The following is a 113464-nucleotide window of genomic DNA, read 5'->3' on the forward strand; positions in this document are numbered from 1 at the left end:
GAACCGCTGCCACCCGGCAACGAAGAAGCGAGATTATGAACAAAACCACCAACCTCGTCAAGCACCCGCCGAAACTTTTTTAACCGCAGCGCCCGAATCCTCGAACACCCCCAAAGCCCCGACGAAGCCCTCGCTTCGCCCCTCCAGCTCCGCTACCGCCTCCGAAGAAGCTGCGTCAGCGCTGAAAGAGGTGCGCATTATAGACACCCAAACAACACCGTCAACTCAAAAACACAATAAAGAAATCTATCGACGCATTCCGCAGCGGGGGCGCCTCCGGATCCCCTCAATCACCGGCGAGATGCTCCCTCGCGCATCAGCGAAAAACACTCCCGCAGCAGCGGTCGATATGTTAAGTTGCGCGCGTCACGCGGGAGAGAACTCCCCCTGGAGTCGCCGAAGGCGCAACCCCCGGAACCGCTCAGGCAAAAGGACCGCGTGCGAAGTACAAGTCTGGAGAGCGGCGCGGACATCGCAGCATGTCACGGGCCCACCGAAGGGGCACTCGCCAGGATTCGTCTATATATATGTATGGATGTAATCCGGGACGAAATCTCTCAGGTACAAGGGACAGATGGGGCGAGCCTGGCCTATGGCCGTGCTCGCCCCTTTTCGTTCACTACCGGAGCCCGCTCTCGATGAGTACCCCTTCCAGACACACCCCGCTTCATGCCGCCCACGTCGCGGCCGGTGCCCGCATGGTCGATTTTGCCGGCTGGGACATGCCGGTCAACTACGGTTCGCAGATCGAGGAGCACCACGCGGTGCGACGCGATGCGGGCATGTTCGACGTATCACACATGCTGTCGCTGGATCTGGCCGGTCCGGATGCAACCGTTTTCCTGCGCGGACTGCTCGCAAATGACGTGATCAAGCTTACGGCGCCAGGCAAGGCCCTGTACTCCTGCATGCTCAATGCGCACGGGGGCGTCATCGACGACCTGATCGTTTACCGCTTCGGGCCCAGCGACTATCGTCTAGTGGTCAACGCGGGGACGGCGGACAAGGACGTCGCCTGGATGCGCGCGCGCATTGCTACAACTGGCGCCAACGTCACCCTCGAGGGTCGGCGCGATCTGGCGATGATCGCGGCCCAGGGACCGCGCGCCGTCGAGCGTGCCACCGCTGCGATTCCCGAGCTCTCGACCGCCAACGGCGTTCCGGGTCCGTTCAGCGCCGCACGCCTTGGCGATCTGCTGGTTGCCCGTACCGGCTACACCGGTGAGGACGGACTGGAAATCGCCGTACCAGCGACACGCGCAGAACAGATGTGGAACGCGCTCGTCGCCGCAGGCGTGAAGCCCTGCGGACTCGGCGCACGCGACACCTTGCGTCTCGAAGCCGGCATGAACCTTTACGGGCAGGACATGGACGATACCGTCTCGCCGCTCGATGCCGGGCTGGCGTGGACCGTCGACCTCAAGGACGACAGTAGGGACTTCGTCGGGCGTACCGCACTCGAAGCAAATCCCGCAAGCCGCCGCCTGCTGGGCCTCATCCTCGAGGACAAGGGCGTCCTGCGTTCTCATATGAAGGTCTTCACCGCCGCAGGTGAAGGCGAGACGACCAGCGGCAGCTACTCGCCCACGCTCGAACAGTCCATCGCGTTCGCGCGTGTCCCGCTTGCCTCACAGCCCGGCGAGGCCGTGGAGGTCGAGATTCGCGGCAAACGCCTGAAGGCACGCACGGTCAAGCTGCCTTTCGTGCGCAACGGCAAACCGCTCGTTTAAACCCCGCCCCGCTGCCGGCGGGGCTCCCGAACACGATTCATCCCTCTTTCAATTGGAGCGCACCATGAGCAACATTCCCGCCGATCTGAAGTACACCCAGTCCCACGAATGGATCCGCGTCGAGGCAGACGGCACCCTGACGATCGGCGTCACCGACCACGCCCAGGAGGCCCTCGGCGACGTGGTCTTCCTGGAACTGCCCGAGGCTGGCCGCGAGGTCGCTGCGGGCGACGCCTGCGCCGTGATCGAATCGGTCAAGGCCGCATCGGACATCTACGCCCCGGTTGCCGGCGAGATCGTCGCCAACAACCAGGATGCGGTCGATGCGCCCGAGAGCGTCAATGCCGACGCCTACGCAACCTGGCTGTTCAAAATCAAGCCCGCGAATGCCGGCGATGTTGCTGCCCTGATGGACGCCGCTGCATACGCGGCTGAGATCGCCGAAGCCTGAGAGCCAAAGCACGAGTACTCCGGAACGACCATGACTGCTTCCCTGCTATCTGCTCCGCTTTCCCGGCTGGAGCAGCGCGATGCCTTCGTCCATCGCCACCTCGGCCCGAACGCGAACGAGATTGCGCACATGTGCGCCACGCTCGGCCTGCCCGACATCGACGCGCTGATAGACCAGACCGTGCCCGCCGGCATTCGGCTCGATGCCCCACTGCCGCTGGCCGACGCCTCGCCCGAACATGAAGCGCTGGCGCGACTGAAAGCCATCGCCGGCCGTAACGTCATCAAGAAGTCCATGATCGGCATGGGCTACTACGGCACCCACACGCCTGCGGTAATCCTGCGCAACGTGATGGAGAACCCGGGCTGGTACACCGCCTACACGCCTTACCAGGCGGAAATCGCACAGGGCCGCCTCGAAGCCCTGCTCAATTACCAGCAGATGGTGATCGACCTCACCGGGCTCGAGCTTGCCAACGCCTCGCTGCTCGACGAAGCAACGGCCGCGGCCGAGGCGATGACGATGGCGCACCGGGTCTCGAAATCCAAGTCGAACGTGTTCTTCATCGATGAAGCCTGCTTCCCGCAGACGATCGACGTCGTCCGCACCCGTGCCCACTACTTCGGCTACGAGCTGGTGTTCGGCAAGGCGGACGAAGCTGCGGCACACGACGCGTTTGGCGCGCTGCTCCAGTATCCAAACGTACGCGGCGCGGTGAGCGACCTGAGCGCCACCATCGCCGCACTCAAGGACAAGGGCACGGTCGTCGCTGTCGCCTCCGACCTGATGGCGCTGGTGCTGTTGAAGAGCCCGGGCGCCATGGGTGCGGACATTGCGCTCGGCTCAGCCCAGCGCTTCGGCGTACCGATGGGGTTCGGCGGTCCGCATGCGGCCTTCTTCGCCACTCGCGAAGCCTTCGTGCGCTCGATGCCCGGCCGGATCATCGGCGTATCCAAGGATGCCCGCGGCAAGACCGCGCTGCGCATGACCCTGCAAACGCGTGAGCAGCATATCCGTCGCGAGAAGGCGAACTCGAACATCTGCACCTCGCAGGTGCTGCTGGCCAACATGGCCGGCTTCTACGCCGTCTATCACGGCCCCGAAGGGCTGCGCACGATCGCCGCGCGCATCCATCGCCTGGCGGCCCTGCTCGCCGCAGGTCTGCGGGACGGCGGTTTCGACATCGGTCAGGCCGCCTTCTTCGACACGGTCGAAGTCGACGTCGGCGCACGCGCCGCGGCCATCCTCGAAGCCGCCGAAGCGGCTGGCTTCAATCTGCGCAGCGTGTCCGGTACCCACCTGGGCTTGTCGGTCGACGAGACCACGACGCGCGAGGACATCGCTGCCGTGCTGGGCTGCTTCGGTGTTGCCACCGACCTCGACGCGCTGGACGCCCACGTCGCCGAAGCGGGGGGCGCCCTGCCTGCCGAGTTGCTGCGCAGTGACTCCATCCTGTCGCACCCAGTGTTCAACGCACACCACACCGAGCACGAGATGCTGCGCTACCTGAAGAAGCTGCAGAATCGCGACCTCGCGCTCGACCATTCGATGATCTCGCTCGGCTCGTGCACGATGAAGCTGAACGCGACCAGCGAGATGATTCCGGTCACCTGGCCGGACTTCGCCAACCTGCACCCGTTCGCACCGCGCGAGCAGGCGGCAGGCTACCTCGAGATGATCGAGGGCCTGGCCGACTACCTGCGCGCCGTCACCGGCTTCCCGGCGATCTGCATGCAGCCCAACTCGGGCGCGCAGGGCGAATACGCCGGCCTGGTCGCGATCGCCCGCTACCACGCCAGCCGTGGCGAGGCGCACCGCAATGTCTGCCTGATCCCGAAGTCGGCGCACGGCACCAACCCGGCGACCGCGCAGATGTGCGGCATGCAGGTGGTCGTGGTCGATTGCGACGACAACGGCAACGTCGACGTCGATGACCTCAAGGCCAAGGCCGGAAAGCACGCGGGCCAGCTCGCGGCGCTGATGATTACCTACCCGTCGACGCATGGCGTGTTCGAGGAGTCGATCCGCGAGATCTGCGCGATCGTGCATCAGCACGGCGGCCAGGTGTACATGGACGGTGCCAACCTCAACGCCCAGGTCGGCCTGACCTCGCCGGCGACGATCGGCGCCGACGTGTCGCACATGAACCTGCACAAGACCTTCTGCATTCCGCATGGCGGCGGCGGCCCGGGCATGGGGCCGATCGGCCTGGCGGCGCACCTCGCGCCCTTCATGGCCGACCACGTCGTGCAGCCCACCGGCGGTGCCGACCGGCCCAACCTCGGCCAGGGGGCCGTCTCGGCCGCGCCCTTCGGCTCGGCCAGCATCCTCCCGATCTCGTGGATGTACATCACGATGATGGGCGGCGAAGGGCTCAAGCAGGCGACCCAGGTGGCGATCCTCAACGCCAACTACCTTGCCGCACGCCTCAAGGACCACTACCCGGTGCTCTACACCGGCAGCCAGGGCCGCGTCGCGCACGAGTGCATCCTCGACATCCGCCCGATCAAGGCGGCGACCGGCATCTCCGAGGTCGACATTGCCAAGCGCCTGATGGACTACGGGTTCCACGCACCGACGATGTCCTTCCCTGTACCGGGCACCATCATGGTGGAGCCGACCGAGTCGGAAGACCTTGGCGAGCTGGAGCGCTTCGCGGCGGCGATGATCGCGATCCGCGACGAGATCCACCAGATCGAGGCCGGCACCTGGCCCGCGGAGGACAACCCGCTGAAGAACGCCCCGCACACACAGGCCGACTTCATCGGCGAGTGGTCCCGCCCATACTCGCGCGAACAGGCGGTGTTCCCGCTGCCCTGGGTGGCGGATAACAAGTTCTGGCCCAGCGTGAATCGCATCGACGACGTTTACGGCGACCGCAACCTGTTCTGCGCCTGCGTGCCAATGAGCGACTACGAAGCCTGAGTCCGGTAGAATCCCGGCGCTTCTCCGAAGAAGCCACGCTCGATACGGCGTGGCTTCTTTTTTGACTTTCGCCAAGCGCTGGCGGCGACTCCGACCGTCGAGCCATCTCCCCTTCCGTCACAGAAAATCAGCCCGAATGTCGAACCCCAACGCAAACAACAAGACACTCTGGTCGAGTCTTCTGCTCACTCATCTCGCTCTGCTCGCCGGCCTGCTGGCCTGGGTTGCATGGCAGACGCAACCGGTCGAAATGCACGACCTGCACCTGAGCGATGGCGAGAAGCTGAAATGCGTTTCCTATGCGCCCTATCATCGTCCGGGGCAGACACCGTTCGAAGAGAGCCTGCGCATCCCCCATGAGCAGATCGCCGCGGACCTCGCCGCCTTGGCGAAGATCACCGACTGCGTCCGTCTGTATTCCGTGGATCAGGGTCTGGAGCAAGTCCCTGCGGTTGCGCGGGAGGTCGGTATCAAAGTCCTGCTCGGCGCGTGGATCGGCCACGACCGGGAGAAGAATGCGCTGGAGTTGGACCGCGCCATCGCGCTGGCCAACGCCAACGCCGACGTCGTCAGCGCACTGATCGTCGGCAACGAGGTCCTGCTGCGTCGCGAGCGCACCGAAGACGAGATGCGCGCCCTGATCCGCAACGCGAAATCGCGCGCCACGGTTCCGGTGACCTACGCCGACGTATGGGAATTCTGGACGCGGCACGACAGCCTCGCACACGAGGTCGACTTCGTGACGATACACATCCTGCCGTTCTGGGAGGACGAACCGGTCGACATCGAGCACGCGCTGGAACATGTCGCCGCTACCCGCACCCAGGTGGGCGAGCACTTCGCTGGCAAGCACATCCTGATCGGCGAGACGGGCTGGCCTAGCCAGGGGCGACAGCGCGAGGAGTCACGCCCCTCGCAGGTCAACCAGGCGCGCTACGTGCGGGAGTTCGTGCATCAGGCGCATGAGCGCGGTTGGGACTACAACCTGATCGAAGCCATCGACCAGCCCTGGAAGCGCAAGCTCGAAGGCACGGTGGGCGGCTTCTGGGGCATGCTGGATGCGCACACGCTCGCGCCCAAGTTCCCGCTGTCGGGACCGGTGGCCGAGCGGAATTCGCTGACCGCGCCACTGCTGGCGACCGCCGCGGGTGCACTCGCCGGCCTGCTGCTGGCCCTGGGCAGCAAGGGCGGCGGTGCGCTGCGCACTAGCGCGCTGGTGATCCTTGGCGCCACCAGCGGCCTCATTGCCCTGCTCCATGCCGAGCACGCACAGGTCGCCTACCGCAATGCGCTTGAATGGACTCTCCTAAGTGCCGTCGCCGCGATTGCCGTGCTGCTGGCGGCGACGTTCGCGCTCTGGCGCGGTACGCCAATCCCCGCGGCCGCGCACGCCTGGCATACGATCCGCGGCAGACAGGCCGGCTTCGGCATCGCCCATGTCCTCGGCCTGCTGCGCGGCGTACTGCTGTTCTCAGCGGCCGTCGCCGCCCTGCTACTGTTCGTCGATTCGCGCTACCGCGACTTCCCGACCCTGCTCTACCTGGCGCCCGCGGCGCTGCTCGGGGTGATTGGCTGGTTTCAGCCGGCCCACGCCCGGGCTGAACGCATCTTCGCCGTCGTCATCGCCCTTTCGGTTGTCGGACGCTGGCTACCCGAGCCGGCGAACCCCCAGGCCATCGGCTGGTTGCTGACCGGCCTGGCGCTCGCCCTGCCCGTCGTGTTGGTGCGGTCGCGCCAGCACGAGCAGTGACAGCAGGGCGCCTACTGCGGCCGGATCGTAACTGTAGAACACCAGCCCCGCCAGGCCGCTCAGCCATCCGGCCCATGCGAAGCGGCGACACCCGAGCGCAAAGGCCAGCGCCCCGCAGGCCAGGCTGAACCAGCCGATGCGCTGGTGCAGGAAGCTCTGCACCAGCGCCGTCTTGAACGTGCACAAAGCCCCTTGCGCCTCCACCAGACTGCAGTCGCGCGGCAATACGCCATTCTCCAGCAGACCGTGGCGTACGCCCAGCGCGAAACCCAGGACCAGCAGTGCCCAGACGACGATTGCTGCGATACCGTGTTTGCCCAAACTATTTGGCCTCATTCCGCGTTTCCCTTGTAAATCAGCACTTCGGCCCGCGCTTCAAGCGATGTTGCAAATTGGCACTGAATGTGGCTCGTAAGCAGCTGAAATCGTGCATAAAATGCCGTCGCTCGATACCGACGGCGAAAGGCGCGATTGTGTCACATGGATTTCACCCGCGGTATTTGCGCGCTGCAGTAGTCGGTTCTCGCCGATTGTTCCATGATTTAAATGGTGGAACTTCCATCCACCGAGTTCTTCCCTCTTGCTCCGCCCTTCAGGACCCGACATGAAACACGCCGCCTCGATCCTCTACCGTGTCGCGATTGCGCTCGCCATCGCTGCGGGGGTCGCGTTCTTCCAGTACTGGATCTGGCAGCAATTCAACCGCGGTGCCGAGCACATCGGCACCAACCAGAGCATCAAGGGCTTTGCCTACAACGGTTTTCAGCGTGATCAGAGTCCGCTGAAGGGCACCTACCCCACCACTGAACAGCTTGCCGCCGACCTTGATCTGCTTGGGCGCATGTCCGACGGACTGCGCACCTATGGCGTCACCGACCTGCCAACATTGCTCGACCTGGCCGGAGAGCGCGACATGGTCGTCACCGCCGGCGCGTGGCTGGATCCGGACCGGGAGAAGAACGAGCGCGAAATCACCGCGCTGATCGAGGCGGCACGCAAGATGCGACACGTTGAGCGCCTGATGGTGGGCAACGAGTCCATCCTGCGTGGCGACCTGAGCGCCAGCGACGTGATCGAGTATCTCGACCGCGTACGCAAGGCCGTGCGCAAGCCGGTCTCGACCGCCGAGCCGTGGCACGTCTGGCTGAAATATCCCGAGCTCGCCAAGCACGTCGACTACATTACCGTTCACCTCTTGCCCTACCACGAGGGCGTGCCGGTGGAAGCCGCGGTGGAGTACGCCTTCCAGCGCTACGACGAGCTGGTAAAGACCTTCCCGCGCAAGAAAATCGTGGTGGGCGAAATCGGCTGGCCGAGCAAGGGTCCGACTCTGGGCGCTGCCGTGCCTTCGCTCGACAACGAGGCGCGTTTCATCCGCGACTTCCTCGCTCATCCGCGCACTGCGCGCATCGACTATTTCCTGATGGAGGCCATCGACCAACCGTGGAAGGTGGATGTCGAGGGCTGGGCCGGTCCCTACTGGGGCATGTTCAACGCCGACCGCGAGCAGAAGTTCCCGCTCGAAGGCATCATCGAGCGCGATCCGCACTGGGCCAAGAAAGCCGCCAACGCCGCCGCGCTCGCCTTCCTGCCTATGCTGCTGATCGCCTTCTTCCTGTCGGACTGGAACGTCTTCGGTCGCGTCTTCCTCGCCGGCCTGATCCAGGCCTGCGTATCAACCCTGATCGTCGGCCTCAACGTGCCGGTCGAGTACTACCTCACCCAGCGCGACCTCATCGGCCTCGGACTGCTGATCGGCGCCACGGTGCTCACCGCCGCAGTGCTGCTGTCGCACGGCTTCGAGTTCGGCGAGATGCTGTTCAAGAAGAAGTGGCAACGCCGCTTCATGCCGCTGCCGCCGCATGATCCGGACATGCAGCCTTTCGTTTCGGTGCATCTGGCCTGCTACAACGAGCCGCCCGAGATGGTGATCGCCACCATCGACAGCCTGGCGAAGATGAACTACCAGAACTTCGAAGTGCTGGTACTGGACAACAACACCCGCGATGAAGCGCTGTGGAAGCCGCTGGAGAAGCGTTGCGCCGAACTCGGCCCGCGTTTCCGCTTCTTCCATCTCGCCAACTGGCCGGGATTCAAGGCCGGCGCGCTGAATTACGGCCTCAAGGTCACCGATCCGCGCGCCGAAGTCGTCGGCGTGGTCGATGCGGATTACGTCGTCGATCCGGACTGGCTCGCCAGCCTGATCCCTCACTTCGACAAGCCCGACGTCGCCGTAGTGCAGGCGCCGCAGGCGCATCGCGACTGGGAAGGCCAGCCCTTCAAGCGCATGTGCAACTGGGAGTTCGACGGTTTCTTCCGCATCGGCATGCACCATCGCAACGAGCGCAACGCGCTGATCCAGCACGGCACCATGACGCTGGTGCGTCGCATCGCGCTGGAAGAAGTCGGCGGCTGGTCGGAATGGTGCATCTGCGAGGACACCGAGCTCGGTTTGCGCCTGATCGAGAAGGGTTACGACACCCGCTACGTCGACCACATCCTCGGCCGCGGCCTCACGCCGTCGGGCTTCGCCGCGATCAAGAGCCAGCGCTTCCGCTGGGCCTTCGGCGCGATGCAAATCCTCAAGGCGCACCTGCCGCAGATGATCGGCCGCAGCAACCTCAACCTCGCGCAGCGCTATCACTTCCTCACCGGCTGGTTCGCCTGGCTGGGCGATGCGCTGCAACTGGTGTTCGCCTTCGGCAGTCTGATCTGGACGCTGGGCATCCTGCTGTTCCCGAAGGCCTTCGGCCTGCCCGTGATCGCACTGGCCTTGCCCATCCTTGGCTTCATGGCCTTCAAGGCCGCGCTCGGCCCCATCCTTTACCGTCGCACCATGGACTGCCCGTGGAAGGACATCCTCGGCGCATCGATCCTGTCGGTCGGCCTGGCGCACGCGATCGCGCGCGGCGTGTTCGCCGGCCTGGTCAAGAAGAAGGGGGTGTTCGTCGTGACCCCCAAGGGCTGGCGTGGCGGCGGTGCGCTCGCATTCTTCAACCCGATCCGCGAGGAGATCGGCATGCTGTTCGCCCTGCTCCTTGGTGCGGCCACGCTGGTTGCCCAACGCGGTGCCGACAACCTCGAGACCCAGCTCTGGGTCGGTATCCTGTGCCTGCAGTGCATCCCTTACGTTGCGGCCATCCTGTGCCAGGTTGCGGCCTACATGCCTGAGCGCCCCGTGCCGGGCGAACACGGCGGGGCGGTCCCCAGCAACGCCTGAGCATTCACATCCGCGTCGCAAACGTTGAAGGGGGCGGTCGCATGACCGCCCCCTTCACGCATTCGGGCCCTTAGCCGCCGGCCAATCCCGCTTCGCTTCAATGCAGCATCAGGGCAAGGGCTGCGGCAAGGACCAGTACCGGATACACCAGCACCGTGACCCACAGCCCACAGCGGATCATCTCGCGTTGCGGCACCTTGCCGGTCCCGAAAACGATGGCGTTGGGCGGCGTCGCCACTGGCAGCATGAAGGCGCAGGACGTACCGACCGCGACGAGGACGGCGAGCGGAACGCTATCGATATGCGGCGCGAGCCCGAGGAAAAGCGGGATCAGCAATGCGGCGCTTGCGGTGTTGCTGGTGACTTCGGTCAGCAGCAGGGCAAACAGCACCATCAAGGCCAAGCAGGCCAGCACCGGCAAGGCGAGCAGCGGGTCGCCCAGTTGCGCCGCCAGCCACGTCGCTGCACCGCTCTCGGCCAGCACCTTGCTGAGCGCCAGCCCGCCACCGAACAGCAGCAGCACGCCCCACTCCGTACCGCGCTCGATGTCGGCCCAGTTCGCAAGCCCGAGAGCGTGCAGCAACAGCAGGGCAAGCACCGCGACAGCGGCGTCGTAACCCCGCACGACACCGAGCGCGGCGCCCAGGGGGGCGCCGAATACCCACAGCAGAACGACCAGCCCGAACAGCGCCATCATCCACTTCTGTCCGCGCGTCCATGCGCGCGCGACCTCGGTCTGGGGTACGAAGAAGTCCAGGCGCGGCTTCAGGGCCCGGCGCAACGCGATCTCCATCAGGGGCATCAGCACCAGCACCAGCGGAATGCCCCACACCAGCCAGCCTGCGAAGCTGATACCCACATTGCTCGCCGCGATCGCATTGGGCGGGCTGCCAACGAGGGTGCCAATGCCGCCCACGTTGGCCGAGAACGCCACGCCGAGCAGGACGTAGGTATAGGTCGCCCGGTCGCGCTCTGGTGACACCGCAGTCAGCAGGCCGAGCGCGAGCGGTAGCATCATGGCCGCGGTCGCGGTGTTGCTGATCCACATCGACAGGAAAGCTGTGAGCCAGAACAGCCAGCGCACCGCGCGCCCGAAGTCGCTGCCGGCGCGGCTCAGGACCTCCGCCGCCATCCAGCGATCGAGCCCCTGCCGCTGCAGACCTGCCGCCAGCGCGAAACCGCCGATGAAGAGGAAGATCACCGGATCGGCGAACTGCAGCAGGGCCTCGTCGAAAGCCATCGCGCCGCTCAGCCCCGCCAGCAGCGGCACCAGCAGCGCAGTCACACTCACATGCAGCGCTTCGGAGACCCACAGCCAGGCAATCGTCGCCAACAGGGCGAGCCCCGCGGCCGTTCGCCCAAGTTCCTCGGCCAGCATGAACTCGATGCCGAAGAACAGCAGTCCGGCGATCAGGAGGTTTACGTTACGACGCATAACGCACCACCTCATGAGTTGCCGCAAGGCCCCCTTCACCGCCGCCCGCGCGTCGGAGGCTCAAGCGGGTGAGGCGAAATTTCGATGCGATCATTGTCAGGCGGCCCACGGCGACAGGCGCCGCGGCACCCGCAACAGTGGCAGCGCCCCGTAGTCGGGCAGTCCATCGCGCGTGGCCTGCGCCACCTCCCCGCCGATCAGCGGCCGGATGTAGTCGCAGGCTGCGTGGGTAACGTGCAGCCCGTCGGCACGCAGGAACGCCGGAGGTAGCTTGCGCTCCAGATTCGCAATACGTCCCGCGTCCTCCGTGGTGACGTCCCAGCGGTAGGGCGCGTCACCAAGGCGCCGGATGGCCGGGAATACGCCGTCGTGTCCATCCAGTGCGAGTTCCACCGCCGCCCGGCCGACAGCCACCGCCTGCGCGTGATCGACCGCCGACAGCCAGTGCCCCGCCGAACGCTGCAGGTAATCGGGGATCGCCCAGTGATGCTTGTAGCCCAGTCGTTCATGGATCATGCGTGCGATCGCGGAACCCGCACCGCCCAGTTGCACGTAGCCACGCGGGTCGCGGGATTTCTCCATGATCAGGCTGCCATCCGGACGGCGGATGCCCTCGGCAACCGTGATCGCGCAATAGCCGAGACGCTCGGTGACACGCTGGACTTCGGCAAGAAAGGCCTCTTCGTCGAAGGTCGCCTCGGGAACGAGCACGATGTGCGGCGCGGCATCGGGGTCGCCGTTCGCGGCCAGCGCCGTAGCAGCCGCCAGCCAGCCCGTGTTGCGCCCCATCACCTCCATCACGAACACGCTGCCCCGACTGCCGACCATCGACGCGATGTCGAGCCCGGCTTCGAGCATCGAGGTCGCCAGGTACTTCGCCGCCGAACCGAATCCGGGGCAGCAGTCGGTGCCGACGATGTCGTTGTCCACGGTCTTCGGCACGCCGACGCATATCAGCGGATAGGCGCGCTCGCGTGCGGCATCGCGCAGGCGGGCGACTGCATCCATCGAGCCATTGCCGCCGTTGTAGACGAAGTAACCAATGTCGTGCGCCGCGAACACCTCGAACAGTCGGTCCGTGACCCGGTGCCCGTCATCGCTCGGCACGTCGAAGCGACACGAGCCGAAAGCGCCGCCGGGCCGCAGCGTCAACCGGGCAAGTGCGTCTTGGTCGAAGGCTTCGGTGTCGTAGAGATCCTCGGCCAGCACGCCGAGAATGCCCCGGCGGGCGGCGAACACCTTGCCGATGCGCTCCGGCCGGGCCCGCGCGGCGGAAATGACCGCCGCCGCCGAAGCGTTGATGACGGCGGTGACACCGCCGGAATGGGCGTACAGGAGATTGGATCGCATCATGGTTCATCCAGCTTGCCGGCCTAGTTTGACGGCACGCTTACACCGGCGCACGGCGCGCCGCATCGCAGCAAAACAAAACGGCCGGCACCCGATCAAGGGTCCCGGCCGCGAGACGGGCTATGCCGAGCTTACTTCAGCGCTTCGAATGCGCGCGCGGTGATCTCGTCGACGGCGCCGAGGCCAGCAATCTTGCGTACCTTGGGCGCGTTGGCATCGCCGGAGGCGGCCCACTTGCTGTAGTACTCGACCAGCGGCTTGGTCTGCGCATGATAGACGTCGAGACGCTTCTTTACCGTCTCCTCCTTGTCGTCGTCGCGCTGCACCAGATCCTCGCCGGTCACGTCGTCCTTGCCCTCGACCTTCGGCGGGTTGTATTTGACGTGGTAGGTGCGGCCCGAAGCCAGGTGGGCACGGCGACCGCTCATGCGCTCGACGATCTCGGCATCGGGCACGTCGATCTCGAGCACGAAGTCGATCGGCACACCGGCGTCCTTCATCGCGTCGGCCTGCGGGATGGTGCGGGGGAAGCCGTCGAACATGTAGCCGGACTTGCAGTCATCCTGCTGCAGGCGATCCTTGACCAGGCCGATGATGATGTCGTCTGACACCAGACCACCCGCGTCCATGACCTTCTTGGCCTCGATGCCCAGCGGCGTGCCGGCCTTGACCGCAGCGCGCAGCATGTCGCCTGTGGAGATCTGCGGAATGCCGAACCTCTCCTTGATGAAGTTGGCCTGCGTACCCTTGCCCGCTCCCGGCGGCCCCAAAAGAATCAGTCGCATACACCCTCCCGATGAATGTCGGCCGTTAAATATGGCCCATTGTTAATACAGAATTTTCTGGAACTTAACCGACGCGGCGTGTGGGGTCAAACTCCTGCAACGCGGTAGACCTCCCGGACACGCTCCAGATCCTCCGGCGTGTCTACGCCGGCCGCCGGCGCGGACGCCAAGTCAAGGACCTGAATCCGATATCCATGCCACAGCGCACGCAACTGCTCGAGCGCCTCCCAATGCTCGAGCGGCGAAGGCTCCAGTTGCGCGTACCGCCGCAGGAAGGACACCCGGTAGGCGTACAGGCCAACGTGGCGGCGCATCGGCAGTCCCAGCGGAATCTCGTCGCGGCGCCCTGCCCACGCGTCCCGGGCCCAGGGAATCGGGGCGCGGGAAAAGTACAGTGCGCGCCCCGCCGCATCGCACACGACCTTGACGACATTGGGGTTGAACGCATCGTCGGCCGAGACCAAGGCATGGGCGGCCGTCGCAATGGCCGCATCGGGATCGGCGGCCAGCGCCTCGGCCACCGCCGCCACCGCGGCCGGGTCGATCAACGGCTCGTCGCCCTGCACATTGACCACGATCTCGTCGTCACCCCAACCCCGCAGGCCGGCGACTTCGGCCAGACGGTCGGTGCCGCTGGGGTGGTCAGCACGGGTCATCACGGCCTGCCCGCCCGCTGCGAGCACGGCGTCGCGCACCCCTTCGTGGTCGGTCGCAACGCAGACCTCGATCGCGCCGGCGCCGGCAACGCGCTCGAGCACGCGCACGATCATCGGCTTGCCGCAGATATCCGCCAGTGGCTTCGCCGGCAGCCGCGTCGAGGCGTAACGTGCCGGCACAACGATGCGGAACGGGCTCGTCATCGCGCTCACTTGCGCAGCGAGTCCACTTCCTCGGCGCTCATCGTGCGCGCTTCCTCGTCGAGCATCACCGGAATGCCATCACGAATCGGGAAGGCCAGGCGGTCTGCCTTGCAGACGAGCTCCTGCTTGTCCTTCAGGTAGTCCAGCGGCCCCTTGCATAGCGGGCAGACGAGGATTTCAAGCAGTCGTGCGTCCATTCTTCAGTTTCTCCAGGATGCGTTCGGCGGCACCCGAACCGATCTGCGCCTCCACCGGGAACTCCCAGCAGTCGTCAGGCGCGAAAGCCCTGCATTTTACCGCATCCTTCGAGGTCATCAGGATCGGCGCTCCATCCTCGAACGACAGATCTTCGGGCGCGAACACATGATGATCCGGGAACGGATGGCGGATCGGGTCGAGGCCGAGCGCCTCGAGCTGCTCGAAGAAGCGCTCGGGACGTCCGATGCCCGCCACGGCGTGAACCGCACGGCCGGCCAACTGCACGACTGGCACGGTGCGCGATGGGTCATCGAGCGAGCGCAGCAGCCCTCCTGCGAGTGCCATCGGATAGGACGGCACCTCCTTCAGGGCGACTGCCAGCGCGGGCGAGAGATCGCCATGCGCGATCACGAGATCAACCTCGCCCAGACGCCCCAGGGGCTCGCGCAGCGGGCCCGCCGGCAACAGCATTCCGTTGCCGAGCGTTGCCGGGTCGACCACCGCGATCTCCATCGCGCGGCCGAGGCGGTAATGCTGCATGCCATCGTCGGACACGATGACATCGCACCCCGGATGCAGGCGCAGCAGCTCACGTGCAGCCGCTGGCCGATCGCGTCCGACGACCAGCGGACACGCGCACGACGACGCCAGCAGCACCGGCTCGTCGCCGTAAACGGCCGGATCGCCATCGGCAGGCACTTGCGCCACGCCCGTCACCGTTCCGCCATGACCGCGACTGACGATGCCCGGCGAGTATCCTGCGGCACGCAGACGCGAGATAAGCCATTGCACAACCGGTGTCTTGCCGCTGCCGCCCACGGCAATATTGCCGACGACGATCACCGGCACGGGCAGCCGCTCGCCGCGCGTACGTCGCCGGCGCAAACGGGCAAGCATGCCGAACAGCAAGGAAAGTGGGGACAGCAGCCAGGCGATGGCGCCGCGCCGGCGCCAGAAAGCAGGAGCCCGGGCAGGCATGTCAGGCGATCACTGCGCCGGTGCCTGGGTTGCAAACGTGACGTGACCGAAACCCGCGCGCTGCGCGGCCTGCATCACGTCGATCACGCTTTGATGTGCAGCCTTGGCATCGGCATTGATGACGACCACCGGTTCGCTGCCGCCAGCCGGCGCCGCCTTGCCGAGCGCCGTGGCGAGCGACTCGATGCTGCGATCGGCCACCGGCTGCCGATTGACGGTCACCTCGCCGGCAGCCGTCACCGCCACGATGATCTCGTTGGGAACGGATTCCGCGCCGGCGGACTCCGCCGACGGCAGATTGATCTCCAGCCCGGAGATCTTCGAGAAGGTCGTCGTCAGCATCAGGAAGATGATGATGACGAGCACGACATCGATGAGCGGGATCAGGTTGATCTCGGGCTCGGCACTCCGGCTGCCGCGGCGGAAGTTCATGCTCGACACCCTCAGTCGCGACGCTCGCCGTGGGCAACCTCGACCAGCTTGATCGCCTGCTGCTCCATGTCGATGACGAAGTCGTCGATCAGGGCCCGGAAGTGACGCCAGAAGATCATTGACGGGATCGCGATGATGAGGCCGATGCCGGTGGTGTACAGCGCGATGGAGATGCCCTTGGCGAGTTGCGCCGGGTTCGCGCCATTGACGCCCTGGGACGCGAAGATGTCGATCATGCCGATGATGGTGCCGAACAGGCCCAGCAGCGGGCTGATCGCGGCGATCGTGCCAAGGGTGGTCATGAAGCGCTCGAGTTCGTGCGCAACCGCGCGACCGGTTTCCTCGATCGCCTCCTTCATCATTTCCCGCGGGCTGCTGACGTTGCGCAGACCGGCGGCCAGGACCCGCCCCAGCGGCGAATGCGCGCCGACGCGCTCGACCATCGCGGCCGACACCCCATGCTGACGCAGGTCGTTCAAGACGTTGTCGAGAAGACCGGACGGCACCACACGCGAACGACGCAGCGTGACGGAGCGCTCGATGATCAGCGCAAGCGCCACGACCGAAGCCAGAATCAAAGGCCAGATTGGCCAGCCCACTGCCTGGATGATCGCGAACACGCTGTCAGGTCTCCCGTATGCAAAGGCGGAACTTTAGCGCCGCAGCCCCGGGCCGACAAGGGCGAGCGACGCACCCAATGACAAAGGAGAGAATCCACCCGGCATTTTCCATGGTGCACCGCGGGAGTAAAAAGCAATCCACAAAAGCTGTGGATAACTTTGTGGGTTTTTTCTGGATGTCGCCGTGGAACCCAATGGCGGCAAGCCTCCGAACACTCCGATGCAAAATTGTGCAACAAATTACATCTATTAAAAACAATGAGTTATAAATCGCCCCCTTGAAGATCAAGGACTTGCATCGAGGGGCTTGACAGGGGGTGACGGCTGTGGATTCCGATACAATCCACGCATGTTCGACTCAGCCACTTCCCTCGATAACACGCCCTCACGTCCCACCGCGGGTGCGACTTCGCCGATCCTGAGCGTATCGACCCTCAACAGGCTCGCGCGCGAGGCGCTCGAGGCCGCCTTGCCCCTGATGTGGATCTCAGGCGAGATCTCCAACCTGACCCGTGCCGCCTCAGGCCATCTCTATTTCACCCTCAAGGACGCGAACGCGCAGGTGCGCTGCGCGATGTGGCGCAACCGCGCACAGTTGCTCGCATTCCGGCCCGAGAACGGCATGCGTGTCGAGGTGCGCGCGCTGGCGACCCTTTACGAGGCGCGCGGCGACTACCAGCTCAACGTCGAGACCATCCGGCCGGCGGGCATCGGCGACCTGGCCGAAGCCTTTCGCCGGCTGAAGGACAAGCTGGGCGCCGAGGGTCTGTTCGACCCGGCGGGACGCCTCGCGCTGCCGCGCTTCCCGCGCGGGATCGGCATCGTCACCTCGCCGGCGGCGGCCGCACTGCGCGACGTGCTCGTCACGCTGAGGCGCCGCGCGCCCCATGTTCCGGTCGTCTTGTATCCAGCGCCGGTCCAGGGCGCGGATGCAGCTGCACGGCTGGTCGACGCGCTGATGACCGCTGGGCGTCGCGCCGCCGCGGACGGCGTCGAGCTTCTTCTTCTGGTGCGCGGCGGCGGCAGCCTGGAAGACCTGTGGTCCTTCAACGACGAGGCCCTCGCGTGTGCGATCCACGCCTGTCCACTGCCCGTGGTCAGCGGCGTGGGGCACGAGACCGATTTCACCATCGCCGATTTCGTCGCCGACCTGCGCGCGCCCACACCCACCGGTGCGGCCGAGATCGCCACCACCGGCTGGCACGCTGCCGCCGGCGAGACTGCCGTGATCGCCGCCCGATTGCAGCGCAGCATCGCGCGCCGGCTGGAGAATCTCGAACAGCGGGTTGATCGCGCCTCGCTCCGTCTGGTGCATCCGCGCGAGCGCCTGCGTCGCGCTTCCGCCGAACTCACCGTGCAGGGCAGCCGACTGCAGCGGACGATGCAGCACCAGCTCGAGCGTGCGCGTTTTCACCTGGCAGCGCTCGATCTTCGCCTGGCCCGCGCACGCCCGGTGTTTTCCGCCAGGCTGGACAGGGTGGAGGCACTATCGGGACGGCTCGCGCGTGCTGCGCAGCAGCTACTGGACGCACGACTGAGCCGGCTCGAGGCGCTCGAATCGCACCTCCAGCATCTCAGCCCCGAATCGGTGCTGGCACGCGGCTACGCCATCGCCCGCGACGCCCATGGTCACGTGCTGCGTTCGGCACGACAGGTAGCCGAGAATGAGGTGGTTGACGTCCAGCTCACCGACGGCACTCTGCGAACCCGCGTAACGGGCCACGGTCTATGATGAAGGCGTGAAGTCCTGGCCCCTGCTGCCTCCTCGCCTTTCGCTGCGTCCCGGGAGCGCCTAAGATGTCGGCTTCCAGGATTGTCAGTGACGCATATTCCTGACTAGAATCGTCGGGCTTTTCCCCAAGAATCCGAGAACCTGCAATAGGAGAGACGAATGGAACACACCCTGCCCGCCCTGCCGTATGCCAAGGACGCCCTGGCCCCGCACATCTCGGCCGAGACGCTCGAGTTCCACTACGGCAAGCACCACCAGGCCTACGTGACCAACCTGAACAACCTGATCAAGGGCACCGAGTACGAGAACCTCGACCTCGAAGCCATCATCAAGAAGGCGCCGGCCGGCGGCATCTACAACAACTCCGCCCAGGTCTGGAACCACACCTTCTTCTGGAACAGCATGAAGCCGAACGGCGGCGGCGAGCCGACGGGCGCGCTGGCTGACGCCATCAAGGCCAAGTGGGGTTCGTTCGAGGACTTCAAGAAGGCCTTCCAGACCTCGGCCGTGGGCAACTTCGGCTCGGGCTGGACCTGGCTGGTGAAGAAGGCCGACGGCTCGGTCGACATCGTCAACATGGGCGCCGCCGGCACCCCGCTGACCACGGGCGACACCGCGCTGCTCTGTATCGACGTATGGGAGCACGCCTACTACATCGACTACCGCAACCGTCGTCCGGACTTCGTCGCCACCTTCCTCGACAAGCTGGCCAACTGGGATTTCGCGGCGCAGAACTTCGCCTGATCCCTGCCGGCCCGGTCCTGCAGACCGAGCCTTCGCAGCTGCGAAAGCGACCCTCGGAGGTCGCTTTCGCACTTTTTGGCCCTGCGCCCTTCGACACGCCCCTCCAGCCAGCCCCCATGCTCGACATCCTCTACCGTGACGAATGGCTGGTCGCCATCCACAAACCGTCCGGCTTGCTGGTGCATCGCAGCCCGATCGCGGCTAGGGAGGAACGCTTCGCGGTGCAACTGCTGCGGGACCAGATCGGACGCAGGGTATTCCCCGCGCACAGGCTCGACCGCGGCACCTCGGGATTGCTGCTGTTCGCGCTCGACGCCGGGATGGCGGCGGCACTGGGCGCACAGTTCGAAGCGCGCACGGTGCAGAAGCGCTATCTCGCCGTCGTGCGCGGCCACCCCGCCGAAGCCGGCGTCATCGACCATCCGCTCGTCCGCAAACTCGACGCGATCGAGCGCCGGCACGGCCGAGGCGCCGGTTCGCGCGACGCCCTGCCCGAGGACGAGGACATCGATCCGGGGGACGAGCCGCAGAAGGCGGATGGCGCCACTGCCGCCCAGCCCGCGCTAACGCATTTCCGGCGACTTGCCACCGCCGAACTGCCCCACGCGGTCGACCGCTACCCGACCAGCCGTTACGCCCTGGTCGAACTCACGCCGGAAACCGGCCGGCGCCATCAGTTGCGCCGCCACCTCAAGCACCTTTCGCACCCGATCATCGGCGACGCGACCTACGGCAAGGGCCGTCACAACCGGCTGTTCCAGACTCTGTTCGGCTGCCAGCGCATGCTGCTCGCCTGCACCGCCCTGAGCGTCGCACACCCGGCGACGGGCACCCCGCTGCATTTCACGGCGCCATTGGCGGACGATTTCCGTGCCGTACTCCGGCACCTGGGTTGGGACGACGTCGTTCCGGACTGAGCCCATCACCAGTCCCCGGCTGCGGCGTTTTCAGGGCACAATCAATGTCAGGCCTGCAATCGGCACCGCGCCCGATGCCGCAATACCGTCCCACCCCGACCAACCAGGTACATCGATGAACCCGCTGCTTCAGGTACGCCAGCACGGCCAGCAGATCTGGCTCGACAACCTCTCCCGCACCCTGCTCAACGACGGCCACCTTGCGCGCTTCGTCGCCGAGGACGGCATTGCCGGCGTGACGACCAACCCGGCGATTTTCCATAAGGCGATCGCGGGCGGACGCTACTACGAAGACGATCTGTCGGCCCTCAAGCGGCAGGCACTGAGCGCCGAAGCACGCTACGAAGCCCTCGTGATTCCGGACGTCCAACGCGCCTGCGACCTGCTCGTCCCCCTGCATCGCGACAGCGGCGGCAGCGCCGGCTATGTCAGCCTGGAAGTGTCGCCCGCGCTGGCCCACGATGCCGACGGCACGGTCTCGGCCGGTCTGCGTCTCAAGGCCGCGGTGAACCGCCCCAACCTGCTGATCAAGGTTCCCGCCACCCCGGCCGGCGTCGACGCCATAGAACGCCTCATCGCTGAAGGCGTCAGCGTCAACGTAACCCTGATGTTCTCGCTCGCGCACGTCGAAGCCGTGGCGAGTGCCTACCTGCGGGGCCTGTCGCGCTTGTGCGCGGCCGGTGGCGATCCGTCGCCGGTGATGTCGGTCGCCAGCCTTTTCCTGTCGCGTGTGGATACCTTGATCGACAAGCAGCTCGAAGAGCTGGGTGGTGACGCGCTCGACTTGCGTGGCAAGAGCGCGGTTGCGACGGCCAAGCTCGCCTACCAGCGCTATCTGGCACGCTTCCACGGCGAGGAGTTCGCTGCGCTGAAGGCAAGGGGCGCCCGCCCGCAATACATGCTGTGGGCCAGTACCGGCACCAAGAACCCGGCCTACAGCGACCTCCTTTACGTCGAACCGCTGATCGGTGCGGAGACGGTCAACACGCTCCCCGACGCTACGCTCGACGCCCTGCGTGACCACGGCCGCATTGACTCGACGCTGGCCCGGGACGTGGACGGCGCCGAGGCGCAGTACGCCGCGCTCGAGCGCCTCGGCATCGATCTCGGCGCTGCAGGTGAACGACTGCAGCAGGAAGGCCTCGCGCAGTTCGAACAGGCCTTCGCCGCACTGCTCGAACTCACGGCCTGAACCCGGGCTGCACGCCATGCAAAAGGGCCGCCCTCAGGCGGCCCTTTTGCATCCGGCGGATGCCGGGGACTCAGGCTGCGGTGAGTTGCGGCACCTTGCGCATCAGGGCCGAACGCCCCACGCCGCGCTGCTCGCCAGCAGCGGTCAGCAGTTCCTTCATGTCGAGGATCAGGACGATCTGGCCGTTCGACAGCGTCGTCACCCCGGCGACGCCCTTCGGGCGGAAGTCGTCGAGCGACTTGATCACGGCGTCCTCGCGCCCCGCGAAGCTGTCGATCGCCAGGATGAACGACAGCTCGGCCGCCTGCATCAGCACACCGTACTGCGGCACCCGCTCCTGCGGCCAGCCGATCAGCGAAGCGAGCGGCAGGATCTGCAGCACTTCACCACGCACGACCATGGTCGCCTTCGCGCCCACGTCCTGGATGTTCGCCGGATCGATCGGCAGGATCTCGCGCACCATCGACAGCGGCACGGCGAACGGCTGATCGCCCAGGCGGACCAGCAGCACCGGCAGGATCGCCAGCGTCAGCGGCAGGTTGATGATGAAGGTCGTGCCCTTGCCCAGTTGCGAACGGATCTCGATCGAGCCGTTGAGCTTCTGGATGTTGGTGCGAACAACGTCCATGCCCACGCCACGGCCGGAAACGTCGGACACCTGTTCGGCGGTCGAGAAACCGGGCAGGAAGACCAGGTTGTAGCTCTGGCGCTCGTCCATCGTGCTCGCTTCCTCATCGGTGATGAGGCCCTTCGCAAGCGCCTTGGCACGCAGGCGTTCGGCATCCATGCCACGCCCATCGTCGGCCACGAGGATGACGATGTGGTCGCCCTCCTGACGCGCCTCGAGGCGGACATTGGATTTCTCCGGCTTGCCCGCCGCGATACGGCCGGCACGGTCCTCGACACCGTGATCCACGGCGTTGCGGATCAGGTGGATGATGGGATCGGCGAGATCCTCGATCATCGTCTTGTCGATCTCGGTCTCCTCGCCCACCAGGACGAGTTCGACATCCTTGCCGAGGTTGCGCGCAAGATCGCGCGCGATGCGCGGGTACTTCTGGAACAGCCGGCCGACCGGTTGCATGCGGGTCTTCATCACCGCGTTCTGCAGGTCGGACACCAGCAGGTCGAGCTGGCTCACCGCCAGATCGAGCGCATGCAGGGTCTCGGTATCGTTACGGCCACTGAGGATGTCACTGCGCAACGCATTCAGGCGGTTCTTGGTCAGGCCGATCTCGCCCGACAGGTTCAGGACCTGGTCCAGGCGCGCGGTGTCAACGCGGATCGAGTTGTCGCGCTGGCGTTCCGTCTCGCGCCGGCCGGTCGGCCCGGATGTACCCGGCTTGTCGGTCGCACGACGACCGATCGCCGCCTTGATGATCGCCTCGGGTGACTCGGCAGGAGGCTGCACTGCGGGCAGGGTCTGCGCCGGCGTTGAAGCAGTGGCCTTGGCCTGCACCACGGTCTTGCCGGTCACAGCCGAGTAGAGCACGTCCCAGTCAGGTTCGCCCGGCTTCGGGATTGCCACGGGGGCGGTGTTCGCTGCCGGTGCATCGGCATGCAGCGACACGTGTTCGCCGGCCAGTGTGGCCTTGAGCGCGTCGATCAGCGCGGGATCCGCCGCGGGGGGTTGGGTCCCGTGCTCGAGGTGACCGAACATGTCACGCACGGCCGAGGTCGCCGCCAGGATGACGTCCATCGTTTCCGGCGTCACCGACAGCTCGCTGTTGCGCAGCTTGTCGAACAGGTTCTCGGTGAGATGGCACACGTTGACCAGTTCGGTCGCGTTCAGGAATCCCGCCCCGCCCTTGATCGTGTGGAAACCGCGGAAGATGTCGTTGAGCAGGCCGACGTCGTCGGGCGAGCGCTCGAGATCGACCAGCTTGTTGTCCACCCCCGACAGAAGGTCCCCGGCCTCGATCAGGAAGTCCTGAAGCAGGTCCTCCATTCCGGAAAAATCACTCATGGCTGTTTGGCTCCAATCTCTCATCAGGGGGTGTCACCGGACTTCGCCGCGAGCACCCGTCAAGGTCAGGACGTCAGGATCGCGACGCGGCTCAGAACCCGAGGCTCTCGAGCAGATCGTCCACCTGAGCCTGCGTGGTCACGACGTCGGGTCGCTTGCCGTCGATGACCGGACCATTCATCAGGCTGCTCTTGCGTTCCAGCTTCACCGTCGGCGGCGCCGTCTCGAGCAGTACCTGAAGCAACTGACTCTCCAGGGTCTGCGCGAGATCGACCACGCGCTTGATGACCTGCCCGGTCAGATCCTGGAAATCCTGCGCCATCATGATTTCCAGCAGCTGGGCATTGGTCGCGCGGCTGTTGTTATCGACCGTGCCGAGGAAATCGCGCGTCTCAACGCTGAGTTGGCGGAACTCGTCCGGCGACAGCTGCCCTGCGAACAGCTGGTCCCAGCGACCACGGAGGGCGCCGGCGCCGTTCTGCAGGCCGTCCTGCAGCGGACGGGCGATGTCGGTCGCGTTGAGCACGCGGCTGGCCGCCTGCTCAGTCATCTGGGCGATGTAGTCGAGCCGCTGGCGCGCGTCGGGCATCGCCTCGGCAAAGTCCTGCAGCGCTTCGTTGAGCCCCAGCTCGCGCAGCGCGTCATGCAATTGTCGTGTCATCTGACCAAGGCGGTTGAATACGGCCTCGCCCTCCGCAGGCGCAGCTGCGGGCGCGTCTGTCGGCGCCGAAACGGACGCGGCAGCGCCCGTTTCTTCGGCCACGGCGTCGAACAAGGCCTGCAATTCATCGTTGTCCCCCGACCCGTCGGCAGACGGCGCTGCGACGGTGGGAGCAGGTTTTGCTGCGGGCGTCGGAACGGCCGCGGGCTCGGATGCAATGCTGTCGAACAGCGCCTGCAGGTCGTCCGAGTCGCCCGATTCGTCGATTTTTGCCCTTTTGCTCATGTCAGGCTCCAGCTATGGACTCGCCGCCGCTCAGGCGGGGCGCCCCATCTTCTCGAAGATCTTCTGCAGTTTTTCCGACAACGTGGCCGCCGTGAAAGGCTTGACCACGTAGCCGCTCGCGCCCGCCTGTGCCGCAGCGATGATGTTCTCCTTCTTCGCCTCGGCGGTGATCATCAGTACCGGCAGGTGCTTCAACTGCGGCGAGCTGCGGATCGTCTGCAACAGGGTCAGGCCGTCCATGTTCGGCATGTTCCAGTCGGTGACGACGAAATCGAACTGCCCGCTGTTGAGCTTCTGCAGCGCAATCGCGCCGTCCTCGGCTTCATCCACGTTCGTGAAACCCAGCTCCTTGAGCAGGTTGCGAACGATGCGCCGCATGGTTGAGAAGTCATCGACAACGAGGAATTTCAGTTTGGGGTCGGACATTGTGTTCTCCAGATTGGGCGGTACGCACCGCTCAGGCGGCCCGTTGCGCCCTTTCGAGCATCGGCCGCAGGGTGTCGGCGAGTACGTCGGCGTCGAATTTTGCCACGTACGCATCCACACCCACACGCTTGCCCATCGCGCGGTTCGCCTCGGACGACAGCGACGAGTGCATGACGACCGGAATGTTCTCGAAACGCGGGTCGGCCTTGATGTTGCGCGTAAGCACGTAGCCGTCCATCTCCGGCATCTCCGCATCAACCATGATCAGGTCGATCTCCTCGGTGAGGTCGCGCCCGACCAGATCGCAGTGATCGGCGATGCTGATGAGCCGGGTCCAGGCTTCCATGCCGTTGACCGCGTGCTTATGGCGCACGCCGAGCTTGTCCAGCACCTCGGTAATCTTGCGCCGGGCAACGCCCGAGTCGTCGACGAAGAAGACATTGACTTCGTGACCGTTGTGCAGCGGCGCGATGTTGCCGACGACGGCATCACCGAAGGTGTTCGCCATGATCGTCTCCACGTCGAGGATGGAGACCAGGCGCCCGTCCGGCAACTCGGTGATTGCGGTGATGTAATTCTGCGTGCCGGCCGACACGTTGTCGGGCGTGCGCACCTTGTCCCAGTCTACGCGGATGATGCGATCGACTTCCTGCACGAGGAAGCCCAGCGTGCGCTTGCTGTACTCGGTCACCATCATCGAGCCACCGAGCGGCATGCCCGGCTCGGATATGCCGAGGATGCTCGACAACGACAGGACGGGGATCACGTTGCCGCGCAGTGAAATCAAGCCTTCCACGCCACGCGGCATGTTGGGCGTGCGCGTGATGAAGGGCGTCGTGCACACTTCGCGCACCTTGAACACGTTGATGCCGAAGTTTTCCGTGGTACCGAGCGAGAACAGCAGGATCTCCATGCAGTTCGAGCCGGCAAGCATCGTGCGGCTGTCGACCGACTCGAGCAGGGCGTTGTCCTTTTCAGCTTTCAACATGGTGCATCCTCACTTCGTATCGCTGTTATGGCCGCGCTCGGCCAGCAGCCGGGCCAGGGTCTGGGCCAGGCGCTGCGGTTCGAACTTGGGCACGTATTCGTCCACACCGACCGACATCCCGAGCTGCTGGTTCGACATGCCCGACAGCGACGAGTGCATCAGGACCGGAACGCCCGCGAAACGCCGGTCGGACTTGATCTGCTTGGTCAGGATGTAGCCGTCCATCTCCGGCATCTCGACGTCGGTCAGCACAAGACTGACCAGATCGGTGACCTTGCGCCCCGTGGCGTCGGCATGTGCGGCAACCTTCTTGAGCTCTTCCCACGCCTGGCGGCCGTTCACCGAGCCGACGTAGCGCACCCCCATCGCATCGAGCGTCTGGGAAATCTGGCGGCGAGCGACCGAGGAATCGTCGGCGAAGAACACCACGTGTTCATCCGCATCGGGCAGGCGTTCGATGTCCTTGAAGATGAAGTCGTCGTCGTAGTTGGTCGTCTCGGACAACACCTTCTCGACATCGAGCATCATGACGAGCTTCTTGTCGGCAAGCTCGGTCACCGCGGTGACGAGACCGCCAAGGTTGGCCGTCAGCATCTCGGGCGGCACGCGCATCTGCGACCAGTCCAGGCGCAGGATGGTGTCGACCGCCTCGACCAGGAAGCCCTGGGTGTGGCCGTTGTACTCGGTGACGATCATTATGTCGCGCGGCGTCTCGACGCCGATACCGACGTAGCGCGCCAGGTCGACCACCGGCACCAGCACCCCGCGCAGACTGACCATACCCTCGACCGAGGCCGGCATCTCGGGCGCAGCCGTGATCTTGGGCGTACGCATCACCTCGCGCACCTTGAAGACGTTGATGCCGAAGGTTTCGCGGCGGCCCGTGCGCTGGTCCACGCCGAGCGTGAAGAGCAGAATCTCGAGCTTGTTGGTGCCCGCAAGCCGGGTACGGGCATCGATATTCTTGAGCAGATCGGACATTTTTTCCCCCGCCTCCGGCGGTCATTGCGGGTCGCGAAAGCGACCTCCTGTTTCACACATAACGGCCCGCCCGAAGCGGACTTGAGCCGAAAATCAACGCAGCGGCGCCGGACGACCGAGGGGCTGTGCGCCCATGGCACCGGCACCGCTTCCGGATGTCAGGCCGCCCTGAATGCGGTCGCCGATATCCACGCTTTCATCCCCGCCACGCACGTCAACGCCCGTCGTGCTGGACGCGCCACGCAAGGCCTCTTCCGTCGTCTTGTTGAGCACGATGATGCTGATCCGACGGTTGATCGGGTCGAACGGATCGTCCCGATTGAGCGGAATCGTGTCCGCAAGGCCGACCACGCGCACCATCTTCCCGGCCTCAAGCCCGCCAGCCACCAACTCCCGGCGCGACGCGTTGGCCCGGTTGGATGACAGTTCCCAGTTCGAGAAACCACGTTCGCCCCCGGCGTACTGCGAAGAATCCGTGTGACCAGAGAGACTGATCCGATTGTCGACATCATTCAGCGCCCGACCAATCTCGCGCAGCAGATCCCGCGTGTAGGGCCGCAGCTCGGCACTCGACGAAGTGAACATCGGCCGGTTCTGCTCATCCACAAGCTGTATTCGCAATCCCTCGGTCGTGATATCCATCAGGATCTGGTTCTTGAACTGCCGCAGCGATGCGTTCGCCTCGATGATCGCCTCGAGCCGTCCCTTGAGGTCGATCAGCCTTGAGCGCTCCCGGCGCTCGGCCAGTTGCTCGGCCGCGAGCTCGGCATCGGTCTTGCGCTTGCCACCCGCGGCATCGAGGTTGATGGCGCGAGAACTCGCCACATCGCCCCGCTTGACCTGCCCCACCGAGCGCGTCAGGTCTTCACCCCCGCCCTGCAGGATGCTCGAGCTGTCGCCCGTTCCCTCGCCCCCCTGCATCGCCACCTTGAGCGGATTCTGGAAGTAATCCGAGATCCCTTCGAGGTCGCCCTGTGCAGTGGAGCCCAATAGCCACATTAGCAGGAAGAAGGCCATCATCGCCGTGACGAAGTCGGCATAGGCAATCTTCCAGGCGCCGCCATGCGCGCCGCCACCGCCCTTCTTGATGCGTTTGACGACGATGGGCTGCTGGGTGTCGTCGCTCATGACGCCTCCCACTCAAGCCTGTCACTCGACTGCCTGCGCATCATCAACCCTTGCGGCTCTTGATTTCTTCTTCGAGCTCGACGAAGCCCGGACGATCCGTCGAATACAACACCTTGCGCCCGAACTCGATCGCCACCTGCGGTGCGTAGCCATTCATGCTCGCCAGCAGCACCACCTTCATCACCTGGTAGATCTTGCCGCTCTCCTCGACCTTCTGCTCGAGCTGGCTGGCAATCGGCGCAACGAAGCCGTAGGAAACCAGAATGCCGAGGAAGGTGCCGACGAGCGCGCCGCCGATCATCTTGCCGAGTACAGCCGGCGGCTGGCCGACCGAGCCCATCACGTTCACCACGCCCATCACCGCCACGACGATACCGAAGGCCGGCAAGGCGTCCGCCACCTTGGACACGATGTGGGGTGCCTGGTGCGCTTCGACGTGGTGCGTCTCGATCTCCATGTCCATCAGGTTCTCGATCTCGAACGCATTCAGGTTGCCGCCGACCATCATGCGCAAATAGTCGGTGAGGAACTCGACCGCGTGGTGGTCGGCCGTTACGCTCGGGTACTTGCCGAATATCGGGCTGGATTCGGGGTTCTCGATGTCGCCCTCGATCGACATCAGGCCTTCCTTGCGGACCTTCGCCAGAATCTCGTAAAGCAGGGCCAGCAGGTCAACATAGAGCGCCTTGTTATAGGGCGACCCCTTCAACACGGACGGCAGCGCCCCGATCGTGGCCTTGATCGCCTTGGGCCCGTTGCCCGCGACGAAGCCGCCAATCATCAGGCCGATGATCGCCAGGTACTCCATCGGAACCCACAAGGCGGCCAGACTGCCGTGCACCGCGTAGGTCCCCAGCGAGGCGGCAAGAATGATGACGTAGCCAATGATCAGAAACACCGGTCACTCCAGGTGGAATTTTGCTGCGGCAGAGCCTAACCGCAACCGTATCGACAGTTTCGTGATTTTTAACGTCTCTGTCCCGCAAAACTTGAATCGGTCGTGATCGGCGATGCACTTCCGCAAAGAAAAGGGCCGCCCGACGAATCGGGCGGCCCTGCCTGCCTTGGAGAACCCAGCGTTGCCGGATCGACTCCGCTGATCAATCAGGCCGTCGCCGCGGCCGACTTGCGACGCGTTGCCGGACGCGCCTGCGTGGTGCGGCGCGACTTGCCCGCACGCGAAGGCATGTTGCACAACCCGCAGACGTAGTCATGCGCCGGATCGTGTGCGTGCGCCACGAAGTGACCGCCGCAGGTCTTGCACGGCGTCATCTGCAGCAGGTCGGCATCGAAGAAGCGCACCAGTGTCCAGGCCCGCGTCAGGCTCAGCACCGGCTCCATGACGTTGCTTTCGATGTGGTCCAGGTACAGGTGGTAGGCCTTGATGATGGCATCCAGCCCCGCAATGCCCGCACGCTCGCAGTAGAAGCGGTGCAGCGCCATGAACAGCGACGAATGCACGTTCGGCTGCCAGGTCATGAACCAGTCGGTCGAGAACGGCAGCATGCCCTTGGGGGGCGAAACACCGCGGACTTCCTTGTAGATCTTCAGCAGCTTTTCGCGGCTGAGACGGGTTTCCACCTCGAGCATCTGCATGCGCGCGCCGAGTTGAACCATCTCGACCGCACGACGGATGTCGTCCGCCTCCTCGATCACACTCTTGTTCTTCATCTCTTGCTCCTCAGGCCGCCCCTTGTGCCGCCTTGCCCGCCGCGAGGATCGCGGCATGCAGACCCGCACTCGCCGCGTCGCGCCCCTCGCCGGCCATCAGGCGCGCAAGCTGGGCATCGTCGAAGCGGAAACAGGGCACCAGCATCTGGCTGCTGGCCATTCTCACGAGTTTGGCTGCGGTCATCGATTCGATCACGTCAGCCAGTTCGTCACCGATACCGAGGCGAAACAATGCCGTGGCCCGATCGCTGCGCAGCATCTGTTGCGCCAGCATCAGGTAGGCAAGATTCAGCTCGCGTATCTCGGTCTGAAAGTCGGGTCGGTCCATGTTTTTCCAATCCCTTTCAGGGACGAACGGCACCGAACTTAAAGTAAATCCTCAGTATCAGCAAGTTACAAAGTCACACTCTTGCGGATCTGGCACCCTCCGAACGTTGCCCGGGCGCAACAAAGCGGCCAGCTCTCAGGCCGTGGTCTGAACGACCTGCGCGCTCATCACGCAGTTGCGGCCCCGTTCCTTGGCGAGGAAGGCGCCGCGGTCGGCGAGCTTGATCAGAGCATCGGCGCTGGCCATCGACGGCTCGCGCATGGCGACGCCGACGCTGATCGTCAGCCTCACCCGCGGGCCACCCGTCTCGATCAGCATGCCGTGCGCTGCGTCGCGCAAGCGTTCTGCGCAGCCGAGCGCCGCTGACAGATCGGTGTCCGGGCAGATCACCAGGAACTCGTCGCCACCGGTGCGGCAGATGACGTCCTGCGCCCGCAAGGCGCCACGCAGCGTCGAAGAGATCTGACGCAGGGCAATATCGCCGACGTCGTGACCATGGGCATCGTTGATCTCCTTGAAGCCATCCAGATCGACGATCATCACCGACAGCGGGCGGCTGTGACGCGCGGCGGCCGCCCACTCCATCTGGATGCGGTCGATCGCGAAGCGGCGGTTCGGAATGCCGGTCAGCGCATCCGTCATCGCGGCCTCCTGCAGGCGCCGGTTCGAGATCGACAATTCGGCAGCGAAATGACGCAGTTCCTCACGCTCGCGCTCCAGCTCACGCTGCAGCATCACCGTGCGACGCCCGGCCTTCAGACGGACCGCAAGTGCCGCCGGCCGGATCGGCCTGAGGATGAAGTCATCCGCCCCCGCCGCGGCCGCCTCCTCGAGCAATGCGTCGTCGTCCGCATCGAGCAGCACCAGGATGTGCAGCGCGCGTCCGAAGCGTGTGGTGCGCAGCGCACGCACGAGCGGCGCTCCGCAATTCTCGCCGGACCAGTCGATCAGCAACAGGCGCGGCTGCACGTCGATGGCGCTCTCGATCGCCTGCGTGCAATCCGCCTGCTCGTGAACACTGAATCCGGACTCCTCGAGCAATGCCCGCATGCGCGCGCGCTCGGAGGCATCGGCGGCGACGATGAGCACCGGCATCTCGTCGCCCTGCCCGGTCGCGCCACCCTCCTTCGACGCCGTCGCGCCATTCTCCGGACTCGCAACCGCTTTCGATTCAGACTCTTCCGCTGCACACAGGGCGCCGAAGGCCGGTGCGCGCGCCGTGCCGATCTGCAGCAGCTTGCCCCAGTCGCCCCACTCGCGCGCGATGCGTTCGCACAGCGAGACGAAATCCCCGCGCGGCAGTCCCAGCCGACCCGATAGCCGCAACATGGCCGGCATCAATCGCGCCTGCTCCAACTCCGGCGCGAGGCAAAGCTGGGCGATCGCCCGCGACAACACCAGGCACTGCACGAGACCCGCCTCGCGCGAGCCCTCGGCAAAGTCCGCCTGTTCGGGACGCTCGAAACACAGCACCGGGTTCACCAGTTGCGACGGCACGCCCCAGTCGGCCAGCATCGCCGCACCGAGCTCGCAGTGGGTCATCGCAAAGGCCGTCTGCTCGAGATCGAGCTGACGCAACTGCGGCGAGCGCGCCGCTTCCTTCAGCAGACGAGAGAAGTCTGCGGGATAGAGGGTAGCGAGCGCGAGTTCGCCGACGCGCGCGAGCAACCCGAGGCTGAAGGCCTCGTCAGCCGGAACCACGCGCACCCGCTGAACCAGCGCCTGCATCGACAGTGCCATCAGCAGCGATGACGACCAGAAACGCCCGTAGTCGAAGCCCTCGCAGGCCCCCTTGCGGTAATTCGAGAGCAGCGAAAAGCCGAGCGCCATGGTCCTGACTGCGGGCAAGCCCAGCACCATCAAGGCCTCCTGAACCGACACCACGGCACGCCGGTTCTCCGCCACGAGGCCGTTGGCGGCCTTGATGAGCCGTCCGACAAAGGCTGGATCGCTCTTGATCACCCGCGCGAGCTCCGCCATCGACACGTCGGCGGTTTGTGTCAGGCGGATGATGGCAATCGCGACCCCCCTCGGCGATGGCAGGTCGCCCACAGCCTTGAGCTGCTCGAAACGCTTCATGTCGATCGGAGGGGGCATGGACGAACCGCGATGGCCACAGGGAAAACCGCAGGAGTGCGGGCGCTCAAGACTCTAGCCGCTCCGCTGCCGGATGTCAGCGGGGAAACGACAATTTTCGGGACTTTCCGCGAATCCCGTCACGCTCGGCGCCGACCCGCCGGCGACAGGGGAAAAACACGTAGAATTCCTGCGCTCCCCAACCTCGTGGCATCCCATGAATTTCTGCTCGAACTGCGGCGCCGCCGTCGAATTCCGCATCCCGGCCGGGGACAGCCTGCCACGCCATGTTTGCCGGCAGTGCGGAACGATCCACTACCAGAATCCCAAGCTGGTCGTTGGTGCGCTGGCCGAGTGGGAAGACCGCATCTTGCTGTGTCGCCGTGCGATCGAACCACGCCTCGGCTTCTGGACGCTGCCCGCCGGTTTCATGGAGAACGAGGAAACCACGGCACAGGCGGCCGCGCGGGAAACCGCCGAAGAGGCCTGCGCGCGCATCGAGGTCGGCGAGCTGTACACCCTGATCGACGTGCCGCACATCAGCCAAGTGCACCTGATCTATCGCGCCCGCCTGCTCGATCTCGACTTTCGCCCCGGCGAGGAGTCACTCGAGGTCGCGCTGCTCCGCGAGGACGAGATTCCGTGGGACGAGATCGCGTTCCGCACCATCGCCCTGAGCCTGCGCCACTACTTCGACGATCGCCGCCGCGGCCATTGGTCCTTCCACACCGCGAGCCTGCCGCCTCCGCCGGACTGGCCCATTCGCCCCGCGGCATAAGCCTATAAGCTCATCAGGGTTGAGAACCCCCTCTCCGCGGGCGATAATCCCCGGATTCTTCCCCGCCCGGCGGATCATGAGCAGCTACATCTTCGTCGTCATCGGCGCCGTTTTGGTGAACAACGTCGTCTTCGTCCGCATCCTGGGCCTGTGCCCTTTCATGGGCGTGTCGAAGAAGCTCGAGACCGCGATCGGCATGGGTGCGGCGACCACCTTCGTGCTCACGCTCGGCGCCGGGTCGAGCTACCTGATCGACCACTACCTGCTGCAGCCCTTCGACCTGGGCTACCTGCGCACGCTGTCCTTCATCGTCGTCATCGCGGCGATCGTGCAGATGACCGAACTCGTCATCCAGAAGACCAGCCCGCTGCTGCACCAGGTGCTGGGCATCTACCTGCCGCTGATCACCACCAATTGCGCCGTGCTGGGCGTGCCGCTGCTCAACGTCGGCATGAAGCACAATCTGCTCGAATCGCTGCTGTTCGGCTTCGGCTCGTCCGTCGGTTTCACGCTCGCGCTCGTGCTGTTCGCAGGCATCCGCGAGCGCCTTGAAGGCGCCGACGTACCGGCGCCGTTCCGCGGCACGGCGATCGCCATGATCACCGCTGGCCTGATGAGCCTGGCCTTCATGGGCTTTGCCGGCCTCGACCGCTTCCACTGAGGCAGGCGCCCACGCCCCTCTCGCCACGAACGAAGAAGATCACACGCAATGCTGACCGCCCTCCTCGTCATGACCGGCATCGCCCTCGTGCTCGGCGCGGCACTGGGCTACGCCGCCATCCGCTTCAGGGTGGAGGGCGACCCGCTGGTCGAGAAGATCGACGCCATCCTGCCGCAGACGCAATGCGGGCAATGCGGCTACCCGGGGTGCAAGCCCTACGCCGAGGCCATCGCCAAGGGCGAGGCCGAGATCAATCAGTGCCCGCCGGGCGGCGAGGAAGGCATCCGCAAGCTTGCCGACCTGCTCGGGCGCGAATTCAAGCCACTGTCCGAGGAACACGGCGTCGAGAAACCCAAGTCGGTTGCCGTCATCGACGAGCAGACCTGCATCGGCTGCACGCTCTGCATCCAGGCCTGCCCGGTCGACGCCATCGTCGGCGCTGCCAAGCAGATGCACACGGTGGTCGAGCCGCTGTGCACCGGCTGCGAGTTGTGCGTCGCACCCTGCCCGGTCGATTGCATCGCCATGGTGCCGGTCGCCGACACCGTGCAGACCTGGAAATGGAAGTACCCGGTGGTCGAAATCAGGAAAGCCGCATGATCACGCGCCTGTTCAAGTTCCACGGCGGCATCAAGCCCGACGCGCACAAGCACGAATCGGCCGGCGCCCCCATCCAGCGCGCCCCGCTGCCCTCCCGTCTGATCGTGCCGTTGCGCCAGAGCACCCGCGCCACGGCGCGCTGCATCGTCGAGGTCGGGCAGCAGGTACTGAAAGGGCAGCGCATCGGTGAACCGGAAGGCTTCCTCGGCACTGCGGTGCATGCGCCCACGTCGGGCACGGTCATCGATTTCGGTCGTTACACCATGGCCCACGCGTCGGGCTTGGAGACGCGCTGCGTCGTAATCCAACCCGACGGTGAGGACCGCTGGATCGAGCACGCCCCTTTCGACGCCGAGGCCGCGGGCCGTGAAGCCACGCTCGCATGGCTGCGCGACTGCGGTCTCGTCGGCCTGGGCGGCGCCACCTTCCCCAGCCACGTCAAGCTCGGCAAGGGCAGCGGGGTCGACACCCTGATCCTGAACGGTGCCGAATGCGAGCCCTGGATCACCTGCGACGACCGCCTGATGCGCGAGCGCGCCGACGGCATCCTGGCCGGCGCCCGCATCCTGTACCGCCTCATCGGCGCGCGCGAGCTCGTCATCGGCATCGAGGACAACAAGCCCGAGGCGATCGAGGCCATGCGCGCCGCAGCCCAGCGCGCGGGCGACGCGGTGCGCATCCAGCCGGTGCCCGCGCTCTATCCCGCCGGCGGCGAGAAGCAGCTCATCCGCGTGCTCACCGGCATCGAGATCCCCTACGGCAAGCTCGGTGCCGACTACGGCGTGCAGTGCTTCAACGTGGGCACCGCGCATGCGGTGTATCGCGCCATCGCGCACGGCGAGCCGCTGGTCAGCCGCATCGTCACGCTCACCGGCAACGTCGCCCGGCCCGGCAACTGGGAAGTGCTGATCGGCACCCCGATCGACGAACTGCTGCCGCTGGCCGAACCCCGGCCCGACACCAATCGCTACCTGATGGGCGGGCCGATGATGGGCTTCGCCCTGCCGCGGCTCGACGTGCCGGTGGTCAAGGGCAGCAACTGCATCATCTCGGCCTCGCCGACCCTGCTGCCCCCGCCGCCGCCCGAGCAGCCCTGCATCCGCTGCACCGAGTGCGCCAAGGCCTGCCCGGCCGAGCTGCAGCCCTTCGAACTGTACTGGTTCAGTCGCTCCAAGAACTTCGGCAAGGCGCAGGAATACCACCTGTTCGACTGCATCGAATGCGGCTGCTGCGCCTACGTCTGTCCGTCGCACATTCCGCTCGTCGACTACTACCGCTTCGCCAAGAGCGAGATCTGGGCGCGCGAGCGTGACAAGGCGGCCGCCGACCAGGCACGCGAGCGCTTCGAGTTCCGCAACTACCGCCAGGAACGCGAGAAGGAAGAAAAGGCCGCCAAGCTCGCGGCCAAGGCCGCCGAGACCCGCGCCAAGCTCAGCAGCGAGGCAGGCGAGCCTGCAGCAGGTGCCGCTGCTGCCCCGGCAGAGACAGAAGACCCGAAGAAGGCCCTGATCGCCGCCGCGCTGGCACGCGCGCAGGCGCAGAAGGCCGAATCCCAGCCGCGCAACACCGACAACCTGAGCCCCGAGACGCAGGCCGAGATTGCTCAGATCGAGGCACGGCGCAAAGCGCAGGCCGGCGACACCCCGCCGCCGGCAGATGGCGCAGTTGCCACGGACACGCCTGCGCCCGCCGAAACCGAAGGCTCACCCCGTCCCTGACCCAATGATCCATTCTCCCTACATCCGCAAACCGGCCAGCGTCCAGCGCGTGATGGGCCTGGTCCTGCTGGCGCTGATGCCGGGCGTCGCGGCCTATGCCTACAAGGTCGGCGCCGGCATCCTCGTCAATCTCGCCATCGCCACGCTGACAGCGATCGCGGCCGAGGCACTGGTGATGAGCCTGCGCAAGCGCCCGGTGGCCATTGCCGTCACCGACCTGTCCGCCGTCGTCACCGCCTGGCTGGTGGCGCTGTGCTTCCCGCCCATCGTGCCGTGGTGGCTGCTGGTGACGGCCGTACTGGTCGCCATCGTCGTCGCCAAGCACCTGTTCGGTGGGCTGGGCCAGAACCCCTTCAACCCGGCGATGGTCGCCTACTGCTCGATGATCGTCGCCTACCCGGCGCTGATGTCGCAGTGGCCGCCGGCCGGGGGGCTGAGCTTCGAGACCCAGCTCGGACTGATTCTGGGCGGCGCTCGCGACATCGACGGCATGACCGGCGCCACCGCGCTCGATGCGCTGCGCACCGGGCTGCGCAGCGGCACCGGCGGCGTGGATGCCGTGATGCAGGGCTCGGCCTTCGGCTTCCTCGGCGGGCGCGGCTGGGAGTGGATTTCGCTCGGCTACATCGCCGGCGGCGCCCTGTTGCTGCTGACCCGCACGATCACCTGGCACATGCCGGCCGCCTTCATCGGCGCCCTGGCGCTGATCTCCGGCCTGTTCTGGCTGGTCGATCCGGGCCGCTTCGCCTCGCCGCTGTTCCACCTCGCCAGCGGCGGCGCCATGCTGGCGGCCTTTTTCATCGTCACCGACCCGGTTTCCGGCGCGACGACCCCGCGCGGCAAACTCATCTTCGCCGCTGGCGTTGCGCTGATCGCGTGGCTGATCCGGACCTTCGGCGCCTATCCGGAAGGCATCGCCTTCGGCGTGCTGCTGATGAACCTGTGCGTGCCGCTGATCGACATGAAGACGCAGCCACGCGTGTTCGGTCACCGCGGACAGGGGAATTCGCGATGAGCGCACGTTACAGCGCCACGCGCACCTCGCTGCGCACGGCCAGCATCATGCTGGTGTTCACTGCGGTGTTCACCACCTTGATGGCCTCGACCTACACCTACACCCGACCGGCCATCGAGGCGTCGATGCAGGACGCGCAGATGCGCCTGATCGACGAGGTACTGCCGCCCGGAAGCTACGACAACGCCCTGCTCGACGACATGGTGCGCGTCGGCCCCACCCCGGCGATCGGCCTCGAAGACGGCGGCCGCATCTGGCGCGCGCGCAAGGGCGGCGAGCCCGTCGCCCTGATCGTCGAGACCGCTGCCTCCGACGGCTACGCCGGCCGCATCGCGATGGTGGTGGCGATCAACACCAACGGTCTGCTGTCGGGCGTGCGCGTCACCGCGCACAAGGAGACCCCCGGCCTGGGCGACTACATCGACCCCAAGAAGGATCGGCGCAAGGACATGCCCTGGATCGGCCAGTTCGCCGTCGCCACCTGGAAGGGCGTGAATACAGCCGAATGGACGGTGCGCAAGGATGGTGGCACCTTCGGCTACCGCACCGGCGCCACCATCAGCGCGCGCGCCGTCGTGCGCGCCGTCGGCCGTGCCACGGCGTGGGCGGTCGAACATCAGGACGCCCTGTTCTCCGCCCCTGCCGGCAGCACGCTCGGAGCGCAACCATGACCCCCCAGCAGTTCCGCGACATTTCATACAACGGCCTGTGGAAGCAGAATGCCGGACTCGCACAGTTGCTCGGCCTGTGCCCCATCCTCGCGATCAGCACCAGCATGGTCAACGCGGTCAGCCTCGGGCTCGCCACCATCCTGGTGATGGCGCTCGCCAACCTGGCGGTATCGGCGCTGCGCAACTTCATTCCCTACGAGATCCGCATCCCGGTCTTCATCCTGATCATCGCCGCACTGGTCACGGTGGTCGACCTCTCCTTCAACGCCTTCCTGCACGATCTGTACCTGGTGCTGGGCATCTTCATCCCGCTGATCGTCACCAACTGCATCGTGCTGGCCCGCGTCGAGGCCTACGCGGCCAAGAACGACCCGCTCACCTCCACCGTCGACGGCATCATGATGGGCATCGGCCTGGTGTGGGTGCTGGCGCTGCTGGGCGGCATTCGCGAGTTGCTCGGTGCGGGCACGCTGTTCTCGGGCATCGAGATGATTGTCCCCGGCCTGTCGGCGTGGAACGTCTTCGGCGACGACTACCCCGGCTTCCTGATCGCCATTCTGCCGCCGGGCGCCTTCTTCGCGCTTGGCTGCCTGATCGCGGCGTTCAACGCCATCAACGCCAATCTGGCAGCCCGCGCACGTCGCCGGCCGCCCACCGCACCGGCTGCCGAGACACCGCCGGCCGAGCCCGCAGCCACGAGCTGAACCAATGGCATCGATGAAGCGCGAGGCGATCCGCGAGTTCTTCCACCGCCTGCACGACGCCAACCCGAACCCGCAGACCGAGCTCGAATACGCCTCGCCCTTCCAGCTGCTGGTCGCGGTGGTGCTGTCAGCGCAGGCCACCGACCGTAGCGTCAACCTCGCCACGCGTAAGCTGTTCGCCGACGCACCGACGCCCGAGGCCATGGTGACGCTCGGCGAGGACGGCATCGCCGAACACATCAAGACCATCGGCCTGTTCCGCAACAAGGCCAGGAACACCCTGGCGCTATCGCGCCTGCTGCTCGAACGCCACGGCGGCGAAGTACCCGCCGAGCGCGAGGCGCTTGAGGCCCTGCCCGGCGTCGGCCGCAAGACGGCCAACGTCGTCCTGAATACCGTGTTCCGCCAGCCGGTGATGGCGGTCGACACCCATATCTTCCGCCTGTCGAACCGCACCGGCCTTGCCCCCGGCAAGGACGTGGTGGAAGTCGAGAAGGCGCTGATGCGCCGCGTACCCAAGGACTACCTGCTCGACGCCCACCACTGGCTGATCCTGCACGGACGCTACGTGTGCACCGCGCGCAGCCCGAAGTGCAGCCAGTGCAGCGTGCGCGACCTGTGCCTGTTCCGCGACAAGACCGACTGACCCCATCGCCCTCCGTCCCGGAGAGCCCCACCCTGGAGCCGACATGTTCAACCCCAGCCGCGACCAGGTCCGCAGCTTCTTCATCGAGACCTGGCGCAAGCATCGTGCGCGCGAAGTGCTGACGCCGATGGAGACGATCGCCGCCGACATCATCGGCCTGCACCCCGAATACCATGCCATCGTCGAGGACCCGGACGCGATCGACCGCGACTTCACGCCCGAGGACGGCGCCATCAACCCCTTCCTGCACCTGTCGCTGCACCTTGCGATCGAGGAGCAGTTGTCGATCAACCAGCCGCCGGGCATCCGCGCCGCCTTCGACGCCGCCTGCGAACGCCGCGGCGATCGCCACGCGGCCCTGCACGATGCGCTGGAATGCCTGGGCGAAACGCTGTTCAATGCTCAACGTAGCGGCGCCCAGCCCGACGGCCTGGCCTATGTCGGCTGCCTGAAGAAGAAGGCCGGTATCGGCTGACAGCCGTGTGGCGGCGTTCAGCTTCGGTTCAGGCAGCGTTGGCGATACTGCACGCGTCCCCAACGGACCCACGACAGTCAAGGAGCCCAGCATGAACATCCGCCCCGCCCTCACCGCCACCATCGCCGGTTTTGCCTTCGCCGTACTGGCCGCCACCACGCTGCAACCCGCCGTCGCCCACGCCTCGGACGACCGGGCCCGCACAAGCGAAGTCCGCCAGTTGCGCGAAAGCGGCAAGATCCTGCCGATGGAGGACATCCTCACCCGCAGCCGTGCCGCACAGCCCGGCCAGGTCGTCGAAGTCGAACTCGACCGCGAGGACGGTCGCTACGTCTACGAGGTCAAGATCATCGACGACACCGACAAGGTGCACAAGCTCGAGATCGACGCCGCCAGCGGCGAAGTCCTGAACCGCAAGGCGAAGTGAGCCATGCGCCTGCTGGTCGTCGAGGATGACTGCCAACTGAGCGAACGCCTGCGTGCGCGACTCGAGCAGGAGGGCTACGCCGTTGATGTTGCCACCGATGGCATCAACGGCGCCCATCTCGGCGCCAGCGAACCCTACGACGCTGCAGTGCTGGACCTCGGCCTGCCGGGCAAGCCGGGCCTGGAAGTGTTGAAGGACTGGCGCCTCGCCGGCAGCCGCCTGCCAGTCCTGATCCTGACCGCGCGCGACGGCTGGGCCGAGCGCGTCGAGGGACTGCAGGCCGGTGCCGACGACTACCTCGGCAAGCCTTTCCACGTCGAGGAGTTGCTCGCGCGGCTGCAGGCCCTGCTGCGCCGCACCGCAGCCACGCCGGCCGTGGAACTGCGCGCCGGCCCGTGGCGGCTGGACGAGGCGCGCCAGTGCCTGATCGGCGCTGACGCCCGCGAGCAGACACTCACCGCCACCGAGTTCCGGCTACTGCGCTACCTGATGCGCCACCCGGGCGAAGTACTGTCGAAGACGCAGCTCTACGAACACATCTACGACTACGGCGCCGAGCACGACAGCAACGTCATCGAGGTCTATGTGCGCCGCCTGCGCAGCCTCATCGGCGCCACGCATATCGAGACCCGGCGCGGCCAGGGCTATCTTTTCCATCCATGAACTGCCCGGCTGAAACAGCATGATGTCCCTGCGCAACCACCTGTCGTTCGCCATGGCGGCGGTACTGGTCGCCGCCGGCCTGCTGCTGGCGATCGCGCTGCAGGATTTCCCCCGCCGCCTCGTCGAGGACTACGTCGTGTCGCGCCTGCAGCACGACGCCGACCTGCTCTATGTGCGGGTGCTCGACGCCAGCGACCCGGAAGCCGCCGCCCAAGGCGCGGCCGGCACGGTCTACCAGCTGCCGTTGTCCGGCCACTATTTCCTCATCCGCATCGGCGAGGGCGCCTGGCTGCGCTCACGTTCGCTGTGGGACGAGGATCTCACCGTTCCTCTGCCCGACACACGCGGCGAAGCCGTCTTCCGCCTGGACGGCCCGGCGGGGCAGACCCTGCTCGGCTACGCAAAGCGCTTTCCCTCGGCCGAGGGCGGCATTCTCGTCGTCGTTACCGAAGACGTCGCCCGCCTCGACGCGGCCATCGCCAGCTTCCGCCAGCGCATGCTCATCGGCCTAGCCGTCGCGCTGCTCCTGTTGCTGGTGCTGCAGCGGCGCCTGCTGCTGCGCGGGCTGGCGCCGCTGCAGGACGCCGTTGCCGCATGCCGCCGCATCGAGCGCGGGGAGCCCACCGCGCTCGACAGCACCGCCCCGCGCGAAGTGCAGCCCATGCTCGACGCGGTCGACCGCCTCGCCCGCCATCACGCGCAACGCCTCGGCCGCATCCGCCATGCGGTCGGCAACCTGTCGCATGCGCTCAAGACCCCCCTCGCCGTGCTGCAGCACCGCGCCGACGAACTCGCCCAGCAGGGGCGGGGCGACCAGGCGCGCGCCATCCAGGCCCAGGTCGACACCATGCGAAGCACCGTCGAGCGCGAGCTGCGCCGCGCCCGGCTCGCCGGTGGTGGGCCGACCAGCGCGGGCTTCGACGCCCGCAAACAACTCGAGGCCCTGGGCCAGGCCCTGCGCCAGCTGCATGCCGACCACGCGCTCGACATCGTCCTCGAGGCGCCCGACCGCCACTACCCGCTCGACCGTGAGGACATGCTGGAGCTGTTCGGCAACCTGCTCGACAACGCCTGCAAGTGGGCACGCTCGCGCGTGGTGCTGCACCTAACCGACGAGACAGACTCTGCCGATGCGCTGGTCTGCACGATCGACGACGACGGCCCGGGCGTGCCGCCGGACATGATCGGGCGCCTCGGTACGGCCGGTTTGCGCAGCGACGAACAGCGTCCGGGCCACGGCATCGGACTGGTCATCGTCGGCGACATCGTCGCGCAGTACGGCGGCACCGTCGACTACGCGCCCTCGCCCTCGCTCGGCGGCCTGCGCGTGTCCGTGCGCCTGCCGCTGTAGGCGCCCACCCTCCTCGTTCAGCCGCTACAATCGTTCGTTCCTGCAGGCACATGCCTGCCCCGGAGCCGCACGGCGGCGTGATCCCGCGCCCGGCGGCCAACGAACCTGGAGGTGACCATGCCCGGACTGCTGCCCGACGTCGATCCCGATGGCCTGCTCGAATACTCGGTGGTGTTCACCGACCGCTCGCTGAACCACATGTCCAAGGCCTTCCAGGGCGTGATGCGCGACATCTCCGCCACGCTGAAGAAGGTCTACAACGCGCGCTCGGTCGCCATCGTGCCGGGCGGCGGCACCTTCGGCATGGAAGCCGTTGCACGCCAGTTCGCCACCGGCAGAAAGGCGCTGGTCATCCGCAACGGCTGGTTCAGCTTCCGCTGGACGCAGATCTTCGACATGGGCGGCATCCCGTCCGAATCCGTCGTGCTCAAGGCACGCCCGGTCGAACCCGGCCCGCAGGCCGCCTTCGCGCCGGCGCCGATCGACGAGGTCGTGGCCGCGATCCGCCAGCACCGCCCGAACGTGGTGTTCGCACCGCACGTCGAGACGTCGGCCGGCATGATCCTGCCCGACGACTACCTGCGCGCGGTCGGCGACGCGGTCCATGAAGTCGGCGGCCTGTTCGTGCTCGACTGCATCGCCTCCGGCGCCATCTGGGTCGACATGCAGGCCTGCGGCGTCGATATCCTCATCAGCGCACCGCAGAAGGGCTGGACGAGCTGGCCGTGCGCGGCAATGGTGATGATGAGCGCCGCGGCGCGCGAACGCATCGACGCCACCACCAGCACCAGCTTCGCCGCCGACCTGAAGAAGTGGCTGCAGATCATGGAGGCCTACGAGGCAGGCGGCCACGCCTACCACGCTACCATGCCAACCGACGCCCTGGCGCGACTGCGCAACGTGATGAAGGAAACGGAGGCCTACGGCTTCGACAAGGTCAAGGCCGAGCAGCAGGAACTCGGTCGCCGCGTGCGCGCGCTGCTGGAGTCCCGCGGCATCCGCAGCGTCGCCGCCGAAGGTTTCAAGGCGCCGGGCGTAGTCGTCAGCTACACCGAGGACGACGGCGTCAAGACCGGTGCCAAGTTCGCCGCCGCCGGCCTGCAGACCGCCGCCGGCGTGCCGCTGCAGTGCGACGAGCCGGCTGACTTCAAGACCTTCCGCATCGGGCTCTTCGGGCTCGACAAGCTGCACGCGATCGATCGCACCGTGGCGAATCTGGAGCGCGCGCTCGACACGCTCGGCTGAGCCCGGCAGCCCGATCAGGACGAATGCACGCGGGGTGCGACACCCCCGTCGCGTTCAGCGTGCATTCAGCTACCCCCACGCATGATGGCACCACGGTCGAACCAAGACCGCGGACACATCAAAGGAGAAGTCATCATGCGTGCCACCACCCTCATCGCCACCCTCGCCCTGACGGGCGGCATCCTCGGCGCCGGCGCCGCCTTCATGCCGGCCATGGCCCAGACCTCGGGCACCACCGCGACGACCCAGGCCAACTGGCTGACGATGCAGCAGGTTCAGACCAAGCTCGAAGCGGCCGGCTACCGCGACTTCGAGAAGATCGAGCGCGAGCGTGACAAGTACGAGGTCAAGGCCATCGATCCGCAGGGACAGCGTGTCGAACTCGACATCGACCCGGTGACGGGCGACGTCCTCAAGACGGAAGTCAAGCGCAGCAAGTAAGGCCCTGACGCGGGGGTGCCGGCAATGCCGGCACCCCCCTTTCACTTCGCACCCGGGAGCCTTACCATGATCCCCGTTCTGTCCGGCTTCATTGCCATCCTCGCCCTCGCCTGGGGGCTTAACACGGCGGCCCTCGACGGCGGCCAAGCGTCCCTGCCCTGGCTGATCCGCGAACAGGGCCTGTACCTGAGCGGCCTGCTGTCCATCGGCCTGATGTCACTGGCGATGGTGCTGGCGACGCGACCGGTGATCCTCGAGCGACCGCTCGGCGGCATGGACCGCATCTTCCGCCTGCACAAGTGGGCGGGCATCCTCGCCGCGGTGTTCGCCGCGCTGCACTGGCTGATCGAGATGTCGGACGACCTCATCAAGGCCCTGTACGGCCGCAGCAGGCGCCCGGCGGAAATGGAGTTCGGCGGCCTGCTCGGCACCTTGCGCGACGCTGGCGAGGAACTGGGCGAGTTCGCGATCTATCTCGTCCTCGGCATGATCGTGCTGAGCCTGTGGAAACGCTTCCCGTACAAGTTCTGGCGCCATCTGCACCGCGCCATGCCGGCGCTCTACCTGCTGCTCGCCTTCCATGCCGCGGTGCTCGCCCCGCTCGACTACTGGTCGCAGCCGGTCGGCATGCTCCTGGCCCTGCTGCTCGCCTCCGGCACGGTCGCCGCGGTCATCGCGCTCAGCGGGCGCATCGGCCGCGACCGTCGCGTGCAGGGGGTGGTCACGGCAGTGTCCTCACCGGCACCGGATGTGACCGAGGTAGTCTGCCGCCTCGGCGGCGAATGGCGCGGCCATCGCGCCGGCCAGTTCGCCTTCGTCTCCTTCACCGGGCTCGACCGCTTCGAGGGCGCCCATCCCTTCACCATCGCCAGCGCCGACCATGGCGACCGCACACTGAGCTTCCAGATCAAGGCCCTGGGCGACCACACCCGCCAGCTCGCGGGCCGGGTCGCAGTCGGCCAGCCGGTCACGGTGGAAGGCCCCTACGGCCGCTTCGTGCTCGAACGCCGTGACCGCAAGGCCCGCCAGGTCTGGGTCGCAGGCGGCATCGGCGTAACGCCCTTCCTCGCCTGGCTGGACGAACTGCGTACGCGCCGCGAAAACGCCATGCCGGTGGAACTGCACTACAGCACGCGTGGCGCGACGCAGGATCCCTTCGTCGCCCGCCTCCGGACGCTTTGTGCGGACCTGCCGGATGTGACACTGCATGTCCATGACAGCAGCGCAGGCACGGCTATCAAACCCGACGCGTTCGCCACGGCGCAGGCGGACGGGGCACGCACCGAAGTGTGGTTCTGCGGCCCCCCGCGTCTGGGCGACCAACTGAAGGCAGCGCTGGCCCGCCTGTGGCGCCGTCGCGTGCGCTTCCATCGCGAGGCCTTCGAAATGCGCTGAAGTTGTTGCAGCAATGACAAGGCCGCCGGCGCCATCGGCGCGGGCGGCCTTGCTTCGTAGCCTTCAGCCGGTCATGCAATCACTCAGCGACCGCCTCCGCCCGGCCCCATGCCGCCCCGCTGTCCCATGCCACTACCGGGGCCCATTCCGCCTCCCGGTCCCATGCCGCCACCGCCCGGCCCCATCCCGCCGCGCATCGGTGGCTCATCCGGCAGAGTCACGCCGCGCTCGCGCGCACGCTCCACCATCTGCTTGTGATGCTCGCTGCGGATCTGTTCGCGCTCTTCCAGGGTCTTGGCCGAACGCATCTTGATGCGGTGCTCGACACGCTCTTCGGGCGTCATGATCTGGGAGCCATAGATCGGCGCGTCATCGGGAATCGGTGGCAGATCGCCCTGCTGGGCAAACGCGCTGCCTGCAAGCAGCAGCGCAGCGGCAACGCTCGTCAGAAAGCGGTGTTTCATGATCCTTACCTCCATCATCGGTTGCACATCGGGTACGGCCCGGAACACCTCGGAACCTCGACGGAACCGCACGTTCAGTTCCACTCTAGGACGCTCTCAGACGCATGTCTGTATCCTTGTGTAGCGCGTCAACGATGCGTTGTTTACGGTGCGTTCTGCCTGCGCAACTCCCACTGCCTGACCAGTGCGAACAGCACCGGAATCACCGCCAGCGTGAGCACGGTGGAGGACACCATGCCGCCCACCATCGGCGCCGCGATGCGGCTCATCACCTCGCTGCCGGTGCCGGTGCCCCACATCACCGGCAGCAGGCCGAGGATGACGGTGATCACGGTCATCATCTTCGGTCGCACGCGGCCGGCAGCGCCCTCCATCACCGCGGCATAGAGGTCGGTCACCGAGGGGATGCGGCCCTGCGCCGCGCACTCCGCACGCACGCGTGCCCAGGCCTGATCGAGGTAGATCAGCATGATTACGCCCGTCTCCGCCGCGACGCCGGCGAGCGCGATGAATCCCACCGCCACCGCCACGCTCATCTGGTAGTCCAGCCACCACATCAGCCACACGCCGCCGATCAGTGCGAAGGGCACCGACAGCATCACGATCAGCGTCTCGGCCAGGCGGCGGAAGTTCAGGTAGAGCAGCACGAAGATCAGCGCCAGCGTCAGCGGGCCGACGACCGCCAGCTTCGACTTGGCCCGCTCCATGTTCTCGAACTGCCCGCTCCAGGTGGCGTAGTAGCCGGGCGGAAAGCTGACCTGCTCCGCCACCGCCTGGCGCGCACGGGAGACGAAGGCGCCGAGATCGGCCTCGCGCGTGTCGACATACACATAGGCGGCCAGCATCGCATTCTCGGTGCGCACGGCCGGTGCGCCGCGCACGATGCGCACTTCAGCGAGCTGGCCGAGCGGCACAGGGCCGGTTGCGGTCGGCACCAGCACGCTGGCGGCAACGCGCGTCGGATCGTCGCGCAGCGCGCGCGGGTAGCGCACGCTGACGTTGTAGCGCTCGAGGCCCTCGACCGTGGTCGTCACCCGCTCGCCGCCGAGTGCTGTGGCCAGCGTCTCCTGCAGTCGGTCGATGGTCAGGCCGTAACGCGCCAGTTGGTCACGGCGCGGCTCGATATCGACGTAGTAGCCGCCCGCGACGCGCTCGGCGTAGGCGCTGCTGGTGCCGGGCACGGCGCGCACGGCGGCCTCGACCGACTTCGCCACCTGCTCGAGCGTTTCGAGGTCCTTGCCGAACACCTTCACCCCCACCGGCGTGCGGATGCCGGTCGACAGCATGTCGATGCGGGCCTTGATCGGCATGGTCCAGGAATTGGCCAGGCCGGGAAACTTCAGCGCCGCATCCATCTCGGCGATCAGCGCATCCACCGTCATGCCCGGCCGCCACTGCTCCTGCGGCTTGAGGTTGATGACGGTCTCGAACATCTCCAGCGGCGCGGGGTCGGTTGCGGTATTGGCGCGGCCGGCCTTGCCGTACACCGACTCGACCTCGGGGAAGGTCTTGATGATGCGGTTGGTGGTCGCGAGCAGGCGCCCGGCCTCGGTCACCGACATGCCCGGCAGCGCGGCGGGCATGTAGAAGATCGCCCCCTCGTTGAGGGTCGGCATGAACTCGCTGCCGAGCTGGCGCGCCGGGATCAGCGTCACCGCCATCGCCAGCAGTGCGAGCGCGAGCGTCGTCAGCTTGAAGCGCATCACCAGCGCGATCAGCGGGCGATACATCGCCACCAGCACGCGATTGATGGGGTTGCGATGCTCGGCCACGATCCGTCCGCGCACGAAGAACAGCATCAGCACGGGCACCAGCGTCACCGACAGGAAGGCCGCGCCGGCCATGGCGAAGGTCTTGGTCCAGGCCAGGGGCGAGAACAGCCGGCCCTCCTGCCCTTCGAGTGTGAACACCGGCAGGAAGGAGACGGTGATGATCAGCAACGAGAAGAACAGCGCCGGCCCCACCTCGCGGCAGGCGCCGATCAGCACCGCCGCGCGCTCGGCTGCGGTCGCGCCCTCGTGCAGGGTCTCCAGGCGCTTGTGCGCGTTCTCGATCATGACGATGGAGGCGTCCACCATCGCGCCGATGGCGATCGCGATGCCGCCCAGGCTCATGATGTTCGAGCCGATGCCCAGCGCCTGCATGCCGATGAAGGCCACGAGGATGCCGAGCGGCAGCGTCACGATGGCGACCAGTGCGCTACGCACGTGCAGCAGGAAGACCACGCACACCGCGGCGACGATCAGGCTTTCTTCCAGCAGCGTCCATTTGAGGTTGTCGATGGCGCGCTCGATCAGCGTCGAGCGGTCGTACACCGGCACGACTTCCGCACCTTCCGGCAGGCCCGGTGCCACCTCGGCGAGCTTGGCCTTGACCGCAGCGATCACGTCGAGCGCGTTCTGGCCGAAGCGCGCCATGACGATGCCGGAAGCGACCTCGCCCTCGCCGTTCAGCTCGGCCAGGCCGCGCCGCTCGGCCGGCACCCATTCGACTCGGCCGACATCGGCGATGCGCACCGGTGTACCGCCGTCCATCTTCAGCACGATGCCGGCGATGTCGTCCGCGTCGCGCAGGTAGCCACGGCCGCGGACCATGTACTCCTTCTCCGCCAGCTCGATGACGCGCCCGCCCACGTCGCGATTCGACTCGCGGATGGCGCGCGTCACGTCGTCGAGCGTGATGCCGTAGCCGGCAAGCCGGTAGGGATCGACCGTAACCTGGTATTCGCGCACGAAGCCGCCGACGCTGGCGACCTCGGACACGCCCTCGGCCTGCGTCAGCTGGTAGCGCAGATACCAGTCCTGCAGGCTGCGCGTGTCGGCCAGGGACATGTCGCGGCCGGTGACGGCGTACTGGTACACCCAGCCGACGCCTGTGGCATCCGGCCCGATCTGCGGCGCCACGCCCTGCGGCAGGCGCGCCGCCGCGGTGCTCAGGTACTCCAGCACGCGCGAGCGCGCCCAGTAGATGTCGGTGCCGTCCTCGAAGATCACATACACGTAGGACGCACCGAACATCGAGAAGCCGCGTACCACCTTCGCCCGCGGCACGGCCAGCATCGACGTGGTGAGCGGATAGGTGACCTGGTCCTCGACCACCTGCGGTGCCTGGCCGGGGTAGTCTGTGTAGACGATGACCTGCACGTCCGACAGGTCGGGCAGCGCATCGAGCGGCGTATGACGGATCGCGTACAGGCCGGCGCCGATCAGGAACAGCGTCGCCAGCAGTACCAGGAAGACGTTGCGTGCCGACCAGTCGATCAGGCGGCCGAGGGCGCCCCCCTCGCCGGCCTCCGCCGCCTGCGAGGGCGCCGCGTCGGCTCGTTCCGGATGGCCGGCCTCGCGCACCGCCTCAGTCATGACGATGCTCCGCCGCCGGGGTCGCGGCGTCGCCAGGTCCTTCGATGCGGGTCACGACGTAGTCACCGGGTCCGCGCTCCTCGAAGCGGAAGCGGATCGGCGCCCCCGGCGCGAGACCGCGCACCAGCTCCGGCGACGCCAGGCCGAAGTCCATCGTCATCTCCGGCCATTTCAGCGCCGGGATCTCGCCGTGGGTCAGGGTCACGCTACCCAGTTCGGCATCGAAGGCCTCGAAGCGGCCTTCGGCCTCATGGACCGGCGGCGGCGCAGCGGCCTCGTTCATGTTCGACAGCGCCGCCCGCAACTGGCTTTCTGAGTCGATCAGGAAGTTGGCGGACACCACCACGCGCTCGCCGGCCTGCACCCCCTCGCGCACCTCGACGAAGTCCCCGCCGCGTGCGCCGAGCCGCACCGGACGCGGCTGGAAGCGCCCCTCGTCCAGCGCCATCAGCACCACCTGGCGCTCGCCGTCATCGATGACGGCCGAGGCCGGCACGACCAGCGTCGGTGCCACGCCGCCGGTCTCCAGTTCCACCCGGGCGAACATCCCGGGGCGCAGCACGCCGTCGGGGTTGTCGAGTTCGAGCCGCAGCGGCGTGCTGCGCGTGGAGGTGTTGAGCGTCGGGTAGAGGTAATCGACCCGCGCCTCGAAGGCCCTGCCGGGGAAGGCGTCCAGCGTCACCTGTGCATGCTGGCCGGGCCGGATCTGCGAAAGATCGCGCTCATAGACGTCGGCGACGACCCACACCCGCGACAGGTCGGCGATGCGGAACAAGGCCTCTCCCGCGGCGAAGCGCGCGCCCTCGATCGCGGCCTTGTCCAGCACGATGCCGGCAACCGGCGCATGCAGGGTCTGGCGCGGTCCGGCCTGGCCCCCCACCTGGAGGTTGCGCAGGCGCGCGCGCGTCGCCTCGGCCAGGCGCGCGGCGGCCTCGCCCGCCACCGGGTCGGCGCTGCTGTCGCGCTGCAGGCGCTCGGCGATGCGCAGCTCCTCGCCGGCCGACTGCAGCTCGGGGCTGTAGGTGCTGAACAGCGGCTGGCCCTTGCGCACGACATCGCCCACGGCACGCACGTGAAGGCGTTCGATCCAGCCGTCGAAGCGCGGTGCCACCACCGCCTGCGCGCGCTCGTCGATCTCCACGCGGCCGCTGGCTCGGATCGGCACTGCCAGCGTGCGCGACTCGACCACCGCGGTCCGAACCCCCAGCGTCTGCACGCGCGCCGGGCTGACACGGACCACGCCGGCGTCGTCGGGCTGTTCGTCGGCATAGACCGGGATGTAGTCCATGCCCATCGAATCCTTCTTGGGGACGGGCGACGTATCGGGCAAGCCCATCGGGTTGCGGTAATAGAGGATCGTGCGTTCGCCCGTCGCGGATGCCGCCGCCCCCTGATCCACCGCGCCGGCCGGGGTCCCAGCCGCTGCGCCGCTGCGGGCGTCGGCCGGCACGCCGAGGCCGGTGCCGGCCCAGTATCCCCCGCCCGCCGCCAGCGCGGCGACCACCACCAGCGCACCCATGCGCGTTCCCTTGTTCACTTCGTTTCCCCAGACAGTTTCTCGATCTCGCTGAGTGCAAGACGGGTTTCGATCTCGGTCTGCAGCAGCCGCTCGCGCACGGCGATGAGCTGGCGTTCGGCCTCGAGCACGCTATCGAAGTCCGCCTGCCCGCCGACCAGTGCCGCACGCGCGGCGTCACGCGTGGCGAGTACCTGCGGCAGCAGGCTCTCGCGCAGCAGACGCAGGCCATCCCGACCGCCGCCATAGCGTGCCCAGGCCGCGCCGAGTTCGCCGACCGCGGCATCCGCGCTCGCCTCGCGACGCGCCTCGGCCGCCGTCAGCATCAGCTCCGCCTCGCGTTCGCGCGCCCGGCGGCTACCCTGCTGCAGCGGGATCATCACTTCGAACATCAGGTCCCAGGACGGGCGCCCTTCGTCCGGCCGGTTGTAGGTCAGCCCGACGCTGAAGTCCGGCGCGCGTTCGCGGTAGGTGCGCGCCCGCTCGGCGCGGGCGACATCGACGCCCCGGGCCGCACTCAGCACCTCGGGACTGCGCGCGCGGGCGCGCTCGAACAGCGCGCCCGCATCGAGCGCATCCGGCAGCGGCGCAGGGTCGGTCGGGGGCACCAGTGGCGCATCGGGTGCGCGGGCAAGCAGGCCATTCAGCATCGCCACCACGCCGCGGCGCGCCTGCTCACGCGTCAGCAGCACCAGTCGCTGTTCGCTGATTTCGCGCTGCGCGCGCAGCACGGTCTGCTGCGGCAGCAGGCCAAGGCGATAACGTGCCAGCGCCAGCGTCTCGAGCTCCTGCAGCAGAGCCAGCGCATCGCGAGCCAGGGCCAGCTCGCGATCGGCGGCGTAGTAGCGCAGCCAGGCGGCCTCGATCACTGCCGCCCGCTCGGCCCAGCCGGCATCGCGCATCGCCGCCGCACGGCGGGCCTGCGCCTCGGCCGCCTCCGCCGCCAGCTCACGCTTGCCCCAGCCGGGCAAGGGCTGCACCACACGATAGCGCGTCTCGCCGACCTGCCCCGGCAACACGGAGGCCGAACGGCCGTTCATGGTGTTGGTGAAATCCATCAGCTCCAGCTCGAAACGCGGATCGGGCAGCGCGCCGGCCGGCTCGACGCGCTCACGCGCTGCCTCAGCCTCGGCGCGATCAGCGGCATACGCCGGGCTGTGCGCCCGGGCATGCTCGATCAGGGCGCGCACATCGGCGCCGAGCGCAGTGCCTTCCGTAGCGCCCGAGTCAGCCCCGAAAGCCGTGACGGGCGCAGCAAGAGCACAGGAGAGCAGGCCGGCAAGCGCACGCATTCGAATGCTGAATGGAGGGGGCTTCATCGGCGGCATGGACAGCGATGGGCGTCTGGGGAAGGCATGCACAGCTCGAAAACGTCGGCTGCCATGCAGCGGGAACAGGTCAAGGCAGGCGCTCCAGCTCGACCACGGTGAAGGTGCTGCCGACCTTGTCGGCGATGAAGCGGATGCTGTCGCCGGTCTTGACCTGCTCGAGCATGGCAGCGTCGGCAACGGCGAACGCCATCGTCATCGGCGGCATGTCCAGGCGCGGCAGGGGCCCGTGGGCGATCGTGATCTTGCCAGCCGTCTTGTCCACCTTGCGCACCGTGCCTTCGGAATGGTCGCTGGCCGCAGGAGGCGCCGCGGCCCGACTTGCACCGTGGCTGCCGTGGTGGTCATGGCCGGACTGCGCCAGCGCGCCGGCCGGCGCCGCCAGGATGAACGTCGCAGCCAGCAGCGGGATGTGGAGTGCCTTCATCATGTCGGATCTCTCGCATTGATTGGGGTGACGACATGCTGCCCCGCCCTCGCCGTCCACACCCTGACGCCCGGATTACATCTCTGTAATGTGGCGTCCGGCCGCACGCCGAGAGGGCACAATGAGCCCGTATCTCGCGAGCCCCCTACCCTGATCGAAGCGACATGAAGATCCTGATCGTCGAAGACGAACCCAAGACCGGCGACTACCTGCGCCAGGGACTGGCCGAGGCCGGCTTCGTGGTCGACCTCGCCCGCGACGGGCTGGACGGCCTGCATCTGGCGTTGAACGGTGACTATGCGCTGGTGGTGCTGGACGTGATGCTGCCAGGGCTCGATGGCTGGGGCGTACTACAGACGCTGCGTCGCGGCGGGCGCGAGATGCCGGTGCTGTTCCTCACCGCACGCGATCAGGTCGAGGATCGGGTGCGCGGCCTGGAACTCGGGGCCGACGACTACCTCGTCAAGCCCTTCGCCTTCTCCGAACTGCTGGCGCGCGTGCGCACGCTGCTGCGCCGGGGCCGCAGCAAGGAGCCGGACGTGCTGCGCGCCGCCGACCTCGAGCTCGACCTGCTGCGCCGGCGCGTGCTGCGCGCCGGCCAGCGCATCGACCTGACCGCCAAGGAGTTCGCCCTGCTGGAACTGCTGCTGCGGCGCCAGGGCGAGGTGCTGCCGCGCTCGCTGATCGCCTCGCAGGTTTGGGACATGAACTTCGACAGCGACACCAACGTGATCGAAGTCGCCGTGCGCCGGCTGCGCGCCAAGGTCGACGACGCCTTCGAGCCCAAGCTGATCCGCACCGTGCGCGGCATGGGCTACGTGCTCGAAGTGCCGGAATGCTGAAGATGTCACCACGCCTGTCGCTCACCGCCCGCCTCGCGCTGCTGTTCGCTCTGCTAACCGCGAGCCTGCTGATCGTCGTCGGCGTCGTGCTGGGTCGCGCGGTCGAGGCACACTTCGACGAACTCGACGCGCACGAGCTGGCCGGCAAGCTGACGCTGGTCGGCAACCTGGTGCGCGAAGCCGGTTCGGATGCCGGCCAGCACCTCGATGCGGCTTTCGCCGGCCAGGACACGGTCGGCCTGCTGCTGCGCGCTGCAGACGGGACGGTGCTGCACGCGATCCAGCCCGGCGCGTTCAAGCCCGCCCATCTCGCGGGTGCGGCGCTGATGCAGGGCGGCGAAGGCTGGGAATCGGGACCGCGCCAGTTCATCGGCCGCGAGATCGCGCTGGACGCCGGCGCCGATGCCGGCGGCGCACTGCGCGTGGCCGTGGCGCTGGACATCTCCCACCATGCGCACTTCCTCGACGAAGTGCGGCGCGGGCTGTGGCTCGGCATCTCCGGCGCCGCGCTTGTCGCCGCCCTGCTCGGCTGGTTCGCCGCGCACCGCGGGCTCGCCCCGCTACGACGGGTGACGGCGACCGCGCGCGGCCTGTCGGCCGAACGCCTGTCCCAGCGCCTGGACGAGACCGGCGCCCCGGCCGAAGTCCGAGACCTGGTCGATGCCTTCAACGGCATGCTCGAACGGCTGGAATCCTCCTTCACCCGCCTGTCGGACTTTTCCGCCGACATCGCGCACGAACTGCGCACGCCCGTCTCCAACCTCATGACGCAGACCGAGGTCGCGTTGTCGCGCGCGCGCAGCAGCGAGGAATACCGTGAGGTGCTCGCCTCCAATCTCGAGGAGTTCGAGCGCATCGCGCGCATGGTCGGCGACATGCTGTTCCTTGCCCAGGCCGAGAACGGCCGCTTGCCGCGCCCGGTCGAGACCGTCGCGCTCGATCACGAGATCCACGCTCTGATCGAGTTCTACGAGGCGCTGGCGGAGGAACGCCAGGTGCGCATCACGCTCCATGGGGGCGCATGCGTGACCGGCGACAGGCTGATGCTGCGGCGCGCGGTATCGAACCTGCTGTCCAACGCGCTGCGCCATACAGCGGCGGGCGGCACGATCGACATCCTGATCGAGAATGCCGTCCCCAGCGGGAACGATGCCGTCACCCTGTCGGTCTCCAATACCGGCGACACCATTCCGCCGGACCAGCTGCCGCGCATCTTCGACCGCTTCCACCGCGCCGGTGCGAACCGCGCGCGTCACGGCGAGGGCGCAGGCCTCGGGCTGGCGATCACGCGTTCGATCGTGCTAGCGCATGGCGGCGACATCGCTGCCATCTCGGCTGACGGGCTGACGCGTTTCACCATCACGTTGCCGCGCGCCACGGATGCGCGCGCCCCACTTTCCGAGTCTTCAGGAGCCTCCACATGAAATCCCTCCGCCCGACCCTGCGCACCCTGCTGGCCGCCACGGCGATCGGCCTCGCCACCCTCGGCCACGCGACGGCAGCCGACGACGAGGTGACGATGTTCAAGGACCCCAACTGCGGCTGCTGCGGCAAGTGGGCCGAGCACATGCGCGCCAACGGCTTCAAGGTCAAGGAAGTCGCCACCGGCGAAATGGGCGCGATCAAGCGCACGGCGGGCGTGCCGCAGGCCCTGGGGTCCTGCCACACGGCCAAGGTCGGCGGCTACGTCGTCGAAGGCCACGTGCCGGCGGCCGACGTCAAGCGCATGCTGGCCGACAAGCCGGCCATCACCGGCATCTCCGCCCCCGGCATGCCGATGGGCTCGCCCGGCATGGAAGGCCCCTACCCGTCCGACCGCTACGACGTCGTGAGCTTCGACGCCGCGGGCAAGACCGCGGTGTTCGCCAGCCACTGAGCAGGCCGGGGCGCCGGCACGCTCAGTCGCCGGCCTTGAGCGTCCACAGGTGCGCGGCGACCAGCGCGCGCCACGGCGAGAACGGCGCCAGCCAGCGCTCGGCCTCGCGCTCGCCGATTCGCTCGGGAGATCCGATCAGGTGTTGCAGGCCGCGGCGCACTGCGGCGTCGCCATGCAGCGAGCCGTCCAGCCAGCCGAAGCCGCGCAGCAAGGCATAGTTGACCGTCCACGGCCCGATGCCGCGAATGGCAAGCAATCTGGCGCGGATCTCATCGACCGGCAGCGTCGATCCCGCATCCCCGTGCCGGCCCAGCTCCATCCAGTGGTCCAGCGGCAATTCGCCCTCGACCACCGCGCGGGCCAGCGCGAGCAAGGCCTCGGCCTTGGTCTGCGAGCAGCCAGCCGCGCGCAGGGCACCGGCGTCGAGCTGCAACAGACTGGAAGCGTCCGGGTAGCACATCAGGCCGCCGGAATGATGCCGGCCCACGGCCAGGATGAGCTTGCGCCGCAGCGCAACCGCCGCACCGAGGCTGACCTGCTGGCCGACGATCGCCCAGCTCAGGGCCTCGAAGGGCGTGGCCGCCTGCGGCACGCGCAGGCCGGCATTGCGTGCGAGCAGCGGCCCGAGCTGCGGATGCCCGGCATGGGCGCGCTCGAAGGTCTCGACCGGCTGGTCCAGACCCAGCATGTGGCGCACGAGTCCGGCAAGCGCGTCTTGCGCATCGCCATCACCATCGCCGGCGCGCGCCGCCGGCGCCTCGTCGATGACGCAGCGGGCATGCACCGCGTCCCCGGTGACGCGAATCTCCAGGCAGGCGGGCCGTCCGTTCCAAACCAGCCCTTTGTCCAGCCCGGCCCCGGCATCCGATTCGAACGTGCGCTCGGCAAGCTGCTGCGGGTCGCGGCGGTGGAACGCGAGCACGTCCGCCATGCGAAAGCCCTCGGGCAAGGGCAGGCGGCAGTGCAGCGCGTGCGCCGTCATGACTGGGCGGAGCGCTCGGCCAGCCGGCGTTCGCGCGCAACGAAGCCGATCTTGATCTCGCGGGCGCGCAGCTGCCCGCAGCCGGCGTCGACGTCCTGGCCGGCGGAGCGCCGCAGCTTGGTCAGCACGCCACGCTGATGCAGCCAGCGCGCGGCGTCGGCCGCCTTCTCCCAGCTCGGGCGGCGGAAGTCGAGCCCCTCGACGGTGTTGAACGGGATCATGTTCATCACCGCATACTTGCCGGCGAGCAGGCGGACGATGCCTTCCAGCTCGTCGGCACTGTCATTGACGCCCTCGATCAGCGTCCATTGGTACTGGATGGGATAGCCGGTGGCGCGCGCATAGGCCTCGCCCAGTTCGACCAGCGCCTCCGGCTGGATACGTTGCGCGCGCGGCAGCAGTTGCGCGCGCAACCCGGCGCGCGTGGTGTGCAGCGACAGCGCCAGCGCGGGCTTCACCCGCATCTGCGGCAGGCGCTCGAACACGCGCTCGTCACCCACCGTGGAAAACACCAGGTTCTTGTGCGGAATCGCGCCATCGGTGCCGAGCGTCTCGATCGCCTCGACGACGTTGTCGAGGTTGTGCGCCGGCTCACCCATGCCCATGAACACCACCTTGTGCACCCGGCGCAGGCTGCGCGCCAGCGCCACCTGGGCGACGATCTCGGCGCTGGCGAGTTGGCGCAGCAGGCCGTCCTTGCCGGTCATGCAGAACACGCAGCCCACCGCGCAGCCGACCTGGGTCGACACGCACAGGCCGTCGCGCGGCAGCAGCACGCTCTCCACCGTCTGACCGTCGGCCAGCTCGACCAGCAGCCGGGACGAGCCGTCCTCGCCCGGATGCTGCGAACGCAGGCGGGCGAGTCCGTCGAGCTCAGCGGTGAGCACCGGCAGGGCCTGGCGCAATGCCAGCGGCAGGAAGTGTTCCTGCGGACGCGGGCCGCCGTCGAGCGGCAGGCGTTGCAGCCAGGCCCGCATCAGGCGGTCTTCGTGGCAGGGTTTGGCGCCCAGTTCCCGCAGGCGGGCGCGAAGGTTTTCGATGCGCATGGGGCCGGCATCCTAGCACCCGCAGGCGGGCGCGTCAGTGGTCGGACGCGGTGGTCGGATGCGGAAAGCCGGCCCTCACGCTCAGCGTTTCACGTACAGGCCCTGCTGCGCACCGTACCAGGCGGCCAGGTCGGCCATGTCCTGCTTCGACAGAGGCTCGACCTGCGCCGCCATGATCGGGTTCTTGCGCTTGCCGGCCTTGTAGTCGAGCAGCGCCTGCAGCAGGTAGTCCGGGTGCTGGCCGCCGATGCGCGGGAAGGCCGGCGTCGGGCTGTTGCCATCAGCGCCGTGGCAGGCGGCACAGACCTCGGACTTCTGCTTGCCGCGTATCGGGTCGCCCGCGGCCTGCGCCGGCGCGAGAACCGCCGCCATGGCCGCAACGACGAGGCCGCGCACCAGGCGCGGAGACAGGAACAACGAGGACAGTCGATCGAATCGCATGGCTCGTCCCCTCAGCGCGCGGCGCTGTAATACGCCGCCAGGTCGGCCATGTCCTGCTCGGACAGTCCCCCGGCAACGCCCTGCATGGTCGGATGGCTGCGTTCGCCGGCTTTGTAGGCCTGCAGTGCAGCGACGATGTACTCCGGATGCTGGCCTCCCAGCTTGGGCACCGAATAGACCTGTGGAAACGTGGTGCGATAGCCTTCGATGCCATGACAACCGATGCACATCGAGATCTTGCCCTTCGCCGCCTCGGCGTCGCCCTCGACTGCCAGCGCGGGCCAGGCCGAAACCGCCAGCACCAGACCGCAAACCAGATATCGTCCCTGCATGTTGACTCCTCCGTTGGGGGGATGCTGCACAAGCCGTTGTCGATAGGGTCCGCCCCAGCTCGGGCAATCGCTATTCATCGTGCTTAGCCCTGGCGCGGTCGTTTCGCCGGTTTTCCGTAACGCTAGCCGTATAATCATTCGTAAATAAATCAGAGGATTCCCGAATGTCCACCCTTCGTTTCGAGGGCACGGCCGATTACGTTGCCACCCCCGACCTGATGCTCGCCGTCAATGCGGCGATCCGACTGCAGCGTCCGCTGCTGATCAAGGGCGAACCGGGCACGGGCAAGACGATGCTGGCCGAGGAAGTCGCGGCCGCACTCGGGCTGCCGCTGCTGCAGTGGCACATCAAGTCGACCACCAAGGCGCAGCAGGGCCTGTACGAGTACGACGCCGTCTCGCGCCTGCGCGACTCGCAGCTCGGCGACGACCGCGTCAAGGACATCGGCAACTACATCGTCAAGGGCGTGCTGTGGCAGGCCTTCGAGGCCGAGCGCCCGACCGTGGTGCTGATCGACGAGATCGACAAGGCCGACATCGAATTCCCCAACGACCTGCTGCGCGAACTCGACCGCATGGAGTTCCATGTGTACGAGACGCGCGAAACCATCCGGGCGCGGCACCGGCCGATCGTGTTCATCACCTCGAACAACGAGAAGGAGCTGCCCGACGCCTTCCTGCGCCGCTGCTTCTTCCACTACATCCGCTTCCCCGACCGCGACACGATGCAGCGCATCGTCGATGTGCACTTCCCCGGCATCCGCAAGCAGCTGCTGACCGAGGCGCTCGAGGTCTTCTTCGGCCTGCGCGAGGTTCCCGGCCTGAAGAAGAAACCCTCCACCTCCGAACTGATCGACTGGCTCAAGCTGCTGGTGGCAGAGGACATCCCGCCCGAGGCCCTGCGCAGCCAGGATGGCAAGGTGGTCGTGCCGCCGCTGCACGGGGCACTGCTGAAGAACGAGCAGGACATGCACCTGTTCGAGCGCCTGGTGTTCATGTCCCGTCACAACCGCTGACGCCGCGCAAGCGCATGTTCAAGGCCCTTTTCGACTGGCTGTCCGGACGTCGCCGCCCCACCCCGCAACAGCTGGCACCGGCCGCGGGGCCGGCGGACTTCGAGCAGCTCAACCGCGACGCGCCGCTGCGCGATACCGCCGTCGGCGAGAACGCGCCAACGAGCAATGCCACCTTTCTGTGCCGCGAAGCGGTGCTCGGCCGTGATCAGCGCATCGCCGGCTACCAGTTCATGCTGCAGGAGAGCACGCGCAACCGCATCCACCACAGCAGCCGCCGCATCCACCACCTCTACGCGGAAGTGCTGGTGCGCAGCCTGATCGGGGCGGACATCGGCCGCTTGCTCGGGCACCGCCGCGCCTTCCTCGAGGTTCCGGACTCCTTCCTCGGCCATCCCTGCCTCGACGAACTGCCGGCCAGCCAGGTAGTGCTGATCGCCGCGCCGCATCACGAGGAAGGCTGCGTGCCATCCGAAACGCTGCTTCCGGTCATCGAGGCACTCAAGCAGCGCGGTTTCGGCTTCGGCCTGCCCGATCCGCTGGTGACACCCGAATACGGTCCGCTGCTGCCGCTGGCCGACGTGGTCGTCGTGCGTGCGCCCGCGCTGGATGCGCGGCGCGGCCTGCAGCTGAGCGGTCTCATCAGCCAGCATGCGCCGCACGCCCGCCTGTTCACGCGCGACGTTCCCTCGCTCGAGGATTTCCGCTTCGCTTTCAAGCTAGGCGCTGCATTGTTCCAGGGCCCCTTCATCACCAGCCGCGAGGACTGGAGCGAACACGAGCTCGGCCCCGACAGCCTGCGCATCGCAGCGCTCATCGGGCGCCTGCGCCACGACGCCGAGACTCGCGAACTGGCCGCTCTGCTCAAGGAAGACGGTGCGCTTTCGCTGCGCCTGCTGCGCTACGTCAATTCCGCCGCCAATGCGTTGCCGACACCGATCTCGTCCATCGAGCACGCACTGGCAATGCTCGGCCAGGAGCGCCTGTACCGCTGGCTGGTGCTGCTCGCCTGCAGCACCGACGGCCGCAATGCGCGCGCCGCGGCGGCGCTGGAAACCGCACTCATCCGCGCCCACCTGATGGAACTGCTCGGCCACGATTTCCCGCAACTGAAGGCCGACGCCCTGTTCCTCGTCGGCCTGCTCTCGCTCGCCGACGTGATCATGCAGGTGCCGCTGGAAAAGGTGCTCGCTCCGCTCGCGCTGGATCCCGACATCGAGGCGGCGTTACGACGCGGCGAGGGCCCGTTGTTCCCGCTGCTCGAACTCGCCATCGCCTGCGAACGGGGCGACACCGACCCCAGCCGCCTGCATGCCCTCGCCGACGCGCGCGGCATTTCGGCGCAGCGTGCCTCGGACTGCCACCTCAAGGCCATGCTGTGGGCCATCGAACTCGACATCTGAGCCCGGCCCGGGAGCCTCGACGATGCTGATCGACTTCTTCCTGCACCTCAAGGCACGCAAGCTGCCGGTGTCAACGCGCGAGTTCCTGACCCTGCTCGAGGCGCTGCAGGCGCACGTCTGCGGCCCGTCCATCGACGATTTCTACATGCTGGCGCGGGCCTGCCTGGTCAAGGACGAATCGCTCTACGATCGCTTCGACCAGGCCTTCGGCGAGTACTTCAAGGGCGTGACCGAGATTCCCGGCCTCGACGCCGAGATCCCGGAGGAGTGGCTGCGCGCGATGGCGCGGAAACACCTGACGCCCGAGGAGCGCGCAAAGCTGGAAAAGCTTGGCTGGGACAAGCTGATGGACGAGTTCCGCAAGCGCCTCGCGGAGCAGAAGGGACGCCACCAGGGCGGCAACAAGTGGATCGGCACCGGCGGCAGCTCGCCCTTCGGCAACAACGGCACCCACCCGGAAGGCATCCGCATCGGGGGCGAATCGGCCGGCAACCGCACGGCGGTCAAGGTGTGGGACAAACGCGAGTTCCGCAACCTGGACGACTCGGTGGAGCTGGGCACGCGCAACATCAAGGTCGCCCTGCGCCGGCTGCGCCGCTTCGCCCGCCAGGGCGCGGCCGAGGAGCTCGACCTCGACGGCACCATCGCCGCCACCGCGCGCAACGCCGGCTGGCTGGACCTGCTGATGCGCCCGGAGCGCCACAACGCGGTGAAGGTGCTGCTGTTCCTCGACGTCGGCGGCTCGATGGACGACCACATCAAGGTGTGCGAGGAACTGTTCTCGGCCTGCCGGCTGGAGTTCAAGCACCTCGAGTACTTCTATTTCCACAACTGCGTGTATGAGGGCGTGTGGCGCGACAACCGGCGGCGCCATGCCGAACGCACGCCGGTGTTCGACGTCATCCACAAGTACGGACCGGACTACAAGCTGATCTTCGTCGGCGACGCGACCATGAGCCCGTACGAGGTCCTGCACCCGCACGGCTCGGTCGAGCACATGAACGCCGAGGCCGGTGCCACCTGGCTGCGCCGCCTGCTCGACGCCTACCCGGCCGCGGCCTGGCTCAACCCCGAACCCGAGCGCCTGTGGGACTACCGCAAGTCCATCGAGCTGATCCGCGAGATCATGGGCGATCGAATGTACCCGATGACGCTCGACGGCCTCGCTCGGGCGATGCAGGGCCTGTCGAAGAAGCACTGAGGGCAGCGGGCCGCGCCGCCCGTGTCCGACCTCAGCGGCGCAGCAACAGCGCCCAGGTCGCCAGGCTGAACAGCATCCCGCCCGCCACCGTCAGCGCCAGCGGCGTCGCGCTGGCCTGCACGCCATGGCCGACGATCATGCCCGCGCCGGCGCCGAGCCCCATCTGCACGAAGCCCATCAGCGAGGCCGCCGCCCCGGCCATCTTTGGGTAGCCCGCCAGCCCCAGCGCCGTCGCATTGGGCATCACCAGGCCGATGGCCATCGTCACGCCCCACATCGGCCCCATTATGGCGGCCGGGTGATTCACGCCCGCGAGCGCGAGGCCGGCCATCAGCAGGCCGCAGGCCGCACCGAGGAGGACGCCGCTGCGGATCATCCACCCCGCCCCCAAGCGGCGCGACAGCCGCGCGGACAGCACGGTGCCGACCATGAAGCCGGTGACGTTGGCACCGAAGGCAAAGCCCATCTGCTGCGGCGACATGCCGTAAAGCTCGATGTAGACGAAGGGCGAGCCCGAGATGAAGGCAAACAAGGCCGCAAAGGCGCCGCAGCCGGTCAGTAGTGCGCCGCGATACACGCGGTCGGCCAGCAGCACGCCGTAGTTCGCCACCATGCGCGACGGCTGCATCGCCTGCGGATCGGGGTGGCGGTTGGTCTCCTTCAGGACTGTCCACACCATGGCCGTCAGCACCAGGCCATAGCCGGTCAGGGTGATGAAGGTCGAGCGCCAGCCGAAGGATGCGCTCAACCAGCCGCCAAGGATGGGCGCCGCGAGCGGCGCCAGCGCCGTCGCCGTCGCCACGTGCGACAGCACGCGCGCCGCCTCGTGCGGACCATACACGTCGCGCACCACCGCGCGCCCCAGCACCGGCCCCACACAGGCGCCAAAGGCCTGCACCAGCCGCGCCGCCACCAGGGTCTCGATCGTCGGCGCCACCGCGCAGGCCGCCGAGGACAGCACGAATACCGCCATGCCCCACAGCATCACCGGCCGTCGCCCGAAGCGGTCGGACAACGGACCGATCAGCAACTGCCCGAAACCGAAGCCGAGCAGGTAGACCGACAGCGTGAGCTGCGCCCCGGCCGTGTCCGTGCCCAGCGCCCGCGCAATGGCCGGCAGCGCCGGCAGGTAGAAATCGGTCGACAACGGACCGAGGGAAGTCAGCGCGACGATGAGGACGGCGAGCAGGACGCTGTGCTGTACGGGCATGAAGATCGATTCAGAAGGTGAGCGCGAACCACTCGGTCAGGCTGCGTGTTTCGCCGCTCGCCGCGAGCGCGCGATCGATGACGTCCTGGTTGCCCCACACGACGTCGGCCAGCTCGCCCTGCGCCACGCGCGCCTCGATGTCGCTGCAGTAAAGCCCCAGCTCGCGCTGCACGTAGAAGCCGTAGGTGCGGCAGGCCACGGGTCGGTGTGCATAGACCGGGCAGGCACCGGTTGCGCGGTCGAGCATCGGGCACACGATCGGCACAGTCGCGCCCCGGGCCAGGGTGCCGACCTCGTCCCGGATCGTCAGCAGGCGCTGCGGATCGAGCCCCCGCAAGCCCTCCTTCAGCAGCGCCCATTCCGCGGCCGTCAGACGCGGCACGTCGGCGAGCCGACGGCAGCAGGTATCGCAGCCCTTGCTGCAGGGCCAGTCCGGACGCGCATCGCGTATCGCGCCGACACGGGTGTCGACATCGGCATGGAGACGAAACAGCGGGGATGAGTCGGACATGGCACGGATGATGAGGGAATGGCCAGGCATCGGACGAAGCACGTCCGAGGCCGAAAGGCGATGGCCGGGCATTGTAGCGCGCCGGACCGGGCGGCTTTTTATGCGTGCATGTGCTGCAACGCACAACAGAGCCATGCTCCTCAAGTAGAATGCCAGCTCCCGCCGCAACGCCCCGAATTGGGCAGCCTCTCCGCCGCCCGCTGCCGTGGCATCGTCCAGGAAAGACCAGACCCGAATGCGCCCGACCCTGCGCCTGATGATCGTTTCGCTGCTCGCTGCGGTGCTGTCGCCCGCCTGGGCGATGTCGGTGACCTTCATCAACCCGGGGCGCGCCAGCGAGACCTTCTGGAATACGTCAGCGCATGCGGCCGAGGCGGCGGCGCGCGCCCTGGGCGTCGACTTCGAACTCATCTACCTCGAACGCCAACATCTCGCCGCGCTCGATGTGGTGCGCGAACTCGCGGCACGGTCGGCAGAGCGACGCCCCGACTACGTCATGCTGGTCAATGAAGCCGGCGTGGCCCCCGAAGCGCTGCGCATCCTCGACGAGGCCGGCCTCAGGACCCTGCTCGTCTACAACGGCATACAGGGGGCACAGGAGCGCGCGCTGGTCGGCACCCCGCGCGATACGCACCGCCACTGGCTCGGCTCGATCGAACCGCGCGCAGAGGAGGCCGGCTACCTCACCGCGAAGGCACTCATCGACAAGGGCCGCGAGGCCGGTGCCTTCGGGCCCGACGGCAAGCTGCATCTGCTGGCAATCGCCGGCGATCGTTCCACGCCGTCATCGATCCGGCGCAGCGAAGGCATGCACAAGGCGGTCGACGAGGCCGGCGAAGCGGTGCTGGACCAGGAAGTCTTCGGTGCCTTCAGCCGCGAGAAGGCCACGGAGCAGAGCGCCTGGCTGTTCCAGCGCTTTCCGCATGCGCGTCTGGTGTGGGCGGCAAGCGACCAGATGGCCTTCGGCGCCATGGCGTCGTGGGAAGCGCGCGGCGGACGACCCGGTCGCGACGCCTGGTTCAGCGGCATCAACACCTCGGGCGAGGCCACCAAGGCACTGCGCGAGGGGCGCCTGACGGCGCTGTCCGGTGGCCACTTCATCCTCGGCGCCTGGGCGGTGGTGATGCTTTACGACCATCATCACGGCATCGATTTCGCCGACAGCGAGGGCCTCGAGCTCAGCGCCTCGGTGTTTCCGCTGTTCAGCGTACGCGACGCAGACACCTTCGAGCGGCGCTACGGGTCGGGCCACTTCGGCACCATCGACTTCCGCCGTTTCAGCAAGGCGCTCAACCCGGAGCTCAAACGCTACGACTTCAGCTTCCGCCAGTTGCTGGACGGAGCGGAAGCCCGATGAGCGAGACTCCCGCCCACTCGATCGCCGCCCGGCTGGCAAGGCGCATCCTGCTCTACGCCACCGCCTGCGCACTGCTGATCGGCGGCGTCCAGACCCTGCACCTGTGGCAGGAGGTGAAGCAGCGCTTCGCCCGCTCGATCGAGGCAGTCGGCCTGACCCACGTCCCCCTGCTGTCAGTCGCCGTGTGGGACATCGAACCCGATGCCATCCGGCGCCAGCTGAACCAGCTCGCCAGCCAGCACGCGATCGGCCACGTGCGCCTGGTGACCGACGTCGGTCGGGTCTTCGAGGCCGGCGACCCGGACGCGCTCGACTACGCCGAGGCGCGCCGCTTCGACGTACCCAATCCGACCCGCCAGGGCGAGCGCATCGGCACGCTCGAGATCGTGGCCGACACCCGCGCCTTCTACCGCGAGCTGGCGACCACCGTCGGCGTCGGCCTGCTCGGCTACGGCGTGCTGACGCTGTTGATGTGCGGCATGATTCTGGTCGCCCTGCGGCGCGAACTCGGGCCGCTGCGCCACATCGCCGAGTTCGTCAAGACGCTGTCCCCCGAGCGGCTGACCACGCCGCTGACGGTCGACCGCGGCCCACGCCACCAGCGCGACGAAATCGACCTCGTCGTCGAGGGCTTCCAGATCCTGCAGCGCGGCATCGACGGCCACATCCGCGATCTCGACCATCAGGTGGCCGCACGGACGCGCGATCTCGAAGGCGCACTGGCGTCGATCCGCGCGCTATCGACCACCGACACGCTGACCGGCTGCTTCAACCGCCGCCTGTTCGACGAGCGCATCGCCGACGAAGTCGAGCGCGCCGATCGCTATGCGCGGCCGCTCGCTATCGTGTTCGCCGACGCGGACCACTTCAAGCGCATCAACGACACCTGGGGTCACAACGCCGGCGACGAGGTGCTGCGCGCCTTCAGTGCCAGCCTGAAGGCCCAGGTCCGCGACCACATCGACTGGGTGGTGCGCTACGGTGGCGAGGAGTTCGTGGTCGTGCTGCCGGAGACCACGCTCGATCAGGCGCGGGCGCTGGCCGAACGGATCCGCGTGGCGGTGGAATCCGAGCCACTGACGATAAACGACAAGCCGATCCACCTCACCGCGAGCTTCGGCGTTGCGCAGTACTCGCCTGGCGAGGCGCTGGCCGACTGGATCGACCGCGCCGACAAATGGCTCTACCTCGCCAAGGAACAGGGACGCAACCGGGTCTGCGGCTGAAGCCCGGAACGCAGCGCCCACCCTGGCCGCCCGCTGGCGGCAGCCAAAAAAACGCCGGCACAGCGGCCGGCGTTTTCGTTCGAAGCCTGAGGTCGATCAGGCGCCGACCTTGGCCTTGAAGACCTGGCGGTAGCGGTGCAGCAGCGGCTCGGTGTAGCCGCTGGGCTGGGCGCAGCCTTCGAAGATCAGCGCGCGGGCGGCCTGGAAAGCCACCGAGTCGTCGAAGTTCGGCGCCATCGGGCGGTAGGCGGGATCACCGGCATTCTGGCCATCCACCACCGCGGCCATGCGGCGCAGCGTGGCATCGACCTGCTCGGCGCTGACGACACCGTGGCGCAGCCAGTTGGCGATGTGCTGGCTGGAGATGCGCAGCGTGGCGCGGTCTTCCATCAGGCCGACGTTGTTGATGTCGGGCACCTTCGAGCAACCCACGCCCTGCTCCACCCAGCGCACGACGTAACCGAGAATGCCCTGGCAGTTGTTGTCCAGTTCCTGCTGGCGGGCCTCGGCACTCCAATCGGCCTGGGCGGCGACCGGCACGGTCAGCAGGCCGGTGAGAAGCGCATCGCGCTCGGCCGCCAGGTCGATCTTCTCCATCTCCTGCTGGATCGCGGCCACGTTGATCTGGTGGTAGTGCAGCGCGTGCAGCGTGGCGCCGGTCGGCGACGGCACCCAGGCGGTGTTGGCGCCGGACTTCGGGTGGGCGATCTTCTGCTCGAGCATGGCTGCCATCAGGTCGGGCATGGCCCACATGCCCTTGCCGATCTGGGCCTTACCGCGCAGACCGGCGGTGAGGCCGACCAGCACGTTGTTGCGCTCGTAGGCCTGGATCCAGGCGCTGGTCTTCATGTCGCCCTTGCGGATCATCGGGCCGGCCTCCATGGCGGTGTGCATCTCGTCGCCGGTGCGGTCGAGGAAGCCGGTGTTGATGAAGGCGACGCGGCTCCTGGCGGCGGCGATGCAGGCCATCAGGTTGATCGAGGTGCGGCGCTCCTCGTCCATGATGCCCATCTTCATCGTGTTGCGCGGCAGGCCCAGCAGGTCCTCGACGCGACCGAACAGCTCGTCGGAGAAGGCGACTTCGACCGGGCCGTGCATCTTCGGCTTGACGATGTACATGCTGCCGGTGCGCGAGTTGCCCTTGCGCTTGAGGTCGTGCATCGAGATCAGCGTGGTGACGACGCCGTCGAGGATGCCCTCGGGGATCTCGTTGCCTTCGCCGTCAAGGATGGCCGGGTTGGTCATCAGGTGGCCGACGTTGCGGATGAAGAGCAGCGAGCGGCCGTGCAGGCGCAGCGTGCCACCGGCCACCGCGGTGTATTCGCGGTCGGCGTTGAGACGGCGGGTGATGGTCTTGCCGTTCTTTTCCAGGTCTTCGGTCAGCGTGCCTTGCATCAGGCCCAGCCAGTTGCGATAGACCACGACCTTGTCGTCGGCATCGACGGCGGCGATGGAGTCCTCGCAATCCATGATGGTGGACACGGCGGCTTCCATGACCAGGTCATTGACGCCGGCGGCGTCGGTCTTGCCGATGGCGCCGTTGCGGTCGATCTGGACGTCGATGTGCAGGCCGTTGTTCTTCAGCAGCACCGAGCTCGGCGCGGCGGCGTCGCCCTGGTAGCCGACCAGCTTCTCGGGCTGCTGCAGGCCGACGGTGGAACCATTCTTGAGCGTGACGGCGAGCTTGCCATCGACCACGGCGTAGGCGGTCGATTCGGCGTGCGAGGCGCCGACCAGCGGGGCGGCCTGATCGAGCACGTTGCGCGCGAAGGCGATGACCTTGGCGCCGCGCACCGGGTTGTAGCCCTTGGTCAGTTCGGCGCCGTCGGTCTGCGGGATGGCATCGGTACCGTACAGCGCGTCATACAGCGAACCCCAGCGCGCGTTGGCGGCGTTCAGCGCGTAGCGGGCGTTCATCACCGGCACGACCAGCTGCGGGCCGGCCTGCGAGGACAGTTCGCTATCAACGTTGGGGGTGTCGACCTTGACGCCCGTCGGCTGCGGCAACAGGTAGCCGATCGACTCGAGAAAGGCGCGGTAGGCGGCCATGTCGGTGACGGGGCCTGGGTGGGCGCGGTGCCACTTGTCGAGCTCGGTCTGCAGGCGGTCACGCTCGGCCAGCAGGGCGCGGTTCTTCGGGGCGAGATCGTGTACCAGTGCGTCGAAGCCTTTCCAGAAGGCGGCGACATCTACGCCGGTGCCCGGCAGGGCTTCTTCTTCGATGAAACGCTTCAGATTCGCAGCCACCTGCAGGCGATGGCAGTTCACTCTCTCGGTCATGTTACGCACTCTCTGGAATCATTCATGGGATGCACCGCGGCGAAAAACACGCGGGCGACCGCGAGAATGCGGCCGATTTGCGCTCGGGTCAAGGCCAAGTCCTCTATAAGACTGCTTGCAGTGCAATATAAGTCGCTTCTGATGATGCAAAAGCACAACAGCCGCCTCCAGGCACGCCCTCTCGGGCGGCAGGCGGCGTCTGATGGGCACCGATACCTGCACGGATTCGGGCGCGGACGCGGGGCAGCGGTCGCGTACCCGCTCAAGCCGGCATGACCCGCAGCGCGCAGTACTTGAACTCCGGGATCTTGCCGAACGGGTCGAGCGCCGGCTGGGTCAGCAGGTTGGCCGCGGCCTCGTGGTAGCAGAACGCCATGAACGCCGAGCCCTGGCGCACGCCTTCGTCGGCGCGCACCTCCAGCTCGAGGCGGCCGCGCCGGGTCTCGAGCACCACCCGCCCGCCCGGGCGGACGCCGAGCGCGGCGAGATCCGCCGGGTTCATGCCGCACCACGGCACCGGGTCCAGCGCGTCTAGCACGTCGGCGCGGCGCGTCATGCTACCGGTGTGCCAGTGTTCCAGCACCCGACCAGTGATCAGCACCATCGGGTAGTCGTCGTCCGGCAGTTCGGCCGCCGGCAGGGGCGACACCGGCACGAAGCGTCCGCGCCCGCTGGCCGTCGGGAAGGTCTGCTGGAACAGCACGGGCTGCGAGGGTTCCGCCGCCGAGAACTTCGGCGCAACCACCGCACCGTCGTGCACCAGCATGTCCCAGCTCAGGCCGGCATAGCTCGGCATCGCCTGCGCGAGTTCGGCGAAGACCTCGTGCGGGCCGGCGTAATGCCAGTCCAGGCCGAGCCGGCGCGCCATCTCCTGGATGATCCACCAGTCCTGGCGCGCATCGCCAGGCAGCGGCAGCACCGGCTGCGCAAGCTGCACCAGCCGGTCGGTGTTGGTGAAGCTGCCGGTCTTCTCGTACAGACTGGACGCCGGCAGCACGACGTCGGCCAGCATCGCGGTTTCGGTCAGGAAGATGTCCTGCACCACGAGGTGCTCGAGCTTCGCCAGCCCCGCCCGTGCGTGGTCAAGGTCAGGGTCTGACATCGCCGGGTTCTCGCCTTCGACGTACATGCCGCGGATACGGCCCTCGCAGGCGGCATCCATGATCTCGACCACGGTCAGCCCCGGGGTATCCGACAGCGGCGCCTGCCACAGCGCCTCGAAGCGCGCCCGCACCGCGGGCTCGGACACGCGCTGGTAGTCGGGCAGCATCATCGGGATCAGGCCGGCGTCGGACGCGCCCTGCACGTTGTTCTGCCCGCGCAGCGGATGCAGGCCGGTGCCGGGGCGGCCGATCTGGCCGGTCATCAGCGCCAGCGCGATCAGGCAGCGCGAGTTGTCGGTGCCGTGCGTGTGCTGCGAAACGCCCATGCCCCAGAAGATGATGCTGTTGGGGCCGCGGGCGTAGGCGCGCGCCACCTCGCGCACGGTGGCGGCGGGGATGCCGGTGACGGCCTCCATGCGCTCCGGCGGGTACTTCAGCGCGGCGTCTCGGAAAGCCTCGAAGCCCTCCGTGCGGGCGGCGATGAATTCGGGGTCGGTCAGGCCCTCCTCGATGATCGTGCACGCCATCGACAGCAGCAGCGCCACGTCGGCATCGGGGTGGAACTGCAGGAAGCGCCAGGCATGGCGGGCGAGCGGCGTCTCGCGCGGGTCCATCATCACCAGCTTCATGCCGCGTTCCGCAGCGTTCTTGATGAAGCTCGCCGCGACCGGGTGGTTGGCCGCCGGGTTGGCACCAATGACGATGGCGAGGCCGGCGAAGTCGACGTCGCGCACGGGGTTGGACACCGCGCCCGAGCCGATGCCTTCGAGCAGCGCCGCCACCGACGACGCATGGCACAGCCGCGTGCAGTGGTCGACGTTGTGCGTGCCGAAACCGGTGCGCACCAGCTTCTGGAACAGGTAGGCCTCCTCGTTGCTGCCCTTGGCCGAACCGAATCCGGCCAGCGCGTGCGGCCCGTGCGCCTCCTTGATGCGGCGCAGGCCGGCGGCGGCGAAGTCGAGCGCCTCTTCCCAGCTCGCCTCGCGGAAGGCGGCCAGCGGACTGGCCGGGTCGAGATTGACGCCCTTCGGGATGCCCGGCTTGCGGATCAGCGGCACTGTCAGGCGCTGGCGGTTGCGGCTGTAGGTGAAACCGTAGCGGCCCTTCACGCACAGGCGGCCGGCATTGGCCGGACCGTCGCGGCCCTCGGCGAAGACGATCTTCTGCGCCGCGCCCTCGCCCGCGACGTGGTAGCTCACCTGGCAGCCGACGCCGCAGTAGGGGCACAACGAATCGACGCGCTTGGTCGGCACCCAGTTGCTCGCCGCCGGGGTCTCCCGCGGCTCGGCCAGCGCCGTCGTCGCGGTCACGGCCGGCGCCAGCGCGCCGGTCGGGCAGGCCTGCACACATTCGCCACACCCGACACAGCTCGACGCCCCCATTGCTGTATCAAAATCGAACACTATCTTCGACTCGGCGCCACGGTGCGCGTAACCGATAACGTCATTGACCTGGATCTCGCGGCAGGCGCGCAGGCAGCGGTTGCACTGGATGCAGGCGGACAGATCGACCGCAATGCCCGGATGGCTAGCATCCGCCGGCGGCTGTTCGCGCGCCTCGAAGCGGCTGCCGCTGACGCCGAGTTCGCGGCACCAGTGGGCGAGTTCGGAATCCGGCTTCTCGGCCGTGGCCGGCACGTCGGCGCGCAGCAACTCCAGCACCATGCGCTGCGAGGCCCGCGCGCGCGCGCTGGCGGACTGCACCTTCATGCCCGCCTTCGGCGCACGGCAGCACGACGGCGCCAGCACGCGCTCGCCGTCGATCTCGACCACGCAGGCGCGGCAGTTGCCGTCGGCGCGCATGCCGTCCGTGTAGCACAGGTGCGGAATGTCGACGCCGGCGCGGCGCGCGGCGAGCAGAATGGATTCGCCCGGCGCAGCCTCGACCGGGCGGCCGTCGAGTTCGAAGCGGATGGTGTCGGCCGCCGCAGGGGCGGCGCTGTCCTGGATCGCGACGCTCATTGCGCGCCCTCCTTCTCGGTCGTGACCGGGGCGCCCACCTCGTGCGGGAAGAAGCGCAGCACCGATCGCATCGGGTTCGGCGCGGCCTGTCCCAGGCCGCAGATCGAGGCGTCCATCATCGCCTGCCCCAGTTCGTCGAGCAGGCCGGCGTCCCATTTCGGCGCAGCCATCAGGCGCGCGGCCTTGTCGGTGCCAACGCGACACGGCGTGCACTGGCCGCAGGACTCATGCGCGAAGAAGTGCATCGCGTTCTCGGCCAGCAGGCGCGCCTTGTCGTACTGGGAGAACACGACGATGGCCGCCGAGCCGATGAAGCAGCCATAGGGCGCCAGCGTGTCGAAATCGAGCGGCACATCGGCCAGGCTGGCCGGCAGGATGCCGCCCGACGCACCGCCGGGAAAGTAGCCGTACAGCTCGTGTCCGGGCAGCATGCCGCCGCAATGCTCGTCGATGAGCTGGCGCAGCGTGATGCCGGCATCGGTGACCACCACGCCGGGCAAGGCCACCCGGCCGCTGACCGAGAAACTGCGCAGTCCCTTGCGCCCGTTGCGGCCGCGGCCATCGAGCCAGTCCTTGCCCTCCAGGCTGTACTCGACGATGTTGCGCACCCACCATAGCGTCTCGGGGTTATGCACCAGCGTCGGGCGGCCGAACACGCCGACCTCCGCCACATAGGGCGGACGCAGGCGCGGCATGCCTCGCTTGCCCTCGATGGACTCGATCATGCCCGACTCCTCGCCGCATACGTAGGCACCCGCGCCGCGGCGTACCTCGATCGGCGGCAGGTCGGGCCAGGCGGCGCGCACCTTGTCGAGTTCGGCATGCAGCATATGGCGCAGGGCCGGGTATTCGTCGCGGATGTAGATCCAGATCGCCGCGATGCCGACCACACGGGCAGCGATCAGCATGCCTTCGATGAAGCGGTGCGGATCGCTGCCGAGGTAATGGCGGTCCTTGAAGGTGCCCGGCTCGCCCTCGTCGATGTTCACCGCCATGTTGCGCGGCGCCGGCTGGGCCATCACCGAGCGCCACTTGCGCGCGGACGGAAAGCCCGCGCCCCCCAGCCCGCGCAGGCTGGCAGCCTCCAGGGCGGTAATGATCTCCTCGCCACTGCGCGCGCCCTCGCGCACCGCCTCGAACAGGCGATAGCCGCCGGCCGCACGGTAGGCGTCGAAATCGACGATCACGGGCGGCGGCTCGGTGCGCTCGCCGGACGCGACCACCGCGGCCACGGTGTCCACATCCGCCTTCACCACCGGGTTCTGGCCGACAACGGCCACCGGCGCGCAATCACAGCGACCGACACAGGGCACGCGCTGCACCCGAACACCAGTGCCGAGCCGACCCGCCAGCGCCTGCGCGAGCTCGACGCCGCCGTGCATCGCGCAGGTCAGGGAATCGCACACCCGCACCGTCAGCGCCGGTGGAGGGGTCTGGCCCTCGCCGACGACATCGAAGTGGTGATAGAAGGTCGCGACCTCGAACACCTCGGCGCGCGCCAGCTTCATGGCTTCGGCCAGCGCTGCGAGATGATCGGCAAACAGCGCGCCATGCGCGTCCTGCAGGCGGTGCAGGTATTCGATCAGGCGGTCGCGGCGCGGGGTCTCGCCGTCGATCGCGGCGCGGGCCGCGGCAAGCGCGGCGTCGGGCAGGGGCGGACGCGTCGGTCCGCGCGCGCCTTTCTGGGGGGGCATGGCTGAAGTCTCCTTAGTGCGGTTCTCACAGGACCAAGCAGTTTTGGTGCCAGACGAACGCGAAGACGCACCGCGACACTCCCCGGGGATGCGCCACCCTGCGCCCACTTCGGCGCCGGTTCCGCACTACGGCACGCTGTGGTAAGCGCGCTCCAGCCGCCACGCCACGATGCCCAGCACCACGCCGGCCACGGCCGCCCCCACGGGGAGCGCCACGGCCCCTTCCCAACTGCCGCGGCTGGCCACCAGCGCCGCCAGCAACGGGGGGCCGAGCAGCTGGCCCAGGTTCGAGATCTGCATGTTGAGGCCCTGGAAAGTGCCGATCTGGCGCGAGGTACGGGCGATGACGGTCGAGGCCGACAGGATCGATGACGGGATCAGGCCGCCGATGAAGGACACGCCCAGGCAGGCGAGGTAGCGCAGGCCATCGGACAGCGTCGGCGAGAAGGCGGCATACATGCACACGCCGCTCAACCCGCTGCCCAGCACCAGCAGCCTGCCGCGCGCCACATTGCGCCGCAGCAGTGCCCCACCGATGACGTTGCCCGGCACATTCACCAGCACCATCACGCAGGACAGCAGTGCGACCCAGCCGATCTCCAGCCCGCGCTCGTCGCGCAGGAAGGTGGGCAGCCACACGATCAGGGTGAAGTGCTGCACCGACCAGGTGGCGAACAGCAGGCCAAGGACCCACGCCAGCGGCTGGCGCATCACCTCGCGGGCGACGGCCAGCGCACCGTCGTCTGCGGCAGGTGCCTCGGCGAATTGGTAGTGCCGACGCTGCCACCACACCGACGCCCCGCCTGCCGCAAGCAGCGCGATCGCGAACCACCAGATCGCCTGCCACCCACCGACGCCCTGCAGCATGGGGGCCGCGATCATCACCAGGCCGATGCCTGCCGGCATGTAGGCCGCCCATACCCCCAGCACGAAGCGCCGGTCCGCCGGCCGGCTGGCCGCCGACAGCAGGATCGGCGCCGACACAGCGACCGCGATATAGGCGGCGCCCTCGACCACGCGCGCCGCGAGCAACAGTGGAAAGCTCGTTGCCAGCACGCTGCCCACACCGCCCGCAACGCCGAAGCCGATGCCCGCGAGGCACAGCCGCAAGCCGCCGATCCGATCGGCCGAGAGACCGAACACCACTGCCACCGAAACCGCCAGCACGTTGATCGCCGACGACAGCCAGCCCGCCTCGACCAGGCTCAGGCCGAAGGCATCGCGCAGCGCCGTGATCATGATCGAAACCTTGCCCACGTTGGCTGCAATCGCCACTCCGCACAGCAGCGCGGCGGATACCGCCAGCCAGTGCGTGGCGGACACGCTCCGCGTCGACTCAGTCATCCGCCTCTCCCCGCTTTCCTCCGTCGTCCGCGGCCGGCATCAGCTCCTCGTCGCCGCTCCGCTCGCCGTGCAGTTCCCGGATCACGCTCCGTAGCCAGCGATTGCCGGGCTCGTGGTGGAAACGCCCGTGCCAGTGCTGCTTGACCGCGTACCGGGGCAAGGCGAACGGCACCGGATAGCAGCGGACCCTACCGCGCTCTGCCAGCATCTCGCCGAACCGGCTGGGCACGATGACCAGCAGGTCGGTCTGCTCGATGACGAAGGACACGCCGATGAAGTTGGGGATGCGCAGTGCCACCTTGCGCATGATCTTCTGCCGCAGGACCTCGCGGTCGATGTACAGATGCCCCGTGCCGGACGTCGTCACCACCGCGTGATCCTCGGCCTCGAACTGCGCAAGGCTGAGGCCGTCGCGGAGTCGCGGATGCTCGGCGCTTGCCAGGCAGACGTAGTGCTGACGGAACAGCGACTGCTGGTAGAAACCCGCGTCGAGCTGCGGCATGAAACCCAGCGCCAGGTCGACATCGCCGGCCTCGAGCATGTGCGCCGTGTCGGCCGTGAGGTTGAACACCTCGATACGCACGCCGGGCGCCAGGCTGCGCACGTGCGCCCACAGGCGCGGCAGCAGCACGAACTGCGAGATGTCCGTCATCGCGATGCGAAAGCTGCGCTGCGCCGTCGCCGGGTCGAACACGCTGCGATGGCCGAGTGCGACGTTGAGCGCATCGATCGCCTTGCGGATCGGCTGCACCAGCTCTTCGCCCAGCGGCGTCGGCTCCATGCTGCCGGCGATGCGCACGAACAGCGGATCACCGAAATGCTGACGCAGCTTGGCGAGGGCGATGCTGACCTGCGGCTGCCCCAGCCCGAGCTGGTCGGCTGCGCGACTGACGCTGCGTGTCTTGTAGATCTCGTCGAAGACCTGCAGCAAGCGGATGTCGAGGGAGTTGGGGTTCATGCGGGGCTGAAATTTATTCGATTATCGAATCGGAGCTATTCAATTCATTGCATGGATTGAATTCTGTCCGATCGATAAAGTCGCAGCCACCTAAATTTGCTTGATGAAAGCAATAAGCACACTGATCCATCGGAGAGACACACCATGCAGTTCTATCTGAACGGCTACAAGCCCGGCGACCCCACCCTGCAGGATGCCGCCCTGCCCGAGACCGCCGACGTCGTCATCATCGGTAGCGGTCCCGCCGGCGCGCTGCTGGCGGCCCAGCTGTCGTCCTTCCCCGGGATTCGCACCCGTCTCGTCGAACGCCGCAACGGTCCGCTCGAACTGGGTCAGGCGGATGGCGTGGCCTGCCGCACGGTCGAGACCTTCCAGGCCTTCGGCCTGGCCGAGGAGCTGGTCCGCGAAGGCTACTGGGTGAACGAGACCGTGTTCTGGCGCCCGTCGCCGGACGATCGCAACAAGATCGCCCGTACCGGCCGCGTGCAGGACGTCGAGGATGGCCTGTCGGAGTTCCCGCATCTCATCGTCAACCAGGCCCGCCTGCAGCAGATGCTGCTCGACTACATGCGCAAGTCGCCGTCGCGCCTGGAATGCGACTATGGCCTGGAGTTCGACGCGCTGAAGGTCGATGCCGAGGGCGAGTATCCGGTGGAGGTCAGGCTGCGCGACGTCAACACGGGCATCATGAAGACGATCCGCGCGAAGTACGTGGTCGGCTGCGACGGTGCCCGCAGCAAGGTGCGCGAATCGATCGGCGCGAAGCTGCACGGCGATTTCGCCAACCACGCGTGGGGCGTGGTCGACATGCTGGCCGTCACCGACTTCCCCGACATCCGCCTGAAGTCGGCCATCCAGTCCGCCGACGAAGGCAACATCCTGCTGATTCCGCGTGAAGGCGGCTACATGGTGCGGCTGTACGTCGACCTCGGCGAAGTCGATCCGAACAATCGCGACGCCATCCGCGACATCACGCAGGAACAGGTCATCGCCACCGCCCAGCGCGTGCTCCATCCCTACACGCTCGACGTGCGTCACGTGGTGTGGTTTTCGGTGTACCAGGTCGGCCAGCGCGTCACCGACCGTTTCGACGACGTCCTGCCCGAGCACGCCGGCTCGCGCCTGCCCCGCGTGTTCATCGCCGGCGACGCCTGCCACACCCACAGCGCCAAGGCCGGCCAGGGCATGAACGTGTCGATGCAGGACACCTTCAACCTGGGCTGGAAGCTGATCTCGGTGCTGGAGGGGCGCGCCAGGCCCGAACTGCTGCGCACCTACTCGACCGAGCGCCACGCGATCGCCCAGGGCCTTATCGACTTCGATCGCGAATGGTCGAAGATCATGGCCTCGCCGCCGAAGGACCCCGCGCATCCGGAACGCGGCGGCGTCGACCCCGCCGAGCTGCAGGCCTACTTCGTCAAGTCGGGCCGCTTCACTGCCGGCATGGCCACCCACTATCCGCCTGCCACGGTGCTGACCGCACCCGACACGCACCAGGCGCTGGCCACGGGTTTCACCATCGGCACGCGCTTTCACTCGGCACCGGTCGTGCGCCTGGCCGACGCCAAGCCGATGCAGCTGGGTCACGTCGCCCGCGCCGATGCCGCCTGGCGCATCTACGCCTTCGCCGATGCCAGCGGCACCCGGCTGCGCGGCCTGATGGACTTCCTTGCCGACTCGTCCGACTCGCCGGTGCGCCGTTTCACCCCGGCCGGCGCCGACCCCGACAGCGTCATCGATGTGCGCGCGGTGTTCCAGCAATACCACCGCGAGCTCAAGGTGGACGAGTTGCCGACGATGCTGCTGCCGCCCAAGGGCCGCTTCGGGCTGCTCGACTACGAGAAAGCCTTCGCGCCCGACCCCAAGAGCGGCCAGGACATCTTCGAGCTGCGCGGCATCGACCGTGCGCAAGGTGCGATCGTCGTGGTTCGCCCCGATCAATACGTCGCCAACGTGCTGCCGCTGGACGCACACGACGCGCTGACGGCATTCTTCGCGGCTTTCCTGATCGATCGTCACTGAGCGAGGTATTGATGAGCGGCATCCGCTACCTGTGGTCCCCGGCACCCACCCCTTCGCTTCCGGTTCGAGGCTGCGATGCCCGCTTTCCCGTCCGGCGCATCTTCTGCGTCGGACGCAACTACCACGCCCACGCCATCGAGATGGGCAACCCGATCGACAAGGCGACGATGCGCCCCTTCTACTTCATGAAGGACGCAGGCAGCCTGGTCGAGTCGGGCGCCACCGTGCCCTACCCGCCCGGCACGCAGGACTACCAGTACGAGATGGAGCTGGTCGTCGCCATCGGCGCCGCCGGCTTCCGCGTCGCCGAAGCGGAGGCGGACAGGCTGATCCATGGCTATGCCGCCGGCCTCGACATGACCCGCCGCGACCTGCAGAAGGCCGGCCGTGACCAGGGCCGCCCCTGGGACCTGGGCAAGAACTTCGAGCAGGGCGCGATCTGCGGCGAAATCGTGCCTGCTGCCGGACTCGGCGTGCTCGACCGGGGCGCCATCGCACTGCAGGTCAATGGCCAGACGCGGCAATCGGCCGATCTGTCGCTGTTGATCTGGAACCTGCGCGAGCTGATCGCCGACCTGTCGCAGTTCTACCACCTCCAGGCCGGCGACCTGATCTACACCGGCACGCCGGAAGGCGTCGGCGCGGTCAAGCCGGGCGACCGCCTGCAGGGCCACATCGAAGGCGTAGGCGATATCGCGCTGCAGATCGGCGAGCCGGAATAACCAGCCGTAGCGGCTGCGCCGCGAATGTACGAACACACAACACAGCGGGCCTGAAACCCGCCCCCGACAGAGGAGACACTTCCATGCAATTTCGTACCACCGTGCTCTGCACCTTCGCCGCCCTGGCACTGCCGCTCCAGGCCCACGCCCAAGCCGAGCCGATCGTGATCAAGGTCGCGCATCTGCTGCCGGCGATGGCGCCGATCCACACCAAGGTCATCGCGCCCTGGTGCGACAAGCTGGCGGCGGAGTCGCAGGGCAGGCTCAAGTGCCAGATCTATCCGGCCATGCAGCTTGGCGGCACGCCGCCACAGCTGCTCAGCCAGGTGCGCGACGGCGTGGCCGACATCGTCTATACCCTGCCGGGCTACACCCCCGGCCGTTTCCCGACCTCCGAGGTGTTCGAACTGCCCTTCGTCACGACGAACCACGAGGCATCCGCGCGCGCGATGTGGGACTTCGTGCAGTCCCACTCGGCCAAGGAATTCGCCGGCCTCAAGCCGCTGGCCGTGTGGGTGAACGGTCCCAACGTGCTCCACACCCGCGACCGTCAGGTCAACACGCTCGACGACCTGAAGGGCCTGAAGGTGCGCGCGCCCTCGCGGCTGGGCAACAAGCTGCTGGCCGCGCTGGGCGCGACGCCGGTCGGCATGCCGGTACCGCAGATGGCGGAAAGCCTGTCCAAGGGTGTCATCGACGGCACGCTGGTGCCGTGGGAAGTGGTGCCGGCCACCAAGACGCACGAACTCACGCAGTTCCACGGCGAGCCCGGTGGCGCACGCACCCTGACCACCGCGACGATGATCTACGTCATGAACCAAAAGAAGTACGACAGCCTGCCGCCCGATCTGCAGAAGGTCATCGACGACAACAGCGGCCGCGAGTTCTCGGCGTGGGTTGCCGTCCAGCACGCCGAGGCCGACACCGTCGGCCGCAAGCTGGCAACCGACGCCAGGAACACCGTCTACACGATCCCTGCAGACGAGATGGCGCGTTGGCAGACCGCTGCCCGGCCCGTGACCGACGAGTGGATCAAGGAAACGAGTGCCAAGGGCGCCGATGGCCAGAAGCTGTACGAGGATGCCGTCGCGCTGGTCGACAAGTACTCGCGATAACGCCTTCGCCCGAGCGGCCCTCAGTGCCGCTCGGAATCCGTCTGTTGCTGCGCCGGATCGCCCAGGAAAGACTCCGGCACCGGTAGCGGCGTGCTCGGCACCAGCATGTCGCCGGGGCAGAGCTGCTCGGTGAAGCCGTCGAGCGAGCCCATGGAACGGCAGTCGCGTCGCGCCACCGGTTCGCTGGTCATGTAGGCAATCACCAGTTGTGTCAGCGCCACCAGCGCGTCGCGGTGGGTGCGCTCCTGCGCGTGCGAGGCGTCGGCGCCGAAGCCGATCAGCGCCGTGCGGATGTCGTTGCCGGCCTCGACCGCGGCGGCGGAGTCCGACCGGTAGTAGCGGAAGATGTCGCGCCGGTGGGCGATGCCCTGCTCCTTTGCGAGCGCGATGAGCTTGTGCGTGAGGTGGTAGTCGAAGGGGCCGGACATGTCCTGCATGCAGATGGTGGCCGCGTGCTCGGAGGTGTTCTGCCCCGGAGCTGCGATGGAAATGTCCAGGCTCACCATCTCCGCGATCTCGCCATGCAGCGCCGCCGAGGCGCCGGAGCCGATCTCCTCGGTGATCGTCAGCAGCGGATGCACATCCACCGGCAGCGCCAGACCCTGGTCGCGGATCGCCTTGCACGCGGTCAGCAGCGCGGCCACCGCCGCCTTGTCGTCGAGGTAGCGCGAGTTGATGTAGCCGTCGGGCTGGATCTCCGGCTGAGGGTCGAAGGCGATCCAGTCGCCGACGTTGAGCCCGGCGGCGTCGAGCGCGGCACGGTCCTCGGCCGGCAGGTCGACCCGCACCTCGACGTGCTCCCAACCCACCGGCTGGGTGTCGATCTCGCCGCCGAAGGCATGGCCCGAGGTCTTCAGCGGCAGACAGGTACCGCGAACCTGGCCACCGTCGGTGAAGATGGTCAGGCGCGAGCCTTCGGCGAAGCGTGCCGACCAGTGGCCGATCGGCACGATCTCCAGCCGGCCATTGGCCTTGAGCGATTTCACCATCGCCCCCAGGGTGTCGAGGTGGGCGACCACCGCGCGCGCCGGCTGAGATTCGCGCCCCTTCAGCGTGGCGCGGATGGCGCCGCGGCGGGTGATCTCGTAGGGAATGCCGAGCGCGGCGAAGCGCCCGGCGGTGTAGCGCACCACGGCATCGGTCAGCCCCACCGGGCTCGGAATGGCCAGCAGCTGCAGCAGGGTTTCCTCTAAGTAGGCGTAGTCGATCTCCAGCGCGTGCGGATGGCGCGGTTCGTTCATGCGTGGCTCCTCCGGTCAGGTCCCGTGTCCGGCGCTCAGGCGACGGCGCGCGTACGCGGGAACAGCAGATCGACGAAACGCTCCGCCGTCGGCTGCGGTTCATGGTTGGCAAGACCCGGGCGCTCGTTGGCCTCGATGATCACGTAGTCGGGCCCATCGACCGCCGGCACCAGGAAGTCCAGTCCGGTCACGGGGATATCGAGCGCGCGTGCGGCCTGTTCCGCCGCCTCGCGCAGGGCCGGATGCAGTTCGGCGGTGACGTCGTGGATGGTGCCGCCGGTGTGCAGATTGGCGGTGTTGCGCACCTGCAGGCGCGTATCGGCCGGCAGCACCGTATCGAGTGACGCGCCCTGCGCGGCGATGCAGCGCTCGGTCTCGGCGTCGAGCGGGATGCGCGACTCGCCGCCGGTCGCGGCTGCCCGGCGCCGGCTCTGTTTGTCGATCAACTCGCGCACGCTGCTGTGGCCATCGCCGACGATGACCGGAGGCCGACGCACCGCGGCGGCCACCACACGGAAATCGATGACGACGATACGCAGGTCCTGCCCGGCGCAGAACTGCTCGACGACCACCCGGTCGCAGAACTGGCGCGCACGCCCGATCGCCGCGCGTACCTCGTCCGCCGTGCGCAGGTTCACGCTGATGCCCTTGCCCTGCTCGCCCTCGACCGGCTTCACAACCACGGCACCGCTCGATGCGAGCAAGGCCAGCCAGGCGTCCTCGTCGGCCACGTCGGCCTGCTGCGGCACCGCCAGCCCCTCGGCCGCGAGCAGCTTCAGCGTCACCCGTTTGTCCTGGCAGCGGCTCATGGCCACGGCCGAGCTCAGCTCCGACAGCGACTCGCGGCAGACGATGCTGCGCCCGCCAAGCGTGAGGCGGAAGTAGCCGTTCTCGGCGTCGATTACCTCGGCGTGGATGCCGCGGCGCACCGCCTCGTCCACGATCAGCCGCGCATAGGGATTGAGCCCCTCCAGTGCCTCACGGCCGCCGGTGAACAGGGGCTCGTTGATTGCGTTGCAGCGCTTCACCGCGAAGGCCGGGATGCGCTGGAAGCCGAGCTTCTCGTACAGCGCGATGGCCTGCTCGTTGTCGTGCATCACCGACACATCCATCCAGGCCCGGCCGCGCGCCTGATAGTGCTCGGCCAGATAGCGCACCAGCGCTTCGCCGATGCCGGGGTGCGTCGCCTGCGGCGCCACGGCCAGGGCCCACAGGCTGGCGCCGTTGTGAGCATCGGCAAAGGCCTCGACATGGTCCAGCCCCATCGCCACGCCGATCACCTCGCCGCTGTCGCGATCCTCCGCCAGCGCGTAGGTAATGCCACGGCTGGCACGCTCGCGCCATACGCGCAGCGGGTCGACCGGCACCATGCGCCGCGCGCGGTAGAGCGCGTTGATCGCGGCGACGTCGGCGCGCGTGCGCAGCCGGCGCAGCGTGAAGCCGCGCCGGGCAGCGCGCCGGGTGCGGTAGGACGCGAGCTGCAGGCGGAAGGCATCGGACGGGTCGAGGAAGAGCTGCTGCGGCGCGCTGGCGACCACCACCTGTGGCTTCTCGACGTAGAAGGCGATGTCGCGCTGGCCGGGCCGCTCCTGCAACAGGGCCGTCGCCAGCGCGGCCGGGTCCCGCCAGGTCTGCGCCGGCAACAGTCGCCCCCAGCCGCACTCGATGATCGCGTCTGCAGGCATCGCCTCCCGCTCCGGGAGGCTCGCATGCAGGCTGAGGGAGGACTGGCCGGCGCGCAGCGCGCGGGCGATCTCTTTGCGGATCATCGTGGGTCCTCAACCGACATGGGTCTGCAACCACCACTCGAGCAGACCGAGCTGCCAGAGCTTGGAACCGCGCAACGGCGTGATGTGCTTGCCGGGCTCGGCCAGCAGCATGTCGACGTAGTCCTGGCGGAACAGGCCGCGCTCGCGCGCCGAACGGCTGGAAAGGGCATCGCGCACCCGTTCGAGCACCGGCCCTTGCAGGTACTTGAGCGCGGGCACCGGAAAATAGCCCTTCGGCCGGTCGATCACCGCGCCCGGGATCACCTTGCGCGCCGCCTCCTTCAGAACGCCCTTGCCGCCGTGCGCCAGCTTGTGCCGCGCGGGAATACGCGCCGCCAGCTCGACGAGTTCGTGATCGAGGAAAGGTACGCGGGCCTCGAGCCCGAAAGCCATGGTCATGTTATCCACGCGCTTGACCGGGTCGTCGACCAGCATCACGGTCGTATCCAACCGCAACGCCTTCTCCACCGGGTCGTCGGCGCCCGGCGCATTGAAGCTGGCCGCGACATAGGCGGCGCTGGCATCCACACCCAGCCACGGCGGCGCGACGACGCGCGCGTATTCCTCGAAGTCGCGGTCGCGGAAGGCAGCGAGGTAGTCCGCCACCGGATCGGCGCTGCCGGCGAGCTTCGGATACCAGTGGTAGCCGCCGAACACCTCGTCCGCCCCCTGCCCGCTCTGCACCACCTTGCTGTGGCGCGACACCGCTTCGGACAGCAGATAGAAGCCGATGCAGTCGTGGCTGACCATCGGCTCGTTCATCGCCTCGACGGCCTCCGGCAGGCGCCTGAGCAGTTCGGATTCGGGCACGAAGATGCGCTCGTGGACGGTGCCGAACTCGCGCGCGACGATGTTGGCGTACTCGAACTCGTTGCCCTTCTCGCCGCCCACATCCTCGAAGCCGACATTGTAGGTGCGCAGGTCGCGAACCCCGGCTTCGGCCATCAAGCCAACGATCAGGCTCGAATCCACCCCGCCCGACAGCAGCGCGCCGACCGGCACGTCCGCCACCAGCCGTCGCCGCACCGCGCCGCGCAGGCCGTCGAGCAGAATTTCAGTCCATTCCTCGAAGCTGCGCGTCTCGTCGGCGGCATCGCGTTCATAGCGCAACGACCAGAAGCGGCGCTCGCTGCGGCGGCCATCGGGTTCGATGCGCATCAGCGTTCCCGGCGGCAGCTTGCGCACGCCGGCCAGCAGCGTGTGCGGCGCCGGCACGACGGCATGGAAAGACAGGTAGTGGTTGAGCGCCGCCGGGTCGATCGAGGTGTCGACGCCGCCGGCCGCAAGCAGCGCGGGCAGTGCGGAGGCGAAGCGCAGGCCACCCTCGATCTCGGCGTAGTACAGCGGCTTGATGCCGAGCCGGTCGCGCCCCAGCAGGACACGCCCGCTGTCACGCTCCCAGATCGCGAACGCGAACATGCCGTTGAGCCGCTGCACGAAGTCCTCGCCCCACGCGTGGTAGGCCTTGAGCAGCACCTCGGTATCGCCGTGCGAGTAGAAGCGGTAGCCCTTGGCCTCAAGTTCGCGCCGCAGTTCGGGGTGGTTATAGACCGCGCCGTTGAAGACGATACCGAGCCCGAGTTCGGGATCCACCATCGGTTGCTGGGCCGATTCCGACAGATCCATGATCTTCAGCCGGCGGTGGCCCCAGGCCTGGCTCCCCTGCGCGAACACGCCGCCACTGTCCGGCCCGCGCCGCCGCTGCTGCGCGTTCATCCGCGCCAGCGCTGCCAGGTCGGGGCTCACCCCGTCGAACCGTATTTCACCTGCTATACCGCACATTGCACTTCCTTCGCTGTGTTGAGCCTTAGCATTCTAGCAAATTTGTTTTGTGCAAATTTTTTAGACCAAGGACATGGCCGGAAAGACTGGCGGAGCGGCGCTTCACGATCACGTCACGGCTTGCACCGTCGCCCTCTGCCCAGAAAGAATTGAATCGTGATATTCGTCGGTAAATATCATTAAATGAAAGCGTATAATCTTTTTTGCATTTACTATTGAATTCAGACGCCCTGCACGCACCGGTTCACCTCATCGATGCGCCATGGAGGAAAAGATGCTGTCTATCGCACACCGATTCGCCCGCCGCCTCGCGCTGACGCTGACCGCCATCGCCATGACGGCCGGCCCCGCCCTCGCGCAGCAGGCTGAACAGCCGTTGAAGATCTTTCACGTCATGAGTTTCGACTCGCCCTGGCGCTGGACCGATGGTCAGTTCGCCGGTTTCAAGGAGGGGCTCGGGGAGGACGTGAAGGCGGAATACAAGGTCTTCCAGATGGACATCAAGCGCCACGCCACGCCCGAAGCGAAGGCTGAGCGGGGGGCGATGGCGCGCAAGGCAATCGACGAGTGGAAGCCTGATCTGGTCTACATCTCCGACGACGCCGGAATCGAGAACGTCGCCGCCCACTACGCCAACACCGGCCTGCCGATCGTGTTCAGCGGCGCCAACCGCACGCTGACCGAGCACAAGCTCGAGGGCACGAAGAACATCACCGGCGTGCTCGAGGAAGAGCACTTCGTCGAATCCGTGCGACTCCTGCGGACGATGGCGCCCAACGTTCGTCGTATCGCCGTGATCTGCGACGAGGCGGCACACTGGCCACCGGTAATCCAGCGCATCCGCGACCGCGTGTCCAGGCTCGAAGGCGTCGAGATCGCAGCGGTGGACGTGCTCGGCAGCTACGCCGAGTTCCAGAACAAGGTGCGCAAGTACCCCGAGGTCGCCGACGCGGTGCTCTATCTGGGCATCTTCAACTTCAAGGACGACAAGGGCCAGACCGTGCCCTACGAGAGCCTGCAGCGCTGGGTAGTGGAGAACAGCAAGCTGCCCGACATCAGCTTCTGGATCGACCGCATCCACTTCGGCGTGCTCGCTTCGGTGACCGTGTCGGAGCAGGAACAGGGCATCGCGGCCGGCAGGCTTGCGCGTGCCATCCTGGTAGATGGCAAAGCGCCTTCGACCCTGCCCGTGGTGCCGACGGTGAAGGGCAAGCCCGTCATCAACCTCGCACGTGCCAGGCAGCTCGGCATCACGGTAAAGTCCACCGAACTGCTCACGGCTGAGGTCGTCACGGAGTTCCAGTGGGCGAAAGCCGCCAAGTAAGACCCGGTCTGCGGGCCAAGATCCTTCTCATCGCCTCCGGCGTCGTGCTGGTGGCGATGCTGGCGAACGCGCTGACGTCGAGTTTCTTTTTCACGCGCAAGCAGACCGAGTCCCACATCATGTGGGCGCATGCGATTGCGCGCGTGCTCAATGTTCAGCTCGAGCGCGTGCTGTTCCTCGGCATCCCGATCGACGACCTGCAGGGCTTCGAGCGCCAGTGCGCCGAAGCCGTCAGCAGCAACCCCGGTCTTTCCTACGCCTACGTCGTGTCGACGAAGGGCGAGGTCCTTTTCCACAGCGGCGATGATGCCGGCAATGGCAACGGTCGCCGCGTGACACGCGTCGTACCGCCGGCGGTGCTCGACGCGATCGTCACAGGCTCAGGCACCGTGGACGAACCGAGCGATCTCAGCTACGCCGTGATCGAGTCGGTGAGCGACCCCCGCGGCGTGAAAGTGGCGCACATCGTCGTAGGCTTTCCGCGCGAACTGATCGACGATGCCAACCAGAGCCTGCTGCAGCTGATCATCGGCGTCGACATGCTGGTATACGGCCTCAGCGCGGTGCTGCTGTTCTTCGGCCTGTCGCGTTTCGTGATCTCGCCGCTGACCCGCATCGTGCGGGCGATCGAGGACATCCGCCCGGGCGAGCGCCTGGGCGAAGGCCGGAAGGCGCTGCCGGAAGTCGGCAGTGACGAATTGTCCGTGGTGGTGCGCGCCTTCAACCGTCTGTTCGAACGCATCGGCCAGCACGAGCGCGAACTGGTCGCCGCACGCGACGCGGCCGAAAGCGCCAACCGCGCCAAGTCGGAATTCCTCGCGGTGATGAGCCACGAGATCCGCACGCCGATGAACGGGGTACTCGGCATGACCGACCTGCTCCTCAACAGCGGGCTGAATCCGGAGCAGCGCAGCCACGCGCAGACGGTGCGCAACTCGGCCGAATCACTGCTGGTGATCCTGAACGACATCCTCGACATCGCCAAGCTGGAATCGGGCGCTTTCGAGCTCGAAACGGCACCGTTCGAACTCGCCCCCGTCGTCGAGCGCACGGTGGAGCTGACGCGAATGAGCCTCGCGGGCCGTGCCCTGGCGCTCACCCTCGAGATTGCGCCAGCGGCAGCCAGCCGCTTCGTCGGCGACATCAAGCGCGTGCGCCAGGTGCTGCTGAACCTGGTCAGCAACGCAGTGAAGTTCACTGAGCAGGGCGAGGTAAAGGTGCGCGTCGGCACCACTGCGCCCGACAGCGGCGCCATCGCCCATCTGCGCTTCGACATCATCGATACCGGCATCGGCATCGCCGAGGACACCAAGGCCCGGCTGTTTGACGCCTTCGTCCAGGCCGATGCCTCGATGTCGCGCCGCTATGGCGGCACCGGTCTCGGGCTGGCCATCTCGAAGCGCATCGTCACGCAGATGAACGGCCGCATCGGCTTCGACAGCGAACTCGGCAAGGGCAGCCACTTCTGGTTCGAGCTCGATCTGCCACGCTGCGCAGCAACGCCGCAGACCGCCATTCCGGCCGGTACCGACCCGTCTGTTGCGGCGCTGTCAGCGCCGGCAGACCCCGGGGGCCGCATCCTGGTGGCGGAGGACAATCCGGTGAACCAGATGGTGATGTCCGGACTACTGAAACGGCTCGGCTGCGCGCTCGACATCGCCGACAACGGCCGTGTCGCGCTCGAGCTCATGGCACGGCAAAGCTATGACCTGGTCCTGATGGACATCCAGATGCCCGAGATGGACGGCATCGAAGCCACGCGCCGCATTCGTGCGCTGGAAGACGCCCGGGCCACGACGCCCATCGTCGCCGTCACCGCAAACGCCTCGGACCCTGAACGGCAGCACTATATGGAAGTCGGGATGAATGACTGCCTCCCCAAACCAGTGCGCCCGCAGGACCTGGAGCGGGTGCTGAAACAATGGTGCGGCAAGGCCGGTTGAGCGCCGAGCCGCGAGTCTCGGCGCCCACCGCCGCCCTGCCCCGCCCGCTTCAGCGCAACCTGCTGGCCACGAACTGCAGCGCGAGGTCGTAACCCATCGTGCCGAACCCCGCCATCACGGCCTCGGCAATGTCCGACAGGTAGGAGTGATGGCGGAAAGCTTCGCGCTTGTGCACGTTGGAGATGTGCACCTCGACGAAGGGGATTGCCACGCCAGCGAAGGCGTCGCGAATGGCGACGCTGGTGTGCGTGTAGGCGCCCGGGTTGATGATCGCGAAATCAACGCCGTCGAGCCGCGCCTGATGGATGCGGTCGACAATGGCGCCCTCGTGATTGCTCTGGAAGCAGTCCAGCGCGAGGCCGAGCTGCTCGGCCTGCGCCTGCAGTGCGTTCTCGACGTCGGCCAGCGTGGTCGCACCGTAGATATGCGGCTCGCGGGTGCCGAGCAGGTTCAGGTTGGGGCCATTGATGACCAGCACTTTTTTCATGGCGGGGGCGTTCGTTCAGTTGAAGGGTTGGCAGGCGTGCACCGCAGGAAATCACATGCCCAGTGACTTAAGCAGCTCGTCCTGCTCACTGTCGGCACTGGCCGCCGGGCCGGGATTGCCCTCTGTGTAGCGGTTCTGCGCCAGCAGTTCATCCGGGTCCAGCACCTCGCCGGCCTCGAAATCGTTGAGCTTGATGAACTCGGTGCGATCCACCGCCAGCTCGAGGTAGAAGATGTTGTTCTGCCCCGTGTAGAAGGTCACGCGGCGGGCTTCGGGATTGTCGAGGTTGGTGTCGACGCTGAGGATGACCTGCTTGTTGAGCACCAGCATCTTCGGCTGGTTTTGCGTGATGTGGGTCTGCAACTCACGCCCTACCTTGCCGGTGAAGTCGCCGACGATCTGGTTCATCAGCTCGCCCATCACGTTGCTGACTTCGTCGCTGGTGTAGGACGAAGCCAGGTCGCTCTTCGACATGCCCATGTTGAGCAGGTACTTCTCGTACAGCTCCATGGCCGCCTGCGACGAGAAATTGATCACCACCAGCCCGGAGAACCCGCCGTCGAAGAGCACGAAGCAGCCAATGTCCGGCTTGAGGCAGGTCTTGGTGATCCGCTGTACCATGCCCGAGTAGCGAATCTCGCTGTGGGTGGCCACCGTCAGCACCTTGGAAACGGAATCACAGAGGCTGCGCAGCAGGTCTTCGGTGCCGAACACCACGTTGTCGTCTTGCGTGCTCATTCGAGTCATTCATCCGGGTTGGAAAAGTCGTCCGCCATCTATAGCACAGCGCCCGGCTACACGGCAGCCGTTCTTGGGTCAGGCGTGCAAACGCGCACGAAGCGCGGGGACGGGAGCGGGTCCGCGTCACCTACATGCCGGTACAAACCCTGCCCGTGCCGCGGCGCACAATGATTGCATCGATCGGCACGGTAGCGAGATCCCGGCCGATCCGCTTTCACAAGGGTGACATCATGAAACGCATCAAGCTCGGACTCATCTTGATCCTGTCGGGGCTCAGTCTGCTGTGGTGGCTGGCCGACCCGATGAACCTCGGCGACGGCGGCTACTTCGCGATCCGCACGCTCGCCGTGCATTACTCCGGCGTCCTCGCGATGGGCGTCATGAGCGTGGCGATGCTGCTCGCACTGCGCCCGCTGTGGCTCGAGCCGCTCCTGGGCGGGCTCGACAAGGGCTACCGCCTGCACAAATGGCTGGGCATCGCCGGCCTGGCGTTGGCGACCGTCCACTGGCTGTGGGCCCAGGGGACGAAATGGGCCGTGGGCTGGGGCTGGCTGACGCGCCCGCAACGCGGCCCGCGCCCAGAGCAGACTGTCGAAATCTTCCGCTTCTTCCAGGAACAGCGCGGCCTGGCCGAAACCATCGGCGAGTGGGCCTTCTACGGCTTTGTCGTGCTGGCGGCCATCGCGCTGATCAAGCGTTTCCCCTACCGACGCTTCTTCCAGACCCACAGGCTGATGGCGGCCATCTACCTCGCGCTGGTGGTGCATAGCGTGGTGCTGCTGCCCTTCGGCTACTGGAGCAGCGCGGTCGGGCTGGTGCTCGCCGCGCTGATGGCAGGCGGCACCTACGCAGCGATCCTGTCGCTGGCGGGCCGCATTGGACGCGCGCACCGTGCGAGCGGCGAAGTCGCCCGCATCGTCCGCCATCCCAGCAACCAGGTGCTCGAGGTCGAGCTTCTACTGCGGACGGCCTGGCCAGGCCATGACGCCGGCCAGTTCGCCTTTGTCTCCTTCGATCCGACGGAAGGCCCCCATCCCTTCACGATCGCCTCGGCGTGGGCAGGCGACGGGCGCATGACTTTCATGATCAAGCCACTTGGCGACTACACGTGCACGCTGCCCGACCGGCTCAAGCTTGGCGACGCGGTCGAGGTCGAAGGCCCCTATGGCCGGTTCGACTTCGCCGATGCAAACGAACGCCAGATCTGGGTGGCCGGCGGTATCGGCATCACGCCCTTCATTGCGCGGCTGGAGGCGCTCGCCGGCCAGCCGGCCCACGCACCGGTCGACCTTTTCTACAGCACGCGCCAGCCCGACGAAGGCTTCATCGCCAGTCTCCGGCAACTGGCCGACAAGGCCCGGGTGCGGCTGCATGTCCTGGTCGCAGACCGCGACGGCCGGCTAGACGCCGACGGGATCTGCCGGACGGTACCCGAGTGGCCGAAGGCCGGCCTCTGGTTCTGCGGGCCGGCGGGATTCGGCAATGCGCTGCGCCACGCTCTGGGCGCACGGGGATTCGGTGCCGACCGATTCCATCAGGAACTGTTCGACATGCGCTGAAGACCCCGCCGCCGACGGCCAGTGGGAAGGCGCTCGACTCAGCGCGGTTCATCGCGCCGCGTTTCGCCGCAGGCGCAGCAGGCGCACGTCGACGGTCAGCGACAGCTCGGTCAGCGCCGCTGCGCGCGCGCGGCCTTCCGCCGTGGCGCGAAACAGGTGCGGCGTCATCAGCAGCAGGTCGGCGATCGGCTCGGCGCCCTTCAGTTCGACCATGAAGCGCAGCGTCTCGGCCCCCGCCACCGAGAAGCCGGCGGGCGCCTCCGCTTCGGAGCGGCGCTCCGGTTTCAGGGTGGGGTAGATGATCTCGCGCAGCTCGCGCAGGTGGTCGGCGCCGGCATCGACCTGCAGCAACTCGCCGCCCGGCTTGAGCGCGCGCGCGAATTCGCCATACACCGGGAAGCCGAACATGCAGATCACGCGATCGAGCGTCCGCGGCAGGACCGGCAGGTTGGCATTGCTGCCCACGACCCAGGTCGCGTCGCGTTGCTGCCTGGCGGCGGCCTGCACCGCCCATTTCGAGATGTCGAGGCCCAGCAGCGCAATCTGTCGCCCGGCTGCCGCGTCGGCAAGCTCGCGCAGGTAATAGCCCTCGCCGCAGCCGGCATCGAGGCACGCTGCACGTTGCGGCAGGCCGTCGAGAACCATCGTCGCCACCGCCGAGGCGATCGGCTGGTAGTGGCCGGCAGTGAGGAAGCGCCTGCGGGCGGCGACCATCACCTTGCTGTCGCCGGGGTCGCGCGAGCGCTTGTTCTGCACCGGCAACAGATTGACGTAGCCCTCCCGCGCCGTATCGAAGCTGTGGCCGGACAGGCAGCGCCAGACGGCGCCGTCCTGCCGCAGCGGCGCGCCATCGAGCGGGCAGGCAAGATCGAGGAATGGATAACGCATGATGCAGCCGTCGCGGTGGATGTCACGGGCCGCCATTGTGCCTCGCGGCAACGCTCAGGTGAGCCGCAGCGCGCGCAGCAGGTCCTCTTCGGTGATGGGCTTGATCAGGATCTCGTCGAAGCCCGCCTCGCGCATCTCGTCGAGCATCTCGGGAATGGCGTGCGCGGTATAGGCGACGATGTGCAGGCGGTCCGGCCCCTCACTCGCCCGCAGGCGACGACAGACATCCAGCCCGGACACGCCGGGCATGCCGATGTCGAGCAGCACCGCATCGAAGCGCTCTTGCGCGATCAGCTCAAGAGCCTGAAGGCCGTCCCCCCGCTCCACCACCTCGTGCCCGCGCCGCGCCAGCCAGGTGGCCGGCAAGGTTCGGTTGATCGGGTGGTCATCAACGATGAGGATCTTCATGCAATCTCCTTCGGCGCCACGGGCACGACGAGACGGAAGATGCTGCCCTGCCCGGGTTCGGACTGCAGCATGACCTCCCCGCCCATCAGTTCCGCAAGTTCCCGGCAAAGGGCGAGCCCGAGCCCCGCGCCCCCCTGCGAACGCGTCAGGAAGAGATCGGCCTGGCGGAACCGCTCGAAGATCAGCTCCTGGTCGCGCGGATCGATGCCGCAACCGCTGTCAGCCACCTCGAAGATACAGCTACGCCCGTCGACTGTCGCACTGACGCGGACGAAGCCCGAGTCGGTGAATTTGAGTGCGTTATGCACCAGATTGTTCAGAATCTGCGCAACGCGCATGCGGTCGCAGACGATGCTCGTCTGCTCGTCCTGCGGTCCGCTGCCCGACAACGCCAGCCCCTTCCGCGCCGCAATGGGCTGATAGGTGGCGCAGACTTCCGCCACCAGCGCAGCAACCGGCACCGGTTCGGGCTTGAGCTTCATCTCCCCGGCCTCGACGCGGGCCATGTCGAGGATGGAATTTACCAACTCGAGCAGGTGCTGGCTGCTGTCGAAGATCACGCTCGCGTACTCGCGATGCGCCTCATCCTCGACCGTCTCGCGCAGCAGGTCGGCATAGCCGATGATTCCGTTCAGCGGGGTGCGCAACTCGTGCGACACCGAGGCGAGGAATTCGGACTTGAGACGGTTCGACGATTCCGCCCGCTCCTGGCTTTCGCGCAAGCGGAGCGAAATCATGCGCTGCCGGTGCAGCAGCCAGGCCGACAGGCCGGCGAAGGCGACGATGATCAGGGTCATCGCGCCCGCGAAGCGGAAATAGCCAGCCTTGCGCGCCTCAAAGTCCGCCATCGCCCCTTCCCGATCGACCCCCACCAGCACACCCAGCTGCAGCCCGGGCAGGCGCCGGTAACTGTGGCTGCGCAGCACGCCATCGACTGGACTGGTCTCGACGAAATGGCCGGCCGGCGCGTCCTTGATCAGGTTCATCAGCTGCGAGCGCGAGATGTCCTGCCCGACTTCGGTCATGTCGCCCGAGCGTCGTGCGCGCACGATGCCATCCAGGCCGAACAGCGTCACTACGCCGCGCTTGCCGACATCTACCTCGCTGTAGAAGCTCGTGAAGTAGAAGGGATCGACCGAGATCACCGCAACGCCACCGAAGCTGCCATCGGCCCGATTGATGCGGCGTGTGAGTTGCAGCGACCACTTGCCCGTTGCCCGCCCCAGCACCGGCTTGCTGACGAAGTAGGCGTTGGTGTCGGCGTCGAGATGGACACGGAAATGCTCCCGGTCCGACAGGTCCACACGGTTGAAGTTCGGGATGTTGGACAGGTGGTAGATCCCCTGCGCATTGATCACTCCGACCTGGTTGAACAGGCTGCTGATGATCATGCCGCCGCTCACCGCCTCGGCGATATCGAGCCGGTCGCCGATCTTCTCGTACTGATGCTTCACGAACAGCAAAGCCTGGTCGACGCTGCCGAGGGTGCGGATGGTGTGCTCCTCGAAGGCTCGCGCCAGGTTCATCGTGTCGCGGTGGATCGTTTCCTCGACATGCACCTCCTCGACCTTCGCCTTGTAGAGCACCGCCGCCCAAAGCGAAACGAGCAACACCACCGCCAGAGTGAGGATGACCGCGAAGGCCAGCTTGCCATCGGCCAGTTGGCCGAGGGGCTCGGCCGTCGGCCTGTCGGCCTTGGATGCCGCATTTGCTGCGGAGCGCTTCCGCTGTACTGAAGACATGATTGGGCACGTGAACGTCGGACGAGGCGCCGTCCAGCCTTCACGGCTATCGTCGCCCCCGGGGCCAGGATCGAAATGAATCAAGGCCGGCGCGGAACCCCCCTCGTACATGGGGTCAGGCCGACACTATGCATCGACACCCGAAACCACAGGTGCGGAGACTTCCGTACCTTCGACGCTAACACGAGAACATCGTTGTAAACAATACCGTCGCTACAAACGGAGAAAACAAGAAGATAATTCGCGCGATTTTGCCAAACTCATCACGACTCAGGCTGGCAAAACGGAGGCGGCGCCGTACCATAGCCAACATCGTCAAACTTTCCGCGCAAGTGCACCGATGCCTTCGCTGCCACTCTCGGCATCGACCCATCCTGCGCCAGAACAAGCGCCCTCATCCCGCCCTCATGCTCCCTCACCGCACCCACGACCGGAGACTCGATGTCGAGCGCCCACCGCAAACCCTGCTCCTGTGGCAGGAAGAACCGGGCACGCCTTCGACCGGCGCCGCGCACGCCCCCCACCTGGACGCGGCGAGCGACGCGCGCACTGGCGCCGCCGCCAAACTCGCGCTGACAAAGGCGCGCGCGGCGCAGCGCGAAACGCTCAGGCGCCTGGTGCTGGTTGCAGCGGCCAAGGATGGCGGAACACCAGAGCACTGCCTGCGTGTCGGCGCGCTATCCGCGTTGCTCGCGGAGGCCCTGCAGCAGCCGCAGGCCTGGTGCGACATGCTGTTCGATGCCGCACCGCTCCACGACCTTGGCAAGGCGACCCTGCCGGAAGCGCTGTTGAGCAAGTCGGGTCCGCTGCTGCCCCACGAATGGGCGCAGGTTCGCACCCACACCGTGGTCGGCGCCTACGTCCTTGGCGACTCGGACAACCCCGTCCAGCAACTCGCCGCGGAAATCGCGCTGAACCATCACGAGCGGTGGGATGGTAGCGGTTACCCGGCCCACCGCAGCGCACACCAGATCCCGCTTTCCGGCAGGATCGTCGCCGTTGCCGATTTCTTCGATTCGGTGACGAACGCATCCTGCTATCGCGACGCAATGGACGATGACGCCGCCTTCCGCCTGCTGGATACGGCACGCGGTGCCCAGTTCGACCCGACTGTCGTCGATGCAATGCACCGCATTCGCCACCGGCTTGCAGGCGTCCGCGATCAGGCCCAAATTCACGCCGCAACGCTATCGACGACAGGTCGTTGGCAATACTGGTGGCGCCGCGCCTGAACGGCAGCCGCCGGCATTCGGGACGGGAAGAAGACGCTCTGCGCGAAAAGTGCACCGCAAAGAAAAAACGCGCCTGGAGGCGCGTTTTTACTGGGGTTCTGGCGGAGACGGAGGGAGATTCCGCACTTGCCACCTAACCTACTGATAACTAAGTTAATCAATAGGTTGCATTGCTTGATGTGGTAAGTACATGTGGTAACTTCATGTGGTAAATTCTAGACTCCGCCACATCAAGGAGACCCCATGGCAAGCAACATCGAACGTCGTGGCAACACTTGGTACGCCACCCTTCACGTTCCCCAGGATGCCCGAGCGAAGATCGGGAAGTCGAAGTTCTTCGAGTCCCTGAAGACCACTGACAAGCGAATCGCTGAGGTTCGCGCCCATCCGATCATCGCTAAGTGGAAAGCGCAGATCGCAGCAGCCAGGGGTAACGCCGACCCGTTCCTCGAAGATGCTCTCAAGTGGCGACGAGAGTACGAGGCACACGATCACCCTGACATCATCCGAGACTTCATCGAGGAGGAGGCGAGGAAGGTCGAGCGGGCGAAAGGCGAAGGCGCAGGAAGGACGTTCTATGCGGTCGCCATCGGCACCGAGACACCCCTCGATTCTTTCTTCGTCGAGTGGGCCGCACACCTCACCCAGGCCCCGAAGACCATCGACCAGATGAAGAAGGACGTTCGGCGGATGATCGACAAGTTCGTCAGTGTCGAGGCTGTCACGAAGCCAGCGGTCATCGAATGGGTGAAGGAGCTGATGAAGGACACCCCGACCAGACAGGGATACTCGTACTCGTCACTGGATCGGATGTTCAAGTTCTGTCGGAACTTCTGGCGTTACCTTCAGGAAATCGAGAAGGCCGACCCAGAGAAGCAGCCCTTTGTCCTCCCCTCCTTCGCCAAGAAGGCCAACGGCAGCAAGGCCAAGAGCGCCGATGGCTGGGAGCCGTTCGAGCCATCTGAGGTCGTCACGCTTCTTGATGCGGCGACCGAGAAGGAAGACCACGAACTCGCTGACCTCATCCGACTTGGGATGTACTCCGGTGCGAGGATCGAGGAGCTATGCGCCCTCAAGGTGAGCGACTGCACCGAGGAGGTACTGAAGATCACCGACAGTAAAACCGAAGCGGGCCTCCGCCGAGTCCCCGTCCATTCGGCACTGGTCGAGGTCGTGAAGAGGTTGAAGGAGGCCAGCAAGGACGACTACCTGCTCTCCGGTCTAACCTTCAACAAGTACGGAGACCGGTCGAACGCCATCGGGAAGCGGTTCGGGAGGCTGAAGAAGTCCCTCGGGTTCCCGGAGAAGAAGGTCTTCCACTCGATCAGGAAGACCGTGGTCACGATGCTTGAGAATGCAGGCGTGTCCGAGAACCTCACCGCCGACATCGTGGGGCATGAGAAGCCCCGGATTACCTATGGGCTTTACTCAGGTGGTGCAACCCTCCCCGTGATGAAAGAGGCACTGGAGCGCATCCGCTATCCGGCGAAGAAGCCGGACTAAAAATGCTGCAAATTTTCGAGAGGGCCATCGTTTGATCAAGACTGAACGATTCCCCCCGGAGCCCCCCCCTCTCCTCGTTCAGAGCCAAGCCTCAAAAGCCCTCAGATCAGGAACCCCCTCTCCAGGCCGTGGGCAATTCCTCCCTCCCAGTCTGATGTTAGAAAGCTCCTAACGGTATTGAAGCAATGCTCAACCACTTCAGCGTAGATCGGATTCTTCTGGTATCCAGCATCGTAGCGAAACTCTCTGTCTGTATTCTTCTGCTTCCGAAGCACATAGATCTGGTCAATCTTGTACTTTTTCAGGTTGACTGACTCGGTCAGCTTTAACCACTCCGCGACGACTATGTACATGCCGTTTGGGTTCTTCTGTTTTAGTTGTTCAGCCGCCGTGGATACATCTTGGAGCATTGTCTTATCGAGATAGGTCTTACACTCGATGGCCACCGCAGGAATATCCCAGTCATGAATCTCCTCAGTTGCCGCACCAGCACACTTCATTGAAGCCTTCACGCTGACACCAATAGCAAAGTCGTGGTCTTTTTTCTCCACGAGCGCATATGGCAACTTAACCATCTCTTTGTAAGAAGGCGCCCTGAAAAAAACGTCCTTGAACGAGTGTGATTTTCCGATCAGTGCATTCCCCGATATGCTGCGCACCAAGTCACGGAAAAGGTAGAACATGAACTCTTCAAGAACTGTCGAGTGAAGATTGGAGCGGGAGTCGAACTTTTCCGCATAGTGCTGCTGATCGAGGAAATCCTTATATTCATTGAGAAGCCTGACACGCTCGAAAATTATTTCCTGATCATTTTCAGCCTCTACGGCAACCGGCCCCACCAATGCTTCGTTGTCCTTTTTCCACTGATCGTAGCGAACTCTGATTTCAGTCAAGTATTGGCGAGATTTAGCATCCCGATACTTGGTCCGGTGTTCTTCTTTCTGCTCAAGGTTGTTACCGTGGACAAGCATATCGATCAGCCCTGAAGTTGTTTGATGAGGTTCTCGGCGATGGCTTTACCAAGCAGAGGCGGCACAGCATTCCCGATCTGATTGTATTGACATAAGTGCTTCTCTTCGTGCCGACCTTCGCGTTGAAGGAGCTTGTGACTCACAACAGTCGGCTTGCCTTTGAATACATACCAATCAGGGAATGTCTGTATCCGTGCACCTTCACGTGCCGTGAAATTTCTGTTTTTGTAAGGATGCACAAAGTTGGCATAAAAAGATGCCGCTATCGTATGGCATGGGCGCTCTGGATGCATCCTTCTGTTGTTCTGATCGTAGGCTTTCTCAGAAAATTCCGTGCTGTTTCTTTTGAGCGGTCGCAGGTGATCAGGGACATCAGATGTTGAGTCTCCCCAACGCATAGAGGCGAATCGCTCTACCAAGCGCTTTGAGTGGTTCATCGCCTTGTGGTTGAAGAGCCTCTTCGACTCTCCGCGCAGGTAGCGCTGAAAGTCGTTGTCGGGTGCTTTCGTGTAATCAGACTCTTCCTCACCTTCTCTAGCCTCTATATCAGGCAAATCTGATATAGCCTCCCAAAGTGTCGGGCATCTTTTGAGGCCCAACTCAAGCAAGTCAGGGTTTTCAGACGTAGTGTGAGTTTGAGCCGGAAACGGGTCATTTAACTTCTCACGCGAAGCAACAACCACCAACCTTCTTCTAATCTGCGGCACCCCATAATGAGTCGCCTCTAAGATTCGATACTCGACTTGATACCCAAGTTTCTGCAACTCCATGCAGATGATATCGATCACTCGTTCCTTGCTCTCTGTCCGCGCTTTGATCAGGTTTGGAACATTCTCCATGATCATCACTCTCGGACTAAGCAAACGCCCGACCCGAATGAACTCCTCAAAGAGTGAGTTTCGAGGATCCTTTGGGTCGCCGTTATTTTTATTACATATAGAAAATCCCTGACATGGCGGACCGCCCAATACGACATCAGGCTTCAAGCCGGAAAACCGTTGCAGAATTTCCTCATCCGATATTTTTGTTATATCGCCTTGAAGCACTACAGCCTCTGGATGATTGAATTGAAACGTCTCACATGCCCAGCTATCGTATTCAATGGCACCAACTACTTCAGCTCCAGCCAATTGAAAGCCAAGACTAAAACCACCAGCGCCGGCAAACGTATCAAGTACCTTTACACTCATTTTATTTCTTTTCACTCTCAGGCCCAAAAGTGGCCCGCAAAACATTAGATTCTGCACTAGGCAGGTCGCCGGGTACAGACCGCTGCAGCGCCCGATTAGCAGGAAGTCTAGAGCAACGTGCCTGATGTGCGAAACCGACCCCTTACGGACACCACCTAGAGACATGTCCACAAGTTAGCTTGACAGGCTTTTCGGACACTTCAATAATACGGACACCCTTTTCGTACACACAGGAGGTTGTCCATGTCCCGTGTCTTCGCCTACTGCCGGGTCTCTACCGCCGATCAGACCACCGACAATCAGGTGCAGGAGATCAGGTCAGCGGGGTTCAACATTGACCCCAAGCGGATCGTCTCGGAGTGCATCAGCGGTTCGACCCAAGCGTCAGCGCGTCCCGCCTTCGCCAAGCTCCTTGACCGCCTCGAAGAAGGTGATGTCCTGGTGGTCACCAAGCTGGATCGCCTCGGGCGCAATTCGATGGACGTTCGAGCGACCGTCGAGTCTCTCGCACAGGCTGGCGTCCGGGTTCATTGCCTTGCACTGGGGGGCGTCGATCTGACCAGTTCAGCGGGGAAGATGACCATGCAGGTGCTGGCCGCCGTTGCCGAGTTCGAGCGTGACTTGCTGATCGAGCGAACCCAGCAAGGACTGACCAGAGCGAAGGCCGAGGGTAAGCACTGTGGTCGCCCTGCGGCACTCAGCGAGGATCAACGGGAGGAGGTTCTTCAGCGACTCCGGCAGGGGGAGTCTGTCGCGGCCCTCGCTCGTGACTTCAAGACGAGCCGTCAGACCATCATGCGGATCAGGGAGAGCGAAAAAACCGCCGCCTGAAAGATGCCCCTCTCGTTTACGAGAAGGCACACAGGAGCCGATTTCTCTGAGCGCAAGTACATACCCATTGCCGCGCCACGAGAGCGGCTCCTAGAGCCTCCTAGCAGCCTCGCTAATTTCCACACCCCATAGGAAGGAAACTTCCGGGGAACTCGAAGGTGACTCAGGGTCAAGCCCATGAAACCGACGCGCTCCTCTGCCCTTGTCCTTTGGGTCTTCAAGCGTCCGTCCGCTCCGCGAATCATCACGGGATTCGTTCAATCTGCCGCCAACTGAGGCAGACGAGTGGATGTGGCGAACTTGACGCAGCCGGTGCTGGAGGTGGTGGAACCAGCATCGAGGCAGACCACACGGTAATCCTCGACAGACAGCCGAAGCGCACAGCCGCTTGGGTTTGCCTCTGTCGCGGCGTGGTGGATGAGCGGGTGGAGGGGAATCTGAAGATGATCTAGGGTCAATCCCTGATCGTCAGCATCTTCAGGTTGAACGCTGGATGTCCCGATGACCTCACCACAGGCCATCCCTATGTGACCCATCGGTGAGACCAGCATCTTCCCGAGGTTGTCCTTGTTCCATGTTGTTCATCCAGGAACACACGATGAAGAGCAACCACAGGTGAGACCGAAGGCACCCGGTGATGAACCGAGCGTGACCGCCTCGGATTCCCTGTGCATCCCTCCCCTGTTGTTCGTCTCGGACGAGCAAACCGGCCTCCCCAAGGCCACCCCCTCAACCAGCCCGATCCGTAAAGCCCGTGTGTTGCCATGTCAGTTCCCCGTGTAGTGGGGGCTGGTGGCTGACATGGAGGGGCTTCACGCGGGTTTTACCGATAGGAAGACTACAGATGACCTCTACTGAACTCGTTCCATGCAACTCTCGTTACATCCGCCGCGTCTCCATGGACACTGAAGCACAGTGCTACGCCGCAGCTCGAATCGCGGACAAGGCCATGGGCGAAGCATTCTGCGTCGTGCTTGATGCGTTCATCACAGCAAGAAGCCTATACGCCACCAAAAACGACTCAACGTATGGCTTTCTCAACGAATTCGTCAGAGAAACCGGGCTTTCGCTGAGTTACGTCAAAAAGATTAGCCAAATCGCCAACACCGAAGGCGTTGCAGAGTTGGTGTTCAGAGAGGAACTTGGCTTTAACAAGGCATACCAGGTTCTCGAGAAGCACAAGGAGCAGATACGTCAGCAAGGCCTCAAAGAAACCACACAGCGCATAAAGGAATTCGCCGAACTGCACTGGCACGTCGCGAAGGGAATTGAGGCTCTCTGGTTAGAAAAGGATTTTGATTTTGACCAGGGCCTAACTGACTTCTTCGATGGAATGAGCCGAGAACAGGCGGAAAAGTACCTCAAACTTGCAACGCACTTCTCAAACCACCAAGAAGCCATCGCGCATCCATTCAAGGTTCTCGATATCGTTGCCTGACTCGCCAATGGTTCAGCAGCTGAACTATCCATCCGCGTAACTGAAGCCCAAGGCTACCCCTCGAAAGGTGGTCTTGGGCTTTTTTTCGCAAAACTGGCACGATTCTTGCATAAATTCGTAGCTACCTGTCGTTTTTCCTCGCTCGACCCCTTGCGACCCGCCTTGAGAACAGCAGATCGAACACACCGGCACCAAGGATCAGCACAACGACAGCCACCGACAGGAACTCGAAGACACCCACCGGCTGCACCTTACCGCACCACGCCATCCGCGAACATCGGTGACCTCAGGGCGTCTCCCTCCCGGATCACCCGCTCGACAACCTCTTCCATCGGAAACCCGAAGGAGTACCCGAAGGCTGCGACCGAACAAAGCACCTTGGCGATCTCCTTCGACAAGGCGTCGAGCTTTGCCGCCTGATCGTCGCCTTCCGCTGCCTCCTGAGCATCGCACCACGCATCATTCATCGCCGAAAGACGCTCGTTGATCAGTTGGGCGTAGTGATCGACGAGGCTGGGGTCATCCCCGAGGACCGTCTCACCCTTGGCAAGCATCTGGACCTTGATCCGGTCAAACATGTGCAGCACCCCCCCCCGGTCACCTCGACACCGCCACGACGACGTAACAGGCACACGAACAGATGAAGACCCGGCATCCAAACCTGAAGCTCCCGCGCCGCCAGGGTGGCACCCTTTGCCAGCTGAAGCCACGACTCCCCGCTCTGATGCTTCCAGCCTTCGGCGAACACCTCAAGGCGACCCAGACGGAAGAACACAGGACGACGGATGAAGAGCATCGGCATTACCTCCTTGTGGTTGTTGAAGAAGGGGGAAGCGTAGCCAGGAATTGCTGCAACGGGGGCAACAGTTGCCAAGGTGGAAGTGCCCTCACCGTCCAACTGTTCAACTTCAAGTCCCACCAGATTCGCGTGGTGGAGATAAATGGTGATCCGTGGCTTGTCGCCAAGGATGTTCTGGAGGCTCTCGGTATGGACTCCAACCAACCCCAGAACTACCTACGCCATCTCGGTGATGGAGAGATTACCCGTAGCAAAGTTACGGGTTTCCGTGGGGTTGGGGTGAATCTCCTCTCCGAATCCGGTCTCTACAAGCTGGTCATGCGGAGCGACAAGCCTACTGTCGCACGGTGCCCCAGTAGCTCCACGCCTGGAGCCGCATCAAGGCAACCGCAGCCGAACAGCGGGAACTCTGGCGTGAAGTCGGAGAGGCACTGCTGGTGGGTCGGCGGCAGAACCCGAGCAACAACCGCTTCGCTGAGTGGGTGAAGGCACACGGGCTCGATGACATCCAGCCTCGGTATCGCAGTGCCGCCCAGTGGCTGGCTCAGAACTGGGAAGCCGTTCGGAGTATTACGCCGAACACCAGCGACCCGATCCAGTTGCAGAAGGACTTCAACGAGCAGAAGACCACCTCGATCCTCCCTGCTGACCTTGCCGAGGTCGAAGCCGAGAAGGTCGAGACCATCGAGCTTGACCAACGGTCAGCCGAGCGTGTCGCCAAGGTGATCAACCCGCGCAAGGGGTAGTGGTAACTCGATGTGGTATATAAGCAAAAAGCCATACTTCCTAAGTCGTTGAATTGACTTGAAAATATGGCTCTTTAGCAGGTCTGGCGGAGACGGAGGGATTCGAACCCTCGATACCGTTTTTGACGGTATGCTCCCTTAGCAGGGGAGTGCCTTCGACCTCTCGGCCACGTCTCCGCTTCTTTAAATTCAGTGAGTTACGGATGGCAGCAAGGGCTTTGATTGACGAAAGCCCACCAAAAACCCACCATCCACCAAGAACCCACTTGAACTCACTATCATGCCGAGAGATACCAGCAAGAATGGAGTCCGCGAGATTCTACTGGACGACGGATCCAAGCGCTACGAGGCCCGTGTGCACCGCCGTGGCGAACCAGCAAAGTCCAAGCGCTTCAAGACCCGCGCGGAAGCGTTGAAATGGAAGCGTTCCATCGACACCGCTATCGATGTCGGACGCCCCACCCTCGACCGAAAAGTCGTTCTTATCAGCGACGTCATCGACGACTACCTGCGCTACCGGGCCAGCTCACTCAAACCCCTGGCATCGAACAAAGTCACCGACTACCTGCGCGTACGTGAGGACTTGGGCGAGATTTCCGTCAGCAAGCTGACGCACATCGACGTCGAAAATTACGTCACCCTCCTACTGGCGGAACCACTCAAGCGAGATGCCAAGAAGTCAGACAAGGAGAGCCCCAAACGTACCTACAAACCCGCGACGGTTCGCAAGTTCTACTACGCACTGAAGAAGGCGGTCGAGTGGCACTCAAAGACGTACCGTTATCACGTCGATGAACACCTTTTCTCGCTTGAGAAAGGCGCAGTACCCGACGGTTGGTCAGGTAAGCGTGAGCGGCGCCTCACGGCCGAGGAAGAGAAAAAGCTCTACGCGTCTGGCCTTCCTCGCGAAAATACGTTCGCAGAGGCAGATTGGCGCGCAATCATCGGTTTTGCGCTCGAAACGGCCATGCGGGAGCAGGAGATAGTCCTCGCTCGTTGGTCGGACCTCTCAAGCGACCATCGAAAACTGCAGGTACCAAAGGAACACACAAAAACAAGGGCCGCTCGGGTCGTCCTGCTAAGCAAACGGGCGCGTGAAATTGTCGCGTCTCAGAAAAGCAGCTGCACAGAAGGCGAGTCGCGAATTTTCCACCAGTTCCCCAATCCAGAGTCTGTCTGCGATGCTTTCGCTCGCTTGTCGAAGCGGGCAAAAATAAGCAACCTGAAGTTTCATGACTTACGCCATGAGGCTACAAGTCGCCTTTGCGAATCCGGAAAGCTCAACATGATGCAGATCATGGAGATGACAGGTCATAAGAGCATGACCACTTTTCAGGGTTACTTACACCTTTTGAAGCACGACACCTCCGTCACCCTAGACTAAGAACTAAGTCTGCCAAAGAGGCACTCGACGCTAACCCTAAGTCAAGATAAGTGACGAGTTCTATCGAAACCAGCCGCCCAAAGGCGGCTGGTTTCCAAAACATCTCTACGCACAAACAAGCTCTAAAACAGGCTTTATCGCGCGCTTCTGTTTTCCCCCTCCCTCACTTACACCCGCCACCAAGAGCATCCGGTGGCGGGACAACATTTCCTTCTCCCCTACACTGAGCATCGGCATCTGCCTCGTCCCATCGAAGAACTCAAGCCACGCCTGCCTAACCGCACTGACTTCCTCAGCAAGCCACGGCATAAGTTCCCAGAGGGCCTCCTGAATCACGCTCATCTCAGGCACCAACTCGACACCCCCCTCGACGACTGTAGCGCAGACAAAAACGAAAGCCAGCGCCTCCTCATCGTATCTAAAGACGTCGTGGCCATACTCGCTCTCGACTACAACGCACGCGAAAGTCGGGTCAACGCTCACTGCAAAGTTTTCAAAACGAACCTCGTCCGTCGCAACGACCGGAAAAGTGACGCTCTTGTACATGGTGACCTCAGAAGTAACGCACTTCGATCAAGTGCCTTACGTATAGCTATCATGTCACCAGAGAGCGAAAATCTTTTAGTCTGTCGACCGAAGACGCAGTCCTCGACGACACCCGAAGTGGTCAATACATCGAACCCCCTCTACAGCCCTTCCTGGCCACGACGCTGAGAAAACTTCCCCTGCGTAACATCGCACCCTAAAGATGACCCCCTAAAGATGAAAAGGCAGGGCTTCCTGTCTGGAAGACCCCGCCTCAACTTTCTCCGCCCGATCTATGAAGTCAACTTCGCGGTATTATGCGTACTCAAGGATCCGCGCTCGGTCGATGTCACTCTTGTTAGTTACCGCCTCGAGCAGCGCCTCCCTGGGGTCGTCATAAGGTTGGAACTTGACATAGTAAATAGGCTCATCTCCGTCAGACGCACTAATCCCGTTTTGCTCTAATAGTCGTACAACCTCATCCTCATCCATCTCCTCGACCATCGACTCCGCCACTTCTTGCGTGATACCCGCCCACGGCCTTTCGTGCCAATCCGGGAGTGGAGCCGGGTTTCCCGACTCCGAAGACACTACGGCAAGCTCCAGAAGTTGTGACGCATTGACCCAGGTGCTTTCCGAGCTCGTGGTGTAGACAACGAAAGTATCCTCCTCATCATCAGTCACTACGACACCCCAGTCGCCACTGGCCCCAAGGTCATCGTAGTAGCATTCATCAAACCAGGCTTGAACGACTGCCTTTGAGTCGTCCGGATCGGAACACTCGAATTCCTCACGTTCGAGGTCCTCAAGAATCCGTTCGCACAGAAGTCGAGCCGGCTCGTTATTGAGCTCCCCCTTCTTGAACGCATCAAAACAAGAAACCAACACTTCAACTTTCTCTTTGCTGTCCATGATATCTCCTCAAAGGTTGTGGACTCTGTATAGCTACTTAAACACCTCAGCCTTACAAGCGCTGCTTGGAACTCTCGAACCCAAGCAGATGCTCGGCCTGCAATCAGTAAAGCACCTTTTATCAGCAGCTCAAAATTTGGCGGCTGCGTCATTCGGAAACCGCCACTGCCGCCGACGCAGCCCGACCCGGCGCTCTAACCATGCACTTAGTCTAGCGACCGTGTTCGCAGTCTCAAAGAATTATTGGACAACCAGCCAGGTTGATTTTCTTCGCACATGCCACGGTCCAATGGACTCATTGTGTGTATCCAAGTCGTCGGCTAACGCTGGACGCGACCCCCTTTGCGCTCGCCCAAAGAAAGTTGCCGCCAAATTTTGAGTTCAAGGCATAGCCGTGAATAATCGACTCATCGGCTACGCGAGTGTCTCGCGAACCACCTTTCACAGCCTTGAGGATGCACGATGAAGCTCTACGATCTACAAGATCTGGCCGACTTGCTCGGCCGCTCCCCCGACACGATCAAACGCGACATGCGATGCAATCCCCTGGCGGTGCCGCCACGGGTTGAAATCCCGGGGACTCGAATCCTTCGCTGGCGCGAGGAAGACATCCGAGCATGGCTAGCAAGCGGTGTCCGCGGCGGGGGCGCGGCATGATCGGCCAGCCGCTTGACATCAGACGGGCGCTGACGGAGAAGCCCGAGCCAATCGACTATGTGCTGCCGAGCCTACCAGCGCGATGCCTCGGGGCATTGGTAGCACCTGGCGGAGTCGGGAAGAGTTCTCTTGTGACGCAGATCAGTGTGGAGATGGCGCTCGGACTTCCGCTTGTTGGGGGCGTCCATGCGGCACGGGCACCCGCGAAGGTGGTGCTGCTGCTTGCGGAAGAAGACGTTCAGCTATGCGTTTGGCGACTGCAGGCACTGAAGCACCTGCTCGAGACGGAGCGGGACAAAATCGACGACGAGCGCTTGGCGTTGTTGGAATCGAACCTGCAGATCTTTCCACTCGCGGGGAGCGACGTATCGGTGCTGACCTCGAGGCGCGCCACAAAGGTCGCTGATCAGATCAAGCGGGTAGCCGAAGGGAGCCGGCTGCTCGTCGTCGATCCGCTCCGCCGTTTCTATGATGGGGATGAGAACGACTCGAGCACAGTTACTGCAGTCGTGCAGACTTTCGAGCGTATCTGTCGCGACACGGGCACGACGATCGTGATGACTCAGCACACAACGAAATCGTCTGTACTCGATGGTCGGGGCGACCTTCAGCAGGCCTCGCGCGGATCAAGCGCGCTGCCGGATGGCGTACGCTGGCAGGCGAACCTGGTTCCGACTGACGGGAGTGGCACCACCACTGCGTCACGCCCCTCTGGGCCAAAGACACGCAACTTTCATCTCTTCATACCCAAGGCAAACTACGCACCGCCGACCGAGCCAGTCGAGCTAAGGCGTGTCGAAAGCGGCCTGTTCCAGCCGACGTACTCCGCACCGAGCGTATCAAAGAGCCGCGGAGGTGGGCGTGGCTAAGCGCGACAGTATCGTTCGATACGACCCAGCACTCGGACTCGCTCCGGTATTCAAGCCTCTGAGCAAATCAGAGCCTCGAGGAAAGCTTGACGTAGAGCGGACACATGGCGACCTCAAGCTTCGGTGGCGCGGCCCCGACGAACTTGGGGTTCAAGACGAGACCGTACTTCTCGCAGTGCTACTTTTGGCACGAGCGGAGCGAACGAGCCTGACGCGTCATGACGAGACGTCGGCGGCTTGGGAACTCTGGCAGGGCCTGCAGGCGAGGGGCTTCTACGATGAGGGCGAGGTCATCATGACCACTGCGTCATTTTCAGCCCTTGCTGAGGCATGTGGTCGTGGCGATGGCGGCTCATCGATCAAACAGATCCGTGAAAGCTTACGCCGCCTGTCCGAGGTCACGCTTTGGGTGAGTGCTGGCCCCGCTGAGGCATCTTCCAGGATGCTCAGCTGGATCGTCGGGGACGACAAAAAAGTGCTCATCGCGGTTAACCGGCGCTTGGCCGAAGGACTAACAGGAACACATAGTGTCCAGATCGATCTTGCTGAACGCCACCAGCTGCGCTCTACAACGGCTCAAGCGCTGCACTCTCGGATTTCGTCACAAATCCGACAGGGCGAAGAAAGGAACGTCATCGTCGATACCGTGATAGCCCGAATCTGGGGCACATCCGCAACTGGCGCGACGCTGCGGAAGCGCCAGCAGCGCGTGCATGAGGCTTTCAATGACGTCGGAAGCCTTCCCGGCTGGACCGTCGAGCGCATACCGAACGGCAGGTACAGCGTAAAAAGGCACAAGACTAAGAGCGGTGAGAGCGCTACCGCTACTGAGGACTCTCCGTCAAATCGGTCACGGCCCCCCGCCCCAGAACTGGTCTGACGCGCTTTATCGCCCCATGTCGAGCACTCCACAGTCAATGCGCGGATGGTGAGTGCATCAGCCCCCTTCCGGATACATGCGATGAACTGCGGTTGAGGCAGCTTCCCGCCTGACTTGCTCAGCGCACGGCCCACTGTGTGGGCTTGCGTCGCCCTCCCCTTTAGCGCACGACATGCCCGTCACGACGGGCCAAGCGCCTACACCTCACTCTCGCCTCCAGGAAGGTGTCCTGCCCTACCCCAGTTCGCTGAGCTTACTCGCCCGTCAAAACGGTCACAACCGCCGTCGTTTCGGTCACAAATCCCGTCAAATCAGTCACAGAAGCCCTCAATAACTGATTGTTTTTATTATTTTTTAAGGATTTTGTTCGCGCTTACTATCTTTACTAAAATTACTAGGCTGGTGGTCGCAGGACGCTCCCCCAGCCCTTGTGGAAGACCGTTTCCTGAATCAACTCCTGGCCAGGAAGCTGAAGATAGCGGTAGCTCCAGGCCAAAATGGCATCGCAATATCAACTCTAACCAAGTTCGCCCCTTCACCCGGCCGCCTCACGCTTTCACGGGTGGCAGATCTTCCCAAGACGTCGTGTAAGCCGGGGAGAGATGGCCACGCCGCATCTGCCAAGCCCTCTCGACCCCCTCGGCGCTGACCCGCACGGTCCCCCGGCCCCATCGCGCGTTGATCTGATCCATCGCACTCATCAACGCCGCCGACCGCTCCAACTCAGGCCCGACACCGAAAAGCGTGCCCTGCCGCTGCTCAAAAGGCTTCAGCTCGGTCAGCATGACGCCCGCCTTCTGGTATGCATACCCCGGCCGGAAAATACTCTCCAGCAGTTTCACAGCAAAGCCAACGAGCGCCCTCGTGTCAGCTGTAGGCTCCGGCAGCGGCGCCATCACCGACCGCTGGTACTGCGGTTCCCTTGGCTTAAACGGGTTGGTACGGATATGCACCTGGACGGCACCGGCTAGGCAGTCCTGAGCCCGCAACTTCTCCGCGGCCTTGGCGATGTAACTCGCCACCGCCTCACGTAGCTCATCGAGTGCATACACGTACTGCCCAAAAGACCGGCTCGACATGATCTGCTGCTTCGCCGGCACCACTTCCTCGAGTTCCAAACACGAGTCACCTCGCAGTTCCCGCACCGTGCGCTCCAGCACCACCGAGAACCTGCTGCGAATCGTCTCAGCATCCGCATCCCGCAGGCCTCGGACCGTCTCAATCCCCATCTCCCGCAGTCGCTCGGAGAGCCGGCGGCCGACACCCCAGACCTCCTCGACCGGAATGGCCTCGAACAGCTCATTTAACTCCCGCTCCGACATCACCGTGAAATCGCAGACCCCATCCCGCCCGGCTAGCCCCTTCTTCGCGCAGAAATTTGCGAGCTTTGCGAGCGTCTTCGATGGCCCAATACCAACGCACACCGCCAATCCCAGCCACCGCGCCACACGTCTCCGAATCTCCGCACCGTAGCCCTGCAACCCGTCCTCGCTCAGCCCAGCATATCCGGTGAGGTCGAGAAAACTCTCGTCGATCGAGTAGACTTCGAGATTCGCCGAGAACTGCCCGAGCACCTCCACCACCCTGTTGCTCATGTCAGCGTACAGGGCGTAATTCGACGAGAACGCGACGATACGCTCCCGCCGCGCCCACTCGCGCAGCTGATGCCACGGAGCCCCCATTGGCACCCCGAGCGCCTTCGCTTCGGCTGAGCGCGCGACTACGCATCCATCGTTATTCGAGAGCACGACCACCGGCTTGCCTGCGAGCCGAGGATCAAAAAGCTTCTCGCAGCTCGCATAGAAATTGTTGCAGTCAACGAGGGCGAAAACGGGCATGCAAGGGTCTACTGGACGGATTGCGGCTGGGACAGCGGTCACAGGAGACGCTTGAACTTGCCGACCACGACGCCCCACACGACCATCTCCATCTCGCCGGTGACATGGATCGGCGGGTAGGCCGGATTCTCGGCGATGAGAGCCACACATCCGCCTCGCTTGTAGAGGCGCTTCACCAGCCGCTCTCCATCGACAAAGGCCACGACGATGTGTCCGTGCTGAGGCTCGACGCTCTTGTCGACGACCAGGATGTCGCCGTCGAAAATTTCCGCGCCTTGCATTGAGTCGCCTTGGACAGGGAAAAAGAAAGTTGAGACCGCATTGCGGACCAGGTAGCCGTTGATATCGAGCCGCTTGTCTTCGTAGTCGGCCGCCGGCGACGGAAAGCCAGCTGACACCTTGGCCACGCCGAGTGGGATGGCAACCACCTCCGCGGCGGGGTCCGGCCACTTAAGGTCAGGGAAGTCTTCGGGCTGTGGGAGTGCTCTCGAGCTAGGGGGCAACGCGACAACCGCACCTCGTTGCACTGCCGCGTGGCTCAGAATAGGTTGGTTCTTGAATGACGGCATGTCTTGGGGTTTCATTGCTGTATTTTCATACAGCCATAAGACCGGAGCAAGGCCACAGGATCTTGAGAAAGTATGGTCGCGCCCCTCCGCGACGTCGGTTATATACAGCCGGTTCAAGCACCCAACTCACTGCCACTTGCACTTGCGGACCAGTTGCTCGCGAGGAAGACTACGTCACGCAGAACGCTCCTCTGCAGCACCGCTTGCGAGACTTTTCACAGCACCGGAGGTAGACCGTGTGCGGCCGCTACGCCCTCTACGCCCCAGCCTCCCGCGTGAAAGACCACTTCGAGGCCAGCACCGGCGAGTTCCCTGATGACCTCTCACCGCGATACAACGCCGCCCCGATGCAGTGGCTCTCAGTTGTCCGACAGCGCCAAACCGGCGAGCGCGTCGTCCATCTGCTCCGGTGGGGCCTCGTGCCATCCTGGTCCCGCGACGAGTCGATTGCGACCAAACTGATCAATGCCCGGGGAGAAACTCTGGCGGAGAAGCCATCCTTCCGCGCGGCGTATAAGTCGCGCCGGTGCATCGTGCCGGCCTCGGGGTTTTACGATTGGAAGCGGGAAGGCAAAAAAATGCAGCCCTACTTCATCCACCCGCCTGCCGGGGAACTCTTCGGTTTCGCGGGTGTTACTACGCATATGACCCATTCCATTTACTTTCAATGGGTTGCGGTTTTACTTCAGCAAGGTTTGCAAAATAACCTGGCGCCCCCAAAAAATGCATATGGGGTCAGGTCAGTGAATCCTTGGTTGTCTCCCGATTCCTGGTTGGCGTTGCTGCAGGTGCATCACCAGTTCCTGCATCGGTGAACGCGAGCTCCATATCCTGCGCCCACAGGGCAGACCCGTTGAAACTCGGCTAGCTCATCCGAGACAGGTTGGCTGAGATGGCTGCCTGCACATGCCGCCGGGTGTTCCTGCGAACGGGGTACTCGTGAATGACTTTTGCGAACTGTACTGCGCTCTCGGCTACGCGGTCGATGATAGCTGACGCGGTGCCCAAAGGCACACCGCTAGCCTTGGCCAACTTCAACAGCTCGGGCCGCCCAGGGGAGCGACCTTCGCCTTCGACGGCCATCTGGTGCTCACCCCCAGGCCCCTCGCAAAACGTGAGGTCATAGCCAGGCGCCAATGCCCAACGGCCTTCCTCGGACAGACAATAGGAAAAGTTCTTTGAGTGGTCATCGCGGTTATTGAACACCACGTTGAAGACGCAGCGCTCAAAAGCCTTGTGCACCTCCCCCTCACTACGGGTCATGAATCGCGTCATCCGGAGCATGGTCTGATAGTCAACGCTTGGGATTTGGTAATTCGCATGCAGGGCGCCAGCGAGCGTATGCATGGGCACCCGAAGATTGCCCACTCTGTCAAACCGCTCGATGGCAAAGGCGGCCAGCCCCTTCGCCAGCGGAAAGTATTGGGTTCGGGGCATATTCAAGCCACTCATGCGCGCCATCTCTGCGTAGGCATGCTCCAGCGCACATACTTCGGCGTGCTCTCCCCGGGCAGGGAACTTGACTAACCAGTCAGTGCCGGGAGCAGTTTCCAGCGTGCTCAAATGCCCGCTGTCGGGGTCATACCGAACCAGGGCCTTGGGGCGGGCCCCTTGGGGCGAGCCTCCGACCAGGACAAGTTGATTCAATGCCGATTCGGCCAAATCGTCCACGACATCCCTCACATTCGTCGCAAGGGTCAACAAGTCCACGTCGGCCTGCTCCAACCCCACTTTCTCCGGTTCAAAAATCAATGCGCCCATGGTGCGGTTTCCCAGAAACGCCAAGCGGTCAAGGGCCGTAATCTGATATGCATCCCGATTCCAGTGCTTCTTGAAAAATCGGTCCATCAAGAGCAAGCCCCATCCATCCGGAAGACAGTCTGCAATTAGCCCGGGCAGCCCGTGCTGAAACGCAGGAAAATCCCCATAAGCCTCTGGACGCAGCTTGAGATGGCGCGGCGATAGCTCCAAGCCACGCCGCAGCGCGTCCGGGCTGTACTCAAACAGCATCGTGCGTTGATGTGCGGCCAGGGTGCCCAGTACCCAGCGCTCGCCCCAGCCGACATAGATGACCAGAAGTTTTTGCATAATGACTCCGCCGGTTAGGCTGACGAGATAGGCTTTGCCGCTTTGCGGCGGCTGGGGGCCCGTTTCCGCGAAGGGGCTGCCACCTGCTCAAGCTGGGCAATCGAGCGGACTTTAAGTACAAACAGATTGGCAAGCTCATCCACCAAGCCAAGCGCCATAACCACGCGCAAGAAGTTACTCAGCGTCCCCCCTTTGCCGCTTTCCATTCGTCGCAGGGTGGCCAACCCTATATTGGCTCGGTCAGCCAGTTCATCTTGGCCCAAGCGCTGACTTAGCCGTTGAGCTCGAAGCCTAGTGCAGAGCTCTTGGCAAATCTCTTCGTCACTGGCCAACCCAAAATCAAGCACGATGTGGCTCCTCATGTGATGCGCGATGCCGATGCATGGCGTTGAGCCTGCGTTCAGCTGAGCTCTCAATGCAAAAACTCATAAATGATTGGTTGAGTTCAATTATAATGCACAGCATATCATTTTTGATGTGTTTTTATTGAGTATTGTACGATGCGTCGCTAAAAATTGAGCGCCACTCAGGCCCAACAAGGGAATGGGTCATATGCGTAGTAACACCCGGTTTCGCAGGGCTGTGGGAGCGATGGACTCCGGCTGATGGGGGCGAGTCGATAGACACGTTCACGGTCATAACGACTGATGCGAACGCCATCATGAGACCGCTTCATGATCGGATGCCCGTTATCCTCGCCCCTTCTGACTACGTCACGTGGCTGACGAAAGGGACTGATCCGGGGTTGCTCACGAGACTCATAGCACCCTGCCCTGAAGGGTTGCTGCAGGTCTACCCCGTGTCTAAAGCTTTGGGAAGCGTTGCCAATGAGGGACCTGATCTGATCCGGCCCCTTGCCGTCTAGAACCTCACGTCAGGTTATCCCCAAACCCTGTGGATAACTGTGGGTACTCCTTGGGACCGGCTTCCACAAGGCCCTGATCGGAAGACGATTTAGCCGATTGCCTCAAACCCAGGCAAACGAGGCTCGCTGCCGGCGAGCTTGTCCCGCACAAACATCCTGGCCAGGAGTTGATGTTGGGACAGACCACCGACACGTTAACCATACAAATGACACCACTCATCACAGCCATCACCGGTCGCGCCAAGATCCTCCTTGCCCTCGCCGCGCTTGGTGGCGCCTTGCCCTGGGTCTCCGCTGCCCTACCGACGAGCACCCTACCCACGCTCGCCTGGCTCATTGATCTTGGCACCCACTTCCAGTGGCTCTACCTGATGATCGGCGGAATCTCCCTCGCGTGGCTGCTCGCAAAAAGGACCTACGGCTGGTTGCTCGTCGCACTTGCGGGCGTTGTCGTTAGCGGCTTCGGCGCTACACCGTCGTCCAGCCAGATAGACACCCGCGCGCTCGCTCCAGGCAACATCAACCATCTGACGATCGTCACCGCCAATCTGAACGTCAGCACGGACGACCCTACTCCCCTCCGCGCTTGGCTAGGAGCAATCGATGCCGACGTACTCGTCGTCCAGGAGCTCAACCCAAGAGCCGCAGCTGCAGTCGCCCAGTGGACCGACTACCCACACCAAATCCTGCAACCTCGCGAAGATCCTTTCGGTATCGCCATCGTCTCCCGACACCCGCTCGAGTCTTCGGAGCTACTCGAACGCGCCGGCCACACACCGCAGGTCCACACACAAGTGGTCTGGGGAGATACCCGCTTTGTCGTCTCCGCGGTCCACCCGATGCCACCGATCAGCGCCCAGTACCACCTGCGGCGCCACGAGCTCTTTGCAGCCGCGGCCCGCTGGGCATCATCTCAATCGCTCCCTGCAATCATCGCCGGCGACTTCAATTCAAGTCCTTGGTCGTCGGCTATGCAACCGCTGGCTGCAGCAGAGCTTCACCGCGCCACGTCTCTGCAGCCAACCTGGTCGAGCACGCTCCCGGTCATCCCGATCGATCAGATCGTTGTTTCGAGACACTGGGGGTTGGTAGAAGCGGGTGTAGGACCCGATGTCGGGTCGGACCATCGGCCGGCGTTTGCTCGACTTGCGCTCAGGCAGTAGAACGACTAGCCGACGCTCACCTCAATCCTCCCAGCTTCTTCGCTCTCTCACTCGAACGGCATGCGGTGTGACTTTTTCCTCATCGAGGAATACCTTTCTTGGCATACTCTGCCGATACCCGAGTTGTTTAGCTTATACCATCCAAACTGCATCATTAATACAACTAGCTGATCGTATGATCCAGCGTTGGATGAAATTAGTATGATCAACTCCTATGCTAATTTCACTAGTTCAGACGGTAGAGTTTAGACGAAGCTTTAGAATTTTTTAAAGCAGAAAAATAAAAATGTTTCACAGGAAAAATGTTCAATTAAAATAATTTATCCAAAACATACCATATAGCCAGTAAGTTTATTTATATAATTTAATCTAGGCATAGTTAATGTATAAAACAAAAGCATCTCCCATATGGGCATCAATTGTTATCACCGGCTTTCTCAGTGGCTGCGTGGCCACATTGCCAACTAATACAAAACCTGAGTTATCGGTAAAGGAGCAAAACACAAACCGGGAAGGTTTAGCTTACCAGACGCAACGCAACGTCAATCATTCGGCACCAGAAAATCCCGATAACGGAGGCTGGGAGGTCAGTTTTGAGGATGGCAGCACGTGCATAGCAAGTGGCTTTAAATTCTATCCTGATGTAAAAACCAGTAATTATTCAAAATATCAAAAAGACCCTTCTTCCTTTGGTAATTTTTTGAAACACTTCAATGGCAAGGCTTTGTTTGAATGGCCTCAAAGAACACCATTTGAGAGTTTTGTAGA

Annotated in this window: 103 protein-coding genes, 1 tRNA gene and 1 riboswitch (1 of these 105 cut by a window edge); of the genes, 52 read left to right on the forward strand and 52 right to left on the reverse strand. The window is 65.2% G+C overall.

Features of this window, described 5'->3' with window-relative positions:
- The first annotated feature begins 361 nt into the window (after window positions 1-361).
- A riboswitch (glycine riboswitch) is annotated at window positions 362-447 on the forward strand.
- Between the two features lie 191 nt (window positions 448-638).
- From gcvT to CGK74_RS11495, 4 genes are all read left to right on the forward strand, one after another.
- A complete protein-coding gene (gcvT, locus tag CGK74_RS11480; protein ID WP_094268618.1) occupies window positions 639-1730 on the forward strand; it encodes a glycine cleavage system aminomethyltransferase GcvT in 1092 nt (363 codons plus the stop codon).
- A 64-nt stretch (window positions 1731-1794) separates the two neighbouring features.
- A complete protein-coding gene (gene gcvH / locus CGK74_RS11485; RefSeq protein WP_094268619.1) occupies window positions 1795-2181 on the forward strand; it encodes a glycine cleavage system protein GcvH in 387 nt (128 codons plus the stop codon).
- 30 nt (window positions 2182-2211) lie between these two features.
- Window positions 2212-5106 carry an aminomethyl-transferring glycine dehydrogenase gene (gene gcvP, locus CGK74_RS11490; RefSeq protein WP_094268620.1) on the forward strand — a complete coding sequence of 965 codons (2895 nt, stop codon included), beginning with the start codon at window positions 2212-2214 and terminating at the stop codon, window positions 5104-5106.
- A gap of 136 nt (window positions 5107-5242) precedes the next feature.
- Window positions 5243-6856, forward strand: coding sequence for a glycoside hydrolase family 17 protein (locus CGK74_RS11495; protein WP_094268621.1), 1614 nt, complete (start codon window positions 5243-5245; stop codon window positions 6854-6856).
- On the opposite strand, the gene CGK74_RS11500 is transcribed toward CGK74_RS11495, so the two are convergent.
- On the reverse strand, window positions 6755-7192 hold the full coding sequence (locus tag CGK74_RS11500) for a hypothetical protein (protein WP_240498703.1): 438 nt from the start codon (window positions 7190-7192) through the stop codon (window positions 6755-6757). The genes CGK74_RS11495 and CGK74_RS11500 overlap by 102 nt on opposite strands.
- 268 nt (window positions 7193-7460) lie before the next feature.
- Here CGK74_RS11500 and CGK74_RS11505 point away from each other — a divergent pair, with 268 nt between their 5' ends.
- A complete protein-coding gene (locus CGK74_RS11505; RefSeq protein WP_094268622.1) occupies window positions 7461-10076 on the forward strand; it encodes a glycosyltransferase in 2616 nt (871 codons plus the stop codon).
- A gap of 97 nt (window positions 10077-10173) precedes the next feature.
- On the opposite strand, the gene CGK74_RS11510 is transcribed toward CGK74_RS11505, so the two are convergent.
- The 8 genes from CGK74_RS11510 to CGK74_RS11545 all read right to left on the reverse strand — a co-directional run bounded on the left by CGK74_RS11510 (window position 10174) and on the right by CGK74_RS11545 (window position 16734).
- Window positions 10174-11511, reverse strand: coding sequence for an SLC13 family permease (locus CGK74_RS11510; RefSeq protein WP_094268623.1), 1338 nt, complete (start codon window positions 11509-11511; stop codon window positions 10174-10176).
- 96 nt (window positions 11512-11607) lie between these two features.
- A complete protein-coding gene (locus CGK74_RS11515) occupies window positions 11608-12864 on the reverse strand; it encodes a 6-phosphofructokinase (protein WP_094268624.1) in 1257 nt (418 codons plus the stop codon).
- Between the two features lie 128 nt (window positions 12865-12992).
- Window positions 12993-13646, reverse strand: a complete 654-nt coding sequence (adk, locus tag CGK74_RS11520; protein WP_094268625.1) for an adenylate kinase — start codon at window positions 13644-13646, stop codon at window positions 12993-12995.
- Between the two features lie 86 nt (window positions 13647-13732).
- A complete protein-coding gene (gene kdsB / locus CGK74_RS11525) occupies window positions 13733-14506 on the reverse strand; it encodes a 3-deoxy-manno-octulosonate cytidylyltransferase (RefSeq protein WP_094268626.1) in 774 nt (257 codons plus the stop codon).
- A gap of 5 nt (window positions 14507-14511) precedes the next feature.
- On the reverse strand, window positions 14512-14703 hold the full coding sequence (locus CGK74_RS11530; protein WP_094268627.1) for a Trm112 family protein: 192 nt from the start codon (window positions 14701-14703) through the stop codon (window positions 14512-14514).
- Window positions 14684-15682, reverse strand: a complete 999-nt coding sequence (lpxK, locus tag CGK74_RS11535; protein ID WP_094268628.1) for a tetraacyldisaccharide 4'-kinase — start codon at window positions 15680-15682, stop codon at window positions 14684-14686. Before lpxK ends, CGK74_RS11530 begins: the two co-directional genes overlap by 20 nt.
- A 9-nt stretch (window positions 15683-15691) precedes the next feature.
- On the reverse strand, window positions 15692-16114 hold the full coding sequence (locus CGK74_RS11540; protein WP_094268629.1) for an ExbD/TolR family protein: 423 nt from the start codon (window positions 16112-16114) through the stop codon (window positions 15692-15694).
- Window positions 16115-16125: 11 nt separating this feature from the next.
- Window positions 16126-16734: a MotA/TolQ/ExbB proton channel family protein gene (locus CGK74_RS11545; RefSeq protein ID WP_094268630.1), complete on the reverse strand. Its 609-nt coding sequence runs from the start codon at window positions 16732-16734 to the stop codon at window positions 16126-16128.
- A gap of 349 nt (window positions 16735-17083) precedes the next feature.
- Between CGK74_RS11545 and xseA the strand changes: the two genes are divergently transcribed.
- The 4 genes from xseA (at window position 17084) to tal (ending at window position 21319) form a co-directional block, all read left to right on the forward strand.
- Window positions 17084-18466: an exodeoxyribonuclease VII large subunit gene (gene xseA, locus CGK74_RS11550; RefSeq protein WP_206186237.1), complete on the forward strand. Its 1383-nt coding sequence runs from the start codon at window positions 17084-17086 to the stop codon at window positions 18464-18466.
- 159 nt (window positions 18467-18625) lie between these two features.
- Entirely contained in the window at window positions 18626-19210 is a 585-nt protein-coding gene (locus CGK74_RS11555; RefSeq protein ID WP_004262252.1) for a superoxide dismutase, read from the forward strand.
- Between the two features lie 116 nt (window positions 19211-19326).
- Window positions 19327-20127, forward strand: a complete 801-nt coding sequence (locus CGK74_RS11560) for a pseudouridine synthase (RefSeq protein WP_094268631.1) — start codon at window positions 19327-19329, stop codon at window positions 20125-20127.
- Between the two features lie 115 nt (window positions 20128-20242).
- The gene (tal, locus tag CGK74_RS11565; RefSeq protein WP_094268632.1) at window positions 20243-21319 is read left to right on the forward strand and encodes a transaldolase; all 1077 of its coding nucleotides are present in this window, start codon (window positions 20243-20245) and stop codon (window positions 21317-21319) included.
- Between the two features lie 70 nt (window positions 21320-21389).
- Here the strand turns inward: tal and CGK74_RS11570 are convergent, their stop codons facing one another.
- From CGK74_RS11570 to CGK74_RS11615, 10 genes are all read right to left on the reverse strand, one after another.
- The gene (locus CGK74_RS11570; RefSeq protein ID WP_094268633.1) at window positions 21390-23285 is read right to left on the reverse strand and encodes a chemotaxis protein CheA; all 1896 of its coding nucleotides are present in this window, start codon (window positions 23283-23285) and stop codon (window positions 21390-21392) included.
- Between the two features lie 91 nt (window positions 23286-23376).
- Window positions 23377-24231, reverse strand: coding sequence for a protein phosphatase CheZ (gene cheZ, locus CGK74_RS11575; protein WP_094268634.1), 855 nt, complete (start codon window positions 24229-24231; stop codon window positions 23377-23379).
- Window positions 24232-24261: 30 nt separating this feature from the next.
- The gene (gene cheY, locus CGK74_RS11580; RefSeq protein WP_094268635.1) at window positions 24262-24657 is read right to left on the reverse strand and encodes a chemotaxis response regulator CheY; all 396 of its coding nucleotides are present in this window, start codon (window positions 24655-24657) and stop codon (window positions 24262-24264) included.
- Between the two features lie 31 nt (window positions 24658-24688).
- Entirely contained in the window at window positions 24689-25645 is a 957-nt protein-coding gene (locus tag CGK74_RS11585) for a chemotaxis protein (protein ID WP_094268636.1), read from the reverse strand.
- 9 nt (window positions 25646-25654) lie between these two features.
- On the reverse strand, window positions 25655-26626 hold the full coding sequence (locus CGK74_RS11590) for a chemotaxis protein (protein ID WP_094268637.1): 972 nt from the start codon (window positions 26624-26626) through the stop codon (window positions 25655-25657).
- 93 nt (window positions 26627-26719) lie between these two features.
- A complete protein-coding gene (gene motB / locus CGK74_RS11595; protein ID WP_094268638.1) occupies window positions 26720-27754 on the reverse strand; it encodes a flagellar motor protein MotB in 1035 nt (344 codons plus the stop codon).
- Between the two features lie 43 nt (window positions 27755-27797).
- Complete coding sequence (motA, locus tag CGK74_RS11600) at window positions 27798-28652, reverse strand: flagellar motor stator protein MotA (protein ID WP_094268639.1); 855 nt, start codon at window positions 28650-28652, stop codon at window positions 27798-27800.
- A 206-nt stretch (window positions 28653-28858) separates the two neighbouring features.
- A complete protein-coding gene (flhC, locus tag CGK74_RS11605) occupies window positions 28859-29425 on the reverse strand; it encodes a flagellar transcriptional regulator FlhC (protein WP_094268640.1) in 567 nt (188 codons plus the stop codon).
- 10 nt (window positions 29426-29435) lie between these two features.
- Window positions 29436-29753, reverse strand: a complete 318-nt coding sequence (gene flhD, locus CGK74_RS11610) for a flagellar transcriptional regulator FlhD (RefSeq protein WP_094268641.1) — start codon at window positions 29751-29753, stop codon at window positions 29436-29438.
- 135 nt (window positions 29754-29888) lie between these two features.
- Window positions 29889-31850: a GGDEF domain-containing response regulator gene (locus CGK74_RS11615; RefSeq protein WP_094268642.1), complete on the reverse strand. Its 1962-nt coding sequence runs from the start codon at window positions 31848-31850 to the stop codon at window positions 29889-29891.
- Window positions 31851-32046: 196 nt separating this feature from the next.
- Between CGK74_RS11615 and CGK74_RS11620 the strand changes: the two genes are divergently transcribed.
- The 15 genes from CGK74_RS11620 to CGK74_RS11690 all read left to right on the forward strand — a co-directional run bounded on the left by CGK74_RS11620 (window position 32047) and on the right by CGK74_RS11690 (window position 44619).
- The gene (locus tag CGK74_RS11620; RefSeq protein WP_094268643.1) at window positions 32047-32607 is read left to right on the forward strand and encodes an NUDIX hydrolase; all 561 of its coding nucleotides are present in this window, start codon (window positions 32047-32049) and stop codon (window positions 32605-32607) included.
- Between the two features lie 76 nt (window positions 32608-32683).
- Window positions 32684-33268, forward strand: coding sequence for an electron transport complex subunit RsxA (gene rsxA, locus CGK74_RS11625; protein WP_094268644.1), 585 nt, complete (start codon window positions 32684-32686; stop codon window positions 33266-33268).
- 48 nt (window positions 33269-33316) lie between these two features.
- A complete protein-coding gene (gene rsxB, locus CGK74_RS11630) occupies window positions 33317-33868 on the forward strand; it encodes an electron transport complex subunit RsxB (protein WP_094268645.1) in 552 nt (183 codons plus the stop codon).
- Complete coding sequence (gene rsxC, locus CGK74_RS11635; protein ID WP_094268646.1) at window positions 33865-35586, forward strand: electron transport complex subunit RsxC; 1722 nt, start codon at window positions 33865-33867, stop codon at window positions 35584-35586. The genes rsxB and rsxC overlap by 4 nt, the downstream gene beginning before the upstream one ends.
- Window positions 35587-35590: 4 nt before the next feature.
- Window positions 35591-36601 (forward strand): RnfABCDGE type electron transport complex subunit D, encoded by a 1011-nt coding sequence (locus CGK74_RS11640; RefSeq protein ID WP_094268647.1) that lies wholly within the window; start codon window positions 35591-35593, stop codon window positions 36599-36601.
- Window positions 36598-37272: an RnfABCDGE type electron transport complex subunit G gene (locus CGK74_RS11645; protein ID WP_094268648.1), complete on the forward strand. Its 675-nt coding sequence runs from the start codon at window positions 36598-36600 to the stop codon at window positions 37270-37272. Before CGK74_RS11640 ends, CGK74_RS11645 begins: the two co-directional genes overlap by 4 nt.
- Complete coding sequence (rsxE, locus tag CGK74_RS11650; RefSeq protein ID WP_094268649.1) at window positions 37269-37976, forward strand: electron transport complex subunit RsxE; 708 nt, start codon at window positions 37269-37271, stop codon at window positions 37974-37976. Before CGK74_RS11645 ends, rsxE begins: the two co-directional genes overlap by 4 nt.
- Before the next feature lie 13 nt (window positions 37977-37989).
- Complete coding sequence (nth, locus tag CGK74_RS11655; protein WP_094268650.1) at window positions 37990-38622, forward strand: endonuclease III; 633 nt, start codon at window positions 37990-37992, stop codon at window positions 38620-38622.
- 43 nt (window positions 38623-38665) lie between these two features.
- Window positions 38666-39097 (forward strand): DUF1841 family protein, encoded by a 432-nt coding sequence (locus CGK74_RS11660; RefSeq protein ID WP_094268651.1) that lies wholly within the window; start codon window positions 38666-38668, stop codon window positions 39095-39097.
- Between the two features lie 91 nt (window positions 39098-39188).
- The gene (locus CGK74_RS11665; RefSeq protein ID WP_048704908.1) at window positions 39189-39524 is read left to right on the forward strand and encodes a PepSY domain-containing protein; all 336 of its coding nucleotides are present in this window, start codon (window positions 39189-39191) and stop codon (window positions 39522-39524) included.
- A gap of 3 nt (window positions 39525-39527) precedes the next feature.
- A complete protein-coding gene (locus tag CGK74_RS11670; protein WP_094268652.1) occupies window positions 39528-40187 on the forward strand; it encodes a response regulator transcription factor in 660 nt (219 codons plus the stop codon).
- A gap of 19 nt (window positions 40188-40206) precedes the next feature.
- Window positions 40207-41538, forward strand: a complete 1332-nt coding sequence (locus CGK74_RS11675) for a sensor histidine kinase (protein WP_165770076.1) — start codon at window positions 40207-40209, stop codon at window positions 41536-41538.
- A gap of 117 nt (window positions 41539-41655) precedes the next feature.
- Window positions 41656-42783, forward strand: a complete 1128-nt coding sequence (locus tag CGK74_RS11680; RefSeq protein ID WP_094268653.1) for an aminotransferase class V-fold PLP-dependent enzyme — start codon at window positions 41656-41658, stop codon at window positions 42781-42783.
- A 135-nt stretch (window positions 42784-42918) separates the two neighbouring features.
- The gene (locus CGK74_RS11685; protein WP_094268726.1) at window positions 42919-43224 is read left to right on the forward strand and encodes a PepSY domain-containing protein; all 306 of its coding nucleotides are present in this window, start codon (window positions 42919-42921) and stop codon (window positions 43222-43224) included.
- Window positions 43225-43290: 66 nt separating this feature from the next.
- Window positions 43291-44619 carry a ferredoxin reductase family protein gene (locus CGK74_RS11690; RefSeq protein ID WP_094268654.1) on the forward strand — a complete coding sequence of 443 codons (1329 nt, stop codon included), beginning with the start codon at window positions 43291-43293 and terminating at the stop codon, window positions 44617-44619.
- 83 nt (window positions 44620-44702) lie between these two features.
- Here the strand turns inward: CGK74_RS11690 and CGK74_RS11695 are convergent, their stop codons facing one another.
- The 5 genes from CGK74_RS11695 to CGK74_RS11715 form a co-directional block, all read right to left on the reverse strand.
- Window positions 44703-45083 carry a hypothetical protein gene (locus CGK74_RS11695; RefSeq protein ID WP_094268727.1) on the reverse strand — a complete coding sequence of 127 codons (381 nt, stop codon included), beginning with the start codon at window positions 45081-45083 and terminating at the stop codon, window positions 44703-44705.
- Window positions 45084-45226: 143 nt separating this feature from the next.
- Entirely contained in the window at window positions 45227-48442 is a 3216-nt protein-coding gene (locus CGK74_RS11700) for an efflux RND transporter permease subunit (RefSeq protein WP_094268655.1), read from the reverse strand.
- Window positions 48435-49961: an efflux RND transporter periplasmic adaptor subunit gene (locus tag CGK74_RS11705; RefSeq protein WP_048709875.1), complete on the reverse strand. Its 1527-nt coding sequence runs from the start codon at window positions 49959-49961 to the stop codon at window positions 48435-48437. The genes CGK74_RS11700 and CGK74_RS11705 overlap by 8 nt, the downstream gene beginning before the upstream one ends.
- A gap of 14 nt (window positions 49962-49975) precedes the next feature.
- Window positions 49976-51277 carry a TolC family protein gene (locus CGK74_RS11710; RefSeq protein ID WP_240498704.1) on the reverse strand — a complete coding sequence of 434 codons (1302 nt, stop codon included), beginning with the start codon at window positions 51275-51277 and terminating at the stop codon, window positions 49976-49978.
- 79 nt (window positions 51278-51356) lie between these two features.
- On the reverse strand, window positions 51357-51716 hold the full coding sequence (locus CGK74_RS11715) for a copper-binding protein (protein WP_094268656.1): 360 nt from the start codon (window positions 51714-51716) through the stop codon (window positions 51357-51359).
- 161 nt (window positions 51717-51877) lie between these two features.
- Here CGK74_RS11715 and CGK74_RS11720 point away from each other — a divergent pair, with 161 nt between their 5' ends.
- The 3 genes from CGK74_RS11720 to CGK74_RS11730 are packed head-to-tail and all read left to right on the forward strand — an operon-like array spanning window position 51878 to window position 54431.
- The gene (locus CGK74_RS11720) at window positions 51878-52555 is read left to right on the forward strand and encodes a heavy metal response regulator transcription factor (protein ID WP_094268657.1); all 678 of its coding nucleotides are present in this window, start codon (window positions 51878-51880) and stop codon (window positions 52553-52555) included.
- Complete coding sequence (locus CGK74_RS11725; RefSeq protein WP_094268658.1) at window positions 52549-53979, forward strand: heavy metal sensor histidine kinase; 1431 nt, start codon at window positions 52549-52551, stop codon at window positions 53977-53979. The genes CGK74_RS11720 and CGK74_RS11725 overlap by 7 nt, the downstream gene beginning before the upstream one ends.
- A complete protein-coding gene (locus CGK74_RS11730; RefSeq protein WP_094268659.1) occupies window positions 53976-54431 on the forward strand; it encodes a DUF411 domain-containing protein in 456 nt (151 codons plus the stop codon). The genes CGK74_RS11725 and CGK74_RS11730 overlap by 4 nt, the downstream gene beginning before the upstream one ends.
- A 22-nt stretch (window positions 54432-54453) precedes the next feature.
- Here CGK74_RS11730 and CGK74_RS11735 read toward each other — a convergent pair whose 3' ends face one another.
- The 4 genes from CGK74_RS11735 to CGK74_RS11750 all read right to left on the reverse strand — a co-directional run bounded on the left by CGK74_RS11735 (window position 54454) and on the right by CGK74_RS11750 (window position 57232).
- Window positions 54454-55413, reverse strand: coding sequence for a DNA-3-methyladenine glycosylase family protein (locus tag CGK74_RS11735; protein ID WP_094268660.1), 960 nt, complete (start codon window positions 55411-55413; stop codon window positions 54454-54456).
- Window positions 55410-56459, reverse strand: coding sequence for an RNA methyltransferase (locus tag CGK74_RS11740; protein ID WP_094268661.1), 1050 nt, complete (start codon window positions 56457-56459; stop codon window positions 55410-55412). Before CGK74_RS11740 ends, CGK74_RS11735 begins: the two co-directional genes overlap by 4 nt.
- Before the next feature lie 81 nt (window positions 56460-56540).
- Window positions 56541-56900 carry a c-type cytochrome gene (locus tag CGK74_RS11745; protein WP_206186238.1) on the reverse strand — a complete coding sequence of 120 codons (360 nt, stop codon included), beginning with the start codon at window positions 56898-56900 and terminating at the stop codon, window positions 56541-56543.
- A gap of 11 nt (window positions 56901-56911) precedes the next feature.
- Window positions 56912-57232 (reverse strand): c-type cytochrome, encoded by a 321-nt coding sequence (locus CGK74_RS11750; protein WP_094268662.1) that lies wholly within the window; start codon window positions 57230-57232, stop codon window positions 56912-56914.
- A gap of 164 nt (window positions 57233-57396) precedes the next feature.
- Between CGK74_RS11750 and CGK74_RS11755 the strand changes: the two genes are divergently transcribed.
- The 3 genes from CGK74_RS11755 to CGK74_RS11765 are packed head-to-tail and all read left to right on the forward strand — an operon-like array spanning window position 57397 to window position 60849.
- Window positions 57397-58248: an AAA family ATPase gene (locus CGK74_RS11755; RefSeq protein ID WP_094268663.1), complete on the forward strand. Its 852-nt coding sequence runs from the start codon at window positions 57397-57399 to the stop codon at window positions 58246-58248.
- Window positions 58249-58262: 14 nt separating this feature from the next.
- The gene (locus CGK74_RS11760) at window positions 58263-59648 is read left to right on the forward strand and encodes an EAL and HDOD domain-containing protein (RefSeq protein WP_094268664.1); all 1386 of its coding nucleotides are present in this window, start codon (window positions 58263-58265) and stop codon (window positions 59646-59648) included.
- 22 nt (window positions 59649-59670) lie between these two features.
- Window positions 59671-60849: a vWA domain-containing protein gene (locus tag CGK74_RS11765; RefSeq protein WP_094268665.1), complete on the forward strand. Its 1179-nt coding sequence runs from the start codon at window positions 59671-59673 to the stop codon at window positions 60847-60849.
- A gap of 31 nt (window positions 60850-60880) precedes the next feature.
- On the opposite strand, the gene CGK74_RS11770 is transcribed toward CGK74_RS11765, so the two are convergent.
- Together CGK74_RS11770 and CGK74_RS11775 are read right to left on the reverse strand one after the other, a co-directional pair.
- Window positions 60881-62059, reverse strand: coding sequence for a multidrug effflux MFS transporter (locus tag CGK74_RS11770; RefSeq protein WP_094268666.1), 1179 nt, complete (start codon window positions 62057-62059; stop codon window positions 60881-60883).
- A gap of 10 nt (window positions 62060-62069) precedes the next feature.
- Window positions 62070-62570 (reverse strand): YkgJ family cysteine cluster protein, encoded by a 501-nt coding sequence (locus tag CGK74_RS11775; protein WP_094268730.1) that lies wholly within the window; start codon window positions 62568-62570, stop codon window positions 62070-62072.
- A 235-nt stretch (window positions 62571-62805) separates the two neighbouring features.
- Here CGK74_RS11775 and CGK74_RS11780 point away from each other — a divergent pair, with 235 nt between their 5' ends.
- Together CGK74_RS11780 and CGK74_RS11785 are read left to right on the forward strand one after the other, a co-directional pair.
- Window positions 62806-63927 (forward strand): ABC transporter substrate-binding protein, encoded by a 1122-nt coding sequence (locus tag CGK74_RS11780; protein ID WP_094268667.1) that lies wholly within the window; start codon window positions 62806-62808, stop codon window positions 63925-63927.
- Window positions 63924-65153, forward strand: coding sequence for a sensor domain-containing diguanylate cyclase (locus CGK74_RS11785; protein ID WP_094268668.1), 1230 nt, complete (start codon window positions 63924-63926; stop codon window positions 65151-65153). Before CGK74_RS11780 ends, CGK74_RS11785 begins: the two co-directional genes overlap by 4 nt.
- Window positions 65154-65249: 96 nt before the next feature.
- On the opposite strand, the gene CGK74_RS11790 is transcribed toward CGK74_RS11785, so the two are convergent.
- From CGK74_RS11790 to CGK74_RS11810, 5 genes are all read right to left on the reverse strand, one after another.
- Window positions 65250-67433, reverse strand: a complete 2184-nt coding sequence (locus CGK74_RS11790) for a malate synthase G (RefSeq protein WP_094268669.1) — start codon at window positions 67431-67433, stop codon at window positions 65250-65252.
- A 262-nt stretch (window positions 67434-67695) separates the two neighbouring features.
- Window positions 67696-70497, reverse strand: coding sequence for a formate dehydrogenase subunit alpha (fdhF, locus tag CGK74_RS11795; protein WP_094268670.1), 2802 nt, complete (start codon window positions 70495-70497; stop codon window positions 67696-67698).
- Window positions 70494-72191, reverse strand: a complete 1698-nt coding sequence (locus CGK74_RS11800) for an NADH-ubiquinone oxidoreductase-F iron-sulfur binding region domain-containing protein (protein WP_094268671.1) — start codon at window positions 72189-72191, stop codon at window positions 70494-70496. The genes fdhF and CGK74_RS11800 overlap by 4 nt, the downstream gene beginning before the upstream one ends.
- A gap of 126 nt (window positions 72192-72317) precedes the next feature.
- Window positions 72318-73535, reverse strand: coding sequence for an MFS transporter (locus tag CGK74_RS11805; RefSeq protein ID WP_094268672.1), 1218 nt, complete (start codon window positions 73533-73535; stop codon window positions 72318-72320).
- Entirely contained in the window at window positions 73528-74493 is a 966-nt protein-coding gene (locus CGK74_RS11810) for a LysR family transcriptional regulator (protein WP_094268673.1), read from the reverse strand. The genes CGK74_RS11805 and CGK74_RS11810 overlap by 8 nt, the downstream gene beginning before the upstream one ends.
- Before the next feature lie 144 nt (window positions 74494-74637).
- Here CGK74_RS11810 and CGK74_RS11815 point away from each other — a divergent pair, with 144 nt between their 5' ends.
- The 3 genes from CGK74_RS11815 to CGK74_RS11825 all read left to right on the forward strand — a co-directional run bounded on the left by CGK74_RS11815 (window position 74638) and on the right by CGK74_RS11825 (window position 78352).
- On the forward strand, window positions 74638-76515 hold the full coding sequence (locus CGK74_RS11815) for an FAD-binding monooxygenase (RefSeq protein WP_094268674.1): 1878 nt from the start codon (window positions 74638-74640) through the stop codon (window positions 76513-76515).
- Between the two features lie 11 nt (window positions 76516-76526).
- A complete protein-coding gene (locus tag CGK74_RS11820; RefSeq protein WP_094268675.1) occupies window positions 76527-77237 on the forward strand; it encodes a fumarylacetoacetate hydrolase family protein in 711 nt (236 codons plus the stop codon).
- 83 nt (window positions 77238-77320) lie between these two features.
- On the forward strand, window positions 77321-78352 hold the full coding sequence (locus CGK74_RS11825; RefSeq protein ID WP_004260767.1) for a TRAP transporter substrate-binding protein: 1032 nt from the start codon (window positions 77321-77323) through the stop codon (window positions 78350-78352).
- Window positions 78353-78372: 20 nt separating this feature from the next.
- Here CGK74_RS11825 and CGK74_RS11830 read toward each other — a convergent pair whose 3' ends face one another.
- From CGK74_RS11830 to CGK74_RS11840, 3 genes are read right to left on the reverse strand one after another with little or no spacing between them, the layout of a single operon-like run.
- Complete coding sequence (locus CGK74_RS11830; RefSeq protein ID WP_094268676.1) at window positions 78373-79593, reverse strand: osmoprotectant NAGGN system M42 family peptidase; 1221 nt, start codon at window positions 79591-79593, stop codon at window positions 78373-78375.
- Between the two features lie 35 nt (window positions 79594-79628).
- Complete coding sequence (ngg, locus tag CGK74_RS11835) at window positions 79629-81362, reverse strand: N-acetylglutaminylglutamine synthetase (protein ID WP_094268677.1); 1734 nt, start codon at window positions 81360-81362, stop codon at window positions 79629-79631.
- A gap of 9 nt (window positions 81363-81371) precedes the next feature.
- Window positions 81372-83144 carry an N-acetylglutaminylglutamine amidotransferase gene (locus CGK74_RS11840; protein WP_094268678.1) on the reverse strand — a complete coding sequence of 591 codons (1773 nt, stop codon included), beginning with the start codon at window positions 83142-83144 and terminating at the stop codon, window positions 81372-81374.
- 274 nt (window positions 83145-83418) lie between these two features.
- On the opposite strand from CGK74_RS11840, the gene CGK74_RS11845 reads away from it, so the two are divergent.
- Both CGK74_RS11845 and CGK74_RS11850 read left to right on the forward strand, forming a co-directional pair.
- Window positions 83419-84468: an ABC transporter substrate-binding protein gene (locus tag CGK74_RS11845; RefSeq protein ID WP_206186239.1), complete on the forward strand. Its 1050-nt coding sequence runs from the start codon at window positions 83419-83421 to the stop codon at window positions 84466-84468.
- Entirely contained in the window at window positions 84447-86411 is a 1965-nt protein-coding gene (locus CGK74_RS11850) for an ATP-binding protein (protein WP_094268679.1), read from the forward strand. Before CGK74_RS11845 ends, CGK74_RS11850 begins: the two co-directional genes overlap by 22 nt.
- Window positions 86412-86460: 49 nt before the next feature.
- On the opposite strand, the gene aroQ is transcribed toward CGK74_RS11850, so the two are convergent.
- Both aroQ and CGK74_RS11860 read right to left on the reverse strand, forming a co-directional pair.
- Window positions 86461-86898: a type II 3-dehydroquinate dehydratase gene (aroQ, locus tag CGK74_RS11855; RefSeq protein ID WP_094268680.1), complete on the reverse strand. Its 438-nt coding sequence runs from the start codon at window positions 86896-86898 to the stop codon at window positions 86461-86463.
- A 51-nt stretch (window positions 86899-86949) separates the two neighbouring features.
- A complete protein-coding gene (locus CGK74_RS11860) occupies window positions 86950-87636 on the reverse strand; it encodes a DUF3334 family protein (RefSeq protein ID WP_094268681.1) in 687 nt (228 codons plus the stop codon).
- 233 nt (window positions 87637-87869) lie between these two features.
- Between CGK74_RS11860 and CGK74_RS11865 the strand changes: the two genes are divergently transcribed.
- Window positions 87870-89198, forward strand: a complete 1329-nt coding sequence (locus tag CGK74_RS11865) for a ferredoxin reductase family protein (protein WP_094268682.1) — start codon at window positions 87870-87872, stop codon at window positions 89196-89198.
- 48 nt (window positions 89199-89246) lie between these two features.
- Here the strand turns inward: CGK74_RS11865 and CGK74_RS11870 are convergent, their stop codons facing one another.
- The 3 genes from CGK74_RS11870 to CGK74_RS11880 are packed head-to-tail and all read right to left on the reverse strand — an operon-like array spanning window position 89247 to window position 92236.
- The gene (locus CGK74_RS11870; protein ID WP_094268683.1) at window positions 89247-90122 is read right to left on the reverse strand and encodes a putative RNA methyltransferase; all 876 of its coding nucleotides are present in this window, start codon (window positions 90120-90122) and stop codon (window positions 89247-89249) included.
- A gap of 18 nt (window positions 90123-90140) precedes the next feature.
- Window positions 90141-90494, reverse strand: coding sequence for a response regulator (locus tag CGK74_RS11875; RefSeq protein ID WP_094268684.1), 354 nt, complete (start codon window positions 90492-90494; stop codon window positions 90141-90143).
- A complete protein-coding gene (locus CGK74_RS11880) occupies window positions 90491-92236 on the reverse strand; it encodes a cache domain-containing sensor histidine kinase (RefSeq protein ID WP_094268685.1) in 1746 nt (581 codons plus the stop codon). Before CGK74_RS11880 ends, CGK74_RS11875 begins: the two co-directional genes overlap by 4 nt.
- Window positions 92237-92643: 407 nt before the next feature.
- Between CGK74_RS11880 and CGK74_RS11885 the strand changes: the two genes are divergently transcribed.
- Window positions 92644-93468, forward strand: a complete 825-nt coding sequence (locus CGK74_RS11885) for an HD-GYP domain-containing protein (protein ID WP_094268686.1) — start codon at window positions 92644-92646, stop codon at window positions 93466-93468.
- Window positions 93469-93711: 243 nt separating this feature from the next.
- Window positions 93712-94971, forward strand: a complete 1260-nt coding sequence (locus tag CGK74_RS11890) for a tyrosine-type recombinase/integrase (RefSeq protein ID WP_094268687.1) — start codon at window positions 93712-93714, stop codon at window positions 94969-94971.
- 101 nt (window positions 94972-95072) lie between these two features.
- Here the strand turns inward: CGK74_RS11890 and CGK74_RS11895 are convergent, their stop codons facing one another.
- Together CGK74_RS11895 and CGK74_RS11900 are read right to left on the reverse strand one after the other, a co-directional pair.
- Window positions 95073-95942: a Bpu10I family restriction endonuclease gene (locus CGK74_RS11895; protein WP_094268688.1), complete on the reverse strand. Its 870-nt coding sequence runs from the start codon at window positions 95940-95942 to the stop codon at window positions 95073-95075.
- Between the two features lie 5 nt (window positions 95943-95947).
- A complete protein-coding gene (locus CGK74_RS11900) occupies window positions 95948-97132 on the reverse strand; it encodes a DNA cytosine methyltransferase (protein ID WP_094268689.1) in 1185 nt (394 codons plus the stop codon).
- 243 nt (window positions 97133-97375) lie between these two features.
- Here CGK74_RS11900 and CGK74_RS11905 point away from each other — a divergent pair, with 243 nt between their 5' ends.
- Both CGK74_RS11905 and CGK74_RS11910 read left to right on the forward strand, forming a co-directional pair.
- Window positions 97376-97963, forward strand: coding sequence for a recombinase family protein (locus tag CGK74_RS11905; protein ID WP_094268690.1), 588 nt, complete (start codon window positions 97376-97378; stop codon window positions 97961-97963).
- Window positions 97964-98807: 844 nt separating this feature from the next.
- A complete protein-coding gene (locus CGK74_RS11910; protein ID WP_133091839.1) occupies window positions 98808-99401 on the forward strand; it encodes a hypothetical protein in 594 nt (197 codons plus the stop codon).
- Between the two features lie 251 nt (window positions 99402-99652).
- Here the strand turns inward: CGK74_RS11910 and CGK74_RS11915 are convergent, their stop codons facing one another.
- Entirely contained in the window at window positions 99653-99979 is a 327-nt protein-coding gene (locus tag CGK74_RS11915) for a hypothetical protein (protein ID WP_094268692.1), read from the reverse strand.
- Window positions 99980-100125: 146 nt separating this feature from the next.
- Between CGK74_RS11915 and CGK74_RS19460 the strand changes: the two genes are divergently transcribed.
- Both CGK74_RS19460 and CGK74_RS11925 read left to right on the forward strand, forming a co-directional pair.
- Complete coding sequence (locus tag CGK74_RS19460) at window positions 100126-100686, forward strand: BRO-N domain-containing protein (RefSeq protein ID WP_165770077.1); 561 nt, start codon at window positions 100126-100128, stop codon at window positions 100684-100686.
- Window positions 100638-100946, forward strand: coding sequence for a hypothetical protein (locus CGK74_RS11925; RefSeq protein WP_165770075.1), 309 nt, complete (start codon window positions 100638-100640; stop codon window positions 100944-100946). The genes CGK74_RS19460 and CGK74_RS11925 overlap by 49 nt, the downstream gene beginning before the upstream one ends.
- Window positions 100947-101030: 84 nt before the next feature.
- Here CGK74_RS11925 and CGK74_RS11930 read toward each other — a convergent pair.
- Window positions 101031-101123 (reverse strand) — tRNA-Ser (locus CGK74_RS11930).
- Between the two features lie 103 nt (window positions 101124-101226).
- Here CGK74_RS11930 and CGK74_RS11935 point away from each other — a divergent pair.
- Entirely contained in the window at window positions 101227-102330 is a 1104-nt protein-coding gene (locus CGK74_RS11935) for a tyrosine-type recombinase/integrase (protein WP_094268695.1), read from the forward strand.
- Between the two features lie 105 nt (window positions 102331-102435).
- Here CGK74_RS11935 and CGK74_RS11940 read toward each other — a convergent pair whose 3' ends face one another.
- Together CGK74_RS11940 and CGK74_RS11945 are read right to left on the reverse strand one after the other, a co-directional pair.
- Window positions 102436-102876: a hypothetical protein gene (locus tag CGK74_RS11940; protein WP_094268696.1), complete on the reverse strand. Its 441-nt coding sequence runs from the start codon at window positions 102874-102876 to the stop codon at window positions 102436-102438.
- 294 nt (window positions 102877-103170) lie between these two features.
- Window positions 103171-103767: a hypothetical protein gene (locus CGK74_RS11945; RefSeq protein WP_094268697.1), complete on the reverse strand. Its 597-nt coding sequence runs from the start codon at window positions 103765-103767 to the stop codon at window positions 103171-103173.
- Window positions 103768-104229: 462 nt separating this feature from the next.
- Between CGK74_RS11945 and CGK74_RS11950 the strand changes: the two genes are divergently transcribed.
- The 3 genes from CGK74_RS11950 to repC are packed head-to-tail and all read left to right on the forward strand — an operon-like array spanning window position 104230 to window position 106173.
- Entirely contained in the window at window positions 104230-104424 is a 195-nt protein-coding gene (locus CGK74_RS11950; protein WP_094268698.1) for a helix-turn-helix transcriptional regulator, read from the forward strand.
- Window positions 104421-105293 (forward strand): AAA family ATPase, encoded by an 873-nt coding sequence (locus CGK74_RS11955; protein WP_165770078.1) that lies wholly within the window; start codon window positions 104421-104423, stop codon window positions 105291-105293. The genes CGK74_RS11950 and CGK74_RS11955 overlap by 4 nt, the downstream gene beginning before the upstream one ends.
- Window positions 105286-106173, forward strand: coding sequence for a replication protein C, IncQ-type (repC, locus tag CGK74_RS11960; protein ID WP_165770079.1), 888 nt, complete (start codon window positions 105286-105288; stop codon window positions 106171-106173). The genes CGK74_RS11955 and repC overlap by 8 nt, the downstream gene beginning before the upstream one ends.
- A gap of 548 nt (window positions 106174-106721) precedes the next feature.
- Here repC and CGK74_RS11965 read toward each other — a convergent pair.
- Both CGK74_RS11965 and CGK74_RS11970 read right to left on the reverse strand, forming a co-directional pair.
- Entirely contained in the window at window positions 106722-108011 is a 1290-nt protein-coding gene (locus CGK74_RS11965; RefSeq protein WP_094268701.1) for a Y-family DNA polymerase, read from the reverse strand.
- Between the two features lie 38 nt (window positions 108012-108049).
- The gene (locus tag CGK74_RS11970; protein ID WP_240498706.1) at window positions 108050-108595 is read right to left on the reverse strand and encodes a LexA family protein; all 546 of its coding nucleotides are present in this window, start codon (window positions 108593-108595) and stop codon (window positions 108050-108052) included.
- 221 nt (window positions 108596-108816) lie between these two features.
- Between CGK74_RS11970 and CGK74_RS11975 the strand changes: the two genes are divergently transcribed.
- The gene (locus CGK74_RS11975; RefSeq protein ID WP_094268702.1) at window positions 108817-109395 is read left to right on the forward strand and encodes an SOS response-associated peptidase; all 579 of its coding nucleotides are present in this window, start codon (window positions 108817-108819) and stop codon (window positions 109393-109395) included.
- Window positions 109396-109444: 49 nt separating this feature from the next.
- Here the strand turns inward: CGK74_RS11975 and CGK74_RS11980 are convergent, their stop codons facing one another.
- The gene (locus CGK74_RS11980) at window positions 109445-110668 is read right to left on the reverse strand and encodes a type II toxin-antitoxin system HipA family toxin (protein ID WP_094268703.1); all 1224 of its coding nucleotides are present in this window, start codon (window positions 110666-110668) and stop codon (window positions 109445-109447) included.
- A 493-nt stretch (window positions 110669-111161) separates the two neighbouring features.
- Here CGK74_RS11980 and CGK74_RS11990 point away from each other — a divergent pair, with 493 nt between their 5' ends.
- The 3 genes from CGK74_RS11990 to CGK74_RS18790 form a co-directional block, all read left to right on the forward strand.
- On the forward strand, window positions 111162-111533 hold the full coding sequence (locus CGK74_RS11990) for an SOS response-associated peptidase (RefSeq protein ID WP_094268704.1): 372 nt from the start codon (window positions 111162-111164) through the stop codon (window positions 111531-111533).
- 170 nt (window positions 111534-111703) lie between these two features.
- Window positions 111704-112696, forward strand: a complete 993-nt coding sequence (locus tag CGK74_RS11995) for an endonuclease/exonuclease/phosphatase family protein (RefSeq protein ID WP_094268705.1) — start codon at window positions 111704-111706, stop codon at window positions 112694-112696.
- 382 nt (window positions 112697-113078) lie between these two features.
- On the forward strand, window positions 113079-113464 hold the beginning of the coding sequence (locus tag CGK74_RS18790; protein ID WP_133091843.1) for a hypothetical protein. 673 nt of this gene lie beyond the right edge of the window; only the first 386 of its 1059 coding nucleotides appear in the window; it begins with the start codon at window positions 113079-113081; its stop codon lies beyond the right edge, outside the window.

Origin of the sequence: Thauera propionica (genome assembly GCF_002245655.1) — a bacterium.
GTDB lineage: Bacteria > Pseudomonadota > Gammaproteobacteria > Burkholderiales > Rhodocyclaceae > Thauera > Thauera propionica.

Coding starts and splice junctions, on each gene's coding strand:
- cheZ (WP_094268634.1), bottom strand. CDS start 24,231: ATGAGCAAAAGGGCAAAAATCGACGAATCGGGCGACTCGGACGACCTG.
- CGK74_RS11750 (WP_094268662.1), bottom strand. CDS start 57,232: ATGCAGGGACGATATCTGGTTTGCGGTCTGGTGCTGGCGGTTTCGGCC.
- CGK74_RS11890 (WP_094268687.1), top strand. CDS start 93,712: ATGGCAAGCAACATCGAACGTCGTGGCAACACTTGGTACGCCACCCTT.
- CGK74_RS11845 (WP_206186239.1), top strand. CDS start 83,419: ATGCTGTCTATCGCACACCGATTCGCCCGCCGCCTCGCGCTGACGCTG.
- cheY (WP_094268635.1), bottom strand. CDS start 24,657: ATGTCCGACCCCAAACTGAAATTCCTCGTTGTCGATGACTTCTCAACC.
- tal (WP_094268632.1), top strand. CDS start 20,243: ATGAACCCGCTGCTTCAGGTACGCCAGCACGGCCAGCAGATCTGGCTC.
- rsxE (WP_094268649.1), top strand. CDS start 37,269: ATGACCCCCCAGCAGTTCCGCGACATTTCATACAACGGCCTGTGGAAG.
- flhD (WP_094268641.1), bottom strand. CDS start 29,753: ATGGACCGACCCGACTTTCAGACCGAGATACGCGAGCTGAATCTTGCC.
- CGK74_RS11695 (WP_094268727.1), bottom strand. CDS start 45,083: ATGAAACACCGCTTTCTGACGAGCGTTGCCGCTGCGCTGCTGCTTGCA.
- CGK74_RS11755 (WP_094268663.1), top strand. CDS start 57,397: ATGTCCACCCTTCGTTTCGAGGGCACGGCCGATTACGTTGCCACCCCC.
- CGK74_RS11830 (WP_094268676.1), bottom strand. CDS start 79,593: ATGAACGAACCGCGCCATCCGCACGCGCTGGAGATCGACTACGCCTAC.
- CGK74_RS11770 (WP_094268666.1), bottom strand. CDS start 62,059: ATGCCCGTACAGCACAGCGTCCTGCTCGCCGTCCTCATCGTCGCGCTG.
- CGK74_RS11700 (WP_094268655.1), bottom strand. CDS start 48,442: ATGACTGAGGCGGTGCGCGAGGCCGGCCATCCGGAACGAGCCGACGCG.
- CGK74_RS11775 (WP_094268730.1), bottom strand. CDS start 62,570: ATGTCCGACTCATCCCCGCTGTTTCGTCTCCATGCCGATGTCGACACC.
- CGK74_RS11800 (WP_094268671.1), bottom strand. CDS start 72,191: ATGCCCCCCCAGAAAGGCGCGCGCGGACCGACGCGTCCGCCCCTGCCC.
- CGK74_RS11590 (WP_094268637.1), bottom strand. CDS start 26,626: ATGTCCGATCTGCTCAAGAATATCGATGCCCGTACCCGGCTTGCGGGC.
- CGK74_RS11945 (WP_094268697.1), bottom strand. CDS start 103,767: ATGGACAGCAAAGAGAAAGTTGAAGTGTTGGTTTCTTGTTTTGATGCG.
- CGK74_RS11875 (WP_094268684.1), bottom strand. CDS start 90,494: ATGAAGATCCTCATCGTTGATGACCACCCGATCAACCGAACCTTGCCG.
- CGK74_RS11675 (WP_165770076.1), top strand. CDS start 40,207: ATGATGTCCCTGCGCAACCACCTGTCGTTCGCCATGGCGGCGGTACTG.
- CGK74_RS11915 (WP_094268692.1), bottom strand. CDS start 99,979: ATGTTTGACCGGATCAAGGTCCAGATGCTTGCCAAGGGTGAGACGGTC.
- CGK74_RS11825 (WP_004260767.1), top strand. CDS start 77,321: ATGCAATTTCGTACCACCGTGCTCTGCACCTTCGCCGCCCTGGCACTG.
- CGK74_RS11780 (WP_094268667.1), top strand. CDS start 62,806: ATGCGCCCGACCCTGCGCCTGATGATCGTTTCGCTGCTCGCTGCGGTG.
- CGK74_RS11705 (WP_048709875.1), bottom strand. CDS start 49,961: ATGGGTGCGCTGGTGGTGGTCGCCGCGCTGGCGGCGGGCGGGGGATAC.
- CGK74_RS11815 (WP_094268674.1), top strand. CDS start 74,638: ATGCAGTTCTATCTGAACGGCTACAAGCCCGGCGACCCCACCCTGCAG.
- CGK74_RS11745 (WP_206186238.1), bottom strand. CDS start 56,900: ATGCGATTCGATCGACTGTCCTCGTTGTTCCTGTCTCCGCGCCTGGTG.
- lpxK (WP_094268628.1), bottom strand. CDS start 15,682: ATGCCTGCCCGGGCTCCTGCTTTCTGGCGCCGGCGCGGCGCCATCGCC.
- CGK74_RS11530 (WP_094268627.1), bottom strand. CDS start 14,703: ATGGACGCACGACTGCTTGAAATCCTCGTCTGCCCGCTATGCAAGGGG.
- CGK74_RS11885 (WP_094268686.1), top strand. CDS start 92,644: ATGCTCCCTCACCGCACCCACGACCGGAGACTCGATGTCGAGCGCCCA.
- CGK74_RS11560 (WP_094268631.1), top strand. CDS start 19,327: ATGCTCGACATCCTCTACCGTGACGAATGGCTGGTCGCCATCCACAAA.
- CGK74_RS11790 (WP_094268669.1), bottom strand. CDS start 67,433: ATGACCGAGAGAGTGAACTGCCATCGCCTGCAGGTGGCTGCGAATCTG.
- CGK74_RS11860 (WP_094268681.1), bottom strand. CDS start 87,636: ATGAGCACGCAAGACGACAACGTGGTGTTCGGCACCGAAGACCTGCTG.
- gcvP (WP_094268620.1), top strand. CDS start 2,212: ATGACTGCTTCCCTGCTATCTGCTCCGCTTTCCCGGCTGGAGCAGCGC.
- CGK74_RS11690 (WP_094268654.1), top strand. CDS start 43,291: ATGATCCCCGTTCTGTCCGGCTTCATTGCCATCCTCGCCCTCGCCTGG.
- CGK74_RS11585 (WP_094268636.1), bottom strand. CDS start 25,645: ATGTTGAAAGCTGAAAAGGACAACGCCCTGCTCGAGTCGGTCGACAGC.
- CGK74_RS11865 (WP_094268682.1), top strand. CDS start 87,870: ATGAAACGCATCAAGCTCGGACTCATCTTGATCCTGTCGGGGCTCAGT.
- CGK74_RS11870 (WP_094268683.1), bottom strand. CDS start 90,122: ATGGCGGCCCGTGACATCCACCGCGACGGCTGCATCATGCGTTATCCA.
- CGK74_RS11665 (WP_048704908.1), top strand. CDS start 39,189: ATGAACATCCGCCCCGCCCTCACCGCCACCATCGCCGGTTTTGCCTTC.
- CGK74_RS11720 (WP_094268657.1), top strand. CDS start 51,878: ATGAAGATCCTGATCGTCGAAGACGAACCCAAGACCGGCGACTACCTG.
- CGK74_RS11680 (WP_094268653.1), top strand. CDS start 41,656: ATGCCCGGACTGCTGCCCGACGTCGATCCCGATGGCCTGCTCGAATAC.
- nth (WP_094268650.1), top strand. CDS start 37,990: ATGAAGCGCGAGGCGATCCGCGAGTTCTTCCACCGCCTGCACGACGCC.
- CGK74_RS11660 (WP_094268651.1), top strand. CDS start 38,666: ATGTTCAACCCCAGCCGCGACCAGGTCCGCAGCTTCTTCATCGAGACC.
- CGK74_RS11765 (WP_094268665.1), top strand. CDS start 59,671: ATGCTGATCGACTTCTTCCTGCACCTCAAGGCACGCAAGCTGCCGGTG.
- CGK74_RS11805 (WP_094268672.1), bottom strand. CDS start 73,535: ATGACTGAGTCGACGCGGAGCGTGTCCGCCACGCACTGGCTGGCGGTA.
- CGK74_RS11940 (WP_094268696.1), bottom strand. CDS start 102,876: ATGTACAAGAGCGTCACTTTTCCGGTCGTTGCGACGGACGAGGTTCGT.
- CGK74_RS11670 (WP_094268652.1), top strand. CDS start 39,528: ATGCGCCTGCTGGTCGTCGAGGATGACTGCCAACTGAGCGAACGCCTG.
- gcvH (WP_094268619.1), top strand. CDS start 1,795: ATGAGCAACATTCCCGCCGATCTGAAGTACACCCAGTCCCACGAATGG.
- CGK74_RS11900 (WP_094268689.1), bottom strand. CDS start 97,132: ATGAGTGTAAAGGTACTTGATACGTTTGCCGGCGCTGGTGGTTTTAGT.
- CGK74_RS11785 (WP_094268668.1), top strand. CDS start 63,924: ATGAGCGAGACTCCCGCCCACTCGATCGCCGCCCGGCTGGCAAGGCGC.
- CGK74_RS11715 (WP_094268656.1), bottom strand. CDS start 51,716: ATGATGAAGGCACTCCACATCCCGCTGCTGGCTGCGACGTTCATCCTG.
- CGK74_RS11570 (WP_094268633.1), bottom strand. CDS start 23,285: ATGAGTGATTTTTCCGGAATGGAGGACCTGCTTCAGGACTTCCTGATC.
- CGK74_RS11495 (WP_094268621.1), top strand. CDS start 5,243: ATGTCGAACCCCAACGCAAACAACAAGACACTCTGGTCGAGTCTTCTG.
- CGK74_RS11615 (WP_094268642.1), bottom strand. CDS start 31,850: ATGCCCCCTCCGATCGACATGAAGCGTTTCGAGCAGCTCAAGGCTGTG.
- CGK74_RS11980 (WP_094268703.1), bottom strand. CDS start 110,668: ATGCAAAAACTTCTGGTCATCTATGTCGGCTGGGGCGAGCGCTGGGTA.
- CGK74_RS11710 (WP_240498704.1), bottom strand. CDS start 51,277: ATGAAGCCCCCTCCATTCAGCATTCGAATGCGTGCGCTTGCCGGCCTG.
- CGK74_RS11730 (WP_094268659.1), top strand. CDS start 53,976: ATGAAATCCCTCCGCCCGACCCTGCGCACCCTGCTGGCCGCCACGGCG.
- CGK74_RS11970 (WP_240498706.1), bottom strand. CDS start 108,595: ATGAAACCCCAAGACATGCCGTCATTCAAGAACCAACCTATTCTGAGC.
- CGK74_RS11740 (WP_094268661.1), bottom strand. CDS start 56,459: ATGCGCATCGAAAACCTTCGCGCCCGCCTGCGGGAACTGGGCGCCAAA.
- CGK74_RS11950 (WP_094268698.1), top strand. CDS start 104,230: ATGAAGCTCTACGATCTACAAGATCTGGCCGACTTGCTCGGCCGCTCC.
- xseA (WP_206186237.1), top strand. CDS start 17,084: ATGTTCGACTCAGCCACTTCCCTCGATAACACGCCCTCACGTCCCACC.
- adk (WP_094268625.1), bottom strand. CDS start 13,646: ATGCGACTGATTCTTTTGGGGCCGCCGGGAGCGGGCAAGGGTACGCAG.
- CGK74_RS11955 (WP_165770078.1), top strand. CDS start 104,421: ATGATCGGCCAGCCGCTTGACATCAGACGGGCGCTGACGGAGAAGCCC.
- CGK74_RS11540 (WP_094268629.1), bottom strand. CDS start 16,114: ATGAACTTCCGCCGCGGCAGCCGGAGTGCCGAGCCCGAGATCAACCTG.
- CGK74_RS11895 (WP_094268688.1), bottom strand. CDS start 95,942: ATGCTTGTCCACGGTAACAACCTTGAGCAGAAAGAAGAACACCGGACC.
- CGK74_RS11735 (WP_094268660.1), bottom strand. CDS start 55,413: ATGACGGCGCACGCGCTGCACTGCCGCCTGCCCTTGCCCGAGGGCTTT.
- CGK74_RS11645 (WP_094268648.1), top strand. CDS start 36,598: ATGAGCGCACGTTACAGCGCCACGCGCACCTCGCTGCGCACGGCCAGC.
- CGK74_RS11500 (WP_240498703.1), bottom strand. CDS start 7,192: ATGAGGCCAAATAGTTTGGGCAAACACGGTATCGCAGCAATCGTCGTC.
- rsxB (WP_094268645.1), top strand. CDS start 33,317: ATGCTGACCGCCCTCCTCGTCATGACCGGCATCGCCCTCGTGCTCGGC.
- CGK74_RS11620 (WP_094268643.1), top strand. CDS start 32,047: ATGAATTTCTGCTCGAACTGCGGCGCCGCCGTCGAATTCCGCATCCCG.
- CGK74_RS11810 (WP_094268673.1), bottom strand. CDS start 74,493: ATGAACCCCAACTCCCTCGACATCCGCTTGCTGCAGGTCTTCGACGAG.
- CGK74_RS11510 (WP_094268623.1), bottom strand. CDS start 11,511: ATGCGTCGTAACGTAAACCTCCTGATCGCCGGACTGCTGTTCTTCGGC.
- CGK74_RS11840 (WP_094268678.1), bottom strand. CDS start 83,144: ATGTGCGGTATAGCAGGTGAAATACGGTTCGACGGGGTGAGCCCCGAC.
- fdhF (WP_094268670.1), bottom strand. CDS start 70,497: ATGAGCGTCGCGATCCAGGACAGCGCCGCCCCTGCGGCGGCCGACACC.
- CGK74_RS11685 (WP_094268726.1), top strand. CDS start 42,919: ATGCGTGCCACCACCCTCATCGCCACCCTCGCCCTGACGGGCGGCATC.
- CGK74_RS11725 (WP_094268658.1), top strand. CDS start 52,549: ATGCTGAAGATGTCACCACGCCTGTCGCTCACCGCCCGCCTCGCGCTG.
- CGK74_RS11555 (WP_004262252.1), top strand. CDS start 18,626: ATGGAACACACCCTGCCCGCCCTGCCGTATGCCAAGGACGCCCTGGCC.
- CGK74_RS11935 (WP_094268695.1), top strand. CDS start 101,227: ATGCCGAGAGATACCAGCAAGAATGGAGTCCGCGAGATTCTACTGGAC.
- aroQ (WP_094268680.1), bottom strand. CDS start 86,898: ATGAAAAAAGTGCTGGTCATCAATGGCCCCAACCTGAACCTGCTCGGC.
- CGK74_RS11760 (WP_094268664.1), top strand. CDS start 58,263: ATGTTCAAGGCCCTTTTCGACTGGCTGTCCGGACGTCGCCGCCCCACC.
- CGK74_RS11515 (WP_094268624.1), bottom strand. CDS start 12,864: ATGATGCGATCCAATCTCCTGTACGCCCATTCCGGCGGTGTCACCGCC.
- CGK74_RS11910 (WP_133091839.1), top strand. CDS start 98,808: ATGACCTCTACTGAACTCGTTCCATGCAACTCTCGTTACATCCGCCGC.
- rsxA (WP_094268644.1), top strand. CDS start 32,684: ATGAGCAGCTACATCTTCGTCGTCATCGGCGCCGTTTTGGTGAACAAC.
- ngg (WP_094268677.1), bottom strand. CDS start 81,362: ATGATCCGCAAAGAGATCGCCCGCGCGCTGCGCGCCGGCCAGTCCTCC.
- CGK74_RS11995 (WP_094268705.1), top strand. CDS start 111,704: ATGTTGGGACAGACCACCGACACGTTAACCATACAAATGACACCACTC.
- motB (WP_094268638.1), bottom strand. CDS start 27,754: ATGAGCGACGACACCCAGCAGCCCATCGTCGTCAAACGCATCAAGAAG.
- CGK74_RS11820 (WP_094268675.1), top strand. CDS start 76,527: ATGAGCGGCATCCGCTACCTGTGGTCCCCGGCACCCACCCCTTCGCTT.
- kdsB (WP_094268626.1), bottom strand. CDS start 14,506: ATGACGAGCCCGTTCCGCATCGTTGTGCCGGCACGTTACGCCTCGACG.
- CGK74_RS19460 (WP_165770077.1), top strand. CDS start 100,126: ATGCTTCCAGCCTTCGGCGAACACCTCAAGGCGACCCAGACGGAAGAA.
- CGK74_RS11505 (WP_094268622.1), top strand. CDS start 7,461: ATGAAACACGCCGCCTCGATCCTCTACCGTGTCGCGATTGCGCTCGCC.
- gcvT (WP_094268618.1), top strand. CDS start 639: ATGAGTACCCCTTCCAGACACACCCCGCTTCATGCCGCCCACGTCGCG.
- CGK74_RS11905 (WP_094268690.1), top strand. CDS start 97,376: ATGTCCCGTGTCTTCGCCTACTGCCGGGTCTCTACCGCCGATCAGACC.
- CGK74_RS11640 (WP_094268647.1), top strand. CDS start 35,591: ATGATCCATTCTCCCTACATCCGCAAACCGGCCAGCGTCCAGCGCGTG.
- CGK74_RS11880 (WP_094268685.1), bottom strand. CDS start 92,236: ATGTCTTCAGTACAGCGGAAGCGCTCCGCAGCAAATGCGGCATCCAAG.
- flhC (WP_094268640.1), bottom strand. CDS start 29,425: ATGAAGAACAAGAGTGTGATCGAGGAGGCGGACGACATCCGTCGTGCG.
- CGK74_RS11965 (WP_094268701.1), bottom strand. CDS start 108,011: ATGCCCGTTTTCGCCCTCGTTGACTGCAACAATTTCTATGCGAGCTGC.
- rsxC (WP_094268646.1), top strand. CDS start 33,865: ATGATCACGCGCCTGTTCAAGTTCCACGGCGGCATCAAGCCCGACGCG.